Below are 114535 nucleotides of genomic sequence, written 5' to 3'. Positions count from 1 at the left end.
GATCCGGTCGGCCGGCCATCCGCTGTCGGACATCGTTCGCCTTTCTCCGTGGGGTCGTGCGGTACGAGTGAAGGTCCTCACAGCTCCTTGCGCAGCGCGCCGAGGAGTTCCTCGGTGCCTCGGGCGGGCACGGCCTGGGCACCCAGGCGGTCCAGGGCCTCGCGGTAGACCACCACGTCGTCGCCCTTGTCCAGGTAGACGGCGCCCACGAGCCCTCCGAGGTAGACGATGTCGGGCAGTTCCGGGGCCCGGAACCGGAAGAGGTCGAAGGCGCCGGCGCGCATCGCCGGGTGCGGGCCGCCGGCGAACGGCATGATCTGGAGCGTCACATGGGGCAGCCGGCCCACCTCGATCAGATGGTCCACCTGCTCCCGCATCACGTCTGTGCCGCCGACGGGCCAGCGCAGGACCGTTTCGTCCATCACCACCCACAGGCGCGGCGGGGAGGGCCGGGAGAGGATCTCCTGGCGCCGCATGCGCAGGGCCACCCGCCGCTCGGTGTCCACGGAGGAGGCGTGCGGACTGCCCGCCCTCACCAGGGCCCGCGCGTAGGCCGGGGTCTGGAGCAGTCCGTGCACGAAGCCGGCCTCGTAGGCCCGGATGTGCAGAGCCGCCTGTTCCAGGCTCAGGTACGCCGCGAACCAGTCCGGCATGACGTCGCGGTAAGTGTGCCACCAGCCCCGTTTGTTCGCCTCGCGCGCCGACTTCAGGAAGGTGTCGATCTCCTGCTGGTCGCGCACACCGTAGACCTGGAGGAGCTTCTCCACGTCCGGGAGGCGCAGCCGGCCCACCTTCGCCGCCTCCAGCCGGCGGATCGTGGAGTGGCTCACCCCGATCGCCTCACCGGCCTGCTCGAAGGTGAGACCGGCGCGGGTGCGCAGCTCCTCCAGCTGTCTGCCGAGGATCATCCGCAGCACGGAGGGGGCACCGCCCCAGTCGGTCTCCGCGGTCACGCCATCTCCCCTTCGCCGTCCCGTGCCCGGGACCGGACACGCCAGTCTGTCACGGGCGCCGGCCCGCCGCAGGAGCATGCATCCTGACGGCTGCAATTTTCAACTTGACGGTTGCGCACCGTTGTTGACGGATGACACAGTGGCTTCACCGCGCCCGTCCCCCGCTCGACCCGCATTCCCCAACCGATGACCAGGACCGTCCTGTTGGCGACACGTCCCCCACTGCGCGGGGCGGTCTCGCATGACAACGTTCTCCTGACGTCCGTCGCGGCCAAAGGACCCACCCCCCATGGACCTGCACCACCCGCGTGACCCACGTCCGTCCGCGGCCACCGTCCGTGACCGCTCGTGCCCGTCCGGCACCGCCCGCCCGCCTCGCCGGCACCGCCCGGGCCCGGCCCCGCTCAGCCTCCCCGCCGGACTGAGCGTCGGCCTGGGGCACGACGCCGTGGGCACCTCCGCGTCCCACGGTGAACGCATACTGGCCCGACTCCCCCGTGCGGGCTGCGTGTTCGCCGACGAGGGGCGCTGGTGGTGGATCGTCCCCTCCGGTTCCGACATAGGAGTCGCGTGGCCCGCCGGCACCCACTACGTCGTCGGCGACCCGTCCTGGACCCGGGCGCGACCGGGCGGACGGGCGTCCGGCCCGCGCCTGGTCCACGGCCCGGACGGGGACTCGCCCTACACCGCGCCCATCCCGTTGTACTTCCTCGTCTGCCGGTTCGCCGGAGTGCCGCCGCGCTGGTCCCTGGCACCCTGACCGGACCGCGCCGCCGGACGGTGCGACCGCCTCACTCGAAGTACTTCAGGCTCCAGCCCGTGTCGCTGGTCGGACCGGGGACGTTGGCCCGGCTGTAGGTGGTCCCGCCCCACCAGCAGAAGGTGCCGGTGTACCAGTGCCGGTTCTCCCAGGTGTACGGCGTCCCCTTCGCGACGGCGTGGAACATCAAAGGGAACCTGGGTCCGGCGGGCGGGCTCGTGGCGATGTCGCCGTCGAGCAGGACGAAGCTGTGGTGGCCGGGCCCGTCGACGTGCAGGGTGGGGTCCCAGCCGGCCATCATCGTGGCGCGGTGGGACCCGAAGAGGCAGCCGTTGGACTTGTACCAGTCCCACACGTACGTCGGGTCGCCGCCGGCCCGCAGCCTCAGGTCGGCCAGGCAGTACTGGTCGCTCCAGCTGCCGTTGGCCGAATAGGCGATGTGCAGCTGCCCGTTCGGGTCCTTGACCGGCTCGGGGCCCTCGTTGATGAAGGGGTCGCCCACCACGCGCTCCCAGCTCTCGCGCGGCTGCGAGATGACGTACCGCGCGCCGGTCGGTGCCGTGGGGCTGCTCATCCGCGCGATGTAGAGGTTCTGCTCCACGTTGGTGTCGCCGGCCCAGCCCGACCAGACGAACCACCGCTGCCCCTCGAAGGTGAACAGGGTGCCGTCGATGGCCCACTTGTCGTCCGGCAGCGCCAGCTTCGTCTCGGCCGTGTACCCGCTGTCGGCGGTGGTGGAGCTGATCACGTACATCCGGTGGGCCGCTCCGCGGCCGGCCGTGAAGTAGATGTGGTAGCGGCCGCCGTCCCGCACGATCTCGGGCGCCCACACCTCGCCCCGGTCACGGGTGTCCGACCAGACCTGACGGGCGGGCGCCGCCGCCAGCGCGGCGGTGGACGCGGCCTGGCGTACGGCGATGCCGCCCCCGGTGGACTGCACCGAGACATAGGTGGCGCCGACCCGGATCACGCTCGGGTCGGCGGCCCGCAGAGCGGTCTGGTCCGCCCGCGCGGCCCCCGGGGAGGACACCAGGAGCAGGAAGGCGGCGAGGGCGCCGGACAGCAGGGCGGCGACGGCCCCGCGCAGTCGGCGGGACGGCTTCCCGCTCCCGCTCGGGGGGCTTCCGGTCAGGTGCGGCATGTCCCTCCGCTTCCACGGGCCGTGATGTACATCGATGGAAGTAGGCAACGGGTCCAGGATCGTAACTGAGAGCGGACATGTCAATCAGCAGTCCGCAACGCGTCCGGCACGCACGGCATCCGGCGCGCGGGGCCTTCCCCTCATTTCACCTTCCGAACCTGGAGGGACTTCTTCCGATTGATCTCGTTCAACTAGTTGACATGCACAGGGAAGGACTACAACCCTGCAAGTCCCCCCACACCAAGGAGGACCGTGTGCTTTCCCCACGCAAGCTGACGGCGTCCCTGGCCGTCGCGGCGTCCATCGGCGCCGTCGCCGTCGTCGTCGGACCGGCCGAACCGGCTTCGGCGGTACCGGACACCATCCCGCTCACCCTGAAGAACGACTCGGGCAGCGCCGAACAGGTCTACGTCTACGTGATCGGCACCGAACTCGCTTCCGGGAAGCAGGGGTACGCCGACGAGAGCGGCGCCTTCCACGCCTGGCCGGCCGGTGGCGCCCCGCCGGTCCCCGCCCCCGACGCCTCGTTCGCGGGGCCCGCAAACGGCGGGTCAAAGACCGTTCAGCTTCCGAAGTTCTCGGGCCGGGTCTACTTCTCGTACGGCAAGAAGCTCGACTTCCGGCTCGCCGAGGGCGGCCTCGTGCAGCCCGCCGTCCAGAACGCCGCCGACCCCAACCACGACACGCTGTTCAACTGGACCGAGTACACGCTCAACGACTCCGGTCTGTGGATCAACTCCACCCAGGTGGACATGTTCTCGGCGCCCTACTCCGTCGGCCTGACCGCGGGTGACGGGTCCACGAAGCAGACGGGTTCCCTCAAGCCCGGCGGGTACAAGGCGGTCGCCGACGGTCTCACGCAGCAGGGCGGCGGCTGGGAGGGGCTGGTCCAGACGCGCGGCGACGGCTCGCCGCTGCGCGTCCTGGCCCCCGGGCACGGCATCGGCTCGGGCGACCTGCCCGCCGGCGTGATGGACGACTACATCGACCGGGTCTGGAGCAAGTACGCCACCGACACACTGACGGTGACACCGTTCAAGGATCAGCCGGACACGAAGTTCCACGGCCGGGTCAACGGCGACAGGATGGACTTCACCGACGGCAGCGGTGCGGTGGTGACCTCCTTCGAGAAGCCGGACTCCGACTCGGTCTTCGGCTGCTACAACAAGCTGGACGCCCCCAACGACCAGGTGCGCGGCCCCATTTCGCGGACCCTGTGCGCCGCGTACAACCGTTCCACGCTGCTCACCAACGCCGAGCAGCCCGACGCCGACGCCTCCGGCTTCTACCAGGACGACGTCACCAACCACTACGCCCGCCTCGTCCACGCGCAGATGCGGGACGGCCAGGCGTACGCCTTCGCCTTCGACGACGTCGGCAACCACGAGTCGCTGGTGCACGACGGCGACCCCAAGGACGCGGCGATCACGCTGGAGTCCTTCGACTGACCGGGCCGGCCCCACCCGCGCCCGAACCGACGCACCACCTTCCCCCCACCCCCGCGCCCGCTCCCGCCTCGTGGGAGCGGGCCCACGAAAGGGAGAGACATGGCCTCCCCACGACTGCTCCGCGGCTGCCTCCTCGCCACCCTGTCCGCCACCCTCGTCGCGGCCGCCGCGGTGACCCCCGCCCAGGCGGAGCACCGGCCGGAGTCCGCCGCCGCGGTGACGTTCTCCGACACCTTCGACGGACCCGCCGGATCCGGCGTCGACGCCGCGAAGTGGCAGCTCGAGACCGGCGACAACGTCAACAACCACGAACGGCAGTACTACACGCCCGGCACGGACAACGCGAAGCTCGACGGCCAGGGCAACCTGGTGATCGAGGCCCGTCGTGAGAACCCGGGCAACTACCAGTGCTGGTACGGCACGTGCGAGTACACGTCCGCCCGGCTGAACACGTCCGGCAAGTTCACCGCGACCTACGGCCACGTCGAGGCCCGGATGAAGATCCCGCGCGGGCAGGGCATCTGGCCCGCGTTCTGGATGCTGGGCCAGGACATCGGCGAGGTCGGCTGGCCCAACTCGGGCGAGATCGACATCATGGAGAACGTCGGCTTCGAGCCGTCCACCGTGCACGGCACCCTCCACGGCCCCGGCTACTCCGGCTCGGGCGGCATCGGCGCGGCCTACACCCTGCCGAACGGCGAGGCGTTCGCGGACGCCTTCCACACCTTCGCGGTGGACTGGGCCCCGGACAAGATCATCTGGTCGGTCGACGGCACCGTCTACCAGACCCGTACGCCGGCCGACCTGGGCGGCAAGGACTGGGTCTTCGACAAGCCGTTCTTCCTCATCCTGAACCTCGCGGTCGGCGGCTACTGGCCGGGCGACCCCGACAGCTCGACCACCTTCCCGCAGCAACTGGTGGTCGACGAGGTGAAGGTGACCACGAGCGACGGCTGACGCCCCCGCACCCCGAAGGGGACCGCCGCCTCCCGGGAGGTGACGGTCCCCTTCCCGCTGTCCCGTTCAACTCTCCCGTTCAACCGCGGGTCAGATCTTGGAGACCGACCACGCGCAGCAGTTCCAGCCGCTCGTGGGACTCACTGCCCGGGCGGGCGGTGTAGACGACGAGCCGCTGGTCGTGCTCGGGGCTCAGCAGCACCTCGCAGTCCAGCTCCAGCAGTCCGACGACCGGATGCAGGAACCGTTTGACGTCGGCCCGGCGCACGGCGACCTCGTGGTTGTCCCAGAGCGCCGAGAACTCCTCGCTCCGGGCACGGAGCCGGCGTACGAGTGCCGTCAGCCGCGCGTCGTCCGGGCGGCGGGCCAGGGTGGCGCGCAGATCCGCCACCGCCGCGCGGGCGGCCCGGTCGTGGTCCTCGGCCGGGAAGTGTTCCCGCGCGGCGGGGTCCGTGAAGAAGCGCCAGACGACGTTGTGCTCCGCCTCGGGCCGGGCGGACGCGTCGCCGTGGAGCGCCTTGCCCATCGCGTTCTGCGCGAGGACGTCGCCGCGGTCGCTCACCACCTGGGCGGGGACGTCGGTCAGCCGGTCGAGGATCAGGAGCAGGCCGGGGCGGACGTGGTCCGTGGGGGTGCGGTGGTGCGAGGGTTCCTCGCCGGCCAGGTGGAAGAGGTGGTCCCGTTCGTCGTCGGTCAGCCGCAGCGCGCGGGCGACGGCGGCGAGCATCTGGCGGGACGGGCGTGATCCCCTGGCCTGCTCCAGGCGTGTGTAGTGGTCGGTGGACATGCCCGCCAGCTGCGCGACCTCCTCACGGCGCAGTCCCGGGGTGCGTCTCCGCGCGCCCTTGGGCAGGCCCACGTCGGCGGGGGCGAGTCGGGTGCGGCAGTGGCGCAGGAAGTCGGCCAGCTCGGTTCTGTCCACCCGTCCACCCTGCCTCGTGCCGCCCGCCGCAGCCAGGGACGGCCGGTCCCTGGACAAGGACGTCTCTCCCGCCGCGGCCGGCGGCGCCACACGCTGGTGAGCGACGGGTTCGCCCGCGGCCCGGTCCGCCGGTGCCGCGCGCTGCCCGGATCCCTCCACGACGAAAGGCAGGACCGCCATGCAGTACCGCACGCTCGGCCGCACGGGCATCAAGGTCAGCCCCTACGCACTCGGCGCCCTGATGTTCGCCACGTCGGTCGGCAATCCCGACCCCGACGACTCGGCCCGGATCATCCACAAGGCACTGGACGCCGGGATCAACCTGATCGACACCGCCGACGCCTACCGCGACTCCGAGGACGTCGTCGGCAGGGCGATCGAGGGGCGGCGCGACCGTGTCGTCCTCGCGACCAAGGTGGGCCGGCCCGTGGGGGACGACCCCAATCAGCGGGGCGCGTCACGGCGCTGGATCACGACCGCCGTGGAGAACTCGCTGCGCCGCCTGCGGACCGACCACATCGACCTGTACCAGATCCACCGGCCGGATCCCGGCACGGACGTCGAGGAGACGCTCGCCGTGCTCTCCGACCTGATCCGCAGCGGCAAGGTCCGGGCGATCGGGACGTCCACGACCCCGGCGTCCGACCTGGTGGAGGCGCAGTGGGTCGCCGAGCGGCGCGGTCTGGCGCGGTTCCACACCGAGCAGCCGCCGTACTCGCTGCTCGACCGCGGCATCGAGCGCGAGGTGCTGCCGGTCGCGCAGCGCCACGGGCTGGGCACCCTGGTGTGGGGCCCCCTGGGACAGGGACTGCTCACGGGGCGGGTGCGCCGGGGCGGACCGAACGAATTGCGCCGCGCCGGGCTCGTCCGGCACCTCGACGACGAGCGACGGCTCGACACCGTCGAACGGCTCGTCCCGCTCGCCGCGGAGGCGGGCCTGCCGCTGACCCACCTCGCCATGGCGTTCACCATCGCCCACCCGGGCGTGACCAGCGCGATCGTCGGACCGCGCACCATGGAGCACCTCGACGACCTGCTCGCCGGGCTCGACGTCGCGCTGGACGACGACCTCCTCGACCGGATCGACGAGATCGTGCCGCCCGGCACCGACGTCGGCACCCTGGACCAGGTCTTCGTGCCGCCCGCGCTCCAGCGTGCGGAGCTGCGCCGCAGGCCCGTGGGCGAGCGCCGCGCCGCCTGACCGGGCTCAGGGGGACGTCGTCCGGGCGACGTCCCCGGCCGGAGCATCCTCGTCCGGGGCCGCCGGGGGCGGGAAGATCAGGTCTTCGAGCGCGTCCGCGGCGAAGAGGAAGGCCATCATCACGACTGGTAGGAGCAGCGCGAGCAGAATCACAGGACCTCCCGGTGGGTCGGTCTGTGGGCGTCGTGGCCCGGCTTCCAGGATGGGCCCGAATGGCGGAATCCGCACGGTGGGAGCGGACGCGGTGCTCGCCCCTCCGGGACAAGGGAGCTACCCCTGGTGATCCCTTGGCCAGTCGTTCACGCATATGCAGAACGAATGTGCGGCGCCACCTCTGCCCAGGACATGCCGTTGAGTACGTATGGAACCTCCCATCGAGATCAACCACAGCGGCGTCGGGGACTGGACCATCGTGGAGATCCGCGGAGAGGTGGACGTGTACACCGTGCCGGTGATCAAGCAGTACATGATCGAGCGACTGGCGGACGGGCACCGCCGGTTCGTCGTCGACCTGCGCGCGGTGGCGTTCATCGACTCCATGGGTCTGGGTGTGCTGGTCGGCGCCCTCAAACGGGTCCAGTCGGTGCACGGCGAACTGAAGCTGGTCATCACGGACGCCAACACCAAGCAGCTCTTCGCCCTGACCGGCCTGCGCCACGTCTTCCCCATCTACGACTCCGTGTACCAGGCGCGGCGCACCTCCTAGCGGGCCCCTCCGGGCGAGGCGCCCTTGACTGGTTGCTCGCCCACCCCCATATTCACCAACACCCCGTCAACAACTCCTCAGAGGTGACCGTGAGAAGCCTCAGACCCTGGGCTGCCCTCTGCGCAGCCGCCGCCCTCGCCCTTCTCACCTCCACGCTCACCGCTTCCTCCGCCCCCGCGGCGGCCTCCCCGCCGGGCGGACCCGCCTTCGGCACGCACTCCGCCAGGGCGGCGCTGGCCCGCCTGCTGCCGCGGCACGTCTCGCAGTTCACCCTCGTTCCGGCGCACCGTCCCGCCTCCGGCGACTGGTTCAGCGTCTCCGGCCACGCCGGCCACGTCCGGGTGCGGGGCACCAGCCCCGCGGTGCTCCTCAGCGGCGTCAACTGGTACCTCAAGTACACGGCCAAGGTCGACATCGGCTGGCCCGGGCGCAGCACGGCCGAGCTGCCGCGCACCCTGCCCGCACCCGACGGCACCGTTCGCCGGCAGGCCTCGGTGCCGCACCGCTTCGCGCTCAACGACACCGACGACGGCTACTCCGGCGCCTACCGCGACTGGGCCTCCTACGAGAAGCAGATCGATCTCCTCGCCCTGCACGGGGCGAACGAGGTCTTCGTGCAGATGGGCGCCGACGCCGTCTACTACGAGACGCTCCAGGAGTTCGGGTACTCGAAGGAGGAACTGAGGTCCTGGATCCCGGGTCCGGCGCACCAGCCGTGGTGGCTGATGCAGAACATGTCCGGTTTCGCCGGTCCCGTCTCCGAGCGGCTGATCGAGGACCGCGCCGCACTCGGCCGCAGGATCGCGCACCGCCTGCGCGAGCTGGGCATGACCCCCGTACTGCCCGGCTACTACGGCACCGTGCCCCCGGGCTTCACGGACCGGAACCCCGGCGGCACGGTCGTCCCGCAGGGCCAGTGGGTCGGCTTCGAGCGGCCGGACTGGCTGGACCCGCGCACCGACGTGTTCCCCAGGGTCGCCGCCGCGTTCTACCGCCACCAGCGTGAGCTGTTCGGCGACTCCACGATGTACAAGATGGATCTCCTGCACGAGGGCGGACGGCCCGGCGACGTCCCCATCGGCCAGGCCGCCCAGGCCGTGATGAAGGCGTTGCAGACCGCGCGCCCCGGTGCCGTCTGGACCCTGCTCGGCTGGCAGAAGAACCCCTCGACGCAGATCATCGACGCCGTCGACAAGAGCAGGCTGCTCATCGTGGACGGTCTGTCCGACCGCTACGACGGCCTCGACCGCGAGACCGCCTGGCACGGCGCGCCCTACGCGTTCGGCACGATCCCCAACTTCGGCGGTCACACCACCATCGGCGCCAACACCGCCGTGTGGGCCGAGCGTTTCGACCAGTGGCGCACCAAGACCGACAGCGCGCTCGCGGGCATCGCCTACCTGCCGGAGGGCACGGGCGGCAATCCGGTCGCCTACGAGCTCTTCACCGAACTGGCCTGGCGCACCGGCCCGGTGGACCACGAGGCATGGTTCGCCGCCTACGCCGAACGCCGCTACGGCCGCGCCGACCCGCACGCCGCCCGGGCCTGGGAGCTGCTGCGCACGGGCCCGTACAGCATGCCGTCCGGCACCTGGAGCGAGGCGCAGGACAGCCTCTTCACCGCCCGCCCCCGGCTGACGGCCGGCTCGGCGGCCAGCTGGAGCCCGGCGCGATGCGCTACGACCCGGACACCGTGCGCCGTGCGCTGGCCGAGCTCCTGAAGGTCGCACCCGCGCTGCGGACGACCGACGCCTACCGCTTCGACCTGGTCGACGTGGCGCGCCAGGCGCTGGCCAACCGCAGCCGCTCCCTGCTCCCGGAGATCAAGTCCGCCTACGACGCCGGGGACCTGTCCCGGTTCCGTGCGGGGGCGGCCGAGTGGAAGGACGACATGGCCCTGCTGGACCGGCTGCTCGCCACCGACACCCGCTTCCTGCTCGGCCCGTGGCTGGCGGACGCCAGGTCCTGGGGCGCCACCCGGGCGGAGCGCGACGTCGCCGAGTTCGACGCCCGCTCGATCCTGACCACCTGGGGCCACCGCTCCGGCAGCGACTCGGGCGGCCTGCGGGACTACGCCAACCGGGAGTGGTCCGGACTGGTCTCCGACTTCTACGCGAAGCGCTGGACGACGTACCTCGACTCCCTGGACACCGCGCTGGTCACCGGACGGCCGCCGGCCGCCCTCGACTGGTTCGCGCTGGAGAACGCCTGGAACCAGCGGCACGACTCCTACCCCCTGAAGCCCTCGGGCGACCCCGTGGCGACGGCCGCGGCCGTGCTCGACGCGCTGCCCGCACCGGCGCCGGCCGGGTCGGGGGCGACGCGGTGAGGCGCGCCGCGAGCAGAGCCGCCGGTGTGGTCGTGGCGGTGCTCAGTGGTCTGGCACTGGCCGCGACCTCGACGACGGCACAGGCCGCCACCGGCCCCGACGTCATCGCCCACCGCGGCTCCTCGGGCATGGCACCCGAGAACACCGCCGCCGCCATCGACCTCGCCGTCCACCAACGCGCCGACTACGTCGAAATCGACGTCCAACGCACCAAGGACGGCAAACTCGTCAACTTCCACGACTGCACCATGCAACGCACCACCGACATCGAAGACCTCTACCCCGGCCGGCCTCAATACCGCGTCTCCGACTTCATTTGGAACGAACTGCGCCGCCTCGACGCCGGAACCTGGTTCCACGACGACTACGCGGGCGAACGCATCATCACCGTCGACGACGTCATCCGCCACATCCAGCACACCCGCACCGGACTCCTCGCCGAAATCAGCCCCTGCGGCCAGTACGGCACCACCATCGCCACCGACCTCGCCGACCATCTCGACAGCAGAGGCGACTACGTCACCAAAGCCCTCGCCCGCCACCGGCTCGCCGTCCAGTCCTTCCAGACCGACGACGCCCGCACCTTCCACGCCGCCCAGCCCGACATCCCCATCGGCATCCTCGACGCCGACCGCCCCACCGACACCGAACTGACCGAACTCAGCCAGTGGGCCGACCAGATCAACCCCCAGCACACCGTCACCGACCAGACCCTCGTCGACCGCGTCCACCAACTCGGCATGGACATCAACGTCTGGACCGTCGACGAACCCGGCGCCATCCGCACCATGGCCCGCCTCGGCGTCGACGGCATCATCACCGACTACCCCCAGACCCTCACCCAACGGGGGTGACCCGGCTCAGGGTCGGGTGGCCCGGTCCAGTTCGATCAGGACGGAGTAGTACGTGCGGCCGGTCGCGCGGTCCATGCCGATCTCGCACATGCGGTTGGCGGACAGGTGGGCGTCGTAGGGGCGCGAGGTCACCTCGGCTGCCTCCTTGGCCGTCGCCGAGGCCGTCAGCTCCTTGTGCAGCATGCCGCGGTCGCCGGCGAAGGCACAGCATCCGGCGTCGTCCGGGACGACGACCTCGTCGGCGACCGCGTCGGCCACCGCGCGCAGTTGGTCCACGTCGCCGAGGTGCTGCATCGAGCAGGTCGGGTGCAGCACCGCCGAGCCGGTCGTCCGGCGGATCGTCAGCCGCGGCAGGAGTTCCTCGGCGGCCCACACGATGGAGTCGATCACCTCGAGACGCCCGTGCAGTTCCCGGTTGGCGTGGGTGAGGTAGGGGACGACCTCGTGCCGGATGCCGAGCGTGCAGGAGGAGGCGTCGACGACGAGCGGGAGCCGCCCGCCGTCGGTCCAGGCCCAGGCGGCCTCGACGACGCGGTTGGCCATCACGGTGTTGGCGTCCGCGTACCCCTTGGAGTGCCAGATCGTCGAGCAGCAGGTCCCCGCGACGTCGTCGGGGATCCACACCGGCCGGCCCGCCCGCGCCGAGACGTCGACCACGGCCTGCTGGAGCGAGGGCGTGCCGTCGTCCTCGGGACCGGCGAAGATCCGGTTGACGCAGGCCGGGTAGTAGACGGCGCTCGCTCCGGCGCGGGTGGTGGGCGGTGCGGTGCGGGCGGCGGCGCCCGGGATCTCCGGCAGCCACTCGGGCACCAGGTCGGGGCGTACGGCTCTGCGGGCGAGGCCGGTGGCGGCCTCCAGCAGCCGGTCGCCGATCTTCTCGGCCGCACCGACCGCGAGGCGGGCCGACGCCTCCACGGTCTTGAACCGTTTGGCGCTGAGTGCGGCGATCCGCTCCTCGCGCGGCGAGTGCCGGCGGTGGCGGAAGTCCTTCATCAGGGCGCCGGTGTCGATGCCGACCGGGCAGGCGATCGCGCAGGTGGAGTCGCCCGCGCAGGTGTCGACGGCGTCGTAGCCGTAGGAGGCGAGGAGTTGCTCCTCGACCGGTGAACCGTCCGGCTGCCGCAGCATCTCCCTGCGCAGCACGATGCGTTGGCGCGGGGTGGTCGTCAGGTCGTGGCTGGGGCAGGTGGGTTCGCAGAAGCCGCACTCGATGCAGGGGTCGGCGACCGGCTCGATCCCGGGGATCGTCTTCAGTCCGCGCAGATGGGCCTTCGGGTCGCGGTCGAGGACGACCCGGGGCGCCAGGACGCCCTCGGGGTCGATGACCTGTTTGACGCGCCACATCAACTCGGTCGCCCTGGGCCCCCATTCCAGCTCCAGGAACGGGGCGATGTTGCGTCCGGTGGCGTGTTCCGCCTTCAGCGACCCGTCGAAACGTTCCACGGTCATCCGGCAGAAGTCGTCCATGAACGCCGCGTACCGGTCGACGTCGGAGGGCTTGGACGCGTCGAAGGCGAGCAGGAAGTGCAGGTTGCCGTGGGCGGCGTGGCCGGCGACGGCGGCGTCGAAGCCGTGCTGCGCCTGGAGTCCGAGCAGTTCCTCGCAGGCGTCGGCCAGCCGGGACGGCGGCACCGCGAAGTCCTCCGTGATCAGGGTGGTGCCCGCCGGGCGGGAGCCGCCGACTGCCGTGACGAAGGCCTTGCGGGCCTTCCAGTAGCCGGAGATCACCTTGGCGTCGCGGGTGAACTCGTTGGTCACCGAGGCGACCGGCGCGACCAGTTCCAGCCGTTCGACGACCGCTGCCGCCGCCCGCTCGAAGGCATCCTGGCCCGCCTCGTCGGGGGCCCGGAACTCCACCAGCAGCGCCGCCGTCTCCCGTGGCAGCCGGGCCCAGTCGGCCGGTACGCCCCGTACGCTCACCGAGGCGCGCAGCGTGTTGCCGTCCATCAGCTCGACGGCGATCGCCCCGGCCTCGTTGAAGAGGGGGACGGCCGCCGCGGCGGCGGTCAGCGAGGGGAAGAAGAGCAGGCCGCTGGAGACCCTGCGGTCCAGCGGCAGGGTGTCGAAGACGACGTCAGAGATGAAGCCGAAGGTGCCCTCGGAGCCCACCATGAGCCCGCGCAGGATCTGGACGGGTGTGGTGCCGTCGAGGAAGGCGTCCAGCCGGTAGCCGTTGGTGTTCTTGATCTCGTACTTGGCGCGGATGCGGGCGGTGAGGGCCTCGTCCGCCTCGATCTCGGCCTTGAGCGCCAGCAGCCCCGCGCACAGCTCCGGCTCGGCCCGCGCCAGCGTCTCGTCCGCGTGCGGGTCGGCGGTGTCGACGACGGTGCCGCTCGGCAGCACGAAGGCCAGTGAGGCGAGGGTGCGGTACGAGTTGCGGGTGGTGCCCGCGGTCATGCCGGAGGCGTTGTTGGCGACGACCCCGCCGACGGTGCAGGCGATGGCGCTGGCCGGGTCGGGCCCCAGGATCCTGCCGTACCGGGCGAGGGTCGCGTTGGCCCGCATGATCGTGGTGCCGGGGCGGACGCGGGCCCGCGCGCCGTCGTCCAGGACCTCGATGCCGGTGAAGTGGCGGCGGACGTCGACGAGGATGTCCTCGCCCTGGGCCTGGCCGTTCAGGCTGGTGCCGGCGGCGCGGAAGACGACCTGGCGGCCGTGGTCGCGGGCGTACGCCAGCACCGCGGCCACGTCGTCGACGGTCTCGGGGAGTACGACGACCTGCGGCACGAACCGGTAGGGGCTGGCGTCGGAGGCGTACTTCACGAGGTCGGAGATCTTGCACAGGACCTTGTCCCGGCCCAGCAGCGCGGTCAGGCCGGCGCGCAGCGGCTCGGGGGTGCCCGTGGCACCGCCGTCGGGCACCCGGTCGGCGGACGCGACACGGGCCGTGCCGGGACGGAGGCTCTCCGGCTTGGGCTCCAGCAGGGGCATGACGTTCGACTCCCACACGGTCTCGATCGATGCTGATCAGCGTACGGCTGCCGGGCTCGCCGGCCCGGGCGGGGCCGACGAGCCCGGAACGGGTCACCCGGGCAGGTCCGGGCCGGGCAGGTCCGGGTGGGGCAGGAGGGCCACCACGTCGATCTCGACGAGGATGTCCATCAGGTCCGACCCGACCGTGGTGCGCACCGGGCAGGGTTCCTCGAAGAAGGCGCGGTAGGCCGCGTCGTACGCGGCGAAGTCCCGCTTGAGGTGGTGCAGGTGCGCCGTGACCTTCACGACGTCCCGCAGGGTCAGGCCCCGCGCGGCGAGGACCGCCGCCACGTTGCGCAGCACCTGCGCGGTCTGTGCCGCGACGCCCTCCGGTACGGCGCCGGTCGCGGGGTCCTGCGGCCCGAATCCAGCCGTGAACAGGAACCCGCCCGCCACCACCCCCTGGGAGTAGGCGCCCGCGGGACGGGGAGCATCGGGCGTGTGCACGGCCTGCTTGCCGGTCGGCTCGCTCATCCGGTCAGGTCACCTTCCCGCTCGTTGACCTCCGCGTAGTGGCGGAGCTTGTCCTCGTCCACGCTCACGCCCAGGCCCGGTCCCGACGGCACCCGCAGCCGGCCGTTCTCCAGGTGCAGCGGCTCGATGATGTCGTCCGCGTGCAGGTAGTACATGCTGTCGATGGCCCGGGAGAGGACGGGGGTGCTCGACACGACGGCCAGGTGCGCGGCCGTGGCGATGCCGAGTTCGCCGCCGCTGTGCAGGTTCATGCCCAGGCCGAAGGTCTCGCAGTGCGCGGCGAGCGCCTTGGTCGCGGCGATGCCGCCCCACTTGTAGACGTCGCCGTGGATGACGTCGACCGCGTTCAGCCGCATGGCCGGCGCGAAGTCCTCGAAGCGGACGACGCACATGTTGGTGCACAGCGGGATGCGCACCTTCGCCTTCACCTGGGCCATGCCCTCGATGCCGACGCAGGGGTCCTCCAGGTACTCCAGGTCGAGCTCCTCGAGCGCGATGCCGGCCCGGACCGAGTCGGGGACGGACCAGGCCGCGTTCGGGTCGACGCGCAGGTTCACGCCGGGCAGCGCCTCGCGGACCGCGCGCAGGATGGCGACGTCGCCCGCGCAGTCCTTGGTGCCCTTGAGCTTGACGGCGTCGAAACCGCCCTCCTCGACGACCCGCACCGCGTGCTCGGCCATGGCCTTTGGCAGGTCGGCCGGGGTCGCTCCCGGCGCGTCGGCGCGGGTGATCAGCGCGGTGATCGGGACCTCGTCGCGGACGGCGCCGCCCAGCAGATCGGTGACGGACTGGCCGGTGGCCTTGCCCATCGCGTCCCAGCAGGCGACGTCGACGGCGGCGATCGCCGCGTAGCCGAGGTAGCCGTAGAAGAACGGCACCATGTGCTGCTTGCGGTGGAAGCCCTCCAGCGCGAACGGACTGGTCCCGATCAGGTCCGGGGCCATCCGGCGGACGATCGCGGCGACCGGCGCGCCCCACATCGTCTCGCCCCAGCCCTCGACGCCCGCGTCGGTGCGCACCCGGACGACGGTGCGGGTCTCGCCCGTCTTGGTCTCGAAGGAACTGGTGAAGGGGTTGACGAGTGGGAGGTTGACAACCCACACGTCGACGTCGGTGATCTTCATTTCTTCTCCTCGCATCGTGGGGGTCACCGGCTCGCCGCGTCGAAGGCCCGGATGGCGCGGGCCAGTCCTCGTGCCCGGTCGTCCAGGAGCCGGCCGCCGCGGTCGGCGTCGGCACCGGAGGCGTCGTCGGTGGAGCCGTCGACCCGCTCCCACTCGCCGTGGCGTTCGACGGTCAGGCCGGGGTGGGGCGGGTGGTCGAACAGCGGGGGCGGTTCGACGGGGGTGCGGGCGGGCACGGGGGTCTGCACCAGTTCCGGGTGCGCCGCCAGCATGAGGGACGTCTCGAACCATCCGGCGTGCCCCGGGGTGACGTCCGGCCGTCCGGCCTCGTCCTCGCCTGCCGTGAGGGTCCAGTACGAGCAGGCGGCGACCGTGACGCGGGCGCGCAGCGCGAACCGCTTCACGGCGAGCCGCATGATCTCGTCGTTGCCGCCGTGGCCGTTGACGACCATGACACGGCGGTACCCGCTGGTCACGAGCGAGTCGAGGACGTCGTCGAGTACGGCGCCCAGGGTCGCGGCGGAGAGGGAGACGGCCGCCGCGAACAGGTGGTGCGGGCTGTGCCCGAAGGGCAGCGCGGGCAGCCGCACGACCTCGGGTGCCGTGGGTGCGGCCGGCGCCGGGGTCGCGGCGGCCTCGCGGTCGAGGAGGGCCAGCGCCCGGTCCACGACCTCCTCCACCAGGAGCGTGTCGGTCCCCATCGGCAGGTGCCCGGCGTGCTGCTCCTGCGAGCCGATGGGCAGCAGCGCGATGCCCTGCTCGCCGGCCCGGCGGACCTCCCGCCAGGTGAGTTCGGTCAGTCTCGATTGGCTCACGGTGCTACCTCTCCGAAACGGGGCCGTGGCAGAGTCGGCGCATGGTCCACAAAAGTTCTCCGTTGCGACTGGTCCCGGATGCCGCGGAGCAACCGCTCGCTCCCGCGGCACCGCGGCGGCTGGGGGCCGTCGAACTGGTGCCCGGCCGGGTCAGGGCGGCCGTGCTGTCGATGGCCGGACGGGTGCTGGAGCGCACCGAGTCCTCGTACGACGCGGCCACCGCGACCCCCGCGGACATCGACGGGGCCCTGGCCGGGGTGGCCGGTGTCTTCGCCGGCCGGGAGGTCCAGGGGATCGGGGTGGCCGCCGCGGGCCTCGTGGACCCGCTCACCGGACTGATCCTCGAGGTCAACGACGTACCGGCGCTGCACGGCTATCCGGTGACGGAGCGGCTGGGCGCCCTCACCGGGGCCGGGGTGCACCTGGAGCACCGGGCGCGGCTCCAGGTGCTCGGCGACCGCTGGTTCGGCGCGGGCCGCGGGCGGCGCACCTTCGCCTCGGTCTCGACCGGCGAGGTGCTCGGGGTGGGCGTCCTCTACGACGGTGAGGTGATGGCGCCGCCCGGCGGGCGCAGCGGCGCGCACATGACCGTGTCGGCCAGCGGCGAACGCTGCACGTGCGGGAGCCGGGGCTGCTGGAAGACCCTGGCCACGACCGGCTGGCTGCGGGCCAGGGCACGTGCCGCGGGGCTCGGGGAGGCGGTGTCGCTGGCCGAGCTGGTGCGCGGCGGGGACGCGCTCGCCGGGCGGGTGGTCGAGGAGTACGCGCGGAACCTGGCCCTCGGGCTGGTGAACGTGCAGCAGCTCTTCGCGCCGGGCCTGTTCATCCTGCACGGTGAGGCGCGTGAGGGCGGTGAGCGCTTCCGCACCGTGGTGGAGGAGCGGCTGCGGGACGCGGTGGCCTTCGCGGGGGCCGAGCAGCCGCGAGTGCTGGTCGGCACCGCCGCGGTCGACGACGTGGCGCTGCTCGGCGGGGCGGGTCTGGTGCTGTCGCACCTCTAGCGGGGGGCGGGTCATCGGCTCGCTTCGTCCGTCGGTGCGTCCGTCGCTTCGGCCGCCTGTGCGTCCGTCGTTTCGGCCGCAGGTGCCTCCGTCGGGGCGTCCGTCCGGGCGGACGCGCGTGCCGCGGCGCGGCGGCCCCGGCGCGGGTCGAGGACCGGTACGGCGTCGAGCAGCTGCCGTGTGTAGGGGTGCCGCGGGGTGCGCAGGACCGCCGCCGCCGCACCGACCTCGACCAGGCTCCCCCGGCTCATCACGGCGACGCGGTCGGCCACCTGCGCCACCACGGCGAGGTTGTGCGAGACGAAGACGTAGGTGAGGCCCAGCCGCTGTTGCAGGTCCGCCAGGAGGTCGAGGACGGTCGCCTGCACGGAGACGTCCAGGGCGCTGGTCGGCTCGTCGAGCACCAGCAGCCGGGGGTGGAGCGCCAGGGCCCGGGCGATGGAGACGCGCTGGCGCTGGCCGCCGGAGAACTCGTGCGGGTAGCGGTCCTGGATGCCGGCGTCCAGGCCGACGGCTTCGAGGAGTTCCCCGACCCGTTCCCGGTTGCGGGCCCGTGCGCGCCGGCCGCGGGCCTCGGGGTCGTGGGTGACCAGGGGTTCGGCGACGATGTCGGTGATGCGCATCCGCGGGTTCATGCTGGAGTAGGGGTCCTGGAGGACGACCTGCATCCGGCGCCGTACGCCGCGCAGCTCGGACGCGGTGAGGGCGGCGAGGTCCCGTCCGTCGAAGCGCACGCTGCCGGCGGTGGGTTCGAGGAGCCCGAGGAGCAGCCGGGTGAGGGTGGTCTTGCCGCAGCCGGACTCGCCGACCAGGGCCAGGGTCTCGCCCTCGTGGACGTCGAGCGACACGTCGTCGACGGCGACGTTGTGGCGTCTGCCGCCGAACTCCTTGCGCAGGCCCTTCAGTTCGAGGATGGGCCGGCCGGTCGCGGGCGCGCGTCCGTCGGGGTCGGCCGTGTCGGTGGTGTCGGTGGTGTCGGTGCTCATGCCGCCTCCAGTCGCGGGGTGGCCGCCAGCAGCTTGCGGGTGTAGGGGGCGGCCGGACGGTCGAACACGTCGAGGACGTCGCCGGCCTCGACGACCCTGCCCTTGTTCATGACCACGACGCGGTCGGCGGTCTCCGCGACGACCGCGAGGTCGTGGGTGATCAGCACGACGGCCATGTCGTGCTTGTGCTGGAGGGTGACCAGGAGGTCGAGGATCTGGCGCTGCACGGTGACGTCCAGGGCGGTGGTCGGCTCGTCGGCGATGAGGACGCGCGGCCGGGCCACCAGCGCCGTCGCGATCATCACGCGCTGACGGAGGCCGCCGGAGAGTTCGTGCGGGTACTGGCGGTAGCGCAGGGCCGGGTCGGGGATGCCGACCTCGTCGAGTGCGGCCAGCGCGGCCGCCTTGGCCTCGGTGCGGGACATGCCGGTGTGGTGCCTGAGCACCTCGGCCACCTGGGCGCCGACGCGCTGGAGCGGGTCGAGGCAGGTCATCGGGTCCTGGAAGACCATGGCGATGTCGCGGCCCCGGACCCGGCCGAGTTCCTTCTCGGACAGGCGCAGCAGGTCGCGCCCGTCGAAGCGGATCTCGCCGCTCGTGTAGACGCACGGCGGGCTCGGGTTGAGGCGCAGCACGGACAGCGCGGTGGCGCTCTTGCCGCTGCCGGACTCCCCCACCACGGCGAGGGTCTCGCCGGCCCGGACGTGGAGGGAGACGTCCTGCACGGCGTGGACGACGGAGCCCTCCAGGCGGAAGTCGACGCCGAGGCCCTCGATCTCCAGGAGCGGGGGCTGCTCCTCGGGCCGCCGGGGCGGGGCGGCCGTCGGTCGGTCGGGGCCGGTGGTCGGTCGGTCGTTGCTCATCGGCGGTAGGCCTTCGGGTCCGCGACGTCCCGCAGGGCGTCGCCGGTGATGTTGATGGCGAGGGAGGTCAGCATCAGCGCGATGCCGGGGAAGACGGCGACCCACCAGGAGGTGCCCAGGTAGAGCTGGCCGTCGGAGAGCATGCCGCCCCAGGTGACCGTCTCCTTGGGGACGCCCAGGCCGAGGTAGCTGAGGGAGGCCTCGGCGACGATGGCGGCGGCGACGTGCAGGGTGCCGATGGTGGCCAGCGGCGCCATCACGTTGGGCAGCAGGTGGCGGCGCATGATGGTGACGTCGGTGACGCCGATCGCGCGGGCCTCGGTGACGAAATCCCGGGTGCGCAGCGACATCACCTCGGAGCGCACGACGCGGGCGTAGGAGACCCAGCCGGTGAAGCCGAGCACCACGATCACGACCCACAGGCCGGAGCCGAGGAAGCCGACGACGGCGAGGGCCAGCAGCAGCGAGGGGAAGGCGAGCTGGACGTCGGCGAGCCGCATGAGGGTGCGGTCGGCCCAGCCGCCGAAGTATCCGGAGGCGAGGCCCACGGCGGTGCCGATGACGCCGGCGAGCAGCGCGGCACCGGCGCCGACGAGCAGGGAGACCCGGGTGCCGTAGACGACGCGCGAAAGCATGTCGCGGCCGAGCTGGTCGGTGCCGAGGAGGTGCGCGCCGCTGCCGCCGTCCTGCCAGGCGGGGGGCCGCAGTCGCAGCAGGAGGTTCTGGGTGTTGGGGTCGTAGGGGGCGAGCAGGGGCGCGAACACCGCGGCGACCAGCAGCAGTACGAGCACGGCGAGGGCCACTACGGCGAGCTTGTTGCGCAGCAGGCCGCGCAGGACGACGGAGCCGGAGCCGCCGGACGGCTTGGGCCGCGGGCCCGCGTCGGTCGCGGCCGGTGACATGACGGTCATCGGGACGTCCTCACCCTCGGGTCGAGGAAGCTGTAGGAGAGGTCGACGAGCAGGTTCACCACGACGAAGGTGGCGGCGAAGAACAGGACGGTGGCCTGGACGAGCGGGAAGTCGCGGTTGGAGATCGCCTCGATGGTCAGCTGGCCCACCCCGGGCCAGGAGAAGACCCGTTCGGTGAGGATGGCTCCGCCGAGCAGGTTGCCGACCTCCAGGCCGACGACGGTCACCACCGGCAGTGAGGCGTTGCGCAGTCCGTGCCTGAGCACCACCTGCAACGGCCCGAATCCCTTGGCGCGGGCGCTGCGGATGTGGTCCGAGGACAGGACGTCGATCAGCGAGGAGCGCAGCAGGCGGGCGACGACGGCGACGGAGTACACGGCGAGGGTGACGGCGGGCAGGACCAGGTTGGCGAGGGTGCCGTAGCCGGAGGCGGGCAGGGCGCGCAGCCAGACGGCGAAGACCAGGATGAGCAGGATGCCGACCCAGAACGGCGGGGTGGACTGGCCGAGCAGCACGCCGGTCATCACGGTGTTGTCGGTGCCCCGGCCGCGGCGCATGGCGGCGACGATGCCGGCCGGGATCGCGATGACGAGGGTCACCGCGAGGGCGGCGGCGGCCAGTTGGAGCGTGGCCGGCAGCCGGTCGGCGAGGATCTCGCTCACGGGCTGGCCGTAGACGAGGGAGTCGCCGAAGTCGAGGTGGAGCAGTCCCCACAGGTAGTCGAGGTACTGGGAGAACAGGGACTGGTCCAGGCCCAGTGAGTGGCGCAGCACCTGCTCCTGTTCGGCCGTGGCGTCCGGCGGCAGCAGGATCTTCACGGGGTCGCCGGACAGGCGGACGAGGAAGAAGGCGACGGTCGCCGTGCACAGCAGGACGAACAGCGCGGTGACCAGGCGCTTGACCACGCCGCGCAGCAGCCCCGCCCGGTCCGGGCGGCGGGTGGCGGTGTCCGCCGGGGCGGGTGGTTTGTCGAGGGTGAGGGCGCTCATCGGGACACCTCCGCGCTCTCCATGGCGAGGACCCCCGCGGCTCCCGGCGTCCAGCGGGGCCGGTCGTTGCGGGCGTAGATGTTGTCGATCTGGTAGAGGAAGACGAAGGGTGCTTCCCGGCGCATCAGCCGTTGCAGGTCCGAGAAGGCCGCTGCGCGCCGCTCGAGGTCCTCGGAGAGTTCCTCGGCGTCGATGAGGCGGTCGGCCTCGGCGGAGTGCCAGCGGCTCTGGCGGCGGTCGCTGCGCACGTTGGACTGGACGATGCTCGCGCCGTCCATCGTCCAGACGGTGCTGGCCGCGAGGTAGATCGGGCCGAGCGCACCGCGGTTGTCGGAGGTGAGGCGGGCGGAGTAGGTGCCGGGGTCGAGCAGGTTGACGCGGGCGTCCACCCCGGCCCTGGAGAGGAGTCCGGACAGGGCCTCGGCGACGTTGGCGTCGACGTTGGAGGCGGTGAGCGTGGTGGAGAAGCCATGCGGGTGACCGGCTTCGGCGAGCAGCCGCCGCGCGGTGTCGACGGAGCGGGCGAAGGGCTTGACGGTGGGGTCGAAGCCGAAGGAGCCGCGCGGGACGAGCGCGGGCGTCTCGGTGGCCTTGCCGCCGAGCACGGCCTTGATGAGCAGCGGCACGTCGATCGCGTGGTTGAGCGCTTGGCGTACCCGGCGGTCCTGGAGGGGGCCGCGTTCCAGGGTGTTGAGGGACAAGTAGGCGGTGCGGATGCCGGTGTGGCCGTCGATGCTGATGCCGCCGTAGCCGTCGAGTTGCTGGGCGGCGTCCGGGGTGAGTCCGGCGACGAGGTCCACGCCGCCGCTTTGCAGGGCGGCCAGCGAGGACGAGGCGTTGGGGGCGGGGCTGAAGACGAGGCCGTCGACGGCCGGCCGTCCGTTCCAGTGGCCGTCGTGGGCGCGCATCCGCAGTTCGTGGTCGCGCTGCCAGCTCTCAAAGGTGAAGGGGCCGGTGCCGACGGGATGATCGGCGAAGGCCGCGTCGCCCACCTCGGCGAGGTGGCGGGGCGGGACGACGACGCCGCCGAACAGCGAGAGTTTGGCGGGCAGGATGGGGTCGTGCACGGTGGTGTGCAGGTCGACGGTGAGCCGGTCGACGACGGTGACGCCCTTGACGAAGCGCAGTTCGACGATGGGCGACTTGGTGGCGGGGTCGAGCAGGCGCTCGATGCTGAAGGCGACGGCCCGCGCGTCGCACACCTCGCCGTTGTGGAAGGTCACTCCGGGGCGGAGGGTGAAGCGCCAGGTGTGCGCGTCGGTGGCTTTCCAGGTCAGGGCGAGCCTCGGGTGCAGCCGGTTGTCCCGGCCGCGGGTGGTGAGGGTGTCGAACATGTTGATCAGGACGTTCATGGACACCATGTCGCCCTGCTTCTGCGGGTCCAGGGTCTTCGGGTCGCCCGGCTGGGAGACCCGCAGGACGTTGCCGGCCCGGTCGGCGGCGGCCGTCGTGCCGCACGCGCTCAGGAGCGCGGGAGCGCTGAGGGCTCCGAGCAGCAGACCGCCGGTCCGCAGGACGTGGCGTCGGCTGGGACGGCTGCGGTCCATCGTGCGCCCCTGAAGAATTCGTTCCATTGAACAACACCTCCGTTCCGTCAGATGGAATGCGGATGGGTTAAGCTAAGCGACATGGTGAAAGCGGTCAACACCCGGTCGGTCGACCAGGAACTCGTGAAGGGCCCCGTCGACAAGGCGATGGAGGTGCTCGATGCGCTCGTCCAGCCCGGTGGCCCCCACCGGTTGGGGGAGATCGCGCGCCGTACGGGGCTGACCAAGCCCACCGTCCACCGGCATCTGCGGACCATGGCGGAGTACGGCTTCGCCGAACCCGCCGAGGGCGGCAGCTACCGCCCCGGGCCCCGGCTGCTGGGCCTGGCGGCGGCGGCCCTGAGCGACAGCCGTGTGCTGGACCTTGCCCGGCCCGCCCTCGCCGACCTGCGCCGGCGCACCGGTCACGTCGCGTTCTACGCGGTGCGCCACGCGTCCGACGCCGTGTACCTGGAGCAGTCGGAACCGGCCCGTGAGTACCGGATGAGCACCCGGCCCGGCCACCGGTCGCCGCTGTACACCTGCGGCGTGGGGCTCGCCATGCTCTCCGCGCTGCCCGCCGAGGAGGCCGCGGTGGTCCTGGACGCACCGGACCTGGAGGCGCGCACCCCGGACACGCCCACCGACCCGGCCGCACTGCGGGCGGTGCTCGCGCGGGCGGCGCTGTGCGGCTACGCCGTGGACGACGAGTACGACGAGCCGGACGTCAGGTCGGTGGCGGCTGCGGTGCTGGACGCGGAGGGCCGGGCGGTGGGTGCGATCGGCATCGCCGGACTGACCTTCACCCTCGACCCCGGCAGTGTGGAGGTGTTCGGGCCGATGGTGCGGGCCGCCGCGCGCACGGTGTCCGCCGGGCTCGGCGCGCCCGCCCCCGTCCTCGGCGTGGTGGACACCGCCCGCGGGGGTGAGGAGGCGTGAGCGCCCTGGCCGAACTGCTCGCCGAAGGACGGGAACAGCGGATCTGCTCCGGCGCCGCCTGGTCCGTCGGAGGCCCGCAGGGGGCGCTGGACCGGGGCTGGACCGGCACCCGCAGCTGGGACGGACCGGCGCTGGACGGCGACGACGTGTGGGACCTCGCCTCGGTCACCAAGCCGATCGCCGGGCTCGCCGTCATGGCGCTCGTCGAACGCGGCGCACTCGGGCTCGACGACACCGTGGGCGCGCACCTCCCGGACTACCGGGGCGGTGACAAGGCCGACCTGACGGTGCGCCAACTCCTCACGCACACCTCGGGGATACCGGGCCAGGTGCCGCTGTACCGCGATCACCCCACTCGTGCGGCGCTGCTGGAGGCGATACGGCTGCTGCCGCTGACCGCGAAGTCCGGCACCCGCGTCCAGTACTCCTCGCAGGGCTTCATCATCCTCGGTCTGATCGCCGAGGCGGCGGCCGGGGAGCCGCTGGACGCCCTGGTGGAGCGGCTGGTGTGCGCGCCGCTCGGTCTGCGCGACACCGTCTTCCGCCCCGCCGCCGACCGCCGGGCACGCGCGGTCGCCACCGAGGACTGCCCCTGGCGCGGCCGCCGCGTGGTGGGCGAGGTCCACGACGAGAACGCGGTGGTGCTCGGCGGGGTCGGCGGGCACGCGGGGCTGTTCTCCACTCTCGCGGACATGGAACGGCTCGGTGCCGCTCTCGCCGCCGGCGGCCGGGGCCTGCTGCGCCCCGACACCTTCGCCCTGATGACGGCCCCTCACACGGACCACCTCGCGCTGCGGCGCGCTCTGGCCTGGCAGGGCCGCGACCCGGTCGGCTCCCCCGCCGGGGAGGTGTTCGGCCCGGACTCGTACGGCCACACGGGCTTCACCGGCACCAGCCTCTGGGTCGACCCGGCCACGCGGCGCTACGCCGTGCTGCTCACCAACCGGGTGCACCCGACGAGGACGGGTGACGGGATCGTCGCGCTGCGCCGCGCGTTCCACGACGCCGCCGCTGCGCTGCCCCCGGTGGCCGCCGGGGCCGCCCGCGGTGTGGAATGAGCCGGTGAACTCCTCCGCACCGCGCGCCGAGCGCCCCGAACGCACCCGCCCCGCCGCCCAGAGCCTCACCGGCGTCGGCCTCGCCGTCCTCGATCCCGCCGGCCGGGTCCTGCTCGGGCTCGGTCACGACGGTCGCTGGGAGCTGCCCGGCGGCAAGGTCGACGCGGGCGAGGACTTCGAGACGGCCGCCGCCCGGGAGCTCGCGGAGGAGACCGGGCTCGTGGCGACCCCCGCGGACGTACGGGTGCTGGCCGTGCTCGTCGACGGCGTGGCCGGGCTGACCCGGGTGACCGCCGCGGCCGTCACCGAGCGGGCGGCCGGTACGCCCCGGGTCACCGAGCCCGACAAGATCGAGCGCTGGGAGTGGTTCGCCCGCGAGGCGGTCCCGGCCACGCTGTTCTCGCCGTCCGCCGCGGTCCTGGACTGCCTGTGGCCCGCGGCGGAGCGGCGGGGTGCGGACGGAGTCCGGCACTATGCGGTGGCCGGTCCCGCCGAGAAGGGCTGCACGAGCCGGGACGGGCGCGCCGCGTCGCGGTAGGTCCTGATGTGCGGGCCGGGAGCGGCCCCGCGTCCCGGCCCGGTACTTCCGCCGTGTGCATTGACATGCACGCGCCCCGGCGCAACGCTGAGAGCGCTCTCAGAATCGGTACGGACCAATTCCCCCACACCCGCACGGAGGTGGAGAGTGCTCTCCCGACTCAGACACCGTCTGCTCGCCGTGGCCGCGGCCGCAGGCCTGACCGGCGCCCTGCTCACGCTCGGTGCCGCACCGCCCGCGGACGCCGCGGTGCCCGCCACCATCCCCCTGAAGATCACCAACAACTCCGCCCGCGGCGACGCCGTGCACATCTACAACCTGGGCACCTCGCTGACGACCGGCCAGCAGGGCTGGGCGGACGAGAACGGCACCTTCCACGCCTGGCCCGCCGGCGGCAATCCCCCCACTCCCGCACCGGACGCGTCCATCCCCGGACCGGCCGCGGGACAGACCAAGACCATCCGGATCCCTAAGCTGTCGGGACGCATCTACTTCTCCTACGGCCAGAAGCTCGACTTCCGGCTGACCACCGGCGGCCTGGTCCAGCCCGCCGTCCAGAACCCGAGCGACCCCAACCGCAACATCCTCTTCAACTGGTCCGAGTACACGCTCAACGACGGCGGCCTGTGGCTGAACAGCACCCAGGTCGACATGTTCTCCGCGCCCTACTCCGTCGGCGTGCAGCGTGCCGACGGCGGGGTGACCAGCGCCGGACAGCTCAAGGCCGGCGGCTACCGCGGGGTGTTCGACGCGCTGCGGGCCCAGCCGGGCTGGGGCGGGCTGATCCAGACCCGGCCCGACGGCACCGTACTGAGGGCACTGGCGCCGCTGTACGGGGTAGAGACCGGGGCGCTGCCCGCGTCGGTCATGGACGACTACATCAACCGGGTCTGGCAGAAGTACACGACGACCACGCTGACCGTCACTCCCTTCGGGGACCGGCCGGACACCAAGTACTTCGGACGTGTCTCGGGCAACGTCATGAACTTCACCAACACCTCCGGCGCGGTCGTCACCAGCTTCCAGAAGCCGGACGCCTCCAGCGTCTTCGGCTGCCACCGGCTCCTGGACGCGCCCAACGACCAGGTGCGCGGGCCGATCTCGCGCACGCTGTGCGCCGGCTTCAACCGCTCGACGCTGCTGAGCAACCCCAACCAGCCCGACCCCTCGGCGGCGAACTTCTACCGGGACTCCGTGACCAACCACTACGCCCGGATCATCCACGAGCGCATGGCCGACGGGAAGGCGTACGCGTTCGCCTTCGACGACGTCGGCAACCACGAGTCGCTGGTGCACGACGGCAACCCGGCCGAGGCCAGGCTCACGCTCGCCCCGCTCGACTGAACCGGCGGCGGGCACACGTCCGCCCCCGTCCTCCGCCGGTGCCGCCGGCGCGGTGGAGGACGGGGGCGGACCCGTGGTCAGGCGCCGGGGAGTACGCCGGTGCGGGCGACCTCGGCGTACCAGCGGGCGCTCGCCTTGGGGATGCGGGTGCCGGTCGGGTAGTCGACGTAGACGGCGCCGAAGCGCTTGCTGTAGCCGTGGGCCCACTCGAAGTTGTCCAGCAGCGACCACAGGAAGTACCCGCGCACGTCCGCGCCGTCCAGGATGGCCTGGTGGACGGCGGCCAGGTGGTCGCGCACGTAGGCGATCCGGGCGGGGTCCTCGACCCGCCCCTCGGGTCCGGCGTAGTCGTCGAAGGCGGCGCCGTTCTCGGTGATGACCAGCGGCAGCCTCGGGAAGTCCGCGGCCAGCCGGCGCAGCAGGTCGTACAGGCCGCTGGGGTCGACGGCCCAGCCCATGGCGGTGGTGTCGCCGGGCGGCTGGTGGAAGGCGACCCGGTCGGCTCCCGGCCAGGGGCTGTGGGCACTGTTGCCGTGCCCGTCGGAGGTGTGCGCGGCGCTGCCGTCGGTCTCGGAGACGACGGTGGGGGTGTAGTAGTTCACGCCGAGGAAGTCCAGCGGCTGGTGGGCCTGGCGCAGGTCGCCGTCCTGGACGAAGGACCAGTCGGTCAGCCCGGCGGTGTCCTTGAGCAGGTCCTCCGGGTAGGCGCCGTTCAGCATGGGGCCGGTGAAGACCCGGTTGGCCAGCGCGTCGATCCGGCGCACCGCGTCGGCGTCGCCGTCGCTCGCGGTGAGCGGGCGGACATGGTGGATGTTGAGGGTGACGGAGACCTGGGCGTCGGCGCGGACCCGCTCGCGCAGCGCCTGGACGGCCAGGCCGTGCGCCAGGTTGAGGTGGTGGGCGGCGCGCAGGGCGGCGACCGGGTCGGTGCGGCCCGGGGCGTGCACACCGGAGCCGTAGCCGAGGAAGGCGCTGCACCAGGGCTCGTTCAGGGTGGTCCAGGTCTTCACCCGGTCGCCCAGGGCGTCGGCGGCCAGGGCCGCGTACTCGGCGAAGCGTTCGGCCGTGGCGCGCTCGGGCCAGCCGCCGGCGTCCTCCAGCTCCTGGGGCAGGTCCCAGTGGTAGAGGGTGGCGACGGGCTGGATGCCCTTCTCCAGCAGCTCGTCCACCAGCCGCCGGTAGAAGTCCAGGCCCTTCTGTACGGCGGGGCCGCGCCCGGTGGGCTGGATCCGGGGCCAGGCCAGGGAGAAGCGGTAGGCGCCCAGGCCGAGTTCGGCCATGAGGGCGACGTCCTCGCTCCGGCGGTGGTAGTGGTCGGTGGCGATGTCACCGGTGTCGCCGTTGCGGACCCGGCCGGGGGTGCGGGCGTAGGTGTCCCAGATGGACGGCGTGCGGCCGTCCTCCGCCGCGGCCCCCTCGATCTGGTACGAGGCGGTCGCGGAGCCCCAGAGGAAGCCCTTGGGGAAGGTGCGGGCGGCGTCCGGGGCGGGGGCGGTCTGCTGTGCTGCGGTGACCACGTAAGTCCTTTCGGGTGGGGGTGCTTGGTACGGCGGAGGTGGTGGGTCAGCCCTTGACGGCGCCCGCCATGATGCCGCTGACGATCTGGCGGCCGAAGACGATGAACATCGCCAGCAGCGGCAGCGTGCCCAGCAGGGCGCCGGCCATGATGAGCGACTGGTCGCGGACGTAGCCCGCGCTGAGCTGGGTGAGCGCGACGGGGACCGTCGGGTTGGTCATGTCGAGGACCACGAACGGCCAGAAGAAGTCGTTCCAGGCGTGCACGAACGTGATCATGAACAGGACGGCCATCGCCGGCCGTGCGATGGGCAGCACGATGCTCCAGAAGATCCTGAGCGAGTGCGCCCCGTCGACCCGTCCCGCCTCGACGAGTTCGTCCGGCAGCGCCTCCGTCAGGTACTGCCGCATGAAGAACACGCCGACCGCGCTCACCAGCGTCGGGAAGATGACGGCGGGCAGCTGCTGCGACCAGCCCAGGTCGGCCATCATCATGAACAGCGGCACGACAGCGAGCTGCGGCGGCACCATCATGGTGCCGATCACCAGCATGAGCAGGGCGTTGCGCCCCTTGAACCGCAGCTTGGCGAAGGCGAACCCGGCGAGCGTGGCGAACAGCACCGTGGACAGGGCGATCACCCCGGCGACGATGAGACTGTTGATCATGGCCTTGCCCATCGCCGCCTCGTCCCAGGCCCGGGCGAGGTTGCTGAACAGGTTCGGGCCGGGAAGGAACGGGGGCGGCGTCTGGCTGACCCGGGTGTTGTCGGTGGACGCGGCCACCATGGTCCAGTACAGCGGGAAGATCGACAGGATCGCCATGATGGCGAGCAGTACGTAGGCGAGGGGACCGGCGTGGTGCTGGCGGCCGGCGCGCTGGCGCAGCAGCCGGCGGCCGCCGCGGCCGCTCGCCTTCGCGGCGGGGGTCCGGGCCGGGGCGTCGGTCCGGGCCGGGAGACTTTGGGTGGTCATGACGACTCCAGGTCAGGACGTGTCAGGACGTGCGGGAGCGCAGGCGCTTGATGACGCGCTGCACGACGAAGACGAGGACCAGCACCATGAACATCGCCCACGCGACGGTCGCCGAGCGGCCCATCTGGTAGTTCTTCCAGCCCTCCTCGTACAGCAGCAGGCCCAGCGTCTGGTACTGGTTGTCCGCGCCGCCGGTGACCCCGTTGGGCCCCTGGCCGAAGATCAGCGGCTCACCGAAGAGCTGGGTGGCGCCGATCGTGGAGAGCACGATGGTGAAGACGATGGTGGAGCGGATCCCGGGGACGGTGACGTGGATGAACTGCTGCCACCGGGAGGCGCCGTCGAGGGAGGCCGCCTCGTACCGGTCGGCGGGGATGGCCTGCATCGCGGCCAGGTAGAGCAGCGCGTTGTAACCGGTCCAGCGCCAGATCACGATGGTGGAGATCGCGACCTGGGCGGGCCACTTGTCGGCCTCCCAGTCCACCGGGTCGATCCCGACCGAGCCGAGCGCCCAGTTGATCATGCCGAAGTCGCGCTCGAAGATCATGGTGAAGACGAGGGCGGCCGCGGCGACCGAGGTGGCATAGGGGACCAGGGAGGCGACCCGGAAGAACAGCGAGGCGCGCATCCGGTAGTTGAGCAGATGGGCCATGCCGAGCGCCATCATCAGCTGCGGCACCGTGGAGATGACGCCGATGGTGATCGTGTTTTGCAGGGCGTTCCAGAACCGTGAGTCGCCCCACAGCTCGACGTAGTTGTCGAACGCCACCCACTCCATGACATCGAGGGTGGCCAGCTCCACGTCGTGCAGGGAGATCCACGAGGTGTAGATCAGGGGGTAGAAGCTGAACGCGGCGAAGACGATGAAGAACGGCGCGACGAACGCGTACGGGGCGCCCTTGATGTCGAGCCGGTGCCAGAGCGCGCCGCGCCGACGGGTGTCCCCGCCGCCCGGGCGGGGAGACGGACGGGGCGGCTCGCCCCCGGCCAGGGCCTTGGTGGTGGAGGTGGCCACCGGACTTCCTTCCTCAGAGCGGATGTGACGGCCGGGCGCCGGGCCCGCCGGCCAGGACCTGGTCCTGGACGCGGGCGGGCCCGGCCGGCCTCGGGAGCGTGCGGTCAGCCGACCGCCTTCTCGATGCGCTCCCCGGTGGTCGTCCACGCCTCGTCGCGCGTGGCGTCCCCCTGCTCGACCAGGGCCAGGCCCTGGGAGAAGGTGTCCTTGATCGTGCCGTCCTTACGGCCGAGGACCTGCTTGTCCGGGATCTCCTGGGCGGCGGCACCGAAGATCTGGCCGATCGGGGCGCCGCTGAAGTACTCGGACTTGGCGTTCTTCACGTCGGGGCTGTCCAGCGCCGTGCGGGAGGAGGGGATGTTGCCGATCTCCTTGAAGATGTGGGCCTGCTGCTCGGGCGCGGTGAGCCAGGCGACGAGCTTCTTGGCCTCCTCCTTCACCGGGCTCTGCTCGACCACGCCGAGGAAGGAACCGCCCCAGTTCGCGCCCTTGGGAGCCTTGGCCACGTCCCACTTGCCCTTGTTGGCGTCGCCGGCCTTCTCACTGATGTGGCTGAGCATCCACGCCGGGCACACCGCGGTGGCGAAGGTGCCGTTGGCCAGGCCCGGGTCCCAACCCGGCTGGAACTGGCGGAGCTTGGCGGTCAGACCGTCCTCTGCGGCGTCGGCGGAGAGGTTCCACGCCTCCTTGACGGCGGGGTTGCTGTCGTAGATCAGCTCGCCGTTCTCGTCGTAGTACTGCTCCGGGTAGCCGTAGACCATGGCATTGAACAGGCCGCTGGCCGCGTCCATGTAGGCCACGTCGCCGCCCTTGAAGCCCTTCTTGAAGTCGCGGCCGACCTCGACGTACTTCTTCCAGTCGCCCGCCCACAGCTTGGCGACCTCTTCGCGGTCGGTGGGCAGACCCGCCTTCTCGAAGTAGTCCTTGCGGTAGCAGACGGCCATCGGGCCGATGTCCGTGCCCAGGCCCAGCACCTTGCCGTCCTTCGTGCTGATCTGGGACTCCTTCCACGGCAGGAAGTGGTCGGTGCCCGACACGTCGGAGAAGTCCGCGAACTTGTCCGCCTGGGTCTCGGTGATCTCCTTGGCCCGGCCGATCTCGATGCCCTGGATGTCCTTCAGGCCCTTGCCCGCGGCGAGCCTGGTTTGCAGGGCGGTGTAGTAGGTCTGCTCGTCACCGGCTATCTCGGCCTTGATGTCGACATCGGGGTTCTCCTTCTCGTACTGCTCGAGAAGGCCCGTCTCCTTGATGCCCATCACCCCGTACATGCCCATGGTGATGGTGACCTTGCCGTCCTTCTTGCCACCGCCGGTGGCCGAGTCGTCACCGCTGCTACAGCCGACGACGAGCGCGAGCGCGCCGACGGCCGCGGCCGTCGCCACCGTCTTTCTGCGCAACGAACCGAGAGTGCCCATGGATCTCCTCCTAGCGACGGCGCTGACACATCGGAGTGACGAGTTCTGCGATGACTACTGCGATGGCTACAGCGGCTACAGCGATGAAAGACAGCGGCTCGAACATGAGTTGGGAACGTGCCCAATTTGGTGGGCACGTTCCCACCGGCGCATCGAAGACTCGTGGGAACGGGGCCGGTCTGTCAATAACTTGAAAGCAACTTGTCACGGCCGACCGTGCCCCGCGTTCGCCCCGCGCGACCCGGGGGGTGCTCCGCCGACGGCGGTGTCTGCAAGAATTGCCGCAGGTCACCTCCGCGGCAGCAGCGCCGCCGCGGCCGCCGAGGGGGGAGTTCATGACCGGCAACCGCCGTCCAACGATCAAAACGGTCGCCGCCCGCGCCGGCGTGGGCCGCACCACGGTCTCCCGTGTCGTCAACGGCTCGGAGCTGGTCAGCGCCGACGCCCGGGAGCGGGTGCTTGCGGCGATCAAAGAACTGAACTACGTTCCCAACTCGGTCGCCCGCGGCCTGGTCACCAACCGCACCAACGCCGTGGCCCTGGTGATCCCGGAGTCGGAGAGCCGGCTCGGCTCGGAGCCGTTCTTCGCCGCGCTCATCCGCGGGGTCAGCGGCGCCCTGGCCGAGAGCCGCACCCAGTTGCAGCTGATGCTCGTCCGCGACCAGGCCGAGCGGGACCAGCTGACCGAGTCGGTCGCGACCCGCCGGGTGGACGGCGTACTGCTGGTCTCGGTGCACTCCGAGGACCGGCTGCCCGGCATGCTCGAGGAGATGGGCCTGCCCACGGTGCTCGCCGGCCGCCGCGACGCGGGCGAGCGGCTGAGCTACGTCAACTCCGACAACGCCGGCGGGGCGGCCGCCGCGGTGCGGCATCTGCTGGGCGGCGGGCGGCGCCGGGTCGCCACCGTCACCGGGCCGCTGGACATGGACGTCGGCCGCAGCAGGCTCGCCGGCTGGCACGCCGCGCACCGGGAGGCGGGGGTGTCCGCGAGGGAATCGCTCGTGGAGGCAGGCGACTTCACCGAGGAGGGCGGCGCGCGCGCCATGCGTTTGCTTCTTGAACGCGCCCCCGATCTGGACGCCGTCTTCGCCGCGTCCGACCTCATGGCGGTCGGTGCCCTGGCCGAACTGCGCCGGCAGAAACGGCAGGTGCCGAAGGACGTCGCCGTCGTCGGTTTCGAGGACTCCGTCCTGGCCCGCCACACCAACCCGCCGCTGACGACGGTGCGTCAGCCGGTGGAGGAACTGGGCCGGACCATGGCCCGCATCCTCACCGACATCACGCAGCACGGCGCGCCCCGGCAGCAGCTGACGCTGCCGACGGAGCTGGTGGTGCGCGAGTCGTCGTAGCGCCGATCCCTCACCGCCGGGTACGCGGCCGGGCGCTCGGCGGCGGCCGAAGCCCCGGTCGGCCGGTCACGAGGCGGCCCGCGGCCGCTCCTGCTGCTCCAGCCGCTCCAGGACACGCCGGCGCAGCAGTTCGTACTCCGCACGCAGTCGGCGTATCCCGGGCGGCCGGGGCACGACGGTGCCGCCGACGACGGTCTCGTGCGGGCCGAACTGCTCCCGGGTCAGGTCGATCTCCAGGCCCGCGCCCAGCCGGTTCCACCAGTGGTAGTCGACCCGCTCGCCCGCGACGTGCACCTCTCCACGGATCAGCTCGCCGCCCAGCAGGTCGTTGAGCACCATGGCGGTCACACCGCACTGGTCCCGGGCTGGGTTTTCCTCGGTCCACTGCTGCCGGAACTCGGGGGTCGCCGTCTCCGCGCTCCAACTGCTGCGGACGGCATACTCGATGTCGGCGAGAAGCAAGGGTCTCATGCGGTCCATTGTGTCGGCGGGCACTGACAGGAGGTGGCGGACGGTATGGAGGCGGGCTGGGAGTGGGACGCGACGCTGTTCGCCGGTACCGCCGCCTTCTACCGGCGCGGGAGGCTCCCGTACGCCCCGGGCCTGGCGGACCTGCTGGCCGGGGTGCTGGACCTGGACGGGCGGGGCCGGCTGCTCGACCTGGGCTGCGGGCCGGGGACGGTGGCCCTGCGTCTGGCCGGTCTCTTCGACGAGGTGGTCGGGGTGGATCCGGACCCGGCGATGCTCGCGGAGGCGGCCCGCGGGGCCGCCGAGCTGGAGGTGGCGGGCAAGGTGCGGTGGGTGCGGGCCCGGGCCGAGGAACTCCCGGCGGGACTGGGGGACTTCACGGTCGCGACGCTCGCCCAGTCGTTCCACTGGATGGACCGCGAGCGGGTGGCGGCGACCGTCCGGAGCATGCTGCGGCCGGGCGGCGCGCTGGTGCACATCTCGGACCTCAAGGGAGAGACCCGGGCCGTCGACGGGCTGCCGTACCCGCCGGTTCCGCGCGCGGCGATCGACAGGCTGGTCAGGGGTTGTCTGGGCCCGGTCCGCCGGGCGGGCCGGGGTCTGCTGCCGCGCGGGACGCCCTCCGGTGAGGACGCGGTCCTGGCGGGCGCGGGGTTCGCCGGCCCGTACCGCCATGTCGTGCCCGGCGGGCAGGCGATGGTGCGCACCTGGGACGACGTGGTCGCCGAGGTGTTCTCCATGTCGTTCTCGGCCCCGCACCTGTTCGGCGCCCGGCTCGCCGGCTTCGAGGCGGATCTGCGCCGGCTGCTGCGGGACGCCTCGCCGTCGGGCCGTTTCTCCGAGCGCCGGCCGGGCACCGAGGTGTTCGTCTGGCCGCGCGGGGCGGGCTGAGCGAGTGGCCCGGCGCCGCTCCGGGCAGGCCCGGCGCCGCTCCGGACGGCTACCGACGCCGGGCACGGCACGGCCCGGGGCCTACGGGGTCAGCACGATCCGTCCGAAGACCTCGCCGGCGTCCATCTTCCGGTGCGCCGAGGCCGTCTGCTCCAGGGGCAGCACCTCGTGCACGACGGTCTCGATCTCCCCCGGGCCCGCGGCGGCGAACTGCTCGGCCCGCACGGCCCGCAGGTCGGCTGCCGGGACGGTGGCGGCGCTGAAGGTGGCGAACGACATCGACTTCTGGAACGAGGCCATCAGGTGCGTGCCGAAGTCCGCGGGTGGCTGCCCCGCCACGGCGCCGACGACCACCATCCTGCCGTTCGGCGCGAGCCTGTCGAAGAAGGAGGGCAGTTCGGCTCCGGCGACGATGTCCACGATGACGTCGAAGGCGTCGGGAGCGTCCGGGCCGCCCTCGCCGGAACGGTCCAGGACGTGGGTCGCGCCGAGCGCGCGCAGCCGCTCGCCCCGCGCGGCCGACGACGTCGTGACCGCCACCGCCGCGGCACCGCCACGCGACGCGAGCTGGACCGTCATGATGCCGATGCTGCCGGACGCGCCCCGCACCAGCACGTTCTCGCCCGCTGCGAAGTGGGCGTGGGCGAGCCCGAAGTGCGCCACCACACCGGCGCTGCCGAGCGTCACCGCGGCCGGGGCTGACAGCCCCGCGGGGAGCGGGAGGATGTCGTGCACCGGGGCGGTCGCCTGCTCGGCACAGCCTCCTCCCACGCCGGTCTGCGCCCATACGCGCCGACCGGTCCAGGACGCGTCGACGCCCTCGCCGACGGCCGTCACGGTGCCCACCACCTCGCCGCCGGGGACATGGCCCTCCCGGAATCCGTAGGAGGCGAGCGCACCGCTGCGGATGGCGACGTCGGCGCCGCTCACGCCGATCGCCTCCGTCGCGACCAGCACCTGTCCCGCGGCGGGCTCGGGGGCCGGGAGGTCGACGACCTCCAGTCCCTCGGGTCCACCGAACCTCCGGATCACCACTGCCTTCATGTGCCGCTCCTCGCTCGCCGCAGCCCGTGCCGTCGTGCCCCCGTGATCGGGGGCCGTGCTTCCCGGACGCTAACGGACGCCCCCGTCCACTTCGGTAAAGTGAGAGTGGTGACCGATCATTTGCCTCACCCCCTGCGCACCGACGCCCAGGACAACCGCGAGCGCATCCTCGACGCGGCCCGCGCGCTGTTCGCCGCCGAGGGGCTGCGGGTGCCGATGCGGGAGGTCGCCCGGCGGGCCGGTGTCGGGCCGGCCACGCTCTACCGGCGTTTCCCGACCAAGCAGGAGCTGGTCACCGAGGCCTTCAGGGACCAGCTGCGCGCCTGCCGGACGATCGTGGACGAGGGACTGGCCCATCCCGATCCCTGGGCCGGCTTCTGCCTCGTCGTCGAGAAGACGTGTGAGCTGCACGCGCGGCACCTGGGCTTCACCGAGGCGTTCATGGCGGCCTATCCGGACGCGATGGACTTCGCCGCCGCCCGCGCCTACTCGCTGAAGGCCGTGAGTGAACTGGCCCGTCGCGCCAAGGGAGCCGACGGTCTGCGCCCCGACTTCGTCCTGGACGACCTCATCCTCATGATCATGGCCAACCGGGGCATCCACGCCCTGTCCACGGCCGCCCGCGTCGCGGCCTCCCGGCGCTTCGCCGCGCTGGTGATCCAGGCGTTCCGGGCCTCCGCCGAGCACGCTCCGCTGCCGCCGGTACCACGGTTGGCGCCCGTGTGAACCCGACTGGCCCAGTCCGGGCCCGGCGAGCGTTTCCCCGCTGGCCTCCGTTCGTTGGGACGAACATGATCAAGAAGCTCGCCTGTGTCTCCGTCATGGCCATCGCTCTGCTGGTCTCCGCTCCCGTCGCCGAGGCGGCCCCCGAGCCCGGTCCGTCCGCCGGTGTCCCCGGTGGTCCGCTCCTGGACGGCCTCCTCGGATCGCTGGAGGTGGGGCACCCGGCCACCTCACCGCAGTCGCTCCTCCCCCAGGGTCTCCTCGGCAGGTGAAACGCACGGGGCGGGAGGGGGCGATTGCACGCAATCGCCCCCTCCCGCCTCCGATGACCGGTTCGGTGCTCCACTCCACCGGCCCCTCCCGGGCCCGCCAGACCGCGGCAGGCTTCCCGTAACCGCCGTCCGGGAGCCTCGAGGGAGTCATTCGAAACGCGGGAGGCTCCAGTGAAGCGTGTGAGCAAGAGGCGTGCCGGTGTGGTCGTGGCGGTGCTCAGTGGTCTGGCACTGGCCGCGACCTCGACGACGGCGCAGGCCGCCACCGGCCCCGACGTCATCGCCCACCGCGGCTCCTCGGGCATGGCACCCGAGAACACCGCCGCCGCCATCGACCTCGCCGTCCACCAACGCGCCGACTACGTCGAAATCGACGTCCAACGCACCAAGGACGGCAAACTCGTCAACTTCCACGACTGCACCATGCAACGCACCACCGACATCGAAGACCTCTACCCCGGCCGGCCTCAATACCGCGTCTCCGACTTCACCTGGAACGAACTGCGCCGCCTCGACGCCGGAACCTGGTTCCACGACGACTACGCGGGCGAACGCATCATCACCGTCGACGACGTCATCCGCCACATCCAGCACACCCGCACCGGACTCCTCGCCGAAATCAGCCCCTGCGGCCAGTACGGCACCACCATCGCCACCGACCTCGCCGACGCCCTGCGCGGCAAACCCCGCTACGTCCGCACGGCCCTCGCCCGGAACCGACTGGCCGTGCAGTCCTTCGAGACCGACGACGCCCGCACCTTCCACGCCGCCCAGCCCGACATCCCCATCGGCATCCTCGACGCCGACCGCCCCACCGACACCGAACTGACCGAACTCAGCCAGTGGGCCGACCAGATCAACCCCCAGCACACCGTCACCGACAAGACCCTCGTCGACCGCGTCCACCAACTCGGCATGGACATCAACGTCTGGACCGTCGACGAACCCGGCGCCATCCGCACCATGGCCCGCCTCGGCGTCGACGGCATCATCACCGACTACCCCCAGACCCTCACCCGGCGGTAGCCGGGCCGGGAAGTCCGGCGCTTTGACACCGTGCGCCATCGGGCGTTGACTGTCCGTACGGCGCAGCGCCATGCCGCTCCGGGGAACCCGGTGATCCACGCAAACCCAGGAAAGCGGCTTACGACATGTACGACCAGACGCGCGCACAGCAGCCCTCGGACCAGGACCGGCGACGCACCGAGCACCGTCCCGCGCCGCCGGAGGCGATGCTGCCGTCGGCGGAGCGGGACGCGGTCCTGGACCGTCTCCGCACGGCCATCAACACCTTCCCGGACGCTCCGCACGACGCGCTGGCGGAGGCGGAGGGTGCCTTCGACGACGCGGTGAACCACCTCGCGAACGCCCTCGCGGAACGACGCCGTGCCCTGCACGAGAGCTGGCGGGACCAGGATCCCGAGACGCATGCCGAGGAACTCCGGCTCGCGCTGCGGCAGTACCGGGAGATCACGCAGCGGCTGATCCGCCTGTGACGGCCGCGTCGTTGGCGCAGCGGAAACCGAGGTTGCCGGACGACGAGTCCGGGGTGTTCGAGGAGCGGGCGGCGACCCGGTAGCGGTTGCAGTAGGAGTCGTGGCACAGGTACGAGCCGCCGCGCAGGACCCGCGTGGTCCCGGTCGCCGGGCCGTGCGGGTCCGCGGTCGGTGAGGCGGCGTAGTAGGTGGGCGAGAACCAGTCGGCGCACCATTCCCACACGTTGCCCGCGGTGTTCCACAGGCCGTGGCCGTTGGGCCGGTAGGACTTGACCGGCGCGGTGGTCAGGTGACCGTCCTCGGCCGTGTTGACGTGGGGGAAGCGGCCCTGCCAGATGTTGCAGCGCCACCGGCCGCCCGGGGTCAGCTCGTCGCCCCAGGCGTAGCGGCGGCCGGCCAGTCCCCCGCGGGCGGCGTACTCCCACTCGGCCTCGGTGGGCAGCCGTTTGCCGGCCCAGCGCGCGTAGGCGGTGGCGTCGTTCCAGGAGACGTGGACGACCGGATGGTTCGGCCGGCCGGTGATGTCGGAGCGGGCGCCCTCGGGGCGGCGCCAGTGGGCGCCGCGCACGTTGACCCACCAGGGGGCGCCGGCGGCGTTGCCGAGGACGTCGGCGTCCGCGGCGGCGACCACCAGGTGGAAGACCGCCGAGGAGCCGAAGCGTTCGGCGTCGGTCACGTGGCCGGTCGCCTTGACGAAGGCGGCGAACCGGGCGTTGGTGACGGCTGTCTCGTCGATGTGGAAGGGCCGCAGGCGCACGGTGTGCACGGGCGTCTCACCGTCGGCCGGATATCCCTCCCCGAAGGCGTCCCCCATGGCGAACTCACCGCCCGGCAGGCGCACCTGTCCGCGGGTCGAGCGCGGACGGGCGGCGGCACCCGGCCCCGCGGGGACCGCGGAGGTCGGGGCGGCCACGGCGACGGGTGCCGTCGCGGGGGCGCAGCACGGGCGGAGAGTGCTGGTCATCGTTCCTCGAATCGCTCGTGTGCCGGGGCCTGTTACGCCTGGTAGGTGGATTCGTCGAGTCCGCTCAGGGTGGGGTCGTGTCCCACCTCGCCGACGTCGTACATCGACGTCATCCAGTGGTAGAAGTTGTCGCCGCGCTCGCGCAGGACGTCGTACAGCCGGCGCATCATGCGGCCGCGGACCTCCGCCCGCTCGGGGTGGGCGTAGACGTTCAGCAGCTCGTCCGGGTCGGTGCGCAGGTCGTACAGCTCGTTGACGGAGTCGGGGTTGACGACGAGTTTGTACCGGTCCTCGCGCAGCATGCGCTGCGGGTAGGGGAAGTGGTGGCCGTGGAACTCGCAGACGATGTCCTGGTCCCACTCCACGGCCTCGCCCCGCACGAGGGGCAGCAGGCTGCGCGAGTCGACGGCGGGTTTCGGGTCGAGGCCGGCCAGTTCGAGGATGGTGGCGGTGCAGTCGAGGAGGCTGACGAACTCGTCGCGCACCTGGCCGCCGGGCGCGCCCGGGACCCGGAGCAGGCCGGGGGTGCGGTAGATGTCCTCGTACATCGCGGGGCCCTTGTCGTGCAGCCGGTGGGAGCCGGTGAACTCCCCGTGGTCGCAGGTGAAGAACACCGCCGTGTCGTCCACGAGGCCGAGCCGTTCCATGGCCGCCATGACGCGGCCGATCTGCTTGTCGATGAGGGCCACGTAGCCCCAGTAGACGGCGATGAGCTTGCGGGTGGTCTCGATGGGCATCGTGTCGAAGGTCCAGTGCGCGCTGTAGTTGCGCTGGACCGGGGGTTTGCCCTCGAAGGTCTCGGACACCGACCGGGGCAGCTCCACGTCCGCGGGGTCGACCAGGTCGAAGTACTCGTCCGGGAGGATGTACGGCAGGTGCGGTCCGAAGAAGTGCAGGGCCAGGAAGAAGGGCCGGTCGTGGTCGTGCGCGTCGGCGGCGTAGTGCTCCAGCTGTTCGATGGCGCGGGTGGCCAGGTAGTGCTCGAAGGTGGCCTCGACCGGCTGGTGCAGGCGGGCGGCGAGCAGGTTGCCGGGGCCGCCGTTCGGGAGGGTGCCGCGGACTCGGTCGCTGATCTCGTACGGGGGCAGTCCGCGTTCGGCGAGGTAGGCGAGGTAGTCCGGGTGGTCGACGGGGTTGTGCCAGCCGGGCAGGTCGGGTCCGTCGAAGCCGTAGTCGGCCGCCGTGCGGCGGTTGCCGGCGTGCCACTTGCCGAACAGGCCGCAGTTGTAGCCGTGTTCGCGCAGCGCCCGGGAGAAGGCGAACCGGTCCTCGGCGAGGTCCTCGAGGTAGCCGACGTTGCGTTCGTGGTTAGCGAGGAGCTTGTGCCGGAAGGGTGCCTGGCCGGTCAGGAGGCTGGCGCGGGCCGGGGTGCAGATGGCGGTGGGGGTGTACCAGCGGTCGAAGCGGGTCCCCGTGGCGGCCAGTTCGTCGAGTGCGGGGGTGTGGGCCAGCGGGTTGCCGTAGGCGCCGAGCGTGTCCGTGCGGTGCTGGTCGGTCATGAGGAAGAGGATGTTCTTCCGCGACCCGCCGGTCTGCGTGCCGGGGTCGGTGCCGGAACCGGTGCCGGGCTGGTTCGCTCGCGTCACTTGCCCGCTCCCGTGAAGAGGTCGCCGGTGTAGTAGGTCTTCGGGTCGACGGGCTTCTTGAGTTTTCCGGCGTCGACGAAGTAGTCGTTCATGCCCTTGAGCCAGGTGACGACGGTGCCGTCCCGGGTCAGTTTGTCCAGCTCCTCCACGCTGAGCACCTTGTTGTTCGCGGCGTCCGCCTTCACCTGGTCGACGGGGATCTTCAGCTTGTCGGCGGTCAGCTCGATCGCCTCGTCGGTGTGCTCGGCGCGGAACGTCATGGCCTCCCGCAGTACGGCGAGGACCTTCTTGGTCTTCTCCGGCTGGTCGGCCACCACCTTGTTGCCCGCGACGAACGCCGTGGGGAAGGAGACGTCCTCCTCGAAGTCGCCGTTCTTGGCGAGTTCGACCAGGTCGGGGACCTGCTTCTTGATCGTCGCCGCGGCCGGGTACCAGAAGCCGGCGCCGTCGACCTGGTGGGAGGAGAAGGCGGAGACGATGGTGGACGGGTCCATGGGGACGACCTTGAGGTCGTCCTTGGTCATCCCGGCCTTCTCCAGGGCGAGGGAGAGGATCATGTCGCCGGAGGTGCCCTCGGGCACGGCGACGGTCTTGCCCTCGAGCTGCCGCATCGAGGTGATGCCCGGCTGGGCGAGGACCCGGTCGGAGTTGCCGAGGGTGTTGATGGCGACGACCTTGGCCTGTCCGGAGGCGGGGAGCCACATGGCGCCGGGGCCTATGTAGCCGAAGTCGAGGTTGTCGGTGCCCAGGGCCTGGATCTGGAGCGGGCCGTTGGTGAAGACCTTGGCGTCGGCGGACAGTCCGTGCTTCTTCCACAGGCCCTTGGCCTCGGCGATGGCGATCAGGCTGGCGCCGTTGAAGTCGTTGATGTAGCCGAAGCGCACCTTGTCCGACGAGCCGCCGGAGGACGAGCCGCCGCCGCACGCGGCGAGCAGCGCCATGGCGGCCACGCCGGCGAGGGTGGTGGTGAGGCTTCTGCGGGTGAGGAGGGGTGACATGGCGGGGCGCACCTTCCGGGTCATGACGTCGGGGAGGGGGAACCGGAAAGGGCGGCGGTGCGGCCTTCCTGGTGGTAGACGGAGTGCCACACGCGGTTGCGCAGCGCGGCGAACTCGGGGCTGAACCGGAAGGCCTCGTCGCGCTCGATGGCGGGGTCGACGTCGACGACGTCGTAGACCCGCCCGGGGCGGGCGGCCATCACGACGACGCGGTTGGCCAGGAACACGGCCTCGTCGACGTCGTGGGTGATGAACAGGACCGTGCGCTTGTCCTGGCTCCAGGTCTTCAGGAGTTGCTCCTGGAGCTTGACCCGGGTGAGCGCGTCGAGGGCGCCGAAGGGTTCGTCCATCAGGAGGATCGAGGGGTCGACGGCGTAGGCGCGGGCGATGGCGCAGCGCTGGCGCATGCCGCCGGAGAGGGTCTTGGGGAGCGCGTCGGCGAAGCGCTCCAGGCCGACCAGTTCGATGAAGTGCTCGGCCCTGGCCCGTCGTTCGGGTTTCGGTACGCCCGTGGTCCGCAGGCCGAACTCGACGTTCTGGCGCACGGTCAGCCAGGGGAAGAGGGCGTACTGCTGGAAGATGACGCCGCGCTCGGGTCCGGGCCCCGAGACGGGCGCGCCGTCCACCAGGGCGCGGCCGGAGGTGGGTGTCTCCAGCCCGGCGAGGATGTTCATCAGGGTGCTCTTGCCGCATCCCGAGGGGCCGACGACGGTGACGAACTCGTGGTTCGCGATGTCGAGGCTCACGTCGTCCAGGGCGGTGAAGGTCTCCCTGCCGAGCGAGAAGGTCTTGGTGACGTGCTGGACGGAGATCTTGGCGGGTGGGCTGGTCATCGGCGTTCCTGCCATCGGGTGAGCCGGCGTTCGGCGAGGAGGAGGACGCGGTCCATGAGGAGACCGAGGATTCCGATCGAGATGAGCCCGACGAAGATGGTCGGGAGGTCGTAGTAGAGCTGGGCGTTCTGCATGCGGTAGCCGAGGCCCTCCTGGGCGGCGATCAGCTCGGCGGCGACCAGGGTGGCCCAGGCCGAGCCGAGGCCGACCCGCATGCCGACGAGGATGAAGGGGGTGGACGCCGGCACCACCACGCGGGCGAAGATCGTGGCGTCGCCGGCGCCCAGCACCCGGGCGGCGTTGATCAGGGTGCGGTCGACGTTCACCACGCCCTGGAAGGTGGAGATCACGCAGGCCAGGAACGCGGCGAGGAAGATGACGAAGATCTTCGGGGTTTCGTCGATGCCCATGGCGACCACGGCCAGCGGGATGATCGCCAGCGGCGGGATGGTGCGGAAGAACTGGATCCAGGGTTCGATCAGGCCGCGCAGGATGCCGTACCAGCCCATCAGGAAGCCCACCGGGACGGCGACGGCCGTGCCCAGGGCGAAGCCGATGAGGACCCGGGTCAGGCTGGCCAGGGCATCGTCGGCGAGCGTCCCGTCACTGATCAGGGTGGAGGCGCGGTCGACCACCTCCGGCGGTGTCGGCAGCTTGAAACCGGCGGCCGCGAGGGCCCACCAGAGCGCGATGCCGAGCGCGACGGACACGGCGTTCAGGGCGAGGGGCAGCCCGCGACGGCGCGAACGGGAGCGCTCCGGCGCGGACTTGGCGGCGTCCGCCGTGCTGTCGGCCGCTTCGGCCTCCGGCGGGGCCCCGGGCCCCTGCTCGGGCCGCGGGGGCCGCTGGTCGGCGCCCCGCTTGTCAAGGACGGACATGGGCGGCTCCTTCGGTGGCGGAGTCGGGTGCATCGGAACGGCCCTTCACGTCGGCGGTTTCGGGATACCTCGCCAGGAGGGGTGAGCTGTGGAAGACCGCGGCCAGCGCGCCGATGGCGCCGTCGTCGTCGGAGAGCCGGGCGGCGGCCACGGCGGGACCCGCCGACGCGGTCGGGAAGATCTCGGCGGCGAGGGTGGCGGCGACCTGTTCCACGAGGACGGGCGCCAGCCGGGTGATCTCGCCGCCGATGACCACCTTCGCCGGGTTCAGCATCATGGTCGCGGCGCCGACCACGCGTCCCAGGGCCCCCGCGGCCTCCCGCAGCACCCGGTCCACCACGGGATGGGCGCGGCGCACGGCGGCCGCGAGGTCGTCCAGGTTCTCCAGGCGCAGGCCGAACTCCCAGCAGGCGGCGAGGATTCCGGGCACCGAGGCGACGGTCTCCAGACAGCCCCGCTTGCCGCACCGGCAGGGGCGGCCCGCCGGTTCGACGGTGACGTGCCCGAGTTCGCCGGCCAGCCCGGACGAGCCCGTCACCAGCTGGCCGCCGACGACGAGACCGCCACCCACGCCGTCCGACAGCCGCACGTAGACCAGGTCGGCGACGCTGTCGGCGCCGCTGATCGCCTCCGCGAGGGCGGCCAGGCGGGTGTTGTTGTCGACGATCACCGGTGCGTCGAAGCGTTCGGCGAAGGCCACGTCGACGCCTTCGGGTGCCGGACGGAGCACGGTGGTCCCCGCCGTGGCGCGGGGCCAGGCCGCCCCCTGCGGGGCGGGGTAGGGGCCGGGTACGCCGATGCCGATGCCCTGGAGGGCCCCGTAGTGGACCCCGGCCTCGCCGCTCAGCCGGTCGACCAGTTCCAGGGCCAGCGCGGTGCGGGTCCCCCAGGTCGCGGTGTCCTCGTACCGGACCGAGCCGGAAACCATGATCTCGTGCGCGGCGTCGGCGACGACGACGTGCACGCGCCGGTGTCCGAAGTCGACGCCCATGAACTGCGCCGACGCCGGGTCGAGGGCCAGCCGTTCGGCCGGTCGCCCGCTGCCCTCCCGGCGGGAGGCGTCGGTGTCCACGACGACGATGGCACCCCGTTGCAGGAGGTGGCCGGTGATCTCGGAGAGGGTCGTGCGGGACAGGCCCACCACCCGGGCGATCTCGCCGCGGCTCATGGCGCCGTTCTCCTGCAACGCACGCATGACGCGCTCTTCGTGGGTCCGCCTGACCAGTGCGTGCACTCCGCTGGGCATCTGCATGCCGGTCAAGGTAGGGAGGCTCGATTATTCCGTCAACACTCCGACAGAAAGACGCAATGAAGCGTTCACAATGCCTGGTCGGCCGGGCCATGGGCGGGCGGCTCGAAGTGGATTATTCGTCCGCCCTGTTGACGTAAATGTGCGGGCGTTCGCATGCTGTGCGCCATGCCCCGTCAGCGGCACGTGCGCCGCGCCCCGGTTCCCGGACGGGGACGACGAAGGAGAACCCGACTGATGACCGATGCCGAGTACGGACTCCACCGACGATCCCTGCTGGCCGGCGCCGCCGGTGCGGGGGCGGCGTTCGCCCTGCCCGCGAGCGCCGCGCAGGCGGCTCCCGCGCGGCCCGCCGCCGCCCCGGCGGCGGGCGGGGCAACGCGGCGTCACCCGGGGAACTGGCCCGACCCCGAGCCGTACGGCGCCGCGGACACCCGGGCCGACCTGTGGCCGCGCGAGGACAACTCGTTCGTCCTCCCGCTGGAGCTGCGCCCCCGTGACGAGGAGCGCGGCACGGTCTGGATGCGCGACACCTACGTCAACTGCTTCGTCGTGGACGGCCGCCCCCTCTACGTCGCCACGGGCACCACCCGGGTGCCCGGACTGGACGTCGCCGGTCCCTGGAACGACGGCATCTTCGTGTGGCTGGCCCCCTCCCTGAAGGGTCCGTGGCGGCTGGCCGACACCACCGGCATCCGGCCGGGGGCCGAGCGCGGCAAGGTATGGTCGCCCGAGTTCGCCGGGGAGAACCGGCCCGGCCGCACGGTCGTCGCGCCCTGGCAGGAGTACTGGCACGACGAGCAGTTCGGCAAGCGGGGCCAGGCCTGGGCACCGGAGCTGCACTACTTCCGCGGCACCTGGTACCTCGTGGCGTGCATGGGCGACCACTCCCGCAAGGTCGGCTCGTTCATGCTGGTCAGCGAGGGCGGCGTCGAGGGACCGTACCGGCTGATCGAGGGCAACCTGGACAAGCCCTTCGGCGACTCGTTCATCGGAGGGCCGAAGTTCATCGAGCCCGGCGCCTACCACCACATCGACGGCGGCCTCTACTCCGAGGGCGACGACGCGTGGCTGGTGCTGCACAACGACCTGTACGCGAAGTTCCGGCACGACATGGAGGACATCGTCACGACGACGGACCTGCCCCGGTTCCAGCAGACCCCCTACTCCCCCGAGCCGTACCTCGAGGGCGCCTACGTGTTCAAGTACCGGGGCAAGTACCACCTCGTCCACGCCGCCTGGGACCGGACGTCGGTCAACGCCGACGGCACCGTACGCCACGCCTACGACGTGCCCGCCACCGGACGGGTGCAGTACCAGTACGACGCGGTCGTCGCCGTGGCCGACCGGTTCGAGGGCCCGTACTCGAAGCGGTACACCGCGGGTGTCGGCGCCGGTCACAACAACTTCTTCGTCGATCACCGGGGCGGCCTGTGGGCGACGTACTTCCTGAACCCGGCCGCCGGCTACTGGTCCGGCGCCGCGCGCGTCGCCGAGGCCGCGGTGCCCGGTGTCGTACGGCTGGAGTGGACCGGCCCGTCGGACGGCCGGCTGTACGTGCGGCGCGGGTCCGAGGGGGCCGGCAACCGCCCCTGAGCAGCGGCGGCCCCGCTCCGCCGCCGCCTCGCATGCCATCGCGGCGGTACGGGCGTAGTGTCCAGATATGGGTGGTGTTCGAGGTGGCCGCCGTCGGGCGGCCCTGTCGGCGCGGACGCGGGCGGACCGCTGATGGACTCCACGATGGCGGCCGTGGTGCGGGCCAGCGGTGCGTTCGGAGGGATCCTCTACGTACTGCCACCGGGCGAGAACGCCGTGTGGCAGGTGCTGGTCACCGGCGTCCCGCAGGAGATGGCCGCCCCGTGGCGGCGGGTCGGGCTGAAGGACCCGATGCCCGTGGCCGACGCCGTCCGCGAGCACCGTCTGGTCTGGGCGGGCGGCCGGGAGGAGATGGCACGCGAGTATCCGCGCCTCGCTCTCGTCATGCCGTACGACTTCGGGCTGGCGGCCGCACCGCTCGTCTCGGGCACCGCCGTCCGCGGCGGGCTGGTGCTGCTGTGGCCCGGGAACCATCCGTCCCGGCTGAGCGCCGGCGAACAGGACGTCATCCGGGCGGGCTGCCGCCGCCTGGGTGACAGCCTGGAGCGGGCCCTGGACCGCGACGAACCGCTGCTGCCCCCGGACCGGCCCCGCACCCTGCCGCCGCCGGCCCCGCGCACCCCCTCCCCCGCCGAGGCGACCGCGCTGTCCGCGTTCGTGGACCGCCTGCCCGGCGGCTCGTGCGCGCTGGACCTGGAGGGGCACCTCACCTTCGTCACCCCGGGGGCGGCCGAGCTCCTCGGTGTCGACCGGTCCCTGCTGCTGGGCGCCCTGCCGTGGGAGGCGCTGCCCTGGATGGACGTGCCGCACGTCGAGGACCGCTACCGCGCCGCGCTGGTCAGCCGCAGGCCCCAGGCGTTCACCGTGCTGCGCCCGCCGAGGACGTGGCTGTCCTTCGAGCTGTACCCGGACGCCACCGGGCTGAGCGTGCGCATCACCCGCGGCGGCCCGGACTCCGACGCGCCCCCGTCCGGACCGGTACAGAGCTCGGGTCCCAGCCGTGCCACGGTGCTCTACCACCTGATGCACCTGGCCTCCACCCTGACCGAGGCCGTCAGCGTGCAGGACGTGGTCGAGCAGACCGCCGACCAGCTGATGCCCGCGCTCGGGGCGCAGGGCATGGTGGTGATGGCCCCGGCGGACGGCCGGCTGAAGATCGTCGGCCAGCGCGGCTACCACCCGGAGCTGATGAGGCGCTTCGACGGGACACCCCTGACCTCGGCCATTCCCGGCGTCGACGTCATGGCCACGGGGGTGCCCGGATTCTGGACGACCTTCGAGGAACTCCGCGCGGCCTACCCCGCCATGAACCACGAGGACGGGATGGCCGCATGGGCCCTGCTGCCGCTGATCGCCTCCGGCCGCCCCATCGGCTCGCTCCTGCTCTCCTACCGACGGCCCCACGTCTTCCCGCCGGGCGAACGGGCCGCGCTCACCTCGCTGGCCGGTCTGGTCGGGCAGGCCCTGGACCGCGCCCGGCTCTACGACGCCAAGCACCACCTCGCCCACCGCCTTCAGTCCGCCCTGCTGCCCCACACGCTCCCCGAGGTGCCCGGTCTGAACGTCGCCGCCCGCTACCTCCCGGCCGCCCGGGGCCTGGGCATCGGCGGCGACTTCTACGACGTCATCCGCCTCGACGAGCACACCGCCGGTGTCACCATCGGCGACGTGCAGGGGCACAACGTGGACGCCGCGGCGCTGATGGGGCAGGTCCGCACCGCCGTACACGCCAACGCCACCGTGGGGGCTTCCCCCGACGACGTCCTGGCCCGCACCAACCGCCTGCTCACCGACCTGGACCCCGGTCTGTTCACCAGCTGCGCCTACGTCCACCTCGACCTCGCCACGCACCGCGCCTGCGTGGCGCTCGCCGGGCACCCGCCTCCCCTGCTGCGCCACGCGGACGGGCACGTCGAGCCCCTGCTCGTGCCGCCCGGCCTGCTGCTGGGCATCGAGCCGGACGTCTGGTACTCCGCGCTGGAGTTCGCGCTGCCGCCCGGGAGCGTGCTCGCCCTCTACACCGACGGACTCGTCGAGGCGCCCGGGGTCGACCTCGACGACGCGATCGCGGCCCTCGCCGGGCTCCTGGAGCACGGCGACCCCGGGGACCTGGACGCCATGGCGGACACCCTCATCCGGCACGCGCCCACCCCGGGCGACGACATCGCCCTGGTCCTCGTCGGTCCGCCCGCGCGGGCGGCGGGGCACTCCCGGGGCCGCTCGATCGTTTTCCCGGGTGAGAAGGACGAACGCCGGTCCCCGCGGGCCGGCAGCGGAGGAGAAGACCCTTCATGAAACACCAGAGGGTGCGCGATCTGATGAGCGACGCCGTGGTCCGCGTGCAGCGGGGCACCCCGTTCAAGGAGATCGCCCACCTGCTGCTGGAGTACGACATCACGGCCGTGCCCGTCGTCGACGAGGCGAACCGCCCCGTGGGGGTGGTGTCGGAGGCCGACCTGTTGCAGAAGATGTGGGGCGGTCAACCCGACGGCTCCCCCGAGCACGCCCGGTGGTCCCGGACCTCGGCAGCGAAGGCGGGCGCCACGGACGCGGCGGGCCTCATGACCTCGCCCGCGCTCTGCGCACGGGAGAGCTGGAGCGTCGTGGACGCCGCCCGGGTGATGGCACGGCACCGCATCAAACGGCTCCTGGTCGTGGACGACGAGGGCCGGCTGGCCGGGGTGGTCAGCCGGAGCGACCTGCTGCGGGTCTTCCTGCGCACGGACCGCGCCATCCGCACCGAGATCATCGAGGAGGCCCTGGTCAAGGCGCTCGGTCTGGCTCCTTCCTCGGTGCAGGTGGACGTGACGCACGGCCATGTCGTGCTCAGTGGACGGCTCCCGGCCCATGTGTCCGCCCCGCTCCTCGAGGAGCACTGCCGGAGCGTGGACGGCGTCGTCGCGGTGGAGTTCCGACCGGCCGGCGAGGCCGGCGCCGAGGACCCCGCGGCCGTCGGCTCCTGAGCTTCCGCCGGTCGGCGACACCCGTGCCCGCTTCCCCGGCAGAGGGGAGGCCGGCCCGGGGGACGCGCTCGGGCGGTGTGAGATCCGCCTAACAGTGTTCGGCTTCTTGATGGGCCATCAGGCGATGCGGCCCTAGGCTCGCCGCATGCCCACAGAGCGACACACCACCACCGCTCCCGTCTCCCTCCGCGAGCGGCGCCGGACCGCCGCGGCCCGGGAGATACTCGACGCCGCCGAACAGCACATCGGGGAACACGGGCCCGCCGCCCTGTCGTTGCGCGCGGTCGCCCGCGGTCTCGGCATGACCGTGCAGGCGCTCTACCACTACTTCCCCAACCGCGACGCCCTCGTCACCGCCCTCATCGCCAAGGCGTACGGCGAGCTGTCCGACGCGTTGCAGGCCGCCGCCGACGGCGCGCGCACGACTCCCTCCACCCCGCGTCTGGTCGTGGTGGCCGACGCCTACCGTGACTGGGGCGTCGCCCGCCCGGAGCACTTCCAGCTGCTCTACGGGACGCCGCTGCGGTACTACGCGGCACCCGCCGAGGGCCCGACCACGCAGGCGGTCCGCCGGATGGGCGCGATCTTCCAGCGCGAGCTGTTCGCCGGCTTCACCCCGGCGCAGCTCGCCGCGGCCGACGTCCCGCCGCTCTCGCCCCCGTACCGTGAGCATCTGGCACAGCTCCCGGTGCACGCGCAGGGCGATCTGCCGCCCGCCGCGGTCGCCCTCTTCCTCAGCGCGTGGGCGCACGTGCACGGGCTGGTCGTCCTGGAGGTGTTCGGGCACACCTCGTTCCTCGGCGACCACCGGGCGGAGGTCTTCCGCACCTCGGTCCGGATGATGCTGGAGGACATCCACCGCCGGATCCCCGCCGCCTGACCCACGGCGGCGCTCAGGGGCGCCGGTCGCCGTCCCGGCCCGCCCGGGCGGGATCGGGGGCGGACAGCGCGTCGATCTCGGGATGGTCACGCAGGGCGGCGATGACCGCGTTCACCGCGGCGCGCTGCGGTGCGCCGCGCCGCACCACGACGGCGACGTTGCGGTGCACCGGAGGGCTCAGCCGCCGGGTGACGACGGCGTGGTCCGAGGTGACCGCGAGGGCGGGCAGCAGGGCGATCGACCCGGTCGTCTCGACGTGCCGCAGCAGCATGAGGTAGTTGCTGAACCGGCAGGCCACCCGGGGTTCGAACCCCGCCTCGCGGCAGAGCCGGACGGTCAGGTCCGCCATGTACGACTGCGGCCGGTCGCAGGCCCAGGTCTCCTCCTTGCACGCCGTGAGGCTCACCGCGGTGCGCGAGGCCAGCGGATGGCCGTCCGGCAGGACCAGGACGACCGGGTCGCTGCCGAGCGACATGACTTCGAGGTCCGCGCCCCACGTCAGGCCGGAGTAGTCGGTGGTGGTGACGATGACGTCCGCCTCGCCCGAGCGCAGGGCGGGGCCGCTCTCGTGCGGCTCCATCTCCACGAGTTCCAGGTCCAGGTGCGGATGGGTGGTGGCCAGCCGGTTCGCCGCCGGGACGGCGAGGCTGTAGATCGCGCTCTGGAACACGGCGAGCCGCACGGTCCCGATGGGCTCGTCGTTCAGGGCGCGCAGCTCGGCCTCGACGTCGGCCATCCGGTCCAGGATCTCCCGGCCCCGGCGGGCCAGCAGGAGTCCGGCCGGGGTCAGCCGGACCCGCCGCCCGGTGCGTTCGATCAGCCGGCACCGGGTCTCGGTCTCCAGCACCGCCAGTTGCTGGGAGACCGTCGACGCGCTCAGGTGCAGCGTGTCCGCGACCGCGCGGACGGTGCCGAGTGTGTCGAGCTGGCTGAGCAGGTGCAGTCGTCCGGAGTTGAGCACGCGGCGATGGTACGCCGTGCATCGGCCGCTCTGTACGGTCCTGACGTACAGCAGCGTCGAAACTGTGCGATGGACACGCGCAGCCGGGCGTCCCTACCGTCGGTCGCATGCCTTCCGAGACTTCGAGCGCCGACCCGGGGCGCCACCTGATCCGCTACTCCGGCCACGCGCCCTTCTCGCCGGAGGTCGTCGTGCGCGCGGCGGGGACCTCCGTGTTCACGGAGAACGGCCGTGAGCTGCTGGACTTCACGTCCGGTCAGATGAGTGCCATCCTCGGGCACTCCCATCCGGCGATCGTCTCCACGGTGCGCGAGCAGGTCGCGCACCTCGACCACCTGCACAGCGGCATGCTCAGCCGCCCGGTCGTCGAGCTGGCCCGGCGGCTGGCCGGCACCCTGCCGGAGCCGCTGGAGAAGGCGCTGCTGCTGACCACCGGGGCGGAGGCGAACGAGGCCGCGGTGCGGATGGCGAAGCTCGTCACCGGCCGCCACGAGGTCGTCTCCTTCGCCCGGTCCTGGCACGGCATGACCCAGGCCGCCGCGAACGCCACCTACAGCGCCGGACGCAAGGGCTACGGCCCCGCCGCGCCGGGCAACTTCGCGCTGCCCGTGCCGGACCGCTACCGCCCCTCCGTCGTCGGCCCGGACGGCGAGCTGGACTGGCGCCGCCAGCTGGACCTGGGCTTCGAGATGATCGACGCCCAGTCGGTCGGCAGTCTGGCCGCGTGTCTGGTCGAGCCGATCCTCTCCTCGGGCGGCGTGGTCGAGCTGCCGCCGGGCTATCTCGCCGCCCTGGCGGACAAGTGCCGTGAGCGCGGGATGCTGCTGATCCTGGACGAGGCCCAGACGGGGCTGTGCCGGACCGGCGACTGGTACGCCTTCGAGCACGAGGGCGTCGTCCCGGACATCCTCACGCTGTCCAAGACGCTGGGCGCGGGGCTGCCGCTGGCCGCCGTGCTGACGAGCGCGGAGATCGAGCGGCGGGCGCACGAACGGGGCTTCCTGTTCTTCACCACCCACGTCAACGACCCGCTGCCCGCCGCGGTGGGCAACACCGTCCTCGACGTCCTGGTCCGCGACCGGCTGGACGAGCGCGCCCGGGGGCTCGGCGCGGCGCTGCGCGAGGGCCTCGACAAGCTCGCCGCCCGCCACGAGGTCGTGGGCGACGTCCGCGGCCGGGGACTGCTGCTGGGCATGGAACTGGCCGGCGACCAGGTGCTGGGCGAGGGCGGCGCGGACCGTCTCGGCGCCGCCGTCACCCGGCGCTGCTTCGAACTCGGGCTGCACATGAACATCGTCCAGCTCCCGGGGATGGGCGGGATCTTCCGTATCGCGCCCCCGCTGACCGCGAGCGACGACGAGATCGCCCGCGGCGTCGCCGTCCTCGACCAGGCGCTCACCGACGCCGCCGGGGATCTCTAGGGCCCCTGTCCGTCCGGGGACCTGTCCGACGCGAAGGCCCCGGCGGCCTGGGATTCCAGGTCACCGGGGCCGGGCGCGTGGGGGTCAGACTCCGGCCGTCTCCGGCTCGCGGGCGGGCTCCGGCGGCGCGGCGGTGTCGCCGAGTTCCCGGTGGAGCTTCTCGCCCTCCACGTCGACGTTCGGCAGGAGGCGGTCCAGCCACTTGGGCAGCCACCAGGCCTTGCTGCCGAGCAGGGCGAGCACCGCGGGCACGATCGCCATGCGGACCACGAAGGCGTCGAAGAGCACCGCGATCGCGAGGCCGAAGCCCATCATCTTGATCATGGCGTCGTTCTCCAGGATGAAGCCGGAGAAGACACTGATCATGATGATCGCGGCCGCCGCGACCACCCGGCCGCCGTGGGTGAAGCCCGTGGTGACGGACTCGGCGGGGGACTCCCCGTGGACGTACGCCTCCCGCATGCGGGTGACGAGGAAGACCTCGTAGTCCATGGCCAGGCCGAAGACCACGCCGATCATGAAGATGGGCATCATCGACATGATCGGGCCCGGCTGGTCCACGCCGAACACGTCGGCGAGCCAGCCCCACTGGAAGACCGCGACCACCGCGCCGAGCGCCGCGGCCACCGAGAGCAGGAAGCCCAGGGCCGCCTTCAGCGGGACGAGGACCGAGCGGAACACCAGCATCAGGAGCAGGAAGGCGAGCCCGACGACCAGCGCCAGGTAGGGGATGAGCGCGTCGTCCAGGGTCTGCGAGAAGTCGATCGTCATCGCGGTCGCGCCGGTGACCAGCATGGTCGCGCCGGTGTCGGCCTTGATGTCGCCGGACAGCGAGCGGATGTCGTGCACCAGCGACTCGGTGGCGACGTCGCTCGGCCCGGTCTTGGGCACCACGGTGAGGACGGCGGTGTCGCCCTCCTCGTTGAAGCTGGCCGGGGTGACCGCCGCGGCCTTCCCCAGTCCGGTGATCTTCTCGCTCACGGTGTCGGCGGCGGCCTTCGGGTCGTCGGCGTCGCGCGCGTCGACGGCGATCATGAACGGGCCGTTGAACCCGGCCCCGAAGGACTCGGACAGCATGTCGTAGGCCTTGCGCTGGGTGGTGTCGGGGGCCGAGCTGCCCTCGTCGGGCAGGCCCAGCTCCATGCCGGCGGCCGGTACGGCGATCACGCCGAGGCCGAGGACCGCGGTCAGCAGCACGGTGACCGGGCGCCGCTGCACGAAACGGGCCCAGCGGGTGCCGAGCTTCGGCTTGCCGGAGGCGGCCCGCGCCCCGGCGGGTGCCTTGCGGTCCTTGCGGCTGAGGGCCTTCTTGCCCGCGAAGCCGAGCAGGGCCGGGGTGAGGGTCAGGGCGATCAGCACGGCGATGCCGACGGTGCCCGCGGCGGCCAGGCCCATCTTGGTGAGGATCGGGATGTTGACGATGGCGAGCCCGGCGAGGGCCACGACGACGGTGAGTCCGGCGAAGACGACCGCGGAGCCCGCGGTGCCGACCGCGCGTCCGGCCGCCTCCTCGGGGGCGCGGCCCTCGGCTATCTCGGCCCGGTAGCGGGAGACGATGAACAGGGCGTAGTCGATGGCGACCGCGAGGCCGATCATCATGGCCAGCGTGGAGGTGGTGGCGGACAGCTCCAGGGTGCTGCCCAGCGCCCCGATGGCGGAGATGCCGATGCCGACACCGATGATCGCCGAGAGCAGCGGCATACCGGCCGCGACCAGTGAGCCGAAGGTCAGCAGGAGCACGATCGCGGCGACGCCGATGCCGATCAGCTCGGCAGTGCCGCCCATCTCCTGCTCGGCCACGACCGCGTCGCCGCCGGTCTCGACGGTGTACCCGCCCGCGCGGGCGGTGTCGGTGGCGGCGGTGAGCGAGTCCCGGGCCTCGTCGGTCAGCTCCATCGCGTTGACCTTGTAGGTCACGGAGGCGTAGGCGGTGGTGCCGTCCTTGCTGACGGCGTTCGCCTTGAAGGGGTCGTCCACCGAGGCGACCTGCGGTCCGGCCTTCAAGTCGGCGACCAGGTCCTGGACCCGGTCCTTGCCGGCTCCGTCGGATATCTTCGCGCCCTCGGGAGCACGGATCACGACGCGGGCCGTGGCGCCCTCGGCGCTGGCGGCCGGGAACTGCTCGTCGAGCAGGTCGAACGCCTTCTGGGACTCGGTGCCCGGCATGGAGAAGGAGTCTTCGGGCGGGGCCGGCGCGGCGGACGAGGCCACGCCGGCGCCCACGAGCAGGGCCACCCACAGCAGGGCGACGAGGCCGCGGCGCCGGAACGCCCTCCGGCCGAGTCGATAGAGAAACGTAGCCACCTTGTGGACCAATCCGTCGGGTTGCGGGCAGGACGAAGACCCGGCACATGGGGGGAAGGCGGACGCGCTGACCGGGGTACACATCCATGCTCGCCCGGGGTTCGGGACGTTTGATCCGACCCTGGGTCTGGACCGGCGTACTGCGTCGGGTGTAGTGGGCTCCCGCTCCACTCTCCCCTCGGTGTAGATCACGAAGATGGATGTACTCCGCATTTCGTTGCCACGGGCAGCCGGTGCCTCTCAGCCGGTGACGGGGGTGGCGTTGCCGCCCGCACCGCAGCGCAGGGTCCAGGACGGGGTGGAGCGGGTCCCGTTCTCGTGGATCCGGACGTCGACCTCGTCGGCGGGAAGAGTGCCCGGTACCTCGGCGTGGGCCGCGGTGCAGACCAGCTGGTTGACGGCGGCGACGTCCAGTCCGCCGGTGCTGACCTGGACGGGGACGACGACGTCGACGGCTCCGTCGCTCGCGGTGGCGGTGAGCCGTCCGGCGATCTCCGGCGCCACGTGAGTGGTCAGGCCGCGCTCGCGCTCGGCCGTGGTGGGTCCGTCCAGCAGCAGGTCGAGGGCCTGCTGGGGGCCGAGGGGGGCGTCCGTGGGCCGGGTGACGGGGCGAGTGCCGTAGGGCCCCGCGAAGTACAGGCGCACGGTGCTCGCGCCGTCGCCGGGCCGCGGGACGCCGGACGCGGGGGCGCCGGCCCGCACCGGGCCGGCGGTTCCGATGCCGCAGCCGGTGGCGCCGGCGGCGAGCAGCGCGGTCAGGACGAAGGCGGCCCGCTTCGGGGGCGGCACCGGGCGGTGTGTCATGTCGTTCCCGGGGAGGAGGCGGCCGACGGCAGGGTGAGGGTGAACACGGCACCGCCGCCGGGGTGGTTGGCCGCGGTGAGGGTGCCGCCGTGCAGGGCGGCGTTCTCCTGGGCGATGGCCAGACCGAGGCCGCTGCCGCCGGAGCGGGGGCGCGCCGCGTCGGCCTTGTAGAAGCGGTCGAAGACGTACGGGAGTGCCTCGTCCGGGATGCCGGGCCCGCGGTCGGTGACCGTGACCCGGACCCGGTCGCCCCGCACGCGGACGGCGACCGTCACGGGCGGGCGTCCGTGGTGCAGCGCGTTGGCGACCAGGTTGCCGAGGACGACGTCGATCCGGCGGGGATCGACGCGTACGGGTGCCGGTTCGGGCAGGTCGGCGCGGACCCGCTCGTCGTGGGCCCAGCCGCGCAGTTGGAGGGTCTTGGTCACGAGGGTGCGCAGGTCGACGTCCTCCCGGTGGACGGGGGCGGCCTTGGCGTCGAAGCGGGACACCTCCATCAGGTCCTCCACCGTCCGGGCCAGGGCGCGCACCTCCTCGCTGATCAGCCGGACGGCGTCCTCCGTGTCGGCGGGCAGTACACCGGAGGCGGCGTCCTCGTCGAGGACCTCGGTGACCGCGGCCATGGCCGCCAGCGGGGTGCGCAGTTCGTGGGCGACGTCGGCGGCGAAGCGGCGGGCGCCCGCCTCCAGCCGGCGCAGTTCGGCGGCGTCCCGCTCCAGTGTCTCGGCCATGGTGTTGAAGGAGCGGGTCAGGTCGGCGAGTTCGTCGCGGCCCGGGGCGTCCAGGCGGGTGTGCAGCTCTCCCGCGGCGATGCGTTCGGCGCCGTGGCGCAACCGGCGTACCGGGCGCAGGACGCTGCGCGCCGCGAGGAGGGCCGGGACGAGCGCGAGGGCGAGGGCGGGGACGGCTCCGGCCTCGGCGGCGGTGACCAGGGCGTCGATGTCGGCCCGGTCGTCGTCGAGGGGGAAGGCGGCGTACACGGTCAGCCCGGAGAGCGGCGCCGCGTCCGTCGCTGTGCCCGTGTCCGTGTCCGTCACTGTGTCCGCGTCCGTGCCGGGGCCCGTGCCCGTGCCCTTGTCCGTGCTCCCGGAGTCGTCCGTATAGGCGACGGGCATGCCGAGGGCCAGCCAGGGGCGGCCGTCGTGTTCGGTCCGCTGGTGGACGGCCCGCCCGCTGTCCTGGACGGCCCGGCGCAGTTCGTCGGGGACGGGCGGTGTGCCGGGGGACGCTGCGACCGGTTCGCCGCCGCGGTAGGAGGCGGACGCGTGCCAGGCCCGCGCTCCACCGGCCTGGTCGAGCTGCCGGGTGAGCCCGCGCAGGTCTTCCGCGGTGGGCGGCAGGGTCAGGTCGGGGGCGAGGGAGTCGAGCTGGGTGCGCAGATCGGCGACGGCGGTCTCCTCGGCGCGGTCGAGGATGGCCGCGCGGGCCCGGTGGAACGTGAGGCCGGCGGTGAGCAGGGCCCCGAAGGCGGCGGCCAGGAGGAAGGCGACGACCAGCCGTACCCGCAGCCCGCGCGGCGCGCGCGGCCGCAGCCCGCTCGCGGCGGAACGGAGCGGCAGCCCGAACCGCCTCACAGCGGGCCGAAGCGGTAGCCGAAGCCGCGCACGGTCTGGACGTACACCGGCTTGCGCGGATCGTCCTCGATGCGGGCGCGCAGCCGCATCACACAGGCGTCGACGAGGCGGACGTCGCCGTAGAAGGAGTGCTCCCACACCTGCTCCAGGAGCTGCTGGCGCGAGTACACCTGGCCGGGGGTCGCGGTGAGGAACAGCAGGAGCTTCAGTTCGGAGGGCGCGAGCGGGAGTTCGGCGCCGTGCTTGGCCACGACGAGGGTGGTGCGGTCCACGGTGAGGTCCGCGTGCCGCTCGGGACCGGCGAGCGCCGCGGTCGGTGTGCCGCCGTCCTGGGCGGGGGCGACCCGGCGCAGGACCGCCCGGATCCGTGCCTCCAGCAGTTCGGCGCCCGCCGGTTTGACGACGTAGTCGTCGGCGCCCGCCTCCAGGCCGACGACCATGTCGACCTCGTCGCCGCGCGCGGAGAGGATGATGATCGGGATCCGCTTGCTCTCCCGGATCCGGCGGCACACCTCGAGACCGCTCATGTTCGGCAGCATCAGGTCGAGGAGCACCAGGTCGGGCCGGTGCCGCTCCAGGGAGAGCAGGCCGGTCTCGCCGCTGCCCGCGACGGCCACCTCGTGCCCCCGGCGTTTCAACGCGAGCGCGACGCCTCGCTGGACGGCTGGGTCGTCTTCGATGAGCAGGACTCGTGCCATGGGGGGTGCGCTCTTCTCCGGTTTCCTCGGCTCGGCTTTCCCGGCCGGCATTCTCGGCTCGGCTTTCTCGGCCGGCTTTCCCTCGGCCGGCTTTCCGCGCTCGGTCTCCCCGCTCGGCCTTCCCGGCTCGGCGGCGGCCTTCTTCTGCCGGCGTGCTCGAAGCGTATGACGCCCGGCTCCGCATCAGGTGATGAAACGATGACAGCCCTCCCCGGGCCGGGACCGTGTGCCCTGTGCTGGAGGCATGGACAACGAGATCAAATCCGGCGGGCGCACGCTGCCCGCCCGCCGCGTCGTCGGGTACGCCCTCGCGGCCGCGGCCGTGGCGCTCTCCCTGACCGGCTGCCAGGACTCCGGCACCGGCGTCGAGGTCTCCGCCGGGGAGAGTGCGGCGGCCGACGCCTCGGACGGCGCCCGGGGCTCCGGCGGGAAGCGGGACGACGGGCCGCACCGGCTGCTGTGGATGGGGGACTCCATCGGCGAGGCCCAGGCGCCCGCGCTCGACGCGGCCATGAAGGCCGGGGGCGTCGCGTTCGAGTCGGTGGCCGCCGCGGGCGGTGGCGGGGTCGTCGGCGAGATCGCGGCGCCCACCTGGGACCGCCTGCCGAAGACACTCAAGACCTTCGCACCGGACGTCGTCGCCTACCAGGTCACCACCTACGACTGGGGCACCCCGGCCGAACAGCGCGCGGCCTACGAGCGCCTGGTGAAGACGGTGAACGAGGCGGGGGCCGACCTCCTGCTCGTCTCCGCCCCGCCGTTCGAGCTCGACGACTTCTACCAGCCGCACAAGAAGGAGATCGAGTCCGCGCCGCGGTCCGCGAAGAGCGTCGCCGCCAAGCACCCGGACACGGCCGCCTTCCTCGACGCCTCGGCCCTGTGGGGCGAGGACAGCGGCGCCGAGCAGGCCCAGCGCGGCAAGGACGGCATCCACTCCTGCCAGCAGGGCTCGGCCGCGTTCGCCGTCTGGTTCGGCGAACAGCTGGAGCAGCGGTACGGCTTCGACCCGGCCGCGGCCGACGCGTGGGCCACCGGGGAGTGGACCGGCGACCAGGTCTACAGCCGGCTCGGCTGCGCGTAGCCCCGGCGGAGCCCGGCCCGCCCACCGCGAGGTGTCCGCGGGCCGGGAACCCCTCGCCCCTTCGACGGAGACCAGCCCATGCCCCTGCGCCCGCCCCTGCCGGCCGCCCCCTCCCCCGCCCATCGCCGCACCCGCGCCGCACCTTCGCCGGTGCCCGGCACCCCACGGCGGCACATCGCACCGCTCGACGGACTGCGCGGCCTCGCCGTCCTGGGCGTGCTGTTCTTCCACGCCGGTCACTTCGACGGCGGGTTCCTCGGCGTCGACCTCTTCTTCGTCCTGTCCGGCTTCCTCATCACGGGCCTGCTGCTGACGGAGGCGCGGGCCCGTGGCGGCCGGATCGACCTCCTCGCTTTCTGGGGCCGACGCGCTCGGCGGCTGCTGCCCGCGCTCGCGGTCGTGCTCGCCGGCACCCTGCTCCTGGTGTGGGCCCTCGGCCCGCCCAACCTGCTCCGTTACGCCCTCGACGACGGTCCGTGGGTGACCGCGAACCTCGCCAACTGGCACTTCGTCGCCGACCGGGTGGGCTACTGGGACTCGGCGGACACCAGGGTCTTCAGTCATCTGTGGAGCATCGCGGTCGAGGAGCAGTTCTACGTGGTGTGGCCGCTGGTGCTCTGTCTGGTGGCCCGCGGCCGGGGCGCCGGACGTCGGGTGGCCGCCGTGGCCGTGGCCGGAGCCGTCGCGTCGCTGGTCCTCATGGTCGTCCTCACCACCCCGGCCGACACCACCCGGGTCTACGAGGGCACCGACACCCGCGCGTTTTCCCTCCTGCTCGGAGCGCTGGCGGCCACCCCGCCGGCCACGCGCCTGGTCTCCCGCGTCGGCGAACGCGCGGCCGGCCGGTGCAGCCTCGCCCTGGGCGCCGGTATCGGGACGTACTGGGTCGTGGCCGACGGCCAGAACTCCCCCTCCCTCTTCCACGGCGGGCTCTTCCTCCACGCCCTGGCCGCCGCGCTGCTCGTCGCCCTCCTCGCCCGGGCGCCGCACACACCTGCCGGACGGTTCCTCGCGGCCGGACCGCCGCGCCGGCTCGGCCTGATCTCCTACAGTCTGTATCTCTGGCACTGGCCCGTGTACCTGGTACTGAGCGAGGAACGGCTCGGCCTCGGGGGCGCTCCCCGTACGGCGGTGCTGCTCGCCGTGTCGGTGACGCTCGCCCGGCTCTCGAAGGTCCTGGTGGAGGACCCGGTCCGGTTCCGGGCCCGCTGGGCGAAGGGCCGCACCGGGGCGGTGGCCCTGGTCGCCACCTTCGCCGCGCTGGCCGCGCTGTGGGCGGCCGTCCCCCAGCCGAGAACCGGGCAGGGCTCGGTCGACGTCACACGTCTCGTGTCGGTCGACCGCTGATGGCCCCACGGCCCGACGGCCCGACGGCCCGACGGCTCGACGGCTCGACGGCTGTTGACCTTCACCTTGGGGCAGGCCGCAGCATCGGTGTCACCGGGCAACAGGCCCGGGACGAGGAGGAGTGGGCACGTGGGCACGGAGTTGCTGACCATAGGGGCGTTCGCGAAGGCGTCCCGGCTGTCGCCGAAGGCGCTGCGCCTCTACGACGAGCTGGGTCTGCTGCCGCCCGCCCGTGTCGACCCGGTCACCGGCTACCGCCGCTACGCCCCGGAACAGGTGGAGCGGGCGCGGCTCGTGGCCTGGCTGCGGCGCCTGGGTATGCCGCTGGCCCACATCCGGCACGTGTGCTCGCTGGACGCGGGTGCGGCGGCCGGGGAGATCCGCGCCTTCTGGGCGCGGGCCGAGGCCGACACCGCCGCCCGGCGCGACCTGGCCGCCTTCCTCGTCGACCACCTCACCCGGAGGGATCCCGCCATGTCACCCACCGCCCCGCCGCTGAGCATGCGTTACGCCGCCGCTTCCGACACCGGTCTGGTCCGCGAGAGCAACCAGGACACCGCCTACGCGGGCTCGAACCTGCTGGCCGTCGCCGACGGTTTCGGAGCCGGCGGTGCCCCGGCGAGCGCCGCCGCCGTCGCGTCACTGAGGCGGCTGGAGACCGACGGCGTCCCGGCGGACGGCCTCCTCAACGTCCTCGCGGACGCCGTGGAGGAGGCCCAGCGGGCCGTGTACGAGGCCGTGGGCACCGGTTCCACGCCGCAGGAGGCCGGTACGACCCTCACCGCGATGCTCTGGACGGGATCGCAACTCGGCCTCGTCCACGTCGGCGACTCGCGCGTGTACCTGCTGCGCGACGGGGAGCTGTTCCAGATCACGCACGACCACACCGTCGTGCAGTCGATGGTCGACGAGGGCCGCATCACGCCGGAGGAGGCCGCCTCCCACCCCCAGCGGTCGCTGCTGGTGCGGGCCCTGGGCAGGGGCGCCGACGCCACCGCCGAGATGCGCCTCCAGGACGCCCGGCCAGGGGACCGCTACCTGCTCTGTTCCGACGGCCTGTCGACCGTGGTCCCGGGCGACGGGATCCGCCGGGTGCTCGCCGCCCCGGGGGAGCCCGGGCAGGCCGTCCGCGAACTGGTGGCGCTCGCCAACGGGTCCGGCGGTCCCGACAACGTCAGCTGCGTCGTCGCGGACGTCGTACCCGGCGTGTGACACCCCGCGGCGCCCTGTCCTGCCCGGGTCACCCGCCGCTCAGGGCGGTGCCGCCCCGACCCCGACCCGGTCGCTGCCGCCCTCGGAGAGGAAGGACGCGAGGGCCCTCCCCTCCTCGGCCACCTCGGCGCGCTCCGCCGGGTCGAGCCGGCGCAGCGGGGTGACGGTGACCGTGTCGTCCTCGACGGTCCAGGTCGCGGAGACCCGGCCGTCGACGAGGACGAAACGGGCGCCGGTGACCGAGAGACCGCGGTGCGCGCCGTCGATGACGCGGCCGCGGTCCTGGTAGCCGAGGACCGCGTTGTCGAAGGCCGGCAGGAACCGCACGGGAGCGGGGGTGTCCGGGTCGGGTCGCGGCGCGTCGGGCAGGTCCAGCAGTTCCCGGCCCCGCTCGTCGCGGAAGGCGACCAGTTCCCCGCGTACCGCCGCGACGGCGGCCGGCAGCCCCGCGAGCCCGCACCAGGCGCGCAGGTCCGCCGAGGCGGCCGGCCCGAACGCGGCCAGGTAGCGGCGTACGAGTGCCGCACCGACCGGATCGGTGCCCGGCGGGGCCGGCGGGTCGACCGCGCGGCCCAGCCAGTGGGCGACCGGGACGTTGCGCACCCCGGCCCTGGTGCGCCAGATCCCGCGCGGCGGCAGTTGCACCGTCGGGATCAGCGCGGCGACCAGCATCTCGCCGAGCGGCCGCGTTCCCACCTGCGGCCACTGCCCGGCCACGGCCCGGGCGAGTTCGCCCATGGAGCGGGGCTCGCCGTCGGCCAGGACCGCCCGGCCCGCCGCCGCGAGCTCGTCGAGGTCGACCCCTTCGAGCTCGCGGCGGTAGGTGCCGAGGACGCGTCCGCGTAGCATGGCGTCGTGGCGCGACCGCCAGGCCAGTACGTCGTCGGCGGTGACGAGGTGGACGGTGCGGCGCATCAGGTGGGTGCGGACCACCCGACGCCCGGTCAGCAGGTCGTCGAGCGTCCGCGGCGCGAAGTCGCGCAGCCTCGACCACAGTCCGACGAACGGTTCCTGCGGCTCCTGCGCCTGCATGCCGCCGAGGTGCGCGACGGCGTCCAGGACCGGGCGGTCCGCACGGTCGAGGAGCAGCTGCCGGGCGAGTGCCGCCCGGTTCAGCGACCGGGCGTCGAGCACGCTCACGCGTTGTACTCGCTCACCACGTCCAGGACCCAGGTGACGCCGAACCGGTCCCGCAGCATGCCGTAGAGGGGCGCCCACTGCGCGGCCCCCAGCGGCCGCAGGACGGTCGCGCCCTCGGCGAGCTTCTCCCAGTACGCGGTGATCTCGTCGGTGGTCTCGCCGCGGACCGAGACGAAGAAGGCGTTCTCGCCCTGATTCCAGGGCAGGTCGGACGGGACGTCGTAGGCCATCACGCTCAGGCCGTCGGCGGTGGCGACCTGGCCGAACATCACCTGATCGGCCGCCGCGGGGTCCTGGACGTTGCCGGCGTCCTTGTACGTCACCAGGGTCAGGTCCCCGCCGAAGGCGGACCGGTAGAAGGTGAGGGCCTCGCGGGCGTCGCCACGGAAGTTCAGGTGGGTCACGGCTCGTGCGGTCACGACTGGCTCCTTGCCATCGCGGTGGGACGGCCCGTGGAGCGGGCCGCCGCGGGGCCGGTCCGGCTCCGCGGTGCCCACTCTGCTGCGGGTAGCGGTCAGTTTGTGGCCGCTATGTGCGGCAGCATGGTGGTCATGCAGAAGACCTCGGCCCGGCTGCTGTCCCTGCTCTCGCTGCTCCAGGCGCGCCGCGACTGGCCCGGTGCGGTGCTGGCCGAGCGGCTGGACGTCAGCCCGCGCACCCTGCGCCGCGACGTGGACCGGCTGCGCGAGCTGGGCTATCCGGTGCGGGCGGTGAAGGGCCCCGACGGCGGCTACCGCCTGGACGCCGGGACGCGGTTGCCCCCGCTGCTCTTCGACGACGAGCAGGCGGTGGCCCTCGCCGTGGCGCTGCGCACCGCGGCCGCGACCGGCGCCGGGATCGAGGACGGCGCGGCCCGGGCGCTGGCGACCCTGCGCCAGGTCATGCCGGCCCGGCTGCGGCACCGTATCGACGCCCTCCAGGTCACCTCCGTCGCACGGTCGGCGCCCCGGCCGCAGCCCCAGGCGGACACCGGCGTGCTGATGGCGCTCAGCGCCGCCGTCCAGGCCCGCGAGGTGCTGCGCTTCGACCACACCCCGGCCCACCCCTCGGACACCTCGGACACCGCGGACTCCGCGCCCGGGGCCGTGCCGCCCCCGCGCCGGGTGGAGCCGCACCATCTGGTCACCCGGGGCGGGCGCTGGTACCTGGTCGCCTGGGACCTGGACCGCGCGGACTGGCGGGTCTTCCGCGCCGACCGGATCACCCCGCGCACGCCCACCGGCCCCCGCTTCACTCCGCGGGACCTGCCGGGCAAGGACGTGGCCGCGTTCCTGACCGGCAGGTTCCGCGGCTCCGACGGCTCCGCGGACTGGCCCTGCCGCGGAGCGGTGGTCCTCCACCTGCCCGCCTCCGCGGTGTCGCCGCACGCCGCCGACGGGACCGTCGAGGAACTGGGTCCCGACCGCTGCCGGCTCACGATGGGCTCCTGGTCGTGGCCCTCGCTGGCCGCCGCCTTCTGCCTCTACGACACCGACATCGAGGTCGTCGGCCCGCCCGCGCTCCAGGAGGCGTTCGCCGGGCTGGCCGGCCGCTGTGCCAGGGCCGCCGCGGAGCGGCCCCGGCCGGGGTGAGTGCCGCCTTGCGGCGTCACACCCGCTGGGTCCGGTCCACGCTCACCGTCTCGGTGGTCGGGCCGCCGCCCGCCACGACGCGCGACCGGCTGTGCAGCCGCAGGGAGACGGTGACGAAACCGATGGCGACCAGGGTCATCGCCCCGCCCGCCCAGGCGGTGGCGGCGTATCCGAAGTCCGCGTCGATCACCGTGCCGCCGAGCCAGGGACCGCCGGTGTTGCCCAGGTTGAACGCGGCGGTCGTGGTCGCGCCCGCGAGGGTCGGCGCGGCACCGGCGACGTTGAACATGCGCGCGTTGAGCGCGGGCGCGGTGTAGAAGGCGGAGACGCCGAGCAGCAGCGACAGGACGATCACGACGGCCGGGCTGGCGGCGAACAGCGCGAGGGCGGCCAGCAGCACCGTCGACGCGGTGATGCCGGAGAGCAGTACGCCGAAGAGGTGCGCGTCGGCGACCCGGCCGCCGATCGTCGTGCCGATGAGCGCGCCGACGCCGAACAGGGCCAGCACGGTGGGCACCCAGCCGTCCGCGAGGCCGGCCACGTCGGTGAGCAGCGGGGCGAGGTAGGAGAAGGCGCAGAAGACGCCGCCGGCGGCTAGCGCGGTCACGACGATGGACAGCCAGACCTGGCGGTCCCGGTAGATCGCCAGCTCGCCCCGCAGGCGGGTGGGCCGCTCGGGCAGCGGGATGCGGGGGATCAGGGTCACCACGCCGACGAGCGCGACGGCGGACGCGCCGCCCACGGCCCAGAACGCGGACCGCCACCCCAGGTGCTCGCCGAGGAAGGCGCCGGCCGGGACGCCGAGGACGTTGGCGATGGACAGTCCGCCGATCATCACGGCCATCGCGCGCGCCCGCGCGGTCACCGGCACCATCGCGATGGCCACGGCCGCGCCCACCGCCCAGAAGCCGGCGCAGGCGAGCGCGCTGACGACCCGCGAGACGAACAGGATCTCGTAGCTCGTCGCGAGCGCGCCCGCGACCTGGCCGACGCCGAACACCGAGATCAGCGCGACCAGCGTGGTCTTGCGGGGCAGGCGCAGGGTCGCCACGGCGAGCAGCGGCGCGCCGACCACCATGCCGATCGCGAACGCCGATATCAGCAGCCCGGCTTGTGGGATCGACACGTCCATGTCGTCGGCGATGGGCGGCAGCAGCCCGGAGAGCATGAACTCGCTGGTGCCGAGCGCGAAGACGGACAGGCCGAGGATGTAGACGGCGAGCGGCATGCGTCCGGCCGCGGGCCGTGGGGAAGAGTCGGGCATGACAGGTGCCAACGGGGCCCCGTCGGCCGCCATTCCCGCGGCGGGGCCCGTCTCACGATGCGGTTACGGCACCGAGCGTTCCAGCCGGACGAGGATGCCCTTCGAGGTGGGCTGGTTGCTGATGTCGGCGACGCTGTCCAGCGGGACCAGGACCTGTGTCTCCGGGTAGTACGCGGCGGCGGAACCGCGCGCCGTGGGGTACGGGACCACTTCGAAGCCCTCGGCCCGCCGCTCGGTGTCGTCGTGCCACACGCCGACGACGTCGACGCGGTCCCCCTCGGTCAGGGACAGGGCGCTGAGGTCCTCCGGGTTGACCATGACCACCCGGCGGCTGCCGTGGATGCCCCGGTAGCGGTCGTTGAGCGTGTAGGGGATGGTGTTCCACTGGTCGTGGGAGCGCAGCGTTTGCAGCATCAGGTGGCCCTCGGGCACGTCCGGCGTCCGCCAGGTGTTGCGGGTGAACATGGCCTTCCCGGTGGCGGTGCGGTACACGCCCTCGTTGACGGGGTTGGGCAGCCGGATGCCGCCGGGGCGTGCCACGCGCCGGTTGAAGTCGTGCAGGCCCGGCACGATCCGGGAGATCCGGTCGCGGATCGCGCTGTAGTCGGCCTCGAACTCCTCCCAGGGCACGTGGCCGGGGCCGGTGCCGAGGGTGCGGCGGGCGAGCCGGCACAGGATGGAGACCTCGCTGAGCAGCAGGGGGGAGGCCGGTTTGAGCCGTCCCCGGGTGGTGTGCACCTCGCTCATCGAGTTCTCCACCGTGACGAACTGCTCGCCACCCGCCTGCTGGTCGCGTTCGGTCCGACCGAGGGTGGGCAGGATCAGCGCGGTCTCCCCGCAGACGGTGTGGGACCCGTTGAGCTTGGTGGAGACGTGGGCGGTCAGGCGGCAGCCGCGCATGGCCTCCTCGGTGACCGCGCTGTCGGGGGCGGCCCGCACGAAGTTGCCCGCGACGCCGAGGAAGACCTTGACGCGGCCCTCCCGCATCGCCTTGATCGCGTTCACCGAGTCCAGGCCGTGGGCGCGCGGCGGGTCGAAGCCGAACTCGTCGCGCAGGGCGTCCAGGAAGGAGTCCGGCATCTGCTCCCAGATGCCCATCGTGCGGTCGCCCTGGACGTTGCTGTGGCCGCGCACCGGGCAGGCGCCGGCTCCGGCCCTGCCGAGGTTGCCGCGCAGCAGCAGGAAGTTGACGATCTCCCGGATGGTGGGCACGCCGTGCTTGTGCTGGGTGACGCCCATCGCCCAGCAGACGATGACGCGTTCGCTGCCGAGGACCTCGTCGCGGACCCGCTCGATCTCCTCGCGGGTCAGACCGGTGGTGGCGACCACGTCGTCCCAGGAGACCTGCCGGGCGTGTTCGGCGAACTCCTCGAAGCCGCTGGTGCTGTCCCGGATGAACGCGTGGTCGAGGACCGTGCCGGGCCGGGCGTCCTCGGCCTCGAGCAGCAACCGGTTCAGCGCCTGGAACAGGGCGAGGTCGCCGCCGGGCCGGATGTGCAGGAACCGGTCGGCGATCCGGACGCCCTGGCCGATCACCCCGCGTGCCTTCTGCGGGTTCTTGAACCTGAGCAGCCCCGCCTCCGGGAGCGGATTGACGGCGACGATGCGGGCGCCGTTGCGCTTGGCCTGCTCCAGCGCGGACAGCTGCCGCGGGTGGTTGGTGCCGGGGTTCTGTCCCACCAGGAAGATCAGGTCGGCGTGGTGGAGGTCGTCGAGGCTCACCGTGCCCTTGCCGGTGCCCAGGGTCTCGTGCAGGGCGAAGCCGCTCGACTCGTGGCACATGTTGCTGCAATCGGGCAGGTTGTTGGTGCCGTACGCCCGGGCGAAGAGCTGGAGGACGAACGCGGCCTCGTTGCTGACCCGGCCCGAGGTGTAGAAGACCGCCTCGTCGGGGGTGTCCAGACCCTTCAGTTCCCCGGCGAGCAGGTCCAGGGCGTCGCGCCAGCTGATCGGCTCGTAGTGGTCGGATCCGGGCCGCTTGACCATCGGCTCGGTGAGGCGCCCCTGCTGGTTCAGCCACAGGTCGGAGCGCCCGGCCAGGTCGGAGACGGAGTGCTCGCGGAAGAAGTCGGCGGTGATCCGCCGCGTCGTCGCCTCGTCGTTGATGTGCTTGGCGCCGTTCTCGCAGTACTCGTTGCGGTGGCGGTGGCCGGGCGCGGGGTCCGCCCAGGCGCAGCCCGGGCAGTCGATCCCGTCCACCTGGTTCATGGTCAGCAGGTCCACCGCGGTTTCCTTCGGGGACGTCTGCGCCAGGGAGTACTCCAGTGCGTGCACCACCGCGGGCACGCCCGCGGCCCAGGTCTTGGGCGGGGTGACGGTCAGGTCGTCCCGGGGTTCGTCCCTGGGCGGCTTCTTCATCGGCGGATCGCCTCTCGTTCGCTGTGTTTCGGGTACGGGCCCGGATCCGGGGCCCGGTCAGCCCACGGGCCAGACGGCCACCCGGCTGCGCGGCGGCTCGGGCTCCCCGGGCCGCACCTGGCCGCCGCGGATGGTCCCCCGCCAGGCGCCGCTCGCCTCCCCGTGCCCTTCGATGTACGCCTTGAAGTGCGCGAGTTCGCGCCGCAGGACGCGGCCGGCCACGCCGGGGACCGCGGTGAGCACGCCGGTGATTCCGCGCGGGCCGGCCGACATCCGCACGGTCACCGAGGTGCGCTCCCCCTGGACCGGCCGGAACGTCACCTCGCCCCGGTGACCGTGGCGTTGCCCGAGGCTGCGCCAGGTCAGGTGCGAGTCGGGCACCTGGTCCACGATCTCGGTCGCGAACTCCCGGCGCAGGGGGCCGAGTCCGACGACCCACAGGGTCACGGCGGGCCTGATCTGCTCGACCCGCTTGACGGTGGTCATGAACCGCGGGAAGCACTCGAACTGGGTCCACTGGTCGTACGCGGTGCGCACCGGTACGGCGATCTCGACGGTTTCCTCGACGGTGTTCATGTGCCGCTCGCCTCCAAGGGTCGTGCGGTGCCGGACTTGTCGACCGTGCAGTGCAGGGAGTCGTCCACCACGTCGGCGACGATGGTGTCGCCGGGGTCGGCCTCGCCGCCGAGGAGCAGGTCGGCAATGCGGTTGTCGAGTTCGGCCTGAATGGTGCGCCTGAGCGGCCGGGCGCCGAACTCCGGCTGGTGGCCGTGGGCGATCAGCAGCCTCTTGGCCGCCTCCGTGACCTTCAGCTTCATGCCCTGGGCGTGCACCCGCCGTTCGCTCTGGGCCAGCAGGTGGTCCACGATCCGCGACAGGTCGTCCTCGGTGAGGCCGTGGAAGACGATGATCTCGTCGATGCGGTTGAGGAACTCCGGCAGGAACCGTCCCCGCAGCTCCTGCGTCAGCTCGTCCTTGAGGTCGGACACGTCGCCCTGGTGGTCGAGGATGCGGCGGGCGCCGATGTTGGACGTCATGATGACCACGCAGTGCCGGAAGTCGACGGTGCGGCCCTGTCCGTCGGTGAGGCGGCCGTCGTCGAGGATTTGCAGCAGGGTGTTGAAGACGTCGGGGTGGGCCTTCTCCACCTCGTCGAACAGGACCACGCTGTAGGGCTGCCGGCGGACCTTCTCGGTGAGCTGGCCGGCCTCCTCGTAGCCGACGTATCCGGGAGGCGCGCCGACGAGCCGGGCGACCGTGTGCTTCTCCTGGAACTCGCTCATGTCGAAGCGGACCATGCGGTTCTCCTCGCCGAACAGCAGCTCGGCGAGGGTCTTGGCCAGCTCGGTCTTGCCGACGCCGGTGGGGCCGAGGAAGAGGAAGGAGCCCACGGGCCGGTCGGGGTCGCCCATGCCGGCCCGGTTGCGGCGCACGGCCCGCGAGACGGCGGTGACCGCCTCGTCCTGGCCGACGATCCGGGCGTGCATCTCCTCCTCCAGCCTGAGCAGCCGCTCCTTCTCCCCGGCCGTCAGCTGGGCGACCGGGATGCCGGTGCGGCGGGAGATCACGTCCGCGATGTCGTCGGCGGTCACGGAGACGACGCCCTCGCGGCGCTCCTCGATGCCCGCCAGTTCGCCCTCCACCTCGGCGATCTCGCGCTTCAGCTCGCCCGCCCGGGCGTAGTCCTCGGCGGCGACGGCCTGCTCCTGCTCCCGGCGCAGCTTCGCGATGCGGTCCTCGCGGCTGACCACCTCGGTGGAGCGGCTCGCGCTGCGCAGCCGTACCCGGGCACCGGCCTGGTCCATGACGTCGATCGCCTTGTCGGGCAGGAAGCGGTCGCTGACGTAGCGGTCCGACAGTTCCGCCGCCGCGGTCAGCGCTCCGTCGGCGAAGCGGACCTGGTGGTGTGCCTCGTAGGCGTCGCGCAGGCCCTCCAGGATCTGCACCGTCTCCTCGACCGAGGGCTCGGGGACCATCACGGGCTGGAAGCGGCGTTCGAGGGCCGCGTCCTTCTCGACGTACTTGCGGTACTCGTCGATGGTCGTCGCGCCCACCACGTGCAGCTCGCCGCGCGCGAGGGCGGGCTTGAGCATGTTGCCGGCGTCCATGGAGCCCTCGCCGGTGGCCCCGGCGCCGACGACGGTGTGCAGTTCGTCGATGAACAGGATGATGTCGCCGCGGGCCTGCTGGACGTCCTCGATGACCTTCTTGAGCCGCTCCTCGAACTGGCCCCGGTACTGCGCGCCCGCCACCATGGCGGACAGGTCGAGGGCGACGACCCGCTTGTCCTTCAGTGTGTTCGGGACCTCGCCGGCCACGATGCGCTGGGCCAGTCCCTCCACGATGGCGGTCTTGCCGACGCCGGGCTCGCCGATCAGCACCGGGTTGTTCTTGGAGCGCCGGGAGAGGATCTCGACGGTCTGCTCGATCTCCTCGGCGCGGCCGACGACGGGGTCGAGTTTCCCGGCCTTCGCCTCGTCGGTCAGGTCCCGTCCGTACTCGTCCAGCGTGGTGGCGGGTTTCCCACCGTCGTCGCCCGGGGTCCCGCCCGAGCGGGCGGCCTGCTCGGTGAGCCCCTCCAGCTTGCCGATGTCCTGCCCTTCCGCGCCCAGCAGCCGGGCCGCGCCGGTGTCGCCGTCCGCCAGCAGGGCGCCCAGGATGTGCTCGGGGCCGATGTAGGAGACGCCGGATGCCCGGGAGCGGGCGTAGGCGGTGGCGAGGGTGCGCTTGGCGGCCGGGGTGAGGCCCGGCTCTGCGGACGGCTCGCCCGCCTCCCGGGGCAGGACCTCGGCGATCCGGGCCGCGAGCGCGTCGGGATCGGCTCCCGCCCGGGCGAGCAGTCCCCGCGCGGGCTCGACCTGGGTGGCCGCCCACAGCAGGTGCTCCGTGTCCAGGTCGGACGTCCCGTCCTCCAGGGCCCGCCGTGCCGCCAGATTGAGGAGCTCCTGCGAGGACTCGGTCAGCATCCGGCCGATCGGCACCCGCTGCACGGCGGGGGGCGAGGACGCGGGCGAGGTACCGAAGAACCGGTTGAACAGATCACTGAACGGATCGGACGCGCCGAATCCGAACGACGACATCGACATGACAGCTCCTGGGGCGGTGGCGAGTCCGTTCCACCGAAACCCCATGTCGGTCCCTCCGCAAGCGGAGCGGCCGCCGTACGGCGGCGCGGACCCGTTGTCAGTGGTCGGCGGCATGATGTGGCCCATGACTACTCCGGCAGCAGTGATCGTGGACGCCACCGCCTACGCCCAGGCGGTCGAGGACGCCGCGCGCGCGGCGGCCGCCTACTACGCGGGCGGCTCCTCGCCGATGGACGACGACGCCTACGACCGGCTGGCGCGAGGGATCGCCGCGTGGGAGGCCGAGCACCCGGGCGAGGTGCTGCCCGACTCCCCCACCGGCAAGGTCGCCGGCGGCGCGGCCGAGGGGGACGTGCCGCACACGGTGCCGATGCTCAGTCTGGACAACGTGTTCTCGCCGGAGGAGTTCACCGCCTGGACGGCGTCCCTGGCCCGGCGCGTCGACCACGAGGTCGCCCGGTTCGCCGTGGGCCCGAAACTGGACGGCCTCGCGGTGGCCGCCCGCTACCACGAGGGGCGGCTCACCCGGCTGATCACCCGGGGCGACGGCACGGCCGGTGAGGACGTCTCGCACGCGATCGGCACCGTGGAGGGACTGCCCGAGACGCTGGCGGAGCCGGTGACCGTCGAGGTGCGGGGCGAGATCCTGATGACGACGGCCCAGTTCGAGCACGCCAACGAGGTGCGCATCCAGCACGGCGGGCAGCCCTTCGCCAACCCGCGCAACGCGGCCGCGGGCACCCTGCGCGCCAAGGAGCGCGCCTACACGGTGCCGATGACCTTCTTCGGCTACGGCCTGCTCGCCCTGCCCGACACCGACGCGGCGCTCGCCGGGCGGCTGGACGAGCTGGCGTACAGCGAGCTGATGGAGACGGCGGCCGGGCTCGGCGTGCACACCAGCGCGGGCACCGCGGTGCCGGACGTGGTCGTCGAGACGCCCGAGCAGGTGGTGGCCCGGGTCCACGAGATCGCCGCGCTCCGTGCCGAGCTGCCGTTCGGCATCGACGGGATCGTCGTCAAGGCGGACCTCGCCGCCGACCGGCGGGCCGCCGGGTCCGGCTCGCGGGCGCCGCGGTGGGCGATCGCGTACAAGCTCCCGGCCGTCGAGAAGATCACCCGGCTGCTGGAGGTGGAGTGGAACGTCGGCCGTACCGGCATCATCGCCCCGCGCGGCGTCCTGGAGCCGGTGGTCATCGACGGCTCCACGATCACCTACGCCACGCTGCACAATCCGGCCGACATCACCCGGCGCGGCCTGCGGCTGGGCGACCACGTGATGGTGCACCGCGCCGGTGACGTCATCCCGCGCATCGAGGCTCCGGTCGCACATCTGCGGACGGGCGAGGAGCAGCCCATCGTCTTCCCCGAGGTGTGTCCGCGCTGCGGATCGGACATCGACACGAGCGAGGAGCGCTGGCGGTGCGCGCAGGGCCGCAACTGCCACCTGGTCGCCTCCCTCGCCTACGCCGCCGGGCGCGACCAGCTCGACATCGAGGGCCTGGGCACCACCCGCGTCGTCCAGCTCGCCGAGGCGGGTCTCGTCGCCGACCTGGCCGATCTCTTCCTGCTCCGGCGCGAGCAGTTGCTCGCTCTGGAGCGGATGGGCGAGACCAGCACCGACAACCTGCTCGCCGCGCTCGCCCGGGCCAAGGAGCAGCCGCTGTCCCGGGTGCTGTGCGCGCTGGGCGTCCGGGGCACCGGCCGGTCCATGTCCCGGCGCATCGCCCGGTACTTCGCCACCATGGACCACATACGCGCCGCCGACGCCGAGGCCATGCAGCGGGTCGACGGCATCGGGGTGGAGAAGGCCCCCTCGGTCGTCGCGGAGATCGCCGAACTCGCCCCGCTCATCGACAAGCTCGCCGCCGCCGGCGTCAACATGACCGAGCCAGGCGCGACCCCGCCCCCGCCCGCCGACGCGGACGGCGCGGACGGGACGCCCGAGACACCGGGGGACGGCGGGCCCCTGGCGGGCATGAAGGTGGTCGTCACCGGCGCGATGACCGGCGATCTGGAACGGCTCAGCCGCAACGAGATGAACGAACTGATCGAACGGGCCGGCGGCCGCTCGTCCTCCAGCGTCTCCAAGAACACGACGCTCGTCGTCGCGGGCGAGGGGGCGGGTTCGAAGCGGGCCAAGGCGGAGCAGCTCGGCGTCCGGCTGGCCACCCCCGAGGAGTTCGCCGCGCTCGTCGCCGACCTGCTCGGCTGAGACCGGGCGCGCCCGCGCGCGGGGGCGCGGGCGGTGGGTGCTGGTGCCACCCGTGCGGGCCGAGGGGGGTGTTGGTGACACCCCCGGGCCGGGGGCCAGTCCCACTGATCTTCCTTCCCGGCCCTGAGAGGGTCGTCGGTGCAGGGACACCGTCCGCCCGCCGCAGTCGGGCGGCCACGAACAGGGGGAAGACACATGCACCGCAAGCGACTCGCCGCCGCGGTCCTGCTCGCCGCCACGCTCACCGGGGCGTTCGCGCCCGCGGCGGCGGCCCACCCGGCGCACCGCCCCGACCCCGTGCAGCGCCAACTGGACCTGCTCACCACCCGCGACGGCGTCCCCGGCGCGCTCGCGTACGACGGCAGGACGACCCGCACCTCCGGCGTCGCCGACCTGGACTCGGGCCGGCCCATGGCCGACGAGCGGGGCCGGTTCCGGCTCGCCAGCGACACCAAGGCGTTCACTGCGACCGCGGTGATGCGGCTGGTGGTGGACGGCCGCCTGCGCCTCGGCGACCGCGCGGGCTCCTACGTGCCCCAACTGGCCGACAGCCCCATCACCGTACGGCAGTTGCTGAAGCAGACCAGCGGGCTCGCGGAGTACTTGGCGCTGGTGGACTGGACCCGGCCGGGGACGCCCGAGGACTACCTGGCCCTGGCGCTCGACGCGGAGCCCGTCTTCGCGCCCGGCACGGACTGGGGCTACTCCAACACCAACTACCTGGTCCTCGGCATGGTGATCGACGAGGTGTCCGGGGTCGGCTTCCGCAGGTACGTGGAGCGCACGGTCCTGCGCCCGCTGCACCTGGACGACACCTACTGGCCCGCGCCCGGCGAGCTGGACCTGCGCGGCCCGCACGCCCGGAACTACGGCGTGCACCCCGCGCACCCGCAGGACGGCAGGGTGGACGTGACCGAGCTGCCGGGTTACGAGTTCGGCGCGTCCGGCGGCCTCGTGTCCACACCCGTCGACCTGAACGCCTTCTGGGACGGTCTGCTCGGTGGCCGGCTGCTGCCCGGCTGGGCGGTGCGCCTCATGACGCGGGACACCACCGACATCGGCGGCCGCGACGTCTACCCGGCCGGCAGCCGCTACGGCTACGGCCTCGCCTCAATCCCGCTCAGCTGCGGCGGCGTCTACTGGGGCCACGGCGGGGACCTGCCCGGCGGTTCGGTGGGCGGCGGACGGGCCACGGGCGGCCGGGGCACCGTGACCGTCTACACCACGACCTGGGCGGCCGAGGGCGACGGCCTGCGCCATCTCCAGGGCGCCGTGGACGCGGCCCTGTGCGCCAAGGGGCGCTGAAAGAGCCCCTCCAGCCGGTGCCGGACGGGAGTGTACGTTCGTACGCCCCGGCGGGTAGGCTCCCGCGCATGACTGTTGACGTACTGCGCCGGCCCGCCCCGGCCGACCGGCGGGCTCGGCTGGCCGTCGCCGTGCTGTTCTTCACCAACGGAGCCCTGTTCGCCAACCTGCTGCCGAGGTATCCGCAGATCAAGGCGGACCTCGGCATCGGGAACGCCGCCTACGGACTGGCCGTGGCGGCGTTCCCGGCGGGAGCCATCACGGCCGGGCTGGCGGCCGGGATCCTGGTGCGCCGGTTCGGTTCGGCGCGGGTGGCGGTCGGCGGCACGCTGCTGACCGGGGTGGGCATCCTCGCCGCCGGACTCGCGGACTCGGTCGTGGTGTTCGCGGGGGCGCTGTTCCTGGCCGGGGCGATGGACGCCTTCACCGACGTCGCGCAGAACGCCCACGGCCTCCGGGTGCAGCGCCGCTACGGACGTTCCATCATCAACTCCTTCCACGCCATCTGGTCCATCGGCGCCGTCACCGGCGGGTCCATGGCCGCCGCCGCGATCGCGCTCGGCGTCGCGCGCGGCCCGCACCTGCTCTTCTCCGCCGTGGTCTTCGCGGTCGCGGCGTGCGTCGCCCTGCGCTACTGCCTGCCGGGCCCGGAGACCGGGACCGAACCGGTCGCGGAGACCGGGACCGAACCGGTCGCGGAGACCGGCGCCGGGGACTCCGCGCCGGCGCCGGTCCGGGCCCCGGCGACCGGCCTGCGCACCGGCTGGGTACTGGCCGCCCTCGTCCTCATCGCCACGGCCGGCACCCTCGTGGAGGACGCGGGCATGTCCTGGGCCACCCTCTACCTCTCCGACTCACTGCACGCCACGGCGGCGCTGGCCGCGTCCGGGTATGTCGCGCTGGTCGGCGCGCAGTTCGTCGGCCGGATCGTCGGCGACCGGCTCGTGGACCGTTTCGGCCAGCGCGCGGTGGCCCGCTCCGGCGCCCTGATCGCCGCGGTCGGCATGGGCCTGGCGCTGGCCGTGCCGACGGTGCCGGGCACGGTCCTCGGGTTCGCCGCGGCCGGATTCGGGGTGGCGACGCTGGTCCCGGCGGCGATGCACGAGGCCGACGAACTGCCCGGCCTCAAGCCCGGGTCGGGGCTGACCCTCGTCTCCTGGCTGATGCGGCTCGGCTTCCTGCTCTCCCCGCCGGTGGTGGGCCTGGTCGCCGACGCGACGAGCCTGCGGGTGGGCCTGCTGGTGGTGCCGCTCGCGGGGCTCCTCGTGCTCCTGTGCGCGGGCGTGCTCCAGCCCCGGCGCCGCACCACCGGGTGATCCCGCCCCGCCGAAGAGTGTACGTTCGTACGCTTCCCGGGGTAGGATCTGGCGCATGCCGACGGACCACTTCGCGGGCGACTCCCGCACCCACCTCGAACGCATGCTGGCGGGCGACCTCTACATCGCCGACGACCCGGAGATCGCCCGCAGGCAGCAGCAGGCCGTGCGGCTGGCCGCCCGGTACCAGGCCGCCTACGCGGAGGACGCGGAGGCGGCGCGACCGCTCCTCGAGGAACTGCTCGGCTCGCTGGGGGCCGAGGCACACGTGCGGCCGCCGCTGTACGTCGACTACGGCAGCAACATCACCGTCGGCGCGCGCACCTTCGTCAACTACAACCTGACGGCGCTGGACGTCGCGGCGATCACCATCGGCGAGGACTGCCAGATCGGGCCCAACGTCCAGTTGCTCACCCCCACGCACCCCCTGGAGCCCGGACCGCGGCGGGACAAGCTGGAGGCCGCCCGCCCCATCGTCATCGGCGACAACGTCTGGCTGGGCGGCGGCGCGATCGTACTGCCGGGCGTCACGATCGGGGACAACTCCGTCATCGGTGCCGGCGCGGTCGTCACCAAGGACGTGCCGCCGAACGTCGTGGCGGTCGGCAACCCTGCCCGGCCGGTGCGGAACGTGTAAGTCTGCTCCCATGGCAACCGGACACACGGATCCGCAGCGGCGGGAGCGCATCCTCGCCGCCACCCTCGACCTGATCGCCGAGGAGGGCATCGCACGCGTCTCGCACCGCAGGATCGCGCAGCGCGCGGGGGTGCCGCTCGGCTCGATGACGTACCACTTCACCGGCATCGAGCAGCTGCTGCGGGAGGCCTTCGGCCGGTTCACCGACCACATCGTCGCGGTGTTCGACGAGCATCTCGGCGCCGCCGCCGACCGCGACGAGGCCCGGGAAGCGGTGGCCGACCTGGTGCACGAGCTGTCCGAGGACAGCCAGCGCGACCTGGTGCTCACCCAGGAGCTGTACACGCTCGCCGCGCGGCAACCGGCGTACCGGGAGCTGACCCACGAGTGGATGCGCCGCAGTCGCGTCCACCTGGAGAAGCACTTCGACCCCGACACGGCCCGCCAGCTCGACGCCCTCATCGAGGGCCTGACGCTGCACCGCGCGCTGGCCCGGGAGCCGCACGGGCGCGCCCTCACCCTGGAGGCCATCGCCCGGGTCACCACCACGGACCGGGGCGCACCCCGGGCCGGCGACACCCCCTAGCTGCCCGTGCGGCGCAGGCCTGACCCCTGTGCCGCACGGGCGTCCCCCGTCAGCAGACGCCGTCGCCCGGCTTGGGGTTGCCCAGGCCGAACAGGGGCCGCAGTTTGAGGCCCACCCAGGTACCGGCCAGCGCGAAGGCGCCCCACAGCCAGCCGCTGAGGCTGCCCGAGGCGATGCCCGCGAGGTAGGCGCCGATGTTGCAGCCGCCGGCCAGCCGGGCGCCGATGCCCATCAGCACACCGCCGAGCACCGCCGCGACGGCGGTACGCCAGGGGATGCCCCGGTGCAGCGCCCAGGTGCCGCCGAGCGAGGCGGCGACGGCCGCGCCGATCATGATGCCGATGTCGGTGAGGCTGGTCTTGTCGGCGAGCACCGGACCGGCCAGCATCTCGGCGTTGCCGGGCCGCTGCCACCAGCTCCAGTTCTCCGGGTGGCCGCCGAGCGCGCCGACCAGTTCCGAGCCCCACAGGCTGAAGGCGCTGGTGACGCCCCAGGCGCCGCCGGACACCAGCAGGACGCCCGCGCCGAGCACCGCCAGCGCGAGGGCGCCGACGGCCAGGGGCCAGGAGCCGCGGACGGCACGGACGGCCGCCCGGCGTGCCGAGGGCACGGCGCCCAGCGGCGGCGGGTTGCGGCGGGCCTGGACGCGCCGGCTGACCAGCACCACGAGGAGCAGGGCGCCGATGGTCACGGCCCAGGAGCCGAACCAGCCGAGGTGCTCGGACAGCACGACGGGCTCCCAGGCGGGCAGGTCCTTCCACAGGTCGAACTGCCAGGCGGCCAGCGTGGCGCCCGCCACGAAGCCGCCCAGGGTCAGCACGATCGACGTCTGTCCCGAGCCGACCGCGAACAGCGTGCCCGACGCGCAGGCGCCGCCGAGCTGCATGCCGATCGCGAAGAGCGCGGATCCGGCGAACAGACCGACGCCGATCGGCCCGGCGGACGGCGCCGGCTGGGAGCCGAACACCCCGGTCTCCGTCCCGATGAGGAGCGCGAAGAGTGTGGCCGTGGTGCCGAGGAGCAGGGCGTGCGCCCGCAGCCCGGAGCCGTTGCCGACGGCGACCAGCTGCCGCCAGGCGGAGGTGAAGCCGAACCGGGAGTGGAAGAGGGCGACGCCCAGACCGAGGCCGAGCAGGAGCAGCACGCCGGGCTTGGCGCCGTGTGCGGACCACACGTAGGCGGTCAGGGCGGCGGCGAGGAGCCCCGACACGGCGAGCGGTGTCCGCCGCACCGGGGGCAGGGGCGGTGCCGCGGGGCGTTGCGAGGAGGTGGGTGAGGGAGCGAACAGCGGGGTGGACGCGCGCGGCGGTGCGGCCGGGGACGACCCGGCCGGTGGTGCGGTGGTCACGGAAGGATCTCCGGGGTGGTGTGCACGGGGACGGCGGACGCTGGTGGACCGGCGGCGCGGGGAGCGCGGCCGGTCCGGGGTCTCAGCGGCGACAGAGGCCGTCGTCGACGCACCACGCCGAGCACGCGAAGAGCGCGAGGCACAGCAACGGAGCCGATGCATACATGCGTACGAAGATACGGATGGGTGTGCTCCGCATGCCACGCCGTCTCGCCATGCGGATGGCGGACGGCGTGGAACCCATGTCTGCCGGGTCTTTCCTGCTGTTTACAGGGTGCGTTCCAGGCGGTCCGCCATCAGCTGGACGAACCGGGCGGGCTCCTTGGGCCGGCCGCCCTCGGCGAGCACCGCGAGCGCGTGCAGCAGCTCGGCCGTCTCGGTGAGTTCGGCGCGGTCCCGCCGGTCGGTCCAGGCCCGGTTCAGGGACTTCACCAGCTGGTGCTCGGGGTTGAGTTCGAGGATCCGCTTGGCGCTGGGCACCTCCTGGCCCATCGCCCGGTACATGTTCTCCAGGGCCGGCGTCAGCTCGCCCGAGTCCGAGACGACGCAGGCCGGGGAGACGGTCAGTCGGTGGGAGAGGCGGACCTCCTTGACCTCCTCGCCCAGGTGCTCCGTCATCCAGCCGAGCAGCCCGGCGTACTCCTCGCCCTGCTTCTCCTTCTCGGCGTCGCTCTTGTCCTCCTCGGTGCCGGACAGGTCGATCTCGCCCTTGGCGACCGAGCGCAGCGTCTTGCCCTCGTACTCCCCGACCGCGTCGACCCAGACCTCGTCGACGGCGTCGGTGAGCAGGAGCACCTCGACGCCCTTGGCCCGGAACGCCTCCATGTGCGGGGAGTTCTCGATGGCCTGCCGGGACTCGCCGGTCATGTAGTAGATGTCGTCCTGCCCCTCCTTCATCCGCTCCACGTAGTCCTTGAGCGCGGTGGGCTCCTCGGCGTCGTGGGTGGACGCGAACGAGCAGGCGGCGAGGATCGCGTCCCGGTTGTCGGAGTCGGTCACCAGGCCTTCCTTGAGCACCGCTCCGAACTCCCGCCAGAACGTGGCGTAGCGGTCCGGCGCCGACGTCCTGAGGTCCTTGACCGTCGAGAGGACCTTCTTCGTCAGCCGGCGCTGGATCATGCGGATGTGGCGGTCCTGCTGGAGGATCTCGCGGGAGACGTTGAGCGAGAGGTCCTGCGCGTCGACGACGCCCTTGACGAAGCGGAGGTAGGGCGGCAGCAGTTCCTCGCAGTCGTCCATGATGAAGACGCGCTTCACGTACAGCTGGACGCCGCGCTGGTAGCCCTGGGTGAACAGGTCGTGCGGGGCGTGCGAGGGCACGAAGAGCAGGGCCTGGTACTCGAAGGTGCCCTCCGCCTGGAGCCGGATCGTCTCCAGCGGGTCGCGCCAGTCGTGGGCGATGTGCTTGTACAGCTCGTGGTACTCCTCGTCGGACACCTCGTCGCGCGGGCGCGCCCACAGGGCCTTCATGGAGTTGAGCGTCTCGGGCTCGCGTGCCTCGGCGCCGTCGCCGTCGCCGTCGTCGCCGTCCTTGCCCGGCTCGGGCAGCAGGCGGACCGGCCAGGTGATGAAGTCCGAGTACCGCTTGACGATCTCCTTGATCTTCCACGCGGAGGTGTAGTCGTGCAGCTGGTTCTCGGCGTCGGCCGGCTTGAGGTGCAGGGTGACCGCGGTGCCCTGCGGGGCCTCGTCGATCCGTTCCAGGGTGTACGTGCCCTCGCCGCGCGAGGTCCACCGGGTGCCCTCGGTCTCACCGGCGTGCCGGGTGACCAGGGTGACCTCGTCCGCCACCATGAAGCCCGAGTAGAAGCCGACCCCGAACTGGCCGATGAGCCCGTCGGCCCCGGCCGCGTCCTTCGCCTCGCGCAGCTCCTGGAGGAACTGGGCGGTGCCCGAGTTGGCGATCGTGCCGATCAGCCGGGTGACCTCGTCGTACGACATGCCGATGCCGTTGTCCCGCACGGTCAGGGTGCGGGCGTCCTTGTCGACCTCCAACTCGATGTGCAGGTCGCTCACATCGGCGTCGGGTGCGTCGTCGCGCAGGGTGGCGAGGCGCAGCTTGTCCAGCGCGTCGGAGGCGTTGGAGACGAGCTCGCGCAGGAAGACATCCTTGTTCGAGTAGACGGAGTGAATCATCAGCTGGAGCAGCTGACGCGCCTCTACCTGGAACTCAAACGTTTCGGTCGTCATGGCTGGTGCGTACCTCACAGGTCCACGGAATCGTCTGCACTGGTGAGGGCAACTCTAGAACAGCGCGGGCGGCTCCCGGAGGGAAGCCTGACGACACGTCCTAGCCGTGCAGCGACCGGTACGCCGCCACCGCACCCGGGTGCAGCTGCACGGCGCCCGTGCCGATGAGGCTGCGGACGTCGAGGAACTGGGCGCCGACGGCGTGGTCGGGCACGAAGGCGGAGGCGCGCCGGACCAGGAGGCGGGTGAGGGCACCGGCGACGGCGGGGTCCAGGCCGGGGCGGCACACCAGGAGGTTGGAGACGCCGACGGTCGCGACACCGGCCGAGGCGCGGTAGGCGCTCTGCGGCAGGGACACCTCCTCCAGCCCCGAGGCGGCCATGCCGTCCCGGCCGCCGGCGAGGCCGGGCAGGAGGCCGGCCAGCGGCAGGAAGCGCAGGCCGGGATCGCGGTCCAGATCGGAGAGGGTGGGCAGCGGCACGCCGCCCGCGACCAGCAGTCCGGCCACGGAACCGGCTCGCAGGGCCGCCGCCGCGTCCGCCAGGCGCAGATGCCGTACGGGTACGTCGGTGCCGGGCGACAGACCGGCGGCGCTCAGCAGCCGGGCGCCGAGGTGGGCCGCGCCGGAGCCGACGGCGCCGAGCGAGACGGGGTGCCCGGCCAGGTCGGTCACGCTGTGCACGGGGGCGTCGGCACGCACGGCGAACTGGAGGTACGTCTCGTAGACCCGGCCGATCGCCCTCAGGGGCACCGGCCGCGGGAAGAGCCCGGTGCCCTGGGCGGCGTGGGCCGTGTCGGTGAGGACGAGAGCGAGATCGGCCTCGCCGTCGCGGAGCAGTTCGATGTTGGTGATGCTCCCGGCGGTGGTGCGGACGCGGCAGCGCAGTCCGGGGTGGGCCGCCTCCACCTGGTCGGCGAGGAGCCGGCCGAAGGCGGCGTAGAAGGCGGTCGGCTCGCCCGTGGCCAGCCGCAGCACACCGGCCGGTCCGGAGCTTCCGTGCGCGAGGTCACCGGCGAGCACACCGCCGAGGGCACCCGCGGCGGCGGTACCGAACGCGGCTCGCAGGACGCCGCGCCGGTTCACCGGGCCCCCCTCTTCGTCGGCGCGGGGCCTGCCGCGACACCGCATCGCGCGCTGTGTGAACGCGGCGCCGCCGGACTCCCGTCGTACCCGGACCCGGCGCCGCGGACACCCGCGAGGGCCGACCGCGGCCCCGTACGCCGCCTCACCGGGCCTCTCCTTCGGCGTGCGCACCCGGGACGACGGCGCGGGTCCGCAGGCCGTGCGGGTGCGCGGGGGTCAGTTCGAGGCGTCCGCCGCGGCCCGCCAGGAGCTGTTCGGCGATGGCGAGGCCCAGGCCCGTGCCGGACGTCCCGGCCTGGCGGGCCGAGCGCCAGAACCGGGTGGTGGCCCGGTCGATCTCCTCCGCGCGCAGTCCGGGTCCGTCGTCGGTGACGGTGACGACCGCGTACGGGCCCTCGGCGGCGCAGCGCAGCCGGACGTGGGCGCCGCCCCCCGCGTACTTGATCGCGTTGTCCAGCAGGATGTCCGCCACCTGGGCCAGTTCGCGTTCGGTGCAGGCGGCCGGGACCGGTCCGGCCGCCTCGGCGGTGAGGCGGACCTCGGCGCGGCGCGCGACCGGTTCCCACAGCCGGTGCCGGCCCAGCACGACCCCGGCGGCGTCGCAGTGGGCACCCGGGTCGTCGGTGACCGTGAGCTCCCCCGCCCGGTGCTCGGCGGCGGCGAGGGCCAGGATGTCGTCGAGCAGGGTCTCCAGCCGGTCGAGCTCCGTGTTGACCCCGGCGTAGGTGCGCTCGCCGGTGGGCCGCAGGTGGGTCCGGAGGGCGTCGACCCGCAGCCTGAGGGCGGCCATGGGGTTGCGCATCTGGTGGGAGGTGTCGGCGACCAGTCGGCGCTGCTGTTCCAGAGCGGCGGTGACGGTGCGGGCCATGCGGTTGAAGCCGGTGGCGAGCTGGCGCAGCTCGGGCGGTCCGCCGACGGAGTGGGAGCCGCGCTGCCCCGGCGGGCCGCCGGGCACGGTGTGCTCGGGCGGGAGCCCCGCCGCCAGCTCTCCGACCGCGCGGTCGAGCCGGCGCAGCGGGCTGACCACCCACCGGGTCGCCGCCCGGGCCAGGACCGTGCAGGCGAGGGCGACCAGCGCGGTGCCGGCCAGGACGGCGGCCCAGCGCCGGGTGATGTCCCCGGCGGCCGTGTCCACGTCGGCGCGCAGCACCACGGCTCCGGAGACCTGGGTGCCGGTGCCCGCCGGCGTGGCGAACATGCGGTGCCCGCGGGACCACGGACGCAGGGCGGCGCGCGGGTGCGCGGTCTGGTTGCGCAGGGCCGCGTCGATCAGCCGGGCGACGGAGGGGTCGGCGGCCCGCATGCCGCCGGTCTGCACGACGGGGTGGCCGCGGGTGTCGGTGACGACGAGGGGTTCGCCGTAGAGCCGGGTGTAGCGCCGGGCCTCGGCGGCGATCGCCGAGGTGTCGCCGCTGCCCGCCGCCCGGTCCATGAGGGAAGCGAAGCGGTCCAGGTCGGAGCTGCGGGCGAGGACCAGCTGCTGGGTGCGGTCGGAGGCGGTGAACAGCAGCAGCGGGACGGCGAAGGCGGCCACCGCCAGCACGCCGAACAGCAGCAGCACGTTCTGTACCCGGGTGCGCACGCGCGGTCCTCAGTCGCCGAGCCGGAAGCCGAAGCCCCGGATCGTGGTGAGCAGCTCCGGGCGGCCCAGCTTGGCCCGCAGCTGGGTGAGGTGCACGTCCAGGGAGCGGGACACGGCGTGGTAGGCGTCGCCCCACACCTCGTCGAGGACCTGCTCGCGGCTGACCGCCATCCCGGCCCGGCGCGCCAGCACGGCGAGGACGTCGAACTCCTTGGTGGTCAGCTCCACCTCCGCCCCGCCGACGCGGACCTGCCGGGCGTCCAGGGCGATCTCCACGTCACCGACGCGCACGGTCCGGGCGGTGCGCGGCGTCCGGGCGGCGGCGGTGCGCCGGGTGACGGCCTCGATGCGGGCCAGCAGTTCGGTCAGCCGCACCGGCTTGACGAGGTAGTCGTCGGCGCCGAGCCGCAGCCCCCGCACCACCGAGCGCTCGTCGCCGCGCGCCGTCAGCACCAGCACGGACAGGTCGCTGACCGCCCGCAGCCTGCGCAGCACCTCCAGGCCGTCCACGTCGGGCAGGCCGAGGTCGAGGAGGAGCAGGTCCGAGCTGCGGTGGTAGGTCAGCACGTCGCTGCCGCGGGTGACCCGCCGGGTGATGTGGCCGTGGTCGTACAGGACCTCCACGAGCGCTCCGGCGACGCCGTCGTCGTCCTCGGCCAGCAGTATCTGCATCCTGCCGCCTCCCTCCCAGGTCGCGGGGTCCACGTCGGAATGCCTGCGTCCGGATGTCCGGGTCCGAATGTAGACCACGGTCGGCGGGACGTTGCGCCTGGTCCGCAGGGTGGACGGCCGGGGCGGCGCTCTTGTTAAGGGGAGGTTAGTTCTGTGTCCGGTCGGCTCCCGGCCTCCCGGCGGCCGGGGAGAGGCTGCCGCGGTCGACGACGACCCCATCCCGGAGGACGCAGCCCATGATCATCGACTGTCACGGTCACTACACCACGGCCCCGCCGGCCCTGGCCGCCTGGCGGGAGCGGCAGACCGCCGCCCTGGCCGGCTCCGCGGCGGCGCCCTCCCCCGCAGACCTGAGGATCGGTGACGACGCACTGCGCGAGAGCGTCGAGCCGCACCAGTTGCGGATGATGGACGAGCGCGGCATCGACGTGACCGTCTTCTCGCCGAGGGCGTCGTTCATGGCGCACCACGTGGGTGACTTCCGCACCTCGGCCGCGTGGGCGGCGCTCTGCAACGAGCTGTGCCACCGCGTCGCCGGCCTCTACCCCGAGCGTTTCGTCCCGGCCGCGATGCTGCCGCAGTCGCCGGGCGCCGACCCGGCCACCTGCGTCCCGGAGCTGACGCGCTGCGTCGAGGAGTACGGCGCGGTCGCGGTGAACCTCAACCCCGACCCCTCGGGCGGCCACTGGACCGCTCCCCCGCTCACCGACCGCTCCTGGTACCCGCTGTACGAGAAGCTGGTCGAGTACGACGTCCCGGCGATGGTCCACGTCAGCACGAGTGTGAACCCGGCCTTCCACACCACCGGAGCGCACTACCTCAACGCCGACACCACGGCCTTCATGCAGCTCGTGCAGGGAGACCTCTTCGCGGACTTCCCGACCCTGCGGCTGGTGCTCCCGCACGGTGGCGGGGCGGTGCCGTACCACTGGGGCCGGTTCCGCGGTCTGGCCATGGCGCTGGGCAAACCTCCGCTGGAGGAGCACGTCCTCGGCAACGTCTTCTTCGACACCTGCGTGTACCACCAGCCCGGCATCGACCTGCTCCTCGACGTGGTCCCGGCCCGCAACGTGCTGTTCGCCTCCGAGATGATCGGCGCGGTGCGGGACGTCGACCCGTGCACGGGCCACCACTTCGACGACACCCGGCGCTTTGTCGAGGCGTCCGCCCTGTCCGCGGAGCAGCTCGACGCCGTGCGGGAGCACAACGCACGCTCGGTGTACCCGCGCCTGGACGCGCTGCTGAAGCGACAGGGGCGCTGACATGACGACCCTCGCTCCCAAGACCCCGGGCTGGCTCGACTGGCACCCGGACCCGTCCAGTCCCTCCTTCCGGCTGCCGCCCGGCACGGTCGACGCCCACTGCCATGTCTTCGGCCCCCAGGCGGAGTTCCCCTTCGCGCCGGAGCGCAAGTACACGCCCTGCGACGCGGGCAAGGACCGGCTCTTCGCGCTCCGCGACCACCTGGGCGTCGACCGCCAGGTGATCGTGCAGGCCACCTGCCACGGCGCCGACAACAGCGCCATGCTCGACGCGGTGCGGGCGAGCGGCGGGCGGGCGCGCGGTGTCGCGACCGTCCGGCCGGACGTCACCGACGCCGAGTTGCGGGCGCTGGACGCGGCGGGGGTGCGCGGGGTGCGGTTCAACTTCGTGCGCCGGCTGGTCGACACGTCGCCCAAGGACGACCTGCGCACGATCGCGCGGCGGATCGCCCCGCTCGGCTGGCACGTCGTCCTCTACTTCGAGAGCGCCGACCTGCCCGAACTGGAGGATTTCTTCGCCTCGTTGCCCACTGCGCTGGTCGTGGACCACATGGGGCGCCCGGACGTCACGAAGCCGGTGGACGGCCCCGAGTTCGCCCGCTTCCTGCGCTTCACCGACCGGGGCGACGTGTGGGTCAAGGTGTCCTGCCCCGAGCGGCTGAGCGTGACCGGTCCCGCCGCGCTGGACGGGGAGCGCGAGCCCTACGCCGACGTCGTGCCCTTCTCCCGCCGCGTCGTCGAGGAGTTCGGCGACCGGGTGCTGTGGGGCACCGACTGGCCGCACCCCAACCTCACCGGCCACATGCCCGACGACGGCCTCCTCGTCGACCAGGTACGGCGGATCGCCGTGACCGAGGAGCAGCGGCACCGGCTGCTGGTCGACAACCCGGCCCGCCTGTACTGGCCCGGCGACCGGTGAGCCGCTCCCCCTCCCGGCCGTCGCTCCGGCCGTCGCCGTCCCCGATCCCCGCGACAAGGACCCCGTCATGCAGCACGCCAACGCGCTGAACCGGCTGGACCGGCTGCCGGTCTCCCGGTTCCACAAAGTCACTCTGCTCGCCGTCTCGTTCGCCTACTTCTTCGAGTTCGCGGACATCAACACCTTCGCGACCACCGCCCCCAAGCTCGTCGACCTGTGGGGCATCTCGGTCGACCAGGTCGCCTACGTCACCTCGCTGTCGTTCGTCGGCATGTTCCTCGGCTCGGTGGTCGCCGGTACGGTGGCCGACCGCCTGGGCCGCAAGCGGACGCTGCTGCTGACGACGCTGTTCTTCGGCGTCTTCTCGTTCGCGTCGGCGTTCTCCTGGGACCTCGTGTCGCTGACCGTCTTCCGGGTGCTGACCTCGGCGGGGCTCGCGGCGATGACCGTCGTCGCGGTCATCTACGTCAACGAGATGTACCCGTCGGCCGTGCGCGGCAAGTACCAGGCGTACGCCATCGTCATCGGCATCTGCGGCACCCCGGTCACGAACCTCGTCGCGAGCGGGGTCGTGCCGCTCGCCGACTGGACCTGGCGCCTGGTCTACCTGTGGGGCTCGCTCGGCATCCTGCTGGTCCTGTTCACCCGGCACCTCAAGGAGTCGCCCCGGTGGCACGAGAGCCGGGGGGACCACGCGAGCGCGGACGCCGTACTGCGCGACATCGAGGCGTCGGTGGCCGCCGAGCACGGTCCGCTGCCCGCGCCCGCGCCTCCGGTCGAGGAGGAGCCGGTGACCAAGGCTCCGCTGCGGCTGCTGCTCCAGCGCAAATACCTGATGCCGACGCTGCTGCTCACCGTGCTGTGGGTCACCCAGACCATCGGGTTCTTCGGCTATTCGAGCTGGGCGCCGACCCTGCTGGCCAAGGAGGGCTTCAGCGTCGAGAAGTCGGTCTTCTACGTGGCGCTGACCACGGTCGGCGCGCCGCTGGGCTCGTATCTGGCCGCCCTGGTGACCGACCGGTTCGAACGCAAGTGGTGCCTGGCCGCGTTCGGCACGCTGATCGCCGTGTGCGGGCTCCTGTACGGCCTCACGTTCAACCCGGTGCTCATCATCGTGTTCGGCTTCCTGGTCAACCTCTTCGAGCGCGGCTACACGGCACTCGGCTACGCCTACTCGCCCGAGCTGTTCGACACGCGCGGACGGTCCCTGGGCACCAGCGTGTCGTACGGGCTCGGCCGCCTGTCCAACGCCGCGGGGCCGCTGATCGTGGCGGCCCTCTACAACGCGCACGGCTACCGGAGCGTCTTCTACTTCATCGCCGGCACCTGGCTGGTCGGTGCGATCGCGCTGAGCGTCTTCGGACCGCGTACCCGGGCGGCGCGAACGGCCGCCGTCCCCCAAAGGGAGCAGGATCGAGTAGCGGGCTGATACGGCGTCAGACCACCTCGGCCAGCTCGCTGCGCAGCGCGGTCGCCTTGCTCAGGAGGCCGCGCATGACGACGACGAGGAGGGCGAACGCGGCGCCGGCACCGACGCAGGCGACCGCGGCGCCCAGTGCGCCGAGCAGCTGCATGCCGTCGTCGGGAGCGGCGGGGATCTCGGCCACGGCCAGATGGCAGGCGACGCCGAGCGCCAGGAGCGTGGCCACGGCCGTGGCCCCGATGACGGTGTCGACCCAGCGGAACGCCCGCCGGGTGAAGACGGCGTCGCGCTCGACCATGTCGAGCAGCATCCACACCGCGCCCAGCACGACCTGGACGCAGGCGACGCCGAGGATCGCCACCGTCGCGTAGGGCACGGCGAAGGGTTCGTAGGGCGGGAAGCGCTCGGCCTCGTCGGACGCCGTCGTGGGGATGACGACGATCTGCCCGAAGAGGCCGAGCAGGATCGCGGCGGCGATGCCGGCCCGGAGCACGGCGATGATCAGACGATGCATGCATCGATCTTCAATGGGAATCGATCGAAAATCAATCGACTCGATCCGACACCTCGGCTCGGCAGTTCGCCCCGGCGGCGAGGCCACGGCGTCTGCGAGAAGTTCCGTCAACAGCGTTGACTTGGAGTCAACAGCCCTGCACATTACTTAAAAGTAGAACCGCTCGGTAACTCCGCTGCCGCCCCTCCCGAAGAAGAGAGAGCACATGCCGAAGCATGCCCTTCGCCGTGTCATGACCGCGACAGCCGCAGCCGTCGGCGCGCTCGCCCTCGGCCTCACCGACGCCACCGCCCACGCCACGCCCACCGACGCCGTGCCCACCCTCGACTACGTCGCCCTCGGCGACAGTTACAGCGCCGGCTCGGGCGTCCTGCCCGTCGACCCGACCAACCTGCTCTGTCTGCGCTCGACGGCCAACTACCCCCACGTCATCGCGGACGCGACGGGCGCCCGCCTCAAGGACGTCACCTGCGGCGCCGCGCAGACCGCCGACTTCACGCAGGCCCAGTACCCGGGCGTCGCACCCCAGTTGGACGCGCTCGGTACCGGCACGGACCTGGTCACGCTCACCATCGGCGGCAACGACAACGGCACGTTCATCAACGCCATCACGGCCTGCGGCACGGCGGGGGTCCTCAGCGGCGGCAAGGGGAGCCCCTGCAAGGACAAGCACGGCACCTCCTTCGAGGACGAGATCGAGGCCAACACGTGCCCCGCGCTCAAGGCCGCGCTCCGCGACGTCCGCGCCCGGGCTCCGCACGCCAGGGTGGCGGCCCTCGGCTACCCGTGGATCACCCCGGCCACCGCCGACCCGTCCTGCTTCCTGAAGCTGCCCGTCGCGGCCGGTGACGTGCCCTACCTGCGGGCGATCCAGGCGCACCTCAACGACGCGGTCCGGCGCGCCGCCGAGGAGACCGGCGCCACCTACGTGGACTTCTCCGGGGTGTCCGACGGCCACGACGCCTGCGAGGCCCCCGGCACCCGCTGGATCGAACCGCTGCTGTTCGGGCACAGCCTCGTCCCCGTCCACCCCAACGCCCTCGGCGAGCGGCGCATGGCCGAGCACACGATGGACGTCCTCGGCCTGGACTGACCTGCGGTCACCGCCCGCGTACGCTCTTGTCGTGCCGTCCTCCCGCCTGCGCCGCGTCGCCGTCCTCGTCCTGGAGGGCGCGAAACCCCTCGACGTCGGCATTCCGGCGCAGGTCTTCACGACCCGCACGAGCATGCCGTACGAGGTGCGGGTGTGCGGCGCGGCGCCCGGCCTGGTGACCGGCGGTGACGGCCTGTCCTACCACGTCGCCCACGGCCTCGACGCCCTGGCGTGGGCCGACGTGGTCTTCCTCCCCGGTTACCGCTCGCCCGACGTCGACGACCCGCCGCGGGCCGTCCTCGACGCGCTGACGGGGGCCCACGGCCGGGGCGTGCGGCTGGCCGCCATCTCCACCGGCGCGTTCGCGCTCGCCGCCACGGGCCTGCTCGACGGCAGACGGGCCACCACCCACTGGCACTACACGCGGGCCCTCGCGGCGAAGCATCCACGGGTGCGGGTGGACGAGAACGTGCTGTTCGTGGACGAGGGCAGTGTCCTGACCTCGGCGGGCGCCGCCTCCGGCATCGACCTGTGCCTGCACATCCTGCGCGGCGACCTCGGGGTGGCCGCCTCGAACCACGCGGCCCGTCGTCTCGTGGCGGCCCCCTACCGCAGCGGCGGGCAGGCCCAGTACGTGCCCCGCAGCGTGCCCGAGCCGCTCGGCGAGCGGTTCGCCGCCACCCGCGAGTGGGCCCTGCGCCGGCTCGGTGAGCCGCTCACCCTGGAGGCGCTGGCCCGGCACGCGGCGGTGTCGGCGCGCACCCTCTCCCGGCGGTTCGTCGAGGACACCGGGTACACGCCGATGCAGTGGGTCATGCGGGCCCGTGTCGACCTGGCCCGTGAGCTGCTCGAACGCTCCGAGCGCGGCGTCGAGCAGATCGCCGCCGAGGTGGGCCTCGGCACCGGCGCGAACCTGCGGCTGCACTTCCAGCGCATCCTCGGCACCACCCCGAGCGAGTACCGGCGCACCTTCGCGCGGGGCGAATAGCCGGGCCGCGCGCCGCACCCCCTCGCCTGGCGTGATCCTTGCGAACCGTGGCACTCACGCCGCTGCCACGTCCCTGCGGCGTGCGCGAGCCTGGTGGCGAAGGACCTGGTGGCGAAACGGAAGGGACACACCACACATGACTCGCATCGGCATCAACGGATTCGGCCGCATCGGGCGCAATGTGCTGCGCGCACTGCTCGAACGCGACACGAAGCTCGAGGTCGTCGCCGTCAACGACCTCACGGAGCCCGCCACCCTGGCCCGCCTGCTCGCCTTCGACTCGACGGCCGGCCGGCTGGGCCGCCCGGTGACCGTCGACGGGGACACCCTGGTCGTCGACGGGCACCGCATCAAGGTGCTCGCCGAGCGCGAGCCGGCCCGGCTGCCCTGGGCGGAGCTCGGCGTCGACATCGTGCTGGAGGCGACCGGCCGCTTCACCTCGGCCGACGCCGCCCGTGCCCACCTGACCGCGGGTGCGCGAAAGGTCCTGGTCAGCGCTCCGTCGAGCGGCGCCGACGTGACGCTCGCCTACGGCGTGAACACCGACGCCTACGACCCGGCCGCGCACACGATCGTCTCGAACGCGTCCTGCACCACGAACGCGCTCGCGCCGCTCGCCGCGGTGCTCGACGAGCTGGCCGGCATCGAGCACGGCTTCATGACGACCGTGCACGCCTACACCCAGGAGCAGAACCTCCAGGACGGCCCGCACCGCGACCCGCGCCGTGCCCGTGCCGCCGGGGTGAACATCGTGCCGACCACGACGGGCGCCGCCAAGGCGATCGGTCTGGTGCTGCCGGGCCTCGACGGCAAGCTGTCGGGCGACTCCATCCGCGTGCCGGTCCCGGTGGGCTCGATCGTCGAGCTGAACACGGTCGTCGCCCGCGACGTGACGCGCGAGGACGTCCTGGCGGCCTACCGCGCCGCCGCCGAGGGGCCGCTCGCCGGTGTGCTGGAGTACTCGGAGGACCCACTGGTCTCCTCCGACATCACGGGGAACCCGGCCTCGTCGATCTTCGACTCGGCGCTGACCCGCGTGGACGGCCGCCACGTCAAGGTGGTCGCCTGGTACGACAACGAGTGGGGCTTCTCGAACCGCGTGATCGACACCCTCGGACTGCTCGCCACACGCTGAACGGGCAGCCGGTTCGGCATCACCGGGGGTCACACGTCACAATGGTGCGATGAGCAATTCCAAGGTTTACTTCGACATCGACATCGACGGCCAGGATGCGGGCCGCATCGTCTTCGAGCTCTTCGAGGACGTCACCCCCAAGACCGCCAGGAACTTCCTGGAGCTGGCCACCGGCGAGCACGGCTTCGGCTACGCCGGTTCCCCGTTCCACCGTGTGATCCCGCAGTTCATGCTCCAGGGCGGTGACTTCACCAACGGCAACGGCACCGGGGGCAAGAGCATCTACGGCGAGAAGTTCGCGGACGAGAACTTCCAGCTGAAGCACACCGAGCCGTACCTCCTGTCCATGGCGAACGCGGGTCCGAACACCAACGGCTCGCAGTTCTTCGTGACCACCGTCGCCACCCCGTGGCTGGACGGCAAGCACGTCGTCTTCGGCAAGGTCGTCGAGGGCACGGACGTGGTCGACAAGGTCGAGGGCTACGGCTCCTCGCCCGCGGGCAAGACGTCCAAGAAGATCACGGTGCGCGCGTCCGGCAAGCTGTAAGGCCTGATCAGCCCTACGAGGACCTGAACCGACGGGGGTCCGCCGCATTCGGTGCGGTGGGCCCCCGTTCCCGTCCCGTCTGGTGGGGTGCGCCGGGTGGTGCGACGCTGGGGTGGAGGAGCGTCCGAGGAAGGCAACCCCGGGAGGACCGATGGGACGGGACGTCCCGGCGCTGGTCTTCACCCGCGAGGACCGCCGCCGCTACCGGATCAAGATGCAGGAGTGCCTGGAGGCCTTCGCGCAGATGCTGCGCGAGTCCCGGTTCGAGACCGAGCGGCCCCAGGTGGGCCTCGAGATCGAACTGAACCTCGTCGACGACACGGGCGAGCCCGCGATGCGCAACAGCGACGCCCTCGAGGCGATCGCGGACCCCTCCTGGTCCACCGAGCTGGGCCGGTTCAACCTGGAGATCAACATCCCGCCCCGGCGGCTGACGGCGGGCGGCCCCGACGCCTGGGAGACCGAGATCCGCGCCGCCCTGAACCACGCCGAGGACCGCGCCACGTCGGTCGGCGCCCATCTGATCATGGTCGGCATCCTTCCCACGCTGCGCCAGCAGGACGTGGGCGAGGCGGCGCTGTCGGAGAACCCGCGCTACCGGCTCCTCAACGACCAGGTGTTCGCCGCCCGGGGCGAGGACCTGCACATCGAGGTGGACGGCGTCGACCGCCTGCGGACCTACGCCGACACGATCACGCCCGAGGCCGCCTGCACCAGCACCCAGTTCCACCTCCAGGTCGCCCCGGAGGAGTTCCCCGACTACTGGAACGCCGCGCAGGCCGTCGCCGGTGTCCAGGTCGCCCTCGCGGCCAACTCGCCGTTCCTGCTCGGCAAGGAACTGTGGCACGAGAGCCGCATCCCCCTGTTCGAACAGGCCACCGACACCCGGCCGCAGGAGATCAAGGCCCAGGGGGTCAGGCCCCGGGTGTGGTTCGGGGAGCGCTGGATCAACAGCGTCTTCGACCTGTTCGAGGAGAACCTGCGCTACTTCCCGGCGCTGCTGCCGCTGTGCGACGAGCAGGACCCCGCCGAGACCCTCGACCGCGGCGACATCCCGGAACTGGGCGAACTCACCCTCCACAACGGCACCATCTACCGCTGGAACCGGCCCGTGTACGCGGTCGCCCACGACAGACCGCACGTCCGCGTGGAGAACCGGGTCCTGCCCGCGGGACCGACCGTCGCCGACACCCTCGCCAACGGCGCCTTCTACTACGGGCTCACCCGGGCCCTGGTGGAAGAGGAACGGCCGGTGTGGTCCCGGATGTCCTTCTCGGTCGCCGAGGACAACCTGCACACCGCCGCCCGGCACGGCATCGAGGCCCTCCTGTACTGGCCCGGAGTGGGCGAGGTGACGGTGCCCGAACTGGTCCTGCGCCGGCTGCTGCCGCTGGCGCACCGGGGACTGGAGCTGTCGGGCATGGACTCCGCCTGGCGGGAGCCGCTGCTCGGCATCATCGAGCAGCGGTGCGTCACCGGCCGCAACGGCGCGGTCTGGCAGAAGGAGATGTTCCACCACATCGACGCCACCGCCCGGCCCGGCCGCCACGAGGCACTGCGCCGGATGACCCAGCAGTACATGGACTACATGCACCTCAACGCCCCGGTGCACACCTGGCCGGTCGACTGACGTCCGGGGCGCCCGAGGCGACTAGGGAGGCGACGGAGCGATGTGCCGATGGCTCGCCTACTCCGGGACACCCGTGCTCCTGGAGACCCTGCTCTACCAGCCCGAGCACTCGCTCATCGACCAGAGCCTGCACGCCCGCATGGGCGTCGAGACGACGAACGGGGACGGGTTCGGCGTCGGCTGGTTCGGGCCGGAGATGACGACCCCCGCGATCGTCCGGGAGATCGGGCCGGCCTGGAGCAACCGCAACCTGCGGGAGATCGCGAGCCATGTCCGTTCGCCCCTGTTCTTCGCGCACATCCGGGCCTCCACGGGCAGCCCCGTGCAGCAGACCAACTGCCACCCGTTCCGCCACGGCCGGTGGATGTGGATGCACAACGGCGCCATCGCCGAGTTCCACCGGCTGCGCCGGGACCTCGCACTGGCCGTCGATCCGCGGCTCTACCTCGACATCGAGGGATCGACGGACTCGGAGATGATGTTCTACCTGGCGCTCACGCTCGGCCTGGAGGAGGACCCTCCCGGGGCCGTGGCCCGGATGGCGGGGCTGGTGGAGGAGATCGGCCACGAGCACGGTGTGGAGTTCCCGTTGCAGATGACCGTCGCCGTGACCGACGGACACCGCCTGTGGGCCTTCCGCTACTCCAGCCAGGCCCAGTCGCGGTCGCTCTACTACAGCAGCCGGGTGGAGAGCCTGCGCGCGCTGCATCCCTCGCTGCCCTTCCTCAAGGAGGCCTCCGACAGCACCCGCCTGATCGTGTCGGAGCCGCTGGGAGACCTGCCCGGCGTGTGGAACAAGGTGCCCGAGAGCAGCTACGGCGTCGTCCAGCCGGAGGGCGACGATCTGCTCCCCTTCGTTCCCCGCCGGCCGTGACCCTGTTGACACGGGCGGGCGAAGATCACACAATCGGTGCCATGACCACACACCGGTTCGGCACCATCGCGGAATGTTGCCGCGTGCCCGAGCGGACCGGCTGTGAGCGTTCCGGCCTCTAACGGCCTTCCTCGTACCGACCGTCCGACGCCCGTCGCGTCGTAGTCCGTCGGCTTCCTCTCCGGTCCACGGTCCGGAGCACCCGTAGCACCCTCGATTCCCCGGCCGTTCGGCGGTGGTCCCGCGCCGCCCCCGGCCGGATCCCACGCGTACGTCATACCAGGGGAGGACTCCCATGTCCGTCACGTCCGTCGGCCCGAGCACCGTCCTGCGCTCAGCACGCATCCCGGGGGACGGGATCTACGAGGGCCGGCGCATCCTGCGCCGCCTGCCCGAGGGGTGGCAGGACCGGCCCTACGAGCACTTCGAGGTCGTCCCGCAGGCGCGCACCATCGGCGCCGAGCTGCGCGGCGTCGACCTGGCGCGCCCGCTCACCCCCGCGCTCCGCGAGGAGTTGAACCGCGCCCTGCTGGAGTGGAAGGTGCTGTTCTTCCGCGCCGCGCACCTCACGTCCGCGCAGCAGCGCGACTTCGCCCGCAACTGGGGCGAGTTGGAGACCAACCCCCTGCTCGCCGCCGGTTCCAGCGACGACGTCGTCCGGTTCGACAAGGGCGCCGGGGCCGCCCCCACGTACGAGAACGTGTGGCACACCGATGTCACCTTCCGCGAGCGCCCGGCCCTCGGCGCGGTGCTCCAGCTGCGCGAGGTGCCGCCGTTCGGCGGGGACACGATGTGGGCGGACATGGCGGCGGCCTACGACAACCTGCCCCCACAGGTGAAGGACCGCGTCGACGGCGCCCGGGCGGTGCACGACTTCATCCCGGGCTTCGCGCGGTTCTACGGGACCGAGCGGCTGCTGCCGCACCAGGACCTGTTCCCGCCCGTGGAGCACCCGGTCGTGCGCACGCATCCGGAGACGGGGCGGCGCATGCTGTTCGTCAACACGTCCTTCACCACGCACATCACCGGCCTGGACCGCGACGAGAGCGACCGGCTGCTGCGCTTCCTGTTCCAGCAGGCGCACGTGCCGGAGTACCAGGTGCGCTGGCGCTGGCAGCCCGGTGACGTCGCCTTCTGGGACAACCGGGCCACACAGCACTACGCGGTGGGTGACTACGGGTCCGAGCGCCGGGTCGCCGAACGCGTCGCCGTCGAGGGCGACCGGCCCTTCTGATCCGCGCGCACGGGGGCCGGGGGCGGGTGCTTCGCCTCCGGCCCCCGTGCGGATTACGCCTCCGGCTCCTCGATGGCCGCCGAGCGCATCTGGGCGTCGCGGACCCGGGCGACGTCGAGCTTCTCGCTCCGGTCGAAGCGGTAGATGCCGTTCTGCTCCTGGAAGACGTCGGTCAACTGGGTGTAGCAGTAGCCGAACATGTCGCGGTCGCCGAGCAGGACCTCGGTCAGGCCGGCGAACCGCTCGTGGAACTCGTCCTCGTTGCGGACCCGTTCCCCGTAGCCCCAGGAGACGGTGCGGTCCTCGCCGGACTGCGCGGCGGCCGCCTCCGGGTCCCACCAGATGCCGCCGAACTCGCTGACGAAGTAGGGCTGGCCGCGGTAGGGCTGGGAGTAGGGGGCGCCGCTCTCGTGGGCGTTGACGTAGGGCGCGTCCTTGGCGAGGCCGGACATCAACTCCCGGAAGGCGGCGGGGTCCTGCTCGTAGTTGTGGGAGTCGTAGATGTCGGTCTCGGCGACCCGGTGGGCGTAGCCGGAGGCGTCGACGACGGGGCGGGTGGTGTCCATGGCCTTGGTGGCCAGGAACATCGCCCGGGTCACGTCGTCGAGCTGGGTGATCCGGTCGTGCAGCTTCTGGTAGGTCTCGTTGAGCGGGCACCAGCCGATGATCGAGGGGTGCGAGTAGTCGCGTTCCAGCGCCTCCAGCCACTGGGCGACGTAGGAGGCGTCGGGCTTCTGGTTGTCGCCCGAGGAGCCGCCCGTCTCGCAGCCCCAGTCGCCGAACTCGCCCCAGACCAGGTAGCCGAGGCGGTCGGCGTGGTACAGGAAGCGCTCCTCGAAGACCTTCTGGTGCAGCCGGGCCCCGTTGAAGCCGGCCGCCATGGCCAGCTCGATGTCCCGTACCAGGGCGTCGTCGGTGGGGGCGGTCATCAGCCCGTCCGGGTACCAGCCCTGGTCGAGGACGAGGCGCTGGAAGACGGGGCGGCCGTTGAGCAGGACGGCCTTGCCGCGCAGCCCCACGGCGCGCAGTCCGGCGTAGCTCTCCGCGCTGTCGACCACCTGGCCCGCGGCGTCGAGGAGTTCGAGACGCAGGCCGTACAGGTGGGGGTCGTCCGGGCCCCACTCGCGCCGCCGCTCGTCCGGCACCGGCAGGTGCAGGCGCGGGGCGAGGTCCAGGTCGGCGCGGGCCTCGGCGCGGCTCACCTCGCCGTCGGCGTCGCTGAGGACGGCGCGCACCCGGTGGCCCGGGCGGTTGCCGGACAGGGGCAGTTCGAGGTGGAAGGCGGAGCCGGCCAGGTCGGGGGTGATCCGGGGGCGGCGCAGGTGCGTGACGGGCACGGGCTCCAGCCAGACGGTCTGCCAGATGCCGGTGACCCGGGTGTAGTTGCAGTCGTGGTTGGCGTACTGGATCGCCTGCTTGCCGCGGGCCTGCGGGCCGGACTTGGGGTCGCGGGCCCGGACGGTGATGACGACCTCCTCCCCCGCGCCGGCGATGTCGCCGAGGTCGGCGGTGAAGGGGGTGAAGCCGCCGCGGTGCCGGGCGACCTCCTTGCCGTCGGCCCACACGGTGGTGTCGTGGTCGACGGCCCCGAAGTGCAGCAGGACCCGGCGTCCGGCCCAGGCGCCGGGCAGCGTGAGCGCCCGCCGGTACCAGACGGCCTCCAGGAAGTCGGTGTCGCCGATGCCGGACAGCTCGGACTCGGGCGGGAAGGGGACGAGGATCTCGTCGCGCAGCTCGCGGTCGAGCAGACCGCGTTCGAGGCCGCTGTCCCCCCGGTCGGTCTCGAACTGCCAGGCGCCGTTCAGGTTGAGCCAGTCGCGGCGCACGAACTGCGGTCGCGGGTACTCCGGGCGCGGTACGGAGTGAGTGGGCACACATGCTCCAGTCGATCGGTGGGCCGGGCGATGCGAACGCCCTGGCCCGTGGGTACAGCCGGGTGGGTTCAGGAGCCGCCGAGGCCGGTGGTGGCCACGGAGTTGACGATGCGGCGCTGGAAGAGGAGGAAGACCACGATCAGTGGCAGCGCCGCGAGCAGCGCGGAGGCCATGGACTGCGCGTACTGGATGCCGTAGGCGTCCTTCACGGTGGCCAGGCCCACCGGGAGGGTCATCAGGTCGGGGTCGTTGGTCACGATGAACGGCCACATGAAGTTGTTCCAGGCGCCGATGAAGACGAAGATCGCCACCGCGGCCACGATGGGCCGTGACAGCGGCAGCACGATCGACCGGAAGACCCGGAACTCGGAGGCGCCGTCGATCCGGGCCGCCTCCTCCAGCTCCCTGGGGATGGCGTCGAAGAACCGCTTGAGGATGAAGACCATCATCGGCGCGACGACCTGGGGCAGGATGACCGCCGCGTAGGTGTCGACCAGGTTGAACAGGGTCATCTGGTCGAACAGCGGCACGACGAGCAGCTGCGGCGGGACCATGATGGCGGCCACGGTGACGCCGAGCAGCGCCTTGCGGCCGCGGAAGGTGCCGCGCGAGAAGCCGTACGCGGCGAGGGTGGAGACCGCCACGGTGATCAGCGTGACCAGGGCGGAGATCAGGAAGCTGTTGAAGGCCCAGACGGTGACGTTCCCGCGTTCCAGGATCTGCTGGTAGGCGTCCAGGGTGAAGGCACCCTTGAACGGGGACAGCCCGGTGGTGTTGATGTCCTCCTCGCTCTGCACCGAGGTGATGACCGCCCAGACGAACGGCACCAGCCAGACGACGGCGAGGACGACGAGCGCGGTCCCGGCCAGGACGCGGGGCAGCCTGCCGTGGCCGAGGAGCAGGGGTGAGCCGGCCGCTTCGCGGGGTGGACGGCGCCGGGTACGGAGAGTGGTGGCGGTTGCGGACACGGTCAGTCCTCCCGGCGGAAGAGGCGGAGCTGCACGAGCGAGACGAGGACGATCAGCGCGAAGAAGAGGTACGAGACGGCCGAGGCGTAGCCGAGGCGGTAGCCGGTGAAGCCGACGTCGTAGACGTACTCCAGGACCGGCCGGGTGGAGCCGTTGGGCCCGCCCTTGGTGAGGATGTAGATCTGGTCGAAGACCTTGAGGGACGCCAGGATCTGGAGCATGGCGACCAGGCCGGTGGTGCGGCGCAGCTGCGGCAGGGTGATGGACCACAGGCGGCGCCAGGCGCCGGCCCCGTCGAGTGCCGCCGCCTCGTCGAAGGTCGTGGGCAGGGACTGGAGCGCCGCGAGGTAGAGCAGGAAGTTGAAGCCGACCGTCCACCAGACGGTGAGCGCGGCCACCGACCACATGGCGACGGACTCGTCGGACAGCCAGCCCACCGGTGCCATGCCGAGCGCGTCCAGGAGCTGGTTGGCCATGCCCAGTTCGGGCTGGTAGAGCCAGGTCCAGATCATGGTCACGACGGTCACGGGCAGCAGGTAGGGCGCGAAGAACGACAGGCGCCACGCCCACTGCCCGGCGAGCCCGCTGTGCACCAGCAGCGCCATCGCGAGCGCGACGAGCACCAGCGGGACACTGGAGATGACGGTGAAGAAGACGGTGTTGCCGAGGCTGCTCCACACGTCCGGGTCGCCGAACGCCTCGGAGTAGTTGTCGAAGCCGACGAAGCTCGTGTCCCGCAGGGCGAGCGAGCTGTCGGTGAAGCTCATCCAGAGCCCCTGCACGATCGGCCAGACCATGAAGAGGCCGAACACGAGCAGGAACGGCAGGACGAACACGAGTCCGTTGCCGGTGCGTATGCGGTCGAGGGCGGTGCGGCGGCCTTCCGCCGGAGCAGCGGGCGAACCGGTCCGCTCCTCGGCGCCGAGGGGTGCGGTGGTGGTCATGTCGGTCACTCCTTTCGCTGGTCAGGCCACCGGATTGGGCTGCCGCAGCAGGGTGTCCGCCTCGCGGACCATCTGCCGCACCGCCTTCTCGGGGGTGGTGTTGCCCAGCAGCGCCGACTGGAGCGGCTGGCACATCCGGTTCTGGAAGTTGGAACCGGCGCCCGCGAACCAGTTGGGCGGGTCGAGCACCGCCACCTTCGCGGCGTCGGCGTAGGAGGACTGGGGGTCGAGCGCCGCGTACTCGGGCTCGGCGAGGACGGGCTGGTAGGCGGGGATGTGTCCGGCGCTCGCCCAGGTGAGGCTCTGCTTGAGTATCTGGGCGACGTACCGGTGGGCCTCGCGGCGCCGGGCCGGGTCGGGGCTGTCCTGGTGCGGGAGGACGAAGCTGTGGCTGTCGGTGTAGACGGCCGGCTTCTCGAAGACCTGCGGGAACGGTGCGGCGCCCAGCTCCAGGCCGGACTTCTTGAGGGTCGGCAGCTCCCACTCGCCGAGCATGGCCATGCCGCCGCGTCCGCTGCTGAAGGCGGCCAGCGCGCCGTTGTAGTCCAGGTTGTTGGGGTTGGTCTTCCCGTCGAAGAGCCGCGTCATGAGGGTGACGACGCGTACGGCGGCGTCCACGTCGATCTTCGGTGGGCCGCCGTCCGGCAGGTCGAAGGCGGCGCCGGTCTGGGCGTAGAGCCCGGCGAACAGGCGCCAGTTCTGTGCCGTGTCGGTGACGTGCCCGAACAGGACGCCCGCCTCTCCGGTCGCCTCGGCGAGGGCCCTGCCCGCCTCCAGGAGCGCCTCGGGCGAGCCCATGGGGGCCAGTTCGCCGGAGGTGTCCAGGAGCCCGGCCTGCTCGGCGGCCTTCTTGTCGTAGAACACGATGAAGGGGTGGACGTCCAGCGGGATGGCGTAGACGGTCCCCTCGTGCCGGGTGCGCGACCACACGGCCGGGGTGAAGTCCTGCTCCGTCACGCCGTACTCGGCGAGCAGGTCCAGGTCGAAGGCGTCCACCAGGCCGCCGGGTGCGTAGCCGGCCAGCCGGGACAGGTGCATGGCGGCCACGTCGGAGGCCCGCCCGCCGGCCGCGGACATGGCGAGCTTGGTGTAGTAGGAGGGGCCCCAGTCCAGGATCGTCCGGTCGACGTCGAAGCCCTTGGCTCCGCCGGCCCCCTTGGAGACGGCCTCGATCATCTCGTCCATCAGCATGCCGTCGCCGCCCTGGAAGAGGTCCCAGACACTCAGGTCGGACGATCCGGAGGCCGAGGCGGGTGAGGCGCAGCCGGACAGCGGGCCCGCGGCGAGCAGGGCTCCGGCTCCGGCCACGGCGTTGCGCAGCAACCGGCGGCGGCTGGGGCGGCGGACCGGGGCGGACACGGCCGGCACCCCCTGGGCAGGCAGACGGGAACTCATCGCGGACCTTTCGACGGCCGGAGCTCATGCGGTGGCTAGTTTTTACATCGATGTACATTGGCTGTAAAGAGCTGAGGCCGCCGATCGGCACGGGGACATAGACTCGGGCAGCGCGAGAGAGGCAGGGAGGTCTCGGTGGCACGGCCCAGGATCAAGGACGTCGCACGTCATGCGGGCGTTTCGGAGAAGACGGTGTCCAATGTCATCAACGACTACGCCCATGTCTCCGACCGGACCAGGCAGGTGGTCCGCGAGGCCATCGAACACCTCGGCTACCGGGTGAACCTGGCCGGGCGTCACCTGCGCAAGGGCCGGACCGGCATCATCGCGCTCGTCGTCCCGGAACTGGACATACCGTACTTCGCGGAGCTGACCCGGCACGTCATCCGCGAGGCCGAGCAGCGGTCCCTGACGGTCCTGATCCACCAGTCGGGAGCGGACCGCGCCCATGAGCTGGCGGCGCTGGCCGGGTTCGGCTCGACGTTCGTGGACGGGATCATCCTCAGCCCGCTCGCGCTCACCGCCGACGACCTGCGGGACCGCACGGGCTTCCCGCCCACCGTGCTGCTCGGGGAGCTGCTGGAGGAGGGCGCCGACCACGTGGCCATCGACAACGAGGGGGCCGCACGCGAGGCGACCCGCCACCTGATCGGGCTCGGGCGCCGCACGATCCTCGCCGTCGGCGGGCGCGACGACTCGGGCCTGGGGACGGCCGAGGCCCGCACCCGGGGCTACCGTGCCGCCCTGGCGGAGGCGGGCATCGCCTACGATCCGGCCGCGCTGCTGCCGGTCGACTCCTTCCGGATGCCCGACGGCGCGCGGGCCGTGGCCCGGGCGTTCGAGGAGGGTGCGCGGCCCGACGCGCTGCTCTGCCTCAACGACCAGCTGGCACTGGGTGCATTGCGCGCCCTGCACGAGCGCGGGGTCTCGGTGCCCGAGGACGTCGCCGTGATCGGCTTCGACGACGTGGAGGGCGGCAGGTTCAGCGTCCCGACGCTGAGCACGGTGGCGCCGGACAAGGCGGCCGTGGCCAAGGTCGCCGTGCAGCTGCTCCAGCACCGCATCGAGGAGGCGACGACGCCGGACGGTGCCGTGTCGGGGGTGCAGGCCCCCCAGGACCGCATCGTGGCCCACCGGCTCGTCCTGCGGGAGAGCACGGCGGGCCACGCGCGGCGCTGACCGGCGGCCGGGGACCGGCGGCCGGGACCGGGTCGTTCGTGCGGGTCAGTCCGTGTAGACCTCGGCCCGGTCGACGCTCACGAAGGACGCCCCGGACTGGGAGTTGTGCTCGCCCGTGACCCGGATCCGCAGGGTGTGGCTGCCGTTCGCCAGCCGCGGGCTCACGTACTGCACCGCCTCACCGACGCGGATCGCGCCGTGGAAGTCCACCCGCTGCTCGGGCCCGCCGTCGATGCTGACGCCCGCGTAGCCGTTGCCGGTGTCCTTGACGGAGAGCAGGGCGATCCGGGTGCCCGTGAAGGAGAAGGTGGCCGTGGCACCGGCCCGGTCGCTCCAGTGGTCGTCGCTCCAGAAGCACTGCGTGGCGCAGCCGGTGCCGGAGTTCCAGGCACCGGTGTAGGTGACGCGGCCGGGGCCGCTGGAACGGCCGTCGTCGTTGATCCAGTAGTTGCCCGAGCCGGGATCGCCGGAGGGCAGGTCCTGGGTGGCGCCCATCGCGAGCGGGCGGCCGAAGTCCGGGGTGCCGTCGGCCCGCCAGGTGAACTTCTGCGCCCGCGTCGTGCGGTTGGTGTAGGTGTTCACCGAGGTGGTCTTGGCGTGGTAGACGATCCAGTCCTCGGTCCCGTCGGGCGACGTGAAGAAGGCGTGGTGGCCCGGTCCGAAGACACCCCGGTCGTCGGCCCGGGAGAACACCGCGCCCTGGTGCTGGTGCCAGTTGCCCGGCACCAGCGGATCGGCGTCCAGCGGCATCGACATCATCCAGACCTGGTAGTCCGGTTTGCCGGTGTCGCAGGTGGAGTACGTCATCCAGACCCGGCCGCCTCGGTAGAGGAACTCGGGCCCCTCGCGCACCTCGGGGCAGCCGCCCGCCGCGTCGATCGCGACCGCGTTCCCGGAGACGGTGTACGGGTTGGACATCGGGGCGATGTTGATCCCGTTGTGCTGGTACTGGTTGATGCCGCTGTAGGCGAGGTAGAGCCGGCCCCCGAGCTGGAGGATGCCCGCGTCGATGGCGAAGTCGTCGGCGTGGTTGGGCGGGGCGAGCTTGGCCTTGAAGTGGTACGGGCCGGCCGGGTCGTCGCGCTCCGACTCCAGGACGTACAGCCGGTGGTGGTCGTCGACGCCGTCGTCGGCCGTGTAGTAGAGGTACCAGCGGTCGCCGAAGCGGTAGAACTCCGGGGCCCAGATGTTGCGGTTGCGGGACGGGTCGGTGTCGGTCCACACCGTGACCGGGTCCGCGGCCGCGAGGGTCCCCAGGGACGGGGAGCGCCACATCCGGATGCTGCCGCCCTGGGTGGTGGTGAGGTAGTAGGCGCCCTTCCAGTGCGTCATGAAGGGGTCGGGCCCGCTGTTGAGCGGGTTGCGGAAGGCGCCGGCCGCCAAGGTGTGGGCGCGGGGCTCGGCCGCCGCCGCGGCGGTGGGTCCGGTGAGCCCGGGCAGCAGGCCCACGACCAGTCCCAGGAGGGCGGCGAGGAGCGGACCGAGGCGGGCGCGGGGACGGTGTGCGGGACTGGGAAGCACGTGGGGGTCCTTTCCCGGGGCCTTTACATCGATGTAATGACGGGGCGTCAGGGTAGGGACGGCTCAGGGGACTGTCAACAGGGCCAAAAATGGTATTCCATTTACGGCAGACCTCTTGACGGTGCGGTTTGGCGAAAACTACGTTCTGTTCACCGGAAAGCAGCTTCCGCTTTGTGAAACTCTCCAACTCCCCGCACCTGATCCCAGGAGTCCCGTATGACTGCCCTGGAAGACCGCCGCTCGTCCGACCGGACCGGCGACACCGCCACCAGTTCCGGCCTCTACACGTACGACCTCGCCCCGACGAAGCGGGAAGGGCGCCGCTGGGGCGCCTACAACGTCTTCACACTCTGGGCCAACGACGTGCACAGCCTGGGCAATTACGCCTTCGCCATCGGGCTGTTCGCCCTCGGCCTGAACGTGTGGGGCATCCTCGCGGCCTTCGCGCTCGCCTCGGTCCTGCTCTTCCTGCTGCTCACGCTCTCCGGGTTCATGGGCCACAAGACCGGCGTCCCGTTCCCCGTCATGAGCCGCATCGCCTTCGGCATCAAGGGGGCCAAGATTCCGGCCGCCGTCCGCGGCGCCGTGGCCATCGCCTGGTTTGGTATCCAGACCTATCTGGCGTCCGCCGTGCTGAGCACCCTGCTGGTGGCCATGTTCCCCTCCCTGGCCTCCCTGGACACGGACTCCCTGCTCGGCCAGTCCACGCTCGGCTGGATCACCTTCCTGGTGCTGTGGGCCCTCCAGGTGCTCATCGTCAGCTACGGGATGCAGATGATCCGCCGGTACATGGCCTTCGCCGCGCCCACCACCCTGCTGACCATGTGCGCCCTCGCGGTGTGGATGTTCGTCCGGGCCGACGGGTCGGTCTCCGTGTCCGTCGACGATCCGCTCACCGGCGGCGCGATGTGGCTCCAGGTGCTCCAGGCCGCCGCCCTGTGGGTGGTGATCTACGGGACGTTCGTGCTCAACTTCTGCGACTTCACCCGGTCCGCGCGCAGTCGCGGCTCCATCGTCCGGGGCAACGTGATCGGCATCCCGGTGAACATGCTCTTCTTCGCCGTCATCGTGGCGGTGCTCAGCGGAGCGCAGTTCACCCTGGACGGGCGTGTGATCACCAGTCCGACGGACATCGTCCGGACGGTCCCCAACATGTTCCTGCTGGCCGTCGCCTCGCTGTGCCTCATCGCCCTCACGGTGGCGGTGAACCTGCTGGCCAACTTCGTGGCGCCGATCTACGCCCTGGTCAACCTCTTCCCGCACCGGCTGGACTTCCGCCGCGCGGGCCTGGTGAGCGCCGTCCTCGGCCTGGTGATCACGCCCTGGAACCTCTACAACAGCCCGGTCGTCGTGAACTACTTCCTCGGCGGGCTCGGCGCGCTCCTCGGCCCCCTGTTCGGCGTGATCATGGCGGACTACTGGCTGCTGCGCAGGTCGCGCGTGAACGTACCGGCCCTGTACACCGAGGACGCGGGCGCCGAGTACCACTACCGGCGCGGCTACAACCCGCGCGCCGTCGCCGCCTTCGTCCCCAGCGCCGCGATCGCCGTCGTCGTCGCCCTCGTCCCCTTCTTCCACGCGGCGGCCGGGTTCTCCTGGTTCGTCGGAGCGATCATCGCCGCCGTGCTGTACGCGCTGATCGCCGACCGTGCCTCCGTCTTCCGTGACGTGGACGGCGAGGCCATCGCCGTCGCCGCGGAATAGCCCCGCACCGCCCCTCCCCCGCGCCCCCGCGCCCCTCGCCCCGCCCCGTCGCGGGTCAGCCCGTCCGAGCAGAAGGCCCAGGCCCACCCATGCGCATCCTCGTGGTCAACGTCAACACCACGCAGTCCATCACCGACGCGATCGGCAAGCAGGCGGCCGGCGCCGCCTCTCCGGGCACCGAGATCGTGCCGCTGACACCGGCCTTCGGCGCGGAGTCCGTGGAGGGCAACTACGAGAGCTACCTCGCCGCCGTCGCCGTGATGGAGGCGGTGCGGGCCCATGCGGAGCCGTACGACGCGGTGATCCAGGCCGGTTACGGCGAGCACGGCCGGGAGGGGCTCCAGGAGTTGCTGGACGTACCCGTCGTCGACATCACCGAGGCGGCGGCGAGCACCGCGCAGTACCTGGGCCGCAGCTACTCCGTCGTCACGACCCTCGACCGCACGGTCCCCCTGATCGAGGAGCGGCTGGCAGTGGCCGGACTGAGCGCCAGGTGCGCCTCGGTGCGGGCCAGCGGGCTCGCCGTGCTGGAGCTGGAGCGGGACGAGCAGGCCGCCGTGGACGCCATCACCGAGCAGGCCGCCCGCGCCGTCGAGGACGACCGGGCCGAGGTGATCTGCCTGGGCTGCGGAGGCATGGCGGGCCTCGCCGAACGCGTGGTGGAACGTACCGGTGTCCCCGTGGTCGACGGGGTCGCCGCCGCCGTGACGGTCGCCGAGTCCCTGGTCCGGCTCGGTCTGTCCACGTCCAAGGTGCGCACCTACGCCCGGCCGCGTCCCAAGCGGATCGTCAACTGGCCCCCGCGGGTGGGCTGACCGCTCCTCGCTGCCTCCCGCCCGGGCCTCCCGCCCGGGCCGCCCGCCGGCCCCGGGGTATCCTGACGGGCCGCCCGATCGCCGCTCCGCACGGCGCGGTCGGCGGGCCGGGAACGGGATGACAGACGAAGGACGGCGATGACTGCGTCAGGGGGCTTCACGCCCGAGTCCGAGCGGGTCACGCGGCGGTTGCGCGACGAGATCATCGACGGTGTGCGGGCCCCGGGCAGCCGCCTGGTCGAGCGGGAGCTGGCCGAGTCCCTCGGGGTCAGCCGGCTCCCGGTCCGCGAGGCCCTCAAGACCCTGGTGGCGGAGGGGCTGGTGACGCCGCGGCCACGGAGCTGGGCGGTGGTGCGGGAGTTCACCACGAGCGACATCGCCGACCTGGACGAGGTCCGCTCGGGCCTGGAGACCCTGGGTTTCCGGCTCGCCGCCCAGCGGCACACACGGGAGGGGCTGGAGCGGCTGCGCGCGACGGTGGACGCCGAACTCGACGCGGCGCGCGCCGACGACGCCGTGCGGGCCCGCCGGGCGGCCGCCGACTTCCACGAGACCGTCGTCTCCCTGGCCGCCAACGAACTGCTCAACGAGCTGGAGCGGGTGCTGCGCAGCCGGTTGCGCTGGCTCCTTGGCCAGCACGACGACCTGATGGCTGTGGCCCTGGAACACGACGCCCTCTACCGGGCCATCGCGGCCCGCGACGTGGACCGCGTCCAGGAGCTGGTCCTGCACCATCTGTCGACGAGCCGCAGCGCGGCCCTGGGCCACCTGGCTCAGGAGCGCTCCTGAGCCCTCAGCCGGGCCGCCCCCGGTGGCCCCGGGTGAACCGGGACGGCGGGATGCCGAAGGTGCGGGTGAAGGCGGCGGTGAACGCGGCCGGGGAGGCGTAGCCGAGCCGGCCGCCGACCTCGCTGACCGAACCGGACCGCAGCAGCGGCACGGCCGCCAGCAGCCGGGCGCGGCCCCGCCAGACGGCGGGACTGTCGCCCGTCTCGGCACGGAAGCGCCGGGTGAAGGCGCGTTCGCTCATGTTCGTCCGTACCGCCCACACGGCGTTGGTGACCCCGGTGTCCGGTGCGGCCAGATACTCCCGGCACAGCGCCGCCAGGTCGGCACCGGCGGGGATGCGGACGTGGAACGGGAGCGGGGCGCGCGCCGCGATCTCGTGCAGGAGGAGGTCGGCGACGCTGCCGTCGCGCCCGGACAGGCTGTAGTCGGGCTCGAACTCGACGGCGGCCAAGAGCAGTTCGCGCAGCAGCGGCGGCACGTCCACGACCGTGCAGGTGCCGGGCCACCACGGGACGGCGTCCGGCTCGATGTACAGGCTGCGGGTGCTCACGCCCAGCATCCGCACCCGGTGCCGGGTGGCGGCCGGGATCAGCACGGCGCGCTCGGGCGGCACCGTCCAGGTGCCGTCGTCGGTGTCGACGACCATGACGCCGGTCGCGCCGTACAAGAACTGCGCGCGCCGGTGCTCGTGCCAGTCCAGGACGTGTCCGGGCGGGTAGTCGGTGCCGATCGGCAGCACGGCCCGGTCCACATGGTCGACGTCGGCCAGAGGGACGTTCTTCACCCGGTCACCTTACGACTGCCCTGGCCGAGTCGCGAAGGAATGGTGCCGGGTATCGGATGCGGGCAGCGTCGCCGAGCTGGTGGAGTGGCCTGCGTGGACGTTGTGGCTCTGCTCGGAATCGGGCTCCTGACCGGTGTGACCACGGTGCTGTTCGGCTTCGGCGGCGGTTTCGTCGCCGTCCCGGTCGTGGTGTGGACGGACTCCGCCCTCGGCGCGGACGCGATACGGGTGGCGACGGCCACCTCGGCCCTGGTGATGGTGGTGAACGCGGCGTTCGCCACCGCGGTCACACCGCGCCGGGTGCTGGCCGCACTCCGCGGGGGCGGTCCGCTGCTCGTCCTGCTGGGCGTCGGCGCCGCGGCCGGGGCGTTCGCCGCGCGCCACGCCCCGGCGGGGCTGATCCGCTGGGCGTTCGTCGCGTACGTCGCCCTCACCGTCGTGGACCTGCTGCTGCGCCCCGGCTTCCTGCGCCCGCACACCCCGGCCGGGGTGGCCGCCGGCACGCCGCGTCCGCTGCCGGCGGCGATCGGCGCACCGGTCGGCGCGGTGGCGGCCTTCCTCGGGGTGGGGGGCAGCGTCATGACCGTCCCCGCGATGCGGCGGGCCGGGCACACGATGCACGTGGCGACCGCGCTGGCCAACCCGCTGACCCTGGCGATCGCGCTCCCGGCCGCAGCCGTCTTCCTGAGCGGCTCCGCGGACCCCGCCGGCGCCCACCCGCACCTGGCCCTGATCGGTCTCGTCGACCTCCGCGCGGCCGGCGCGCTGCTCCTGGGCGCCCTGCCCGTGATCGCGGTACTGCGCCGCCGCCCGCCACACATCCCGGACCGCCTCTACGCCTGGACGTACGTGGCACTGCTCGCCGCGGTGGCGGTCGCCATGGTGCTGTTTCCGGACTAAGAGGTCGTTTTCTCCTGGACTGTTCATGTATCCGGTGATTTTCAGAACGCCGGGTCGTGGTGCTCGTGCTGCTGGAGATGCGGGTTGGTTCTTGCAGGTCAGGCGGGGTTACAAGTGAGGCGGGAAGTGGCTTGTGCCTGTCTCGTGCGAGGACGCCCGGCCTTCGCTGAGGCGTGCTTCCCTTGCTGTCGCTGTACGCCTGGGCGCACTCATTCCGCGGCGGTACGCCCGAAGCATGCCGACGCGACGTCCGAATCCGAGTGATTTCTTGCGTGCCCGACGCGCACGCCACAGCACCACAGTCCCAGGTTCAGAGCGCATGTGCGGCGGCACGAGTCGCGCGGGCACGTTGAAGAGGATGATGCTGATCTCGCAGGCCATGCATGCCAGCACGATGAGCACCGCCATCAGGACGACAGCCGCTTGGCCACCGGTCATCTCAGCGTCCAGCAGTCCCAAGAAGACAAGAGGAGTGATGGCCCAGAGCGAGGTGGCGGTGACACCCACCGAGCGGACCTCGCCTCTTCTGACCTCCTGGCCGAACGGCAGGACAGTGAACGAAGCCAAGAAGAAGTCCACCAGGGTCGCGTTGCGCCAGAGTTGAGCTGCCTTCCACGTCATGAAGGCAGCCCCTGTCATCCACACGAGCCCGATCACATAGGCCACGCCGCATCCCCCGCCGCTCATCGACCGTCCTCGCGATCTCTTACGGTACGCCGCCTTACGTTCCATGGCTCCAGATCGGTTTGACGAGCACGCTCACGACTCATCGGGCCGCCCGGAGGCGCCTCCAGCAGATGAGCACACATCCGAGGGTCAGGAATGCCTGGTGGATGTCCTCGCGCAGCTCCCAGCGGATCCGCAGCCGGCGGAACCAGCGCAGGGGGCGAACGCGCTTTCAACGACCCAGCGTTGAGCGCCGAGTCCCCAGCCGTGCTCGGTGCCACGGCGCGCGATCTGCGGCTTCACGCCGAGGCCCCGGACCAGACGGCGGCACTTGTCGTGGTCGTAGCCGCGATCGCCCAGCAAGCGTTGCGGTTGCCGCCGGTGAGGGTTGCGGCGAGCGGGATGCCGGTGGCGTCGGTGATCAGGCGATACTTACTGACCGCTCTGACCCGATTTGCGGGGCTTAGTCACTTCAAGGACCGGTGGCAGGCGGGCATGCAACGGTCCGACTAGGTTGAGCGCATGACAAGCCTCGATCACCCCCAGCTGTCCGGGCTGGGGCGGAACGCAGCAGCGCCTCAAGACGTCCTGATACGCCTGGCCCCACACCAGGCCGGCCGACACGGGATATCGCTGCGTCGCGGGCGGCTGGAGGACGCTGTCGTCGAGGCTCTGCTCACACACGGCGACGACTGGACCGCAGTGGGCCTTCACGGGGGCCGGATTTCCCCGGAGATGCGCCGAAGGATCGCCGAGCATGCCGATCCGGCGATCCGTGACGCTTACACAGACTTTGTTCGCGACATGGTGGAGCGCAAAGTGCCGATCGGTATCGATGATCTGGAGGAAGCCTACGGCCGGCCTCGGACGGCACTCGTCGGGGCACCGAGTCCGAGCCTGCGCGCCGCGGTGGCGCGAGCCTGGGACGACCGGCCTCTCGCCGTGACCGTGGAACTACTCGCCGACCCGGATCCGCAGGTCCGTGCAGCCGCCACCGAGCGCAGGCAACCGGGTGTCCCGCCTGAGTGGAGGGAGCGTTGCCTGGCCGACGCTGCTGTGCGCGTCAACGTGGCGCGCTACGTCCCGCTCACCTCGGAGCAGTTTGCGCAGCTCATCCGGAGCGAGGAAGAGGAGGTCCATCAGGCTGTCGCCCGGAACCCTCATCTATCGGCAGAGATGGTTGCCCGGCTACTGGACATCGCCGACCCGCTCGTGCGGGTGGCGGTGGCGCAGAGTCGCCATGTAGACGCCGAAACCCGGGACCGACTGTATGCGCTCGTGGAAGCCGAACGCGCGGGCGGAAGCTTCGAGGCCGAGGTGGCTCTGAACTGGAACTTTGGCGAACCGGAATGGCTGCGCGAAGCGCCCCTCGACGAGCGGATGACCTACCTGGACTGCCAGTACACGGCATTCAGGCGCGTACTGGCCTCCTGCCATGATTTACCCGAAGAGGCATGGCGTCGGCTGGACAACGACCCGGAACTCGCGGTCCGTCGTGCTGCCGCCCGCCGGCCGACCACACCACCGGAGGTTCTGGAAGGGCTGGTACGCGCGCACGGCGACGTATTCCACATCCGACCGCTACTCGTCGAACACCCCAACTTCCCCCGTCACATGCTGCGCACGTTCGTTGACGAACCAAGCCCGAACGTGCGCTACCTCGCCCTGCAAGACCCAGAACTACCTGTACCAGAACTTCAGCAACTCGCCGCCGCTGCCGAGTCCTTCCTGCGCCGCGGGGTCGCCCGTCACCCCAACATCACGGACGCGATGCTGGAACATCTGCTCTCTGACCCAGACCCCCAGGTAGTCGACGATGCCGCTGCCAACCCCGCGCTGCGGCCGACCCAGATGTACCGGATGCTCACCGCTGCCGGCTTGTGACTCCACGATAGGGTTGATCCGGCGTCCGGTGCTGTCGACCTCCTTGATGTAGACGTGCTGAGAGCCGTGATCCAGGCGGCACCGCGCTGTCGCCACGCGGTACGACAAGCTCGCGGTCCGCTACGAAGCGACTGTCCTCATCGCTGCCATCAACGAGCGGCAGGCCACGTGCTCGCTTCGCCGCGGCGCCAGCCGAAGCACACCATCCGTGCCGACCACGAAGGTGAACGGCTCGGTCAGCTCTGCCGCCGATCGCTCAGCGATCCAGCCGTCGAAGTCAGCCGCCGAGCTGATCCGGCACCCGCCGCTGCCAGACCGGGCCGCAGCCTTCAGCTCCACCGGTCCCACATATCGGTAACGCCGCCCCCGCACAATCACATCAGCCACCTAAAGCACTTCCGACACACGCCCTAGACCAAGCAGAGGATGCGCTCCCACTCGGCGTGACTCGCCGAAGGCCGGTCCAAGGGCTCTGAGGCACCGTCAGGCGATCACGGCCTCCCAGGTGTCGACCGCGAAGTGGACGGTCATGCCGTTGCGGCCGTACAGCCGCGGGGCGCCCGTCGCGTTCGCGGTGTCGACGCCGAGGCCCACCGTGTCCCGGCCCCGCGCGGCGAACCGGGCGAAGGCGTGCCGCAGGAGGAAGCCGCCCAGGCCGCGGCCGCGGGCCTCGCGCAGTACGCCGATGCTCCGGATCCAGCCCATGGCCTCGCGGTCGTCCCGGGCGAGCAGGAAACCGGCGTCGCCCAGGTCGTCGGTCTCGGCGATCCACACCAGGGACCAGTCGAGGCCCGCGGCGTCGATGTCGTCCAGCCACAGCCGGTAGGGGCGCGGCTGGAAGTCGAAGTGCTGGGCGAACGACCGCTGGTACAGCTCGTGCACCCGGACGCGGTCCGCCTCCGTGGCGCAGGCCCGCAGCCGCACGCCCGCCGGGGCCTCGGGCGGGAGGTCGGCGGCCGGGTCCAGCGTGCGGCGCAGTACGTGGTGGGTACGCACGACGCTCCAGCCGCGCTCGGCGAGGAGCGCGGTGTCGGTCGTGGGCCGGCTGTTGAGGTGCAGGTGCACCACGGCGCGCTCCGCGCCGTTGGCCCGTGCCTGGGCCAGGGCGCGGGTCTCCATGGCGATCAGCATGCGCAGCCCGGTCCGCTGGTGGTCGGGCAGCACGTAGTGGTCGATGTCGATCCGCTCCCCGCCGGACTCGTCCCACAGCAGCCCGTACGCCACGGGTCGGCCGGCGTCGAGGGCGAGCCACGAGTCCTGGGTGAGGTCCGTCTGCTGGTGCTTCAGGTCGGCTTCGACGGTGTGCTGGTCGGTCTCGGGGCGGCCGATCTCGATCCGGTCTATCTCGTTGAGGAGGGCGGTGATGGCGGGGGCGTCGGCGAGGGTGGCCGGTCGCAGGTCGGCAGGGGGCATGAGGAGCAGAGTCGGGCACCCGGCGGGTGACCGCAACGGATTTTCCGCCGGAGGCGACGGGATGACGTACGACGGCGAACCGGGGGCATACGGGTGAACGAGAGGCCCTCTCCCCCGCCGACCCACGGGAGTCCCCCTGTGACGCCGAGCCTGCGCACCGCCCGCGCCTGCCGTGCCGCCGCCGCGCTCCTTGTCGCCGCCGCCGGGTACGCGGCCACGCGCCACTCCTGGCTCGCCCTGCCCGGCCTGTACGTCGCCGCGGTGTTCGCCTGGTGCGCCGCCCGTGAGGGCGCGGAGCACCGGCGCCGGGTCGCGCTGGCCCGGCGGGCCGAACTGCTGGCCCGGCCCGGCCAGGCGGATCCGTTCGCGCACGGGCTGGAGCCCTGCTGCGCGTTCTGGCGGCACTCCGACGGTGTCGTGCACGGACCGGAGTGCGGCCGTCCCACGGCGGCCCGCGTCCCGCTCCCCGAGGACTGCTGCGAACGCTGGTGGACCTCGCTCGGCGCGCGGCACGATGCGGGCTGCCGCCGCCGCACCGGGGCCCCGGGCCGGGGCCGCGCCCGGCCGGCGCCGCAGTAGCGCGGTCAGGAACCGAGCGGCTCCGGCCCCAGCGCCGTGCGCAGGGCCAGCGGGGTGGCGGCGGCCCAGGCCTGCGGCGAGCAGGAGTGGGGGTAGGGAACCGGTGCCGCGGTCGCCGCACGGTCGTATCCGGCGAGGACCTCGGGCAGCCGGTGGCCGTGGTGGGCCGCCGCCGCGACGAGTCCCTCGGCGACGGTACGCACCTCCGCCGCGAGTCCCTGCCGGGCCAGGCCCAGGACGACAACCGCGTTGTCGTGCGGCCAGGCACTGCCCCGGTGGTAGGACAGCGGGTGGTACGGCCGCTGCCCCGCGGCGAGGGTGCGGATCGCCCAGCCGGAGAAGAAGTCCGGCTCGAGGAGTCGCCGGCCCACCCGGCGGGAGCGCTCCGGGTCGAGGATGCCCGACCACAGCAGGTGCCCGGCGTCCGAGGCCAGCGCGTCGACCTGGCGGCCGTCGCCGTCCAGCGCCAGGGCGGGGAAGTCCGCGTCGGGCATCCAGAAGTCCGCGGTGAAGCGGTCCCGCAGCCGGGCGGCGCCCTCGCGCAGCCGGCGGGCGTACGCCTCGTCCCGCCATACGACGTCGGCGAGTTCGGCCGTGCGCAGGAGTGCGTCGTAGGCGTACCCCTGCGCCTCGCAGACGGCGACGGGTCCCTCGGCCTGGGTTCCGTCGCGGAAGCAGACGGCGCCGGCGGAGTCCTTCCAGTTCTGGTTGACCAGTCCGCCCGGGTCGGGGTCGTACACGAGGTAGCCGTGCTGTTCCAGGCCGCCGTCGGTGAGCATCCAGTCCACGGCCCGCCGGGCGTGCCGTTCCAGGCGCTTGGCCAGGCTCGGGTCGCCGGTCGCCTCGTGGTGGGCGTGGAGCAGGACGAGGAAGAGCGGGGTGGCGTCGACGGCGCCGTAGTATCGGCCGTACGGGACCTGCCGGAAGTGGGCGAGTTCGCCGTGCCGGGTCTCGTGGACGATGCGGCCGGGCTGCTCGCCGCTGAACGGGTCGTGCCGCCGGCCCTGGGTGGCGGCGAGCGCGCTGAGGACGGCGGCGGCCGTCGCGGGCCGGTACGGCAGCAGGAAGTAGGCGGTGAGCAGCGAGTCGCGGCCGAACAGGGTGAGGAACCACGGGATCCCGGCGGCCGGGACGCGCACGTCCTCGCCGTCGACGCCGGGGACCGGGATGGTCAGCAGGTCGATGTCGGCGAGACCGCGTTCGCAGGTGCGGGTCAGGTCGTCCGTCGCGCCGCCTGCCCGCTCAGGGTGTCGTACGGGGGCGGGGGCGGGGGCGGGAGCGGTCACGGGTGGCAGGGTGCGTCCGTGCGGGTGGGCGCGGACGGTCAGCCGCAGGTCGGCCCGTCCGTGCGCGTCGAGGGGCAGGTGCCAGGTGAGGGTCCGGGCGGTGTCGCCCTCCCGGGCCGGTGCGGGGGCCACCGCGTCCGGGGCGGGATCGCAGCTGATGTCCGTCCGGGCGTGCCAGTCTGCTCGCCGGTAGCCGAAGAGCACTCCGTCGGCGGTGTCGCGGCTCTCGTACTCCGCGCCGGGCTTGGCGTAGTGCCGGTCGTCGGCGCGGAGTTCGAAGAGGTCGGCGAAGTCCGCGCCGACGGTGAGGTCGAGGCGGGCCGTCAGGGCGTCGGGGCGGTTGCTGACCAGGCTCAGGTGTTCGGTGAACGTGCCGGCGGTGACGCTCTGCCGTCGGAAGACGGTGTACGCGGGCGGGTTGTCCCGGGTGCCCTCGGGAGTCAGTACGCCGGCGGCCGTGTCGTCGGTCTCCGGCGTGGCGGGCACCAGCGCGGTGGGGGCGGTGCCGTCGACGGCGAGGTGCCAGCGGCTGAGGTGCCGGGC

At 72.4% G+C, this 114535-nt stretch carries 99 protein-coding genes and 4 pseudogenes (2 of these 103 only partly in view); 49 read left to right on the top strand and 54 right to left on the bottom strand.

The genetic code is table 11. From position 1 onward, the window contains the following. Both B9W62_RS37875 and B9W62_RS37870 read right to left on the bottom strand, forming a co-directional pair. Positions 1–33, bottom strand: the start of a protein-coding gene (locus tag B9W62_RS37875; RefSeq protein WP_087811425.1) for an SAM-dependent methyltransferase. Its footprint begins 783 nt before the window's first position; 33 of the gene's 816 nt are visible here — the first part of the coding sequence; it begins with the start codon at positions 31–33; its stop codon lies off the left edge, out of view. A gap of 44 nt (positions 34–77) precedes the next feature. Further along, positions 78–953: a helix-turn-helix domain-containing protein gene (locus tag B9W62_RS37870; protein WP_087811424.1), complete on the bottom strand. Its 876-nt coding sequence runs from the start codon at positions 951–953 to the stop codon at positions 78–80. A 289-nt stretch (positions 954–1242) separates the two neighbouring features. Between B9W62_RS37870 and B9W62_RS37865 the strand changes: the two genes are divergently transcribed. Then, positions 1243–1713, top strand: coding sequence for a hypothetical protein (locus B9W62_RS37865; RefSeq protein ID WP_087811423.1), 471 nt, complete (start codon positions 1243–1245; stop codon positions 1711–1713). 31 nt (positions 1714–1744) lie between these two features. Here the strand turns inward: B9W62_RS37865 and B9W62_RS37860 are convergent, their stop codons facing one another. After that, complete coding sequence (locus tag B9W62_RS37860) at positions 1745–2854, bottom strand: glycoside hydrolase family 43 protein (protein WP_087811422.1); 1110 nt, start codon at positions 2852–2854, stop codon at positions 1745–1747. Between the two features lie 254 nt (positions 2855–3108). Here B9W62_RS37860 and B9W62_RS37855 point away from each other — a divergent pair, with 254 nt between their 5' ends. Together B9W62_RS37855 and B9W62_RS37850 are read left to right on the top strand one after the other, a co-directional pair. Further along, the gene (locus B9W62_RS37855; RefSeq protein ID WP_087811421.1) at positions 3109–4302 is read left to right on the top strand and encodes a glycoside hydrolase family 64 protein; all 1194 of its coding nucleotides are present in this window, start codon (positions 3109–3111) and stop codon (positions 4300–4302) included. 99 nt (positions 4303–4401) lie between these two features. Continuing rightward, positions 4402–5253: pseudogene (locus tag B9W62_RS37850) on the top strand (family 16 glycosylhydrolase); the annotation flags it as partial. Positions 5254–5338: 85 nt separating this feature from the next. On the opposite strand, the gene B9W62_RS37845 reads toward B9W62_RS37850, so the two are convergent. After that, positions 5339–6181 carry a helix-turn-helix transcriptional regulator gene (locus B9W62_RS37845; protein ID WP_179235873.1) on the bottom strand — a complete coding sequence of 281 codons (843 nt, stop codon included), beginning with the start codon at positions 6179–6181 and terminating at the stop codon, positions 5339–5341. Between the two features lie 178 nt (positions 6182–6359). Between B9W62_RS37845 and B9W62_RS37840 the strand changes: the two genes are divergently transcribed. Beyond that, entirely contained in the window at positions 6360–7382 is a 1023-nt protein-coding gene (locus tag B9W62_RS37840) for an aldo/keto reductase (protein ID WP_087811418.1), read from the top strand. Positions 7383–7388: 6 nt separating this feature from the next. Here the strand turns inward: B9W62_RS37840 and B9W62_RS37835 are convergent, their stop codons facing one another. Continuing rightward, complete coding sequence (locus B9W62_RS37835) at positions 7389–7535, bottom strand: hypothetical protein (protein WP_087811417.1); 147 nt, start codon at positions 7533–7535, stop codon at positions 7389–7391. Between the two features lie 208 nt (positions 7536–7743). On the opposite strand from B9W62_RS37835, the gene B9W62_RS37830 reads away from it, so the two are divergent. From B9W62_RS37830 to B9W62_RS37820, 3 genes and pseudogenes are all read left to right on the top strand, one after another. Beyond that, positions 7744–8088, top strand: a complete 345-nt coding sequence (locus tag B9W62_RS37830; protein ID WP_087811416.1) for an STAS domain-containing protein — start codon at positions 7744–7746, stop codon at positions 8086–8088. An 83-nt stretch (positions 8089–8171) separates the two neighbouring features. Then, positions 8172–10417: pseudogene (locus B9W62_RS37825) on the top strand (alpha-N-acetylglucosaminidase). Between the two features lie 32 nt (positions 10418–10449). After that, on the top strand, positions 10450–11271 hold the full coding sequence (locus B9W62_RS37820) for a glycerophosphodiester phosphodiesterase (RefSeq protein ID WP_256976715.1): 822 nt from the start codon (positions 10450–10452) through the stop codon (positions 11269–11271). Positions 11272–11277: 6 nt separating this feature from the next. Here the strand turns inward: B9W62_RS37820 and B9W62_RS37815 are convergent, their stop codons facing one another. The 4 genes from B9W62_RS37815 to B9W62_RS37800 form a co-directional block, all read right to left on the bottom strand. Next, the gene (locus tag B9W62_RS37815) at positions 11278–14202 is read right to left on the bottom strand and encodes an FAD-binding and (Fe-S)-binding domain-containing protein (RefSeq protein WP_087811414.1); all 2925 of its coding nucleotides are present in this window, start codon (positions 14200–14202) and stop codon (positions 11278–11280) included. Positions 14203–14295: 93 nt separating this feature from the next. Continuing rightward, complete coding sequence (locus B9W62_RS37810) at positions 14296–14718, bottom strand: RidA family protein (RefSeq protein WP_087811413.1); 423 nt, start codon at positions 14716–14718, stop codon at positions 14296–14298. Further along, a complete protein-coding gene (locus B9W62_RS37805; RefSeq protein WP_087811412.1) occupies positions 14715–15842 on the bottom strand; it encodes a mandelate racemase/muconate lactonizing enzyme family protein in 1128 nt (375 codons plus the stop codon). Before B9W62_RS37805 ends, B9W62_RS37810 begins: the two co-directional genes overlap by 4 nt. A 23-nt stretch (positions 15843–15865) precedes the next feature. Continuing rightward, complete coding sequence (locus B9W62_RS37800; RefSeq protein WP_087811411.1) at positions 15866–16657, bottom strand: creatininase family protein; 792 nt, start codon at positions 16655–16657, stop codon at positions 15866–15868. A gap of 62 nt (positions 16658–16719) precedes the next feature. Between B9W62_RS37800 and B9W62_RS37795 the strand changes: the two genes are divergently transcribed. Further along, positions 16720–17658: an ROK family protein gene (locus tag B9W62_RS37795; protein WP_179236194.1), complete on the top strand. Its 939-nt coding sequence runs from the start codon at positions 16720–16722 to the stop codon at positions 17656–17658. Positions 17659–17669: 11 nt separating this feature from the next. On the opposite strand, the gene B9W62_RS37790 is transcribed toward B9W62_RS37795, so the two are convergent. The 5 genes from B9W62_RS37790 to B9W62_RS37770 are packed head-to-tail and all read right to left on the bottom strand — an operon-like array spanning position 17670 to position 22981. Beyond that, positions 17670–18644 (bottom strand): ATP-binding cassette domain-containing protein, encoded by a 975-nt coding sequence (locus tag B9W62_RS37790; protein WP_218782001.1) that lies wholly within the window; start codon positions 18642–18644, stop codon positions 17670–17672. Next, positions 18641–19507 (bottom strand): ATP-binding cassette domain-containing protein, encoded by an 867-nt coding sequence (locus B9W62_RS37785; protein ID WP_087811409.1) that lies wholly within the window; start codon positions 19505–19507, stop codon positions 18641–18643. The genes B9W62_RS37790 and B9W62_RS37785 overlap by 4 nt, the downstream gene beginning before the upstream one ends. Continuing rightward, entirely contained in the window at positions 19504–20418 is a 915-nt protein-coding gene (locus B9W62_RS37780) for an ABC transporter permease (protein ID WP_179235872.1), read from the bottom strand. The genes B9W62_RS37785 and B9W62_RS37780 overlap by 4 nt, the downstream gene beginning before the upstream one ends. Then, complete coding sequence (locus B9W62_RS37775; RefSeq protein ID WP_087811408.1) at positions 20415–21407, bottom strand: ABC transporter permease; 993 nt, start codon at positions 21405–21407, stop codon at positions 20415–20417. Before B9W62_RS37775 ends, B9W62_RS37780 begins: the two co-directional genes overlap by 4 nt. Next, positions 21404–22981, bottom strand: a complete 1578-nt coding sequence (locus B9W62_RS37770; RefSeq protein WP_179235871.1) for an ABC transporter substrate-binding protein — start codon at positions 22979–22981, stop codon at positions 21404–21406. Before B9W62_RS37770 ends, B9W62_RS37775 begins: the two co-directional genes overlap by 4 nt. Positions 22982–23035: 54 nt before the next feature. On the opposite strand from B9W62_RS37770, the gene B9W62_RS37765 reads away from it, so the two are divergent. The 4 genes from B9W62_RS37765 (at position 23036) to B9W62_RS37750 (ending at position 26812) form a co-directional block, all read left to right on the top strand. Then, on the top strand, positions 23036–23872 hold the full coding sequence (locus B9W62_RS37765) for an IclR family transcriptional regulator (protein WP_087811406.1): 837 nt from the start codon (positions 23036–23038) through the stop codon (positions 23870–23872). Further along, positions 23869–24930: a serine hydrolase domain-containing protein gene (locus B9W62_RS37760; protein WP_087811405.1), complete on the top strand. Its 1062-nt coding sequence runs from the start codon at positions 23869–23871 to the stop codon at positions 24928–24930. Before B9W62_RS37765 ends, B9W62_RS37760 begins: the two co-directional genes overlap by 4 nt. A gap of 4 nt (positions 24931–24934) precedes the next feature. Further along, positions 24935–25468: a nucleotide triphosphate diphosphatase NUDT15 gene (locus tag B9W62_RS37755; RefSeq protein ID WP_087811404.1), complete on the top strand. Its 534-nt coding sequence runs from the start codon at positions 24935–24937 to the stop codon at positions 25466–25468. Positions 25469–25615: 147 nt separating this feature from the next. Then, positions 25616–26812 carry a glycoside hydrolase family 64 protein gene (locus tag B9W62_RS37750; RefSeq protein WP_087811403.1) on the top strand — a complete coding sequence of 399 codons (1197 nt, stop codon included), beginning with the start codon at positions 25616–25618 and terminating at the stop codon, positions 26810–26812. 77 nt (positions 26813–26889) lie between these two features. Here B9W62_RS37750 and B9W62_RS37745 read toward each other — a convergent pair whose 3' ends face one another. The 4 genes from B9W62_RS37745 to B9W62_RS37730 form a co-directional block, all read right to left on the bottom strand. Further along, entirely contained in the window at positions 26890–28329 is a 1440-nt protein-coding gene (locus tag B9W62_RS37745; protein ID WP_087811402.1) for a GH1 family beta-glucosidase, read from the bottom strand. 46 nt (positions 28330–28375) lie between these two features. Then, on the bottom strand, positions 28376–29299 hold the full coding sequence (locus B9W62_RS37740) for a carbohydrate ABC transporter permease (protein ID WP_087811401.1): 924 nt from the start codon (positions 29297–29299) through the stop codon (positions 28376–28378). Between the two features lie 22 nt (positions 29300–29321). Further along, complete coding sequence (locus B9W62_RS37735; protein WP_087811400.1) at positions 29322–30314, bottom strand: carbohydrate ABC transporter permease; 993 nt, start codon at positions 30312–30314, stop codon at positions 29322–29324. A 104-nt stretch (positions 30315–30418) separates the two neighbouring features. After that, positions 30419–31729, bottom strand: coding sequence for an ABC transporter substrate-binding protein (locus B9W62_RS37730; protein WP_087811399.1), 1311 nt, complete (start codon positions 31727–31729; stop codon positions 30419–30421). 335 nt (positions 31730–32064) lie between these two features. On the opposite strand from B9W62_RS37730, the gene B9W62_RS37725 reads away from it, so the two are divergent. Beyond that, complete coding sequence (locus B9W62_RS37725; protein WP_087811398.1) at positions 32065–33078, top strand: LacI family DNA-binding transcriptional regulator; 1014 nt, start codon at positions 32065–32067, stop codon at positions 33076–33078. A 66-nt stretch (positions 33079–33144) separates the two neighbouring features. Here the strand turns inward: B9W62_RS37725 and B9W62_RS37720 are convergent, their stop codons facing one another. Next, positions 33145–33549, bottom strand: coding sequence for a YunG family protein (locus B9W62_RS37720; RefSeq protein ID WP_087811397.1), 405 nt, complete (start codon positions 33547–33549; stop codon positions 33145–33147). A gap of 45 nt (positions 33550–33594) precedes the next feature. On the opposite strand from B9W62_RS37720, the gene B9W62_RS37715 reads away from it, so the two are divergent. Continuing rightward, positions 33595–34437 carry a class I SAM-dependent methyltransferase gene (locus B9W62_RS37715; protein ID WP_087811396.1) on the top strand — a complete coding sequence of 281 codons (843 nt, stop codon included), beginning with the start codon at positions 33595–33597 and terminating at the stop codon, positions 34435–34437. Between the two features lie 81 nt (positions 34438–34518). Here B9W62_RS37715 and B9W62_RS37710 read toward each other — a convergent pair whose 3' ends face one another. Further along, complete coding sequence (locus B9W62_RS37710) at positions 34519–35481, bottom strand: zinc-binding dehydrogenase (RefSeq protein WP_179235870.1); 963 nt, start codon at positions 35479–35481, stop codon at positions 34519–34521. A gap of 108 nt (positions 35482–35589) precedes the next feature. Here B9W62_RS37710 and B9W62_RS37705 point away from each other — a divergent pair, with 108 nt between their 5' ends. The 4 genes from B9W62_RS37705 (at position 35590) to B9W62_RS37690 (ending at position 37972) form a co-directional block, all read left to right on the top strand. Continuing rightward, positions 35590–36207 carry a TetR/AcrR family transcriptional regulator gene (locus B9W62_RS37705; RefSeq protein ID WP_179235869.1) on the top strand — a complete coding sequence of 206 codons (618 nt, stop codon included), beginning with the start codon at positions 35590–35592 and terminating at the stop codon, positions 36205–36207. Positions 36208–36272: 65 nt separating this feature from the next. Further along, positions 36273–36476, top strand: coding sequence for a hypothetical protein (locus tag B9W62_RS37700; RefSeq protein WP_087811394.1), 204 nt, complete (start codon positions 36273–36275; stop codon positions 36474–36476). Positions 36477–36656: 180 nt separating this feature from the next. Next, positions 36657–37502 carry a glycerophosphodiester phosphodiesterase gene (locus B9W62_RS37695; RefSeq protein ID WP_256976713.1) on the top strand — a complete coding sequence of 282 codons (846 nt, stop codon included), beginning with the start codon at positions 36657–36659 and terminating at the stop codon, positions 37500–37502. A 125-nt stretch (positions 37503–37627) separates the two neighbouring features. Then, positions 37628–37972: a hypothetical protein gene (locus tag B9W62_RS37690; protein ID WP_087811392.1), complete on the top strand. Its 345-nt coding sequence runs from the start codon at positions 37628–37630 to the stop codon at positions 37970–37972. Here B9W62_RS37690 and B9W62_RS37685 read toward each other — a convergent pair. The 6 genes from B9W62_RS37685 to B9W62_RS37660 are packed head-to-tail and all read right to left on the bottom strand — an operon-like array spanning position 37947 to position 44483. Continuing rightward, a complete protein-coding gene (locus B9W62_RS37685; protein ID WP_087811391.1) occupies positions 37947–38936 on the bottom strand; it encodes a formylglycine-generating enzyme family protein in 990 nt (329 codons plus the stop codon). The genes B9W62_RS37690 and B9W62_RS37685 overlap by 26 nt on opposite strands. Before the next feature lie 32 nt (positions 38937–38968). Next, the gene (locus B9W62_RS37680; RefSeq protein ID WP_087811390.1) at positions 38969–40522 is read right to left on the bottom strand and encodes a sulfatase family protein; all 1554 of its coding nucleotides are present in this window, start codon (positions 40520–40522) and stop codon (positions 38969–38971) included. Beyond that, entirely contained in the window at positions 40519–41520 is a 1002-nt protein-coding gene (locus B9W62_RS37675) for an aliphatic sulfonate ABC transporter substrate-binding protein (protein ID WP_179235868.1), read from the bottom strand. The genes B9W62_RS37680 and B9W62_RS37675 overlap by 4 nt, the downstream gene beginning before the upstream one ends. A gap of 20 nt (positions 41521–41540) precedes the next feature. Beyond that, on the bottom strand, positions 41541–42353 hold the full coding sequence (locus B9W62_RS37670; protein WP_087811388.1) for an ABC transporter ATP-binding protein: 813 nt from the start codon (positions 42351–42353) through the stop codon (positions 41541–41543). Then, a complete protein-coding gene (locus B9W62_RS37665) occupies positions 42350–43231 on the bottom strand; it encodes an ABC transporter permease (RefSeq protein WP_087811387.1) in 882 nt (293 codons plus the stop codon). The genes B9W62_RS37670 and B9W62_RS37665 overlap by 4 nt, the downstream gene beginning before the upstream one ends. Next, positions 43218–44483 carry an ROK family transcriptional regulator gene (locus tag B9W62_RS37660; protein ID WP_164459578.1) on the bottom strand — a complete coding sequence of 422 codons (1266 nt, stop codon included), beginning with the start codon at positions 44481–44483 and terminating at the stop codon, positions 43218–43220. Before B9W62_RS37660 ends, B9W62_RS37665 begins: the two co-directional genes overlap by 14 nt. 234 nt (positions 44484–44717) lie before the next feature. Between B9W62_RS37660 and B9W62_RS37655 the strand changes: the two genes are divergently transcribed. From B9W62_RS37655 to B9W62_RS37640, 4 genes are all read left to right on the top strand, one after another. Continuing rightward, positions 44718–46076 (top strand): family 43 glycosylhydrolase, encoded by a 1359-nt coding sequence (locus tag B9W62_RS37655; RefSeq protein WP_087811385.1) that lies wholly within the window; start codon positions 44718–44720, stop codon positions 46074–46076. Between the two features lie 132 nt (positions 46077–46208). Then, complete coding sequence (locus tag B9W62_RS37650) at positions 46209–48371, top strand: SpoIIE family protein phosphatase (protein ID WP_087811384.1); 2163 nt, start codon at positions 46209–46211, stop codon at positions 48369–48371. Then, the gene (locus B9W62_RS37645) at positions 48368–49039 is read left to right on the top strand and encodes a CBS domain-containing protein (RefSeq protein ID WP_087811383.1); all 672 of its coding nucleotides are present in this window, start codon (positions 48368–48370) and stop codon (positions 49037–49039) included. Before B9W62_RS37650 ends, B9W62_RS37645 begins: the two co-directional genes overlap by 4 nt. 145 nt (positions 49040–49184) lie before the next feature. Next, positions 49185–49919, top strand: a complete 735-nt coding sequence (locus B9W62_RS37640) for a TetR/AcrR family transcriptional regulator (RefSeq protein WP_087811382.1) — start codon at positions 49185–49187, stop codon at positions 49917–49919. Positions 49920–49932: 13 nt separating this feature from the next. Here B9W62_RS37640 and B9W62_RS37635 read toward each other — a convergent pair whose 3' ends face one another. Beyond that, the gene (locus B9W62_RS37635) at positions 49933–50880 is read right to left on the bottom strand and encodes a LysR family transcriptional regulator (RefSeq protein ID WP_087811381.1); all 948 of its coding nucleotides are present in this window, start codon (positions 50878–50880) and stop codon (positions 49933–49935) included. Between the two features lie 107 nt (positions 50881–50987). Here B9W62_RS37635 and B9W62_RS37630 point away from each other — a divergent pair, with 107 nt between their 5' ends. Further along, on the top strand, positions 50988–52301 hold the full coding sequence (locus tag B9W62_RS37630; protein WP_087811380.1) for an aspartate aminotransferase family protein: 1314 nt from the start codon (positions 50988–50990) through the stop codon (positions 52299–52301). A gap of 84 nt (positions 52302–52385) precedes the next feature. Here B9W62_RS37630 and B9W62_RS37625 read toward each other — a convergent pair whose 3' ends face one another. The 4 genes from B9W62_RS37625 to B9W62_RS37610 all read right to left on the bottom strand — a co-directional run bounded on the left by B9W62_RS37625 (position 52386) and on the right by B9W62_RS37610 (position 57681). After that, entirely contained in the window at positions 52386–54605 is a 2220-nt protein-coding gene (locus B9W62_RS37625; RefSeq protein WP_087812288.1) for an MMPL family transporter, read from the bottom strand. 240 nt (positions 54606–54845) lie between these two features. Beyond that, positions 54846–55409 carry a GerMN domain-containing protein gene (locus B9W62_RS37620; protein ID WP_087811379.1) on the bottom strand — a complete coding sequence of 188 codons (564 nt, stop codon included), beginning with the start codon at positions 55407–55409 and terminating at the stop codon, positions 54846–54848. Continuing rightward, positions 55406–56983, bottom strand: a complete 1578-nt coding sequence (locus B9W62_RS37615) for a sensor histidine kinase (protein WP_087811378.1) — start codon at positions 56981–56983, stop codon at positions 55406–55408. The genes B9W62_RS37620 and B9W62_RS37615 overlap by 4 nt, the downstream gene beginning before the upstream one ends. After that, on the bottom strand, positions 56980–57681 hold the full coding sequence (locus tag B9W62_RS37610; protein WP_087811377.1) for a response regulator transcription factor: 702 nt from the start codon (positions 57679–57681) through the stop codon (positions 56980–56982). Before B9W62_RS37610 ends, B9W62_RS37615 begins: the two co-directional genes overlap by 4 nt. A 244-nt stretch (positions 57682–57925) precedes the next feature. On the opposite strand from B9W62_RS37610, the gene B9W62_RS37605 reads away from it, so the two are divergent. The 3 genes from B9W62_RS37605 (at position 57926) to B9W62_RS37595 (ending at position 61321) form a co-directional block, all read left to right on the top strand. Continuing rightward, the gene (locus tag B9W62_RS37605) at positions 57926–58762 is read left to right on the top strand and encodes an SGNH/GDSL hydrolase family protein (protein WP_087811376.1); all 837 of its coding nucleotides are present in this window, start codon (positions 57926–57928) and stop codon (positions 58760–58762) included. Between the two features lie 78 nt (positions 58763–58840). Further along, positions 58841–60109, top strand: a complete 1269-nt coding sequence (locus B9W62_RS37600) for an acyltransferase family protein (RefSeq protein WP_087811375.1) — start codon at positions 58841–58843, stop codon at positions 60107–60109. Between the two features lie 129 nt (positions 60110–60238). After that, positions 60239–61321, top strand: a complete 1083-nt coding sequence (locus tag B9W62_RS37595; RefSeq protein ID WP_087811374.1) for a MerR family transcriptional regulator — start codon at positions 60239–60241, stop codon at positions 61319–61321. A gap of 39 nt (positions 61322–61360) precedes the next feature. Here the strand turns inward: B9W62_RS37595 and B9W62_RS37590 are convergent, their stop codons facing one another. Together B9W62_RS37590 and B9W62_RS37585 are read right to left on the bottom strand one after the other, a co-directional pair. Beyond that, positions 61361–62461: a winged helix DNA-binding domain-containing protein gene (locus tag B9W62_RS37590; protein WP_087811373.1), complete on the bottom strand. Its 1101-nt coding sequence runs from the start codon at positions 62459–62461 to the stop codon at positions 61361–61363. Further along, positions 62458–62880 (bottom strand): VOC family protein, encoded by a 423-nt coding sequence (locus B9W62_RS37585; RefSeq protein WP_179235867.1) that lies wholly within the window; start codon positions 62878–62880, stop codon positions 62458–62460. Before B9W62_RS37585 ends, B9W62_RS37590 begins: the two co-directional genes overlap by 4 nt. A gap of 132 nt (positions 62881–63012) precedes the next feature. Here B9W62_RS37585 and B9W62_RS37580 point away from each other — a divergent pair, with 132 nt between their 5' ends. After that, entirely contained in the window at positions 63013–64032 is a 1020-nt protein-coding gene (locus tag B9W62_RS37580) for a helix-turn-helix transcriptional regulator (RefSeq protein ID WP_179235866.1), read from the top strand. A gap of 16 nt (positions 64033–64048) precedes the next feature. Here B9W62_RS37580 and B9W62_RS37575 read toward each other — a convergent pair whose 3' ends face one another. The 4 genes from B9W62_RS37575 to B9W62_RS37560 form a co-directional block, all read right to left on the bottom strand. Further along, complete coding sequence (locus tag B9W62_RS37575; protein ID WP_087811370.1) at positions 64049–65260, bottom strand: Cmx/CmrA family chloramphenicol efflux MFS transporter; 1212 nt, start codon at positions 65258–65260, stop codon at positions 64049–64051. A 99-nt stretch (positions 65261–65359) separates the two neighbouring features. Next, entirely contained in the window at positions 65360–67654 is a 2295-nt protein-coding gene (locus B9W62_RS37570; RefSeq protein WP_087811369.1) for an FdhF/YdeP family oxidoreductase, read from the bottom strand. 57 nt (positions 67655–67711) lie between these two features. Then, entirely contained in the window at positions 67712–68230 is a 519-nt protein-coding gene (locus tag B9W62_RS37565) for an SRPBCC family protein (RefSeq protein ID WP_087811368.1), read from the bottom strand. Beyond that, entirely contained in the window at positions 68227–70740 is a 2514-nt protein-coding gene (locus B9W62_RS37560; RefSeq protein WP_087811367.1) for an ATP-dependent Clp protease ATP-binding subunit, read from the bottom strand. Before B9W62_RS37560 ends, B9W62_RS37565 begins: the two co-directional genes overlap by 4 nt. A 124-nt stretch (positions 70741–70864) precedes the next feature. Here B9W62_RS37560 and ligA point away from each other — a divergent pair, with 124 nt between their 5' ends. From ligA to B9W62_RS37535, 5 genes are all read left to right on the top strand, one after another. Then, positions 70865–72952 carry an NAD-dependent DNA ligase LigA gene (gene ligA, locus B9W62_RS37555; protein WP_179235865.1) on the top strand — a complete coding sequence of 696 codons (2088 nt, stop codon included), beginning with the start codon at positions 70865–70867 and terminating at the stop codon, positions 72950–72952. Between the two features lie 195 nt (positions 72953–73147). Then, positions 73148–74257 (top strand): serine hydrolase domain-containing protein, encoded by a 1110-nt coding sequence (locus B9W62_RS37550; RefSeq protein ID WP_087811365.1) that lies wholly within the window; start codon positions 73148–73150, stop codon positions 74255–74257. Positions 74258–74325: 68 nt separating this feature from the next. Next, entirely contained in the window at positions 74326–75573 is a 1248-nt protein-coding gene (locus B9W62_RS37545; RefSeq protein ID WP_087811364.1) for an MFS transporter, read from the top strand. Between the two features lie 55 nt (positions 75574–75628). Continuing rightward, entirely contained in the window at positions 75629–76210 is a 582-nt protein-coding gene (locus tag B9W62_RS37540; protein WP_087811363.1) for a sugar O-acetyltransferase, read from the top strand. A gap of 10 nt (positions 76211–76220) precedes the next feature. Next, positions 76221–76796 (top strand): TetR/AcrR family transcriptional regulator, encoded by a 576-nt coding sequence (locus tag B9W62_RS37535; RefSeq protein WP_087811362.1) that lies wholly within the window; start codon positions 76221–76223, stop codon positions 76794–76796. Between the two features lie 49 nt (positions 76797–76845). Here B9W62_RS37535 and B9W62_RS37530 read toward each other — a convergent pair whose 3' ends face one another. The 5 genes from B9W62_RS37530 to B9W62_RS37510 all read right to left on the bottom strand — a co-directional run bounded on the left by B9W62_RS37530 (position 76846) and on the right by B9W62_RS37510 (position 83672). Further along, positions 76846–78144, bottom strand: a complete 1299-nt coding sequence (locus B9W62_RS37530) for a YeeE/YedE family protein (protein ID WP_087811361.1) — start codon at positions 78142–78144, stop codon at positions 76846–76848. A gap of 267 nt (positions 78145–78411) precedes the next feature. Beyond that, a complete protein-coding gene (htpG, locus tag B9W62_RS37525) occupies positions 78412–80334 on the bottom strand; it encodes a molecular chaperone HtpG (RefSeq protein WP_087811360.1) in 1923 nt (640 codons plus the stop codon). Between the two features lie 100 nt (positions 80335–80434). Then, positions 80435–81418: a TAXI family TRAP transporter solute-binding subunit gene (locus B9W62_RS37520; RefSeq protein ID WP_306426468.1), complete on the bottom strand. Its 984-nt coding sequence runs from the start codon at positions 81416–81418 to the stop codon at positions 80435–80437. A 142-nt stretch (positions 81419–81560) separates the two neighbouring features. After that, on the bottom strand, positions 81561–83000 hold the full coding sequence (locus tag B9W62_RS37515; protein WP_087811358.1) for a sensor histidine kinase: 1440 nt from the start codon (positions 82998–83000) through the stop codon (positions 81561–81563). A gap of 9 nt (positions 83001–83009) precedes the next feature. Next, complete coding sequence (locus B9W62_RS37510; RefSeq protein ID WP_087811357.1) at positions 83010–83672, bottom strand: response regulator transcription factor; 663 nt, start codon at positions 83670–83672, stop codon at positions 83010–83012. 236 nt (positions 83673–83908) lie between these two features. Between B9W62_RS37510 and B9W62_RS37505 the strand changes: the two genes are divergently transcribed. The 3 genes from B9W62_RS37505 (at position 83909) to B9W62_RS37495 (ending at position 87282) form a co-directional block, all read left to right on the top strand. After that, a complete protein-coding gene (locus tag B9W62_RS37505) occupies positions 83909–84934 on the top strand; it encodes an amidohydrolase family protein (RefSeq protein ID WP_087811356.1) in 1026 nt (341 codons plus the stop codon). A 1-nt stretch (position 84935) separates the two neighbouring features. Continuing rightward, on the top strand, positions 84936–85853 hold the full coding sequence (locus tag B9W62_RS37500; protein ID WP_087811355.1) for an amidohydrolase family protein: 918 nt from the start codon (positions 84936–84938) through the stop codon (positions 85851–85853). A gap of 67 nt (positions 85854–85920) precedes the next feature. Beyond that, the gene (locus B9W62_RS37495; protein ID WP_087811354.1) at positions 85921–87282 is read left to right on the top strand and encodes an MFS transporter; all 1362 of its coding nucleotides are present in this window, start codon (positions 85921–85923) and stop codon (positions 87280–87282) included. 7 nt (positions 87283–87289) lie between these two features. Here B9W62_RS37495 and B9W62_RS37490 read toward each other — a convergent pair whose 3' ends face one another. Beyond that, positions 87290–87790, bottom strand: coding sequence for a DUF2975 domain-containing protein (locus B9W62_RS37490; protein ID WP_087811353.1), 501 nt, complete (start codon positions 87788–87790; stop codon positions 87290–87292). Positions 87791–87995: 205 nt separating this feature from the next. Between B9W62_RS37490 and B9W62_RS37485 the strand changes: the two genes are divergently transcribed. The 7 genes from B9W62_RS37485 (at position 87996) to B9W62_RS37455 (ending at position 95291) form a co-directional block, all read left to right on the top strand. Then, complete coding sequence (locus tag B9W62_RS37485) at positions 87996–88883, top strand: SGNH/GDSL hydrolase family protein (RefSeq protein ID WP_087811352.1); 888 nt, start codon at positions 87996–87998, stop codon at positions 88881–88883. 31 nt (positions 88884–88914) lie between these two features. Continuing rightward, positions 88915–89871, top strand: coding sequence for a GlxA family transcriptional regulator (locus B9W62_RS37480; RefSeq protein WP_087811351.1), 957 nt, complete (start codon positions 88915–88917; stop codon positions 89869–89871). Positions 89872–90007: 136 nt separating this feature from the next. Continuing rightward, entirely contained in the window at positions 90008–91006 is a 999-nt protein-coding gene (gap, locus tag B9W62_RS37475) for a type I glyceraldehyde-3-phosphate dehydrogenase (protein ID WP_087811350.1), read from the top strand. Positions 91007–91055: 49 nt separating this feature from the next. Continuing rightward, positions 91056–91553, top strand: a complete 498-nt coding sequence (locus B9W62_RS37470) for a peptidylprolyl isomerase (RefSeq protein ID WP_087811349.1) — start codon at positions 91056–91058, stop codon at positions 91551–91553. A gap of 151 nt (positions 91554–91704) precedes the next feature. Next, entirely contained in the window at positions 91705–93183 is a 1479-nt protein-coding gene (locus B9W62_RS37465) for a glutamate-cysteine ligase family protein (protein ID WP_087811348.1), read from the top strand. A 40-nt stretch (positions 93184–93223) separates the two neighbouring features. Then, on the top strand, positions 93224–94057 hold the full coding sequence (locus B9W62_RS37460; protein WP_087811347.1) for a class II glutamine amidotransferase: 834 nt from the start codon (positions 93224–93226) through the stop codon (positions 94055–94057). A gap of 295 nt (positions 94058–94352) precedes the next feature. Then, entirely contained in the window at positions 94353–95291 is a 939-nt protein-coding gene (locus tag B9W62_RS37455) for a TauD/TfdA dioxygenase family protein (RefSeq protein WP_087811346.1), read from the top strand. Positions 95292–95344: 53 nt separating this feature from the next. Here the strand turns inward: B9W62_RS37455 and B9W62_RS37450 are convergent, their stop codons facing one another. The 4 genes from B9W62_RS37450 to B9W62_RS37435 all read right to left on the bottom strand — a co-directional run bounded on the left by B9W62_RS37450 (position 95345) and on the right by B9W62_RS37435 (position 100472). Then, positions 95345–97165, bottom strand: a complete 1821-nt coding sequence (locus B9W62_RS37450) for a glycoside hydrolase family 2 protein (RefSeq protein WP_087811345.1) — start codon at positions 97163–97165, stop codon at positions 95345–95347. 68 nt (positions 97166–97233) lie between these two features. Continuing rightward, entirely contained in the window at positions 97234–98133 is a 900-nt protein-coding gene (locus tag B9W62_RS37445) for a carbohydrate ABC transporter permease (protein ID WP_087811344.1), read from the bottom strand. A 2-nt stretch (positions 98134–98135) separates the two neighbouring features. Further along, complete coding sequence (locus tag B9W62_RS37440) at positions 98136–99077, bottom strand: carbohydrate ABC transporter permease (protein WP_179235864.1); 942 nt, start codon at positions 99075–99077, stop codon at positions 98136–98138. Positions 99078–99098: 21 nt separating this feature from the next. Then, entirely contained in the window at positions 99099–100472 is a 1374-nt protein-coding gene (locus B9W62_RS37435) for an extracellular solute-binding protein (protein ID WP_179235863.1), read from the bottom strand. 135 nt (positions 100473–100607) lie between these two features. On the opposite strand from B9W62_RS37435, the gene B9W62_RS37430 reads away from it, so the two are divergent. Next, complete coding sequence (locus B9W62_RS37430; protein ID WP_087811342.1) at positions 100608–101651, top strand: LacI family DNA-binding transcriptional regulator; 1044 nt, start codon at positions 100608–100610, stop codon at positions 101649–101651. A 45-nt stretch (positions 101652–101696) separates the two neighbouring features. On the opposite strand, the gene B9W62_RS37425 is transcribed toward B9W62_RS37430, so the two are convergent. Then, entirely contained in the window at positions 101697–103172 is a 1476-nt protein-coding gene (locus tag B9W62_RS37425; protein ID WP_087811341.1) for a family 43 glycosylhydrolase, read from the bottom strand. Positions 103173–103388: 216 nt separating this feature from the next. On the opposite strand from B9W62_RS37425, the gene B9W62_RS37420 reads away from it, so the two are divergent. The 3 genes from B9W62_RS37420 (at position 103389) to B9W62_RS37410 (ending at position 106480) form a co-directional block, all read left to right on the top strand. After that, entirely contained in the window at positions 103389–104876 is a 1488-nt protein-coding gene (locus B9W62_RS37420) for an NCS1 family nucleobase:cation symporter-1 (RefSeq protein ID WP_087811340.1), read from the top strand. Between the two features lie 89 nt (positions 104877–104965). Continuing rightward, a complete protein-coding gene (locus B9W62_RS37415) occupies positions 104966–105691 on the top strand; it encodes an aspartate/glutamate racemase family protein (RefSeq protein WP_087811339.1) in 726 nt (241 codons plus the stop codon). A 138-nt stretch (positions 105692–105829) separates the two neighbouring features. Beyond that, positions 105830–106480, top strand: a complete 651-nt coding sequence (locus B9W62_RS37410; protein WP_087811338.1) for a GntR family transcriptional regulator — start codon at positions 105830–105832, stop codon at positions 106478–106480. Positions 106481–106484: 4 nt separating this feature from the next. On the opposite strand, the gene B9W62_RS37405 is transcribed toward B9W62_RS37410, so the two are convergent. Continuing rightward, positions 106485–107264 (bottom strand): AraC family transcriptional regulator, encoded by a 780-nt coding sequence (locus tag B9W62_RS37405; protein WP_087811337.1) that lies wholly within the window; start codon positions 107262–107264, stop codon positions 106485–106487. A 93-nt stretch (positions 107265–107357) separates the two neighbouring features. Here B9W62_RS37405 and B9W62_RS37400 point away from each other — a divergent pair, with 93 nt between their 5' ends. Next, the gene (locus B9W62_RS37400; protein WP_179235862.1) at positions 107358–108164 is read left to right on the top strand and encodes a sulfite exporter TauE/SafE family protein; all 807 of its coding nucleotides are present in this window, start codon (positions 107358–107360) and stop codon (positions 108162–108164) included. Positions 108165–108272: 108 nt separating this feature from the next. On the opposite strand, the gene B9W62_RS37395 is transcribed toward B9W62_RS37400, so the two are convergent. Continuing rightward, positions 108273–108830 carry a hypothetical protein gene (locus B9W62_RS37395; protein ID WP_143665496.1) on the bottom strand — a complete coding sequence of 186 codons (558 nt, stop codon included), beginning with the start codon at positions 108828–108830 and terminating at the stop codon, positions 108273–108275. Positions 108831–108930: 100 nt separating this feature from the next. After that, positions 108931–109294 (bottom strand): annotated as a pseudogene (locus tag B9W62_RS41040) (transposase); the annotation flags it as partial. A 58-nt stretch (positions 109295–109352) separates the two neighbouring features. Here B9W62_RS41040 and B9W62_RS40525 point away from each other — a divergent pair. Beyond that, a complete protein-coding gene (locus B9W62_RS40525) occupies positions 109353–110714 on the top strand; it encodes a hypothetical protein (RefSeq protein ID WP_218782000.1) in 1362 nt (453 codons plus the stop codon). Positions 110715–110873: 159 nt separating this feature from the next. Here the strand turns inward: B9W62_RS40525 and B9W62_RS41035 are convergent. Together B9W62_RS41035 and B9W62_RS37375 are read right to left on the bottom strand one after the other, a co-directional pair. Then, a pseudogene (locus B9W62_RS41035) lies at positions 110874–111092 on the bottom strand (hypothetical protein); the annotation flags it as partial. Between the two features lie 105 nt (positions 111093–111197). Further along, positions 111198–112127, bottom strand: a complete 930-nt coding sequence (locus B9W62_RS37375) for a GNAT family N-acetyltransferase (RefSeq protein WP_087811334.1) — start codon at positions 112125–112127, stop codon at positions 111198–111200. Positions 112128–112265: 138 nt separating this feature from the next. Between B9W62_RS37375 and B9W62_RS37370 the strand changes: the two genes are divergently transcribed. Next, positions 112266–112706 (top strand): hypothetical protein, encoded by a 441-nt coding sequence (locus B9W62_RS37370; protein ID WP_087811333.1) that lies wholly within the window; start codon positions 112266–112268, stop codon positions 112704–112706. A gap of 5 nt (positions 112707–112711) precedes the next feature. Here the strand turns inward: B9W62_RS37370 and B9W62_RS37365 are convergent, their stop codons facing one another. Then, on the bottom strand, positions 112712–114535 hold the 3' portion of the coding sequence (locus tag B9W62_RS37365; protein WP_087811332.1) for an amylo-alpha-1,6-glucosidase. It continues 120 nt past the right edge of the window; only the last 1824 of its 1944 coding nucleotides appear in the window; the start codon falls outside the window, past its right edge — the gene reads right to left on this strand; the stop codon is at positions 112712–112714.

It is taken from the genome of Streptomyces sp. CS113 (assembly GCF_002188365.1).
Classification (GTDB): Bacteria; Actinomycetota; Actinomycetes; order Streptomycetales; family Streptomycetaceae; genus Streptomyces; species Streptomyces tendae.
Note: the sequence above shows the minus strand (reverse complement) of the source record. Positions and strands in the feature narration are given on the sequence as shown.

Coding starts and splice junctions, on each gene's coding strand:
- B9W62_RS37770 (WP_179235871.1), bottom strand. CDS start 22,981: ATGGAACGAATTCTTCAGGGGCGCACGATGGACCGCAGCCGTCCCAGC.
- B9W62_RS37465 (WP_087811348.1), top strand. CDS start 91,705: ATGGGACGGGACGTCCCGGCGCTGGTCTTCACCCGCGAGGACCGCCGC.
- B9W62_RS37765 (WP_087811406.1), top strand. CDS start 23,036: ATGGTGAAAGCGGTCAACACCCGGTCGGTCGACCAGGAACTCGTGAAG.
- B9W62_RS37640 (WP_087811382.1), top strand. CDS start 49,185: ATGCCCACAGAGCGACACACCACCACCGCTCCCGTCTCCCTCCGCGAG.
- B9W62_RS37650 (WP_087811384.1), top strand. CDS start 46,209: ATGGACTCCACGATGGCGGCCGTGGTGCGGGCCAGCGGTGCGTTCGGA.
- B9W62_RS37775 (WP_087811408.1), bottom strand. CDS start 21,407: ATGAGCGCCCTCACCCTCGACAAACCACCCGCCCCGGCGGACACCGCC.
- B9W62_RS37460 (WP_087811347.1), top strand. CDS start 93,224: ATGTGCCGATGGCTCGCCTACTCCGGGACACCCGTGCTCCTGGAGACC.
- B9W62_RS37630 (WP_087811380.1), top strand. CDS start 50,988: ATGCCTTCCGAGACTTCGAGCGCCGACCCGGGGCGCCACCTGATCCGC.
- ligA (WP_179235865.1), top strand. CDS start 70,865: ATGACTACTCCGGCAGCAGTGATCGTGGACGCCACCGCCTACGCCCAG.
- B9W62_RS37715 (WP_087811396.1), top strand. CDS start 33,595: ATGGAGGCGGGCTGGGAGTGGGACGCGACGCTGTTCGCCGGTACCGCC.
- B9W62_RS37620 (WP_087811379.1), bottom strand. CDS start 55,409: ATGACACACCGCCCGGTGCCGCCCCCGAAGCGGGCCGCCTTCGTCCTG.
- B9W62_RS37410 (WP_087811338.1), top strand. CDS start 105,830: ATGACTGCGTCAGGGGGCTTCACGCCCGAGTCCGAGCGGGTCACGCGG.
- B9W62_RS37560 (WP_087811367.1), bottom strand. CDS start 70,740: ATGTCGATGTCGTCGTTCGGATTCGGCGCGTCCGATCCGTTCAGTGAT.
- B9W62_RS37565 (WP_087811368.1), bottom strand. CDS start 68,230: ATGAACACCGTCGAGGAAACCGTCGAGATCGCCGTACCGGTGCGCACC.
- B9W62_RS37605 (WP_087811376.1), top strand. CDS start 57,926: ATGGACAACGAGATCAAATCCGGCGGGCGCACGCTGCCCGCCCGCCGC.
- B9W62_RS37670 (WP_087811388.1), bottom strand. CDS start 42,353: ATGACCAGCCCACCCGCCAAGATCTCCGTCCAGCACGTCACCAAGACC.
- B9W62_RS37655 (WP_087811385.1), top strand. CDS start 44,718: ATGACCGATGCCGAGTACGGACTCCACCGACGATCCCTGCTGGCCGGC.
- B9W62_RS37535 (WP_087811362.1), top strand. CDS start 76,221: ATGGCAACCGGACACACGGATCCGCAGCGGCGGGAGCGCATCCTCGCC.
- B9W62_RS37815 (WP_087811414.1), bottom strand. CDS start 14,202: ATGCCCCTGCTGGAGCCCAAGCCGGAGAGCCTCCGTCCCGGCACGGCC.
- B9W62_RS37720 (WP_087811397.1), bottom strand. CDS start 33,549: ATGAGACCCTTGCTTCTCGCCGACATCGAGTATGCCGTCCGCAGCAGT.
- htpG (WP_087811360.1), bottom strand. CDS start 80,334: ATGACGACCGAAACGTTTGAGTTCCAGGTAGAGGCGCGTCAGCTGCTC.
- B9W62_RS37785 (WP_087811409.1), bottom strand. CDS start 19,507: ATGAGCAACGACCGACCGACCACCGGCCCCGACCGACCGACGGCCGCC.
- B9W62_RS37675 (WP_179235868.1), bottom strand. CDS start 41,520: ATGTCACCCCTCCTCACCCGCAGAAGCCTCACCACCACCCTCGCCGGC.
- B9W62_RS37510 (WP_087811357.1), bottom strand. CDS start 83,672: ATGCAGATACTGCTGGCCGAGGACGACGACGGCGTCGCCGGAGCGCTC.
- B9W62_RS37435 (WP_179235863.1), bottom strand. CDS start 100,472: ATGAGTTCCCGTCTGCCTGCCCAGGGGGTGCCGGCCGTGTCCGCCCCG.
- B9W62_RS37860 (WP_087811422.1), bottom strand. CDS start 2,854: ATGCCGCACCTGACCGGAAGCCCCCCGAGCGGGAGCGGGAAGCCGTCC.
- B9W62_RS37440 (WP_179235864.1), bottom strand. CDS start 99,077: ATGACCACCACCGCACCCCTCGGCGCCGAGGAGCGGACCGGTTCGCCC.
- B9W62_RS37740 (WP_087811401.1), bottom strand. CDS start 29,299: ATGACCACCCAAAGTCTCCCGGCCCGGACCGACGCCCCGGCCCGGACC.
- B9W62_RS37700 (WP_087811394.1), top strand. CDS start 36,273: ATGATCAAGAAGCTCGCCTGTGTCTCCGTCATGGCCATCGCTCTGCTG.
- B9W62_RS37455 (WP_087811346.1), top strand. CDS start 94,353: ATGTCCGTCACGTCCGTCGGCCCGAGCACCGTCCTGCGCTCAGCACGC.
- B9W62_RS37810 (WP_087811413.1), bottom strand. CDS start 14,718: ATGAGCGAGCCGACCGGCAAGCAGGCCGTGCACACGCCCGATGCTCCC.
- B9W62_RS37420 (WP_087811340.1), top strand. CDS start 103,389: ATGACTGCCCTGGAAGACCGCCGCTCGTCCGACCGGACCGGCGACACC.
- B9W62_RS37730 (WP_087811399.1), bottom strand. CDS start 31,729: ATGGGCACTCTCGGTTCGTTGCGCAGAAAGACGGTGGCGACGGCCGCG.
- B9W62_RS37485 (WP_087811352.1), top strand. CDS start 87,996: ATGCCGAAGCATGCCCTTCGCCGTGTCATGACCGCGACAGCCGCAGCC.
- B9W62_RS37665 (WP_087811387.1), bottom strand. CDS start 43,231: ATGTCCGTCCTTGACAAGCGGGGCGCCGACCAGCGGCCCCCGCGGCCC.
- B9W62_RS37610 (WP_087811377.1), bottom strand. CDS start 57,681: ATGGCACGAGTCCTGCTCATCGAAGACGACCCAGCCGTCCAGCGAGGC.
- B9W62_RS37685 (WP_087811391.1), bottom strand. CDS start 38,936: ATGACCAGCACTCTCCGCCCGTGCTGCGCCCCCGCGACGGCACCCGTC.
- B9W62_RS37505 (WP_087811356.1), top strand. CDS start 83,909: ATGATCATCGACTGTCACGGTCACTACACCACGGCCCCGCCGGCCCTG.
- B9W62_RS37415 (WP_087811339.1), top strand. CDS start 104,966: ATGCGCATCCTCGTGGTCAACGTCAACACCACGCAGTCCATCACCGAC.
- B9W62_RS37540 (WP_087811363.1), top strand. CDS start 75,629: ATGCCGACGGACCACTTCGCGGGCGACTCCCGCACCCACCTCGAACGC.
- B9W62_RS37710 (WP_179235870.1), bottom strand. CDS start 35,481: ATGAAGGCAGTGGTGATCCGGAGGTTCGGTGGACCCGAGGGACTGGAG.
- B9W62_RS37840 (WP_087811418.1), top strand. CDS start 6,360: ATGCAGTACCGCACGCTCGGCCGCACGGGCATCAAGGTCAGCCCCTAC.
- gap (WP_087811350.1), top strand. CDS start 90,008: ATGACTCGCATCGGCATCAACGGATTCGGCCGCATCGGGCGCAATGTG.
- B9W62_RS37645 (WP_087811383.1), top strand. CDS start 48,368: ATGAAACACCAGAGGGTGCGCGATCTGATGAGCGACGCCGTGGTCCGC.
- B9W62_RS37725 (WP_087811398.1), top strand. CDS start 32,065: ATGACCGGCAACCGCCGTCCAACGATCAAAACGGTCGCCGCCCGCGCC.
- B9W62_RS37600 (WP_087811375.1), top strand. CDS start 58,841: ATGCCCCTGCGCCCGCCCCTGCCGGCCGCCCCCTCCCCCGCCCATCGC.
- B9W62_RS37690 (WP_087811392.1), top strand. CDS start 37,628: ATGTACGACCAGACGCGCGCACAGCAGCCCTCGGACCAGGACCGGCGA.
- B9W62_RS37545 (WP_087811364.1), top strand. CDS start 74,326: ATGACTGTTGACGTACTGCGCCGGCCCGCCCCGGCCGACCGGCGGGCT.
- B9W62_RS37550 (WP_087811365.1), top strand. CDS start 73,148: ATGCACCGCAAGCGACTCGCCGCCGCGGTCCTGCTCGCCGCCACGCTC.
- B9W62_RS37470 (WP_087811349.1), top strand. CDS start 91,056: ATGAGCAATTCCAAGGTTTACTTCGACATCGACATCGACGGCCAGGAT.
- B9W62_RS37570 (WP_087811369.1), bottom strand. CDS start 67,654: ATGAAGAAGCCGCCCAGGGACGAACCCCGGGACGACCTGACCGTCACC.
- B9W62_RS37805 (WP_087811412.1), bottom strand. CDS start 15,842: ATGAAGATCACCGACGTCGACGTGTGGGTTGTCAACCTCCCACTCGTC.
- B9W62_RS37830 (WP_087811416.1), top strand. CDS start 7,744: ATGGAACCTCCCATCGAGATCAACCACAGCGGCGTCGGGGACTGGACC.
- B9W62_RS37790 (WP_218782001.1), bottom strand. CDS start 18,644: ATGAGCACCGACACCACCGACACCACCGACACGGCCGACCCCGACGGA.
- B9W62_RS37375 (WP_087811334.1), bottom strand. CDS start 112,127: ATGCCCCCTGCCGACCTGCGACCGGCCACCCTCGCCGACGCCCCCGCC.
- B9W62_RS37490 (WP_087811353.1), bottom strand. CDS start 87,790: ATGCATCGTCTGATCATCGCCGTGCTCCGGGCCGGCATCGCCGCCGCG.
- B9W62_RS37780 (WP_179235872.1), bottom strand. CDS start 20,418: ATGACCGTCATGTCACCGGCCGCGACCGACGCGGGCCCGCGGCCCAAG.
- B9W62_RS37500 (WP_087811355.1), top strand. CDS start 84,936: ATGACGACCCTCGCTCCCAAGACCCCGGGCTGGCTCGACTGGCACCCG.
- B9W62_RS37495 (WP_087811354.1), top strand. CDS start 85,921: ATGCAGCACGCCAACGCGCTGAACCGGCTGGACCGGCTGCCGGTCTCC.
- B9W62_RS37580 (WP_179235866.1), top strand. CDS start 63,013: ATGCAGAAGACCTCGGCCCGGCTGCTGTCCCTGCTCTCGCTGCTCCAG.
- B9W62_RS37660 (WP_164459578.1), bottom strand. CDS start 44,483: ATGCAGATGCCCAGCGGAGTGCACGCACTGGTCAGGCGGACCCACGAA.
- B9W62_RS37865 (WP_087811423.1), top strand. CDS start 1,243: ATGGACCTGCACCACCCGCGTGACCCACGTCCGTCCGCGGCCACCGTC.
- B9W62_RS37575 (WP_087811370.1), bottom strand. CDS start 65,260: ATGCCGCTCGCCGTCTACATCCTCGGCCTGTCCGTCTTCGCGCTCGGC.
- B9W62_RS40525 (WP_218782000.1), top strand. CDS start 109,353: ATGACAAGCCTCGATCACCCCCAGCTGTCCGGGCTGGGGCGGAACGCA.